Origin of the sequence: Brucella sp. MAB-22 (genome assembly GCF_025908475.1) — a bacterium.
Classification (GTDB): Bacteria; Pseudomonadota; Alphaproteobacteria; order Rhizobiales; family Rhizobiaceae; genus Brucella; species Brucella anthropi.
In genome coordinates this window covers 1195001-1308616 of record NZ_CP109781.1, presented here as the reverse complement: position 1 = coordinate 1308616, position 113616 = coordinate 1195001, and the positions used below count along the sequence as shown (strand labels likewise).

The window sequence follows — 113616 nt, the reverse complement described above, 5'->3', positions numbered from 1 at the left end:
TCGAAGCGATCCGCGCTGTTCTAAAGGGTCGTTACGCCACGCATCTGGTTACTGATATGGACGCCGCCGAACAGCTTCTTGCTGATTAGAGGGCGAGCCGATTTTCGACCGGCCCACCATCCGTCAGTTTATTGATGAACAGGCACGGTGTTCATGAACGCAAGCGTATCATCGAACGAACGGATACCCGCATCTGAACCGAGTCCCGTCGCGACCAGCGCTGCGGACGCCTGAGCGAAATTCAAAGCAGTTTTCAAGTCCATCTTGCGACGCAATGCTGTAATGAATCCGGCGTCAAAAGCATCACCGCATCCGGTCGTGTCAACAACCTCAATCCGGAAAGCAGGTTGACGCACGATTTCTCCCGATGCGTCCATGAAACAGACACCGTCGCCACCCAGCGTGAACACGCAATGCTTCACACCGCGTTCGAGGAAGAATGCTCCCGCGCCTTCGGCATCCGCTGCCCCCGAAATCTGCTTCGCTTCCTCGATGGACGGCATGAAGTAATCGATATGTGGGAAGAGTGGAGCGATAAGGTCAAGCGTGCCATCATTCGCGCCAAGCAGATCAAAGGTTGTCGTCCTTCCGCGCGCCTTTGCTTCGGCAAGCAACTTACGGCTCGGTTCGCCGTCGAGCTTTGCCAGCAGGCCGGTGCCTCCCAGGTGAATGATCGGTGGTTCCAGCACTGCATCCAGCGCATCGTCGGCGATCTCGAAATGATCGGATGCACCACGTGCATGCAAAGCCGGGCGCTCGCCGTTGCGGCGGATATTCAGAATCGTCGATGATGTTGGCACGCCTCTAAGACGCTGCATCTGTGCCGTATCGACCCCAAAACGTTGTAGCGTCGCGATAACAAAATCGGCCTTCTCATCGTCGCCAACTGCACCCACAGCCAGACAGTTGAGACCGAGTTTGGCTAGGTCCACCACCGTACCGCCGGCGGTGCCTGCAACGGTCAACCGAATTTCATCTATAAACTCAACATTTCCGCCTGGCGGAATTGCATCGACCGGCCGACCGAGCACATCAAGAATATAAAGCCCGACGACAGACACATCGTGTGACATGAAAAACCTCCCAGAAAATGCACAAGACCGCATCAAGAGCGCTTAAGCCAAAGCGCGATTATTTTGGTTTCAGCCGCGATCACGCAAAGCAAAGATTGTGCCAGCAAGCAGAATGAAAATACCTACGATAGCGAGCTGCAGTGTGCTTGGAATGCCAACAAAAATCAGCACATTACTGACAATCGTGATGAGAAGCACGCCGAGTAACGTCCCTATCACTGAGCCTGAACCGCCCGTGATACGCGCTCCGCCCAGCACAACGGCGGCGATAATTTCAAGCTCCATACCTGCAAGGTCAAAAGGATTTGCAAGACGATTGCTCGAAACGTGCACGACGCCCGCAATGCCGGCCAGAAGGCCCGCATAAGCAAAGACGAAAATACGCACACGGAAAAGGTTGACACCCAGTCTTTCGGCAATGCCCGGATTGCCGCCAACCGCAAAAATCGCGCGTCCCATCAGTGTCCGCTCAAGAATGAACCACGTCACGAGGGCAGCAGCCACAAGAACCAGAACCGTCGCCGGTAGAACGGAGACTACACCATTCGATGCATGATGGGTGAAGAGTGATGTCTTGCCAAATGCATCCATCGCCACCGGAATATTCATGAACAACGCGGTCCCGACAAAGGTCAGCAGAAAGCTGCGGATCACGTATTGCGTGCCGATGGTGACGATAAGCGAAGGCGCCTGCAGCTTCTGGACCAGCAGGCCGTTCAGCGCCCCGAAAGCAGCCCCCCCAATTGCCGCAAGGATCAGAATGATCGTCATCGGCATTTCGGGGAACCAGTTCGTAACCAGCATGGTAAGAGCGTACATCACAAAGGCCGCAATTGCGGTGAACGAGACGTCAATCCCGCCCGAAGCCAGCACGACCAGCACGCCCATCGCAAACAGTCCGCGCACGACGGAAGCGCGTAGAATATCCACGATATTGCTCATTTGCAGGAAATCAGGATTGGCTGCGATCACGACGACGCAGGTCACGATAATCAAAAGAAGCGTGAACATTTCAGGTCTGCGGCCCATCATATCCCAGAGCCGCGCACCAATACCGGGCTGACCTTTGTCCGTAACGTTGGCTGATACGATCTCGGTCATTGTGCCACCTCCTTCGACGTGCTGGCCATGGATTGGTAGATGGCATCTTCGGTCAGGTCTTCGGCAGCATGTGCTGCAACGATACGGCCCTGACGCATGATGAGAATGCGGTCACAGTTCTGCAGAAGCTCCGGCAGGTCGTCGCTGATGATGATGACGCCCATGCCATCATCGGCTAGGCGCTGGATGATGCGGAAGATCGTATCTTTCGAACCGACATCGACCCCGACTGTTGGCCCATGCAGAATTAACAGTTGCGGGTTAATGGTCAGCCAGCGACCGATCAAAACGCGCTGTTGATTGCCCCCCGATAAAGACTGTACTGGTATGGTGACATCCGGCGCTACAATCTGAAGATCCGCGACACTTTCCTCCGCAACACGGCGTGCGCGACGATCACTGATGATGCCTAGTGCATTGCGCAGGCGATCGAGGATCGGCAAGGTGATATTATCCTGTATGGGCTTTTCGAGGAAAAGGCCTTCCGTCAGCCGATCTTCCGGCACATAACCGATGCCATATTCAATGGCCTGTGCCGTCGATTGTGGTGCGATTTCGCGCCCGTTCAGGCGTACCTTACCATTCGTTGCCGGTTTGACGGCAGCAAGAGCAAGCGCAAGCTCGTTACGACCAGAATCCAGCAGTCCCGTGACACCGAGTATCTCGCCTTTTCTGAGACTGAATGAGACATCCTGAAAGGCTTCACCGTCGCCAAGCTTTTCAACTTCGAGCATGACTTCGCCCAGCTTGGGCTCGGTGCGATAGCGCGTTTGGCTAATTTCGCGACCCGTCATCCAATGACTGAATTCCGCTTTGCTATGCCCAGCGACGTCAAGTTCGGCCACTTTCAATCCGTCGCGCATGATAATTGCACGTCCGCCAAGCAATTTGCATTCATCAAGCTTGTGCGTGACAAACAACACCGCGACACCCTTGCTGCGGAGGCGCTCTACCACATGCAACAGATTTTCAACTTCCTGACGCGTCAGCGATGTCGTGGGCTCGTCCATGATAACGAGACGCGCTTCGGACGCAACGGCGCGTGCAATGGCAATCAGCTGGCGGGTCGCCAACGGTAGCGTGTCGGTTCGGCGCGAAAGAAACGCCTTGTCGGTTGGTAGGTGCACTTCGGCAAGCGCCCGTCGCGCTGTTTCATTCAGAAGGGAAACGTTCAATCGGCGAGCAAGGCGCCCAGAGGCTTCAACAAGCTGTTCGGTAAAGGCCACGTTTTCCGCAACGGAAAGATTTGGAAGCAGCGACAGGTCCTGATAGACGGTTTCGATCCCGGCGCGAAGGGCTCCTATGGCGCCGAGATCCCCAGCACGCGAGCCTATAACCTCACCATCAATCAGTATTTGCCCCTCATCGGCAGGTTGCGCACCCGAGAGGATTTTGATCAGCGTGCTCTTACCGCAACCGTTCTCTCCCATCAGATGGTAGATTTGTCCGGCTTCGATCGTCAGACTGACGTCTTTCAGTGCCTTCACGCCGCCAAAGGATTTCTTGACGTTTCTGACCTCAAGAAACGGTGGTACAGGATGTGTCGTGGCATTGACGGCGTGCATGGCAAATTCCTGAAATTATCGAATATTCTTTCCAGGACCGCCGTAGTGTGGTCGGCCCCGGAAGTCAGCTTTGGTGCGTTATTATTCGATCAGAACGGGAAGTCCTTGTAGTTGGATTTGTCCGCATCGACCCAGGCCTGCCCCTGGATGATGATGCCCTTGCCCGGTCCCTTGATAACAGTCATTTTCTCGTAACCCGGTACACCAAGGTCGATACCATCCTTGATCTCCTCGCCCTTCAGAACGAGATCGGAGACCTTGTTCATGACATAGCCAGCGTCTTTCGGATCCCAGAAGAAGATCTGGTCGACGGCGCCGCTTTCCAGATATGGGCCGGTATCTTTTGGCAGACCGAGACCGTACACACATGTCTTGTCTTGAAGACCGGCCTCCTCGACAGCGCGGCCAATCCCGATCACATCGATGGCAGAGGATCCCTGAAAGCCCTTGATATCCGGATATTTGCGGAGAATCTCCTTGGCTTTTTCATAGGCGCGGTTGGCATCGTTGAACGACTCGTTCTTTTCCGCCACCAGCTCCATGTCCGGATATTGCTTGGCGTTTTCTGCACCAGCATCAACCCACTGATTGTGAGTCAGGCTGCCCAGTGATCCAACGAAAGAAGTCCACTTACCGGACTTACCCATGCATTCAGCAAGCTTTTCGTTGATGCGTGCGCCGAAAGCCTTGTTGTCGAAGGCTTCGATATCGACGTCCGTATTGACCAGACTATCGCCTTCATGGGTGATGACCTTGATACCACGCTGCGAAGCGCGGCGCAGTACACCTTCAAGCGCTGATGGGTCCATAGGCACGATCGCAATCGCTGAGACGTTCTTGGCGACGAGATCTTCGATAATACGGGTCTGCTGGGCGGCATCCGCTTTTGCGGGTCCGACCTGGCTGGTGCTCACGTTGGGATTATCTTTGCCAAAAGCATCAACCCCTTCGTTCATACGGGTAAACCAGTTTTCGCCGGTAACCTTGACCACTGTCACGATGGTGGGCTTGTCTTGGGCAAATGCCGCCCCTGCCACGACTGTACTGGCAAGCATTGTGCCAGCTATTAGTTTGGAAAACATGCTCATATGACTCCTCCATGAATATAAGCAGATTGTTTCTTTAGGTGTTTGCCAGCATCCTTCATCTCGAAGTTGCCGGCTTTGTTTCTATTGTCGTTTTGGTCGTAACCAGTAACCCAAGTGCACGCGTGCCGATGCGAGCAACGCGAGAAGCAGAACACCCCAAGCGAGGTCGCGGAAGAAATTCGAAATGTTCATGAAGTTAAACAGGCTTGAGAGAATCTGCAGCGCGGTTGCAGCCAGCAACACACAGATGACCTTGCCATATCCACCTTCCGGCTTGACGCCGCCAAGAACGGCGATGAGGATAGCAATCAGCACATAAGACCCACCGTAATCCCACTTTACGGACGAGTTGCGTGCCGCGATGATAATTCCCGCAACGGACGCGAGCAGGCCGCACAGCGTATAGGTGATGAGGAGCATGCGTTTCTCATTGATGCCACCGTAGCGCGCTGCCTTGGCGTTGCTTCCGAGCAGCATGAGTTTCACGCCGAAAGGCGTATATTTCAGCAGAAATGAAAGCGCCGCAGCGATAACCAGAAATAGCGCGAAACACATGGGAATGCCGAGAATGGGCATGTTGCCGAAATTATCCAGCGGCTCGATGTAACCCATGCTGACGGCTGAACCGTTAGTGAGATAGACGGCTATGCCGGTAAAAAGAAGCTGTGTTCCAAGCGTAGCGATCAACGGAGTCAGGCGTGCATAGGCTATTACAACCCCATTGATAATGCCGCCAACCAGCCCGACAACGAGCGCTAGACCAGCGAATACCCATGAAAACAGCAAAGGCGCATCAGCAGCCGGAATGTAGTGGCGTGTCAGTAAGAACGCGATAATGCCAGCGAGATTTGCTAGCGCTATGCCGGACAGATCGATCCCGCCATTGCCGGAAATCATCGCCAGCATAACCCCCAGCGCAAGAAGTCCCAACTCCGGGACCTGTGAAGCCATCGACTGCAGATTATAACTGTCCATGAAATTGGAGCCGGCCAGAAAGCCGCCCGCTGCCAGAACAGCAACATTGATCAACGCCAGAAATAGCGTCTGTCGATCCAGGCTATTCGATGACACGTCCATCCTCCCGCTATCGAAGCACCTCTTTGATCATCAAACCCTGCCGCCTCCAGACAGTCTTATGACTTGAAGATCAAACTCACTTTTGACATTTGTCAGTCACTTTTGTCTCTTGTCAATATATTTCCCCCATTCAACGAGATCCTCTAAAAATGGAGCTGCAGGCTGAAACAGCCGAGCACATAGCAACACGCTCTGTCGAAGCCTAACAAGCGCGCAGAACTGCGCTAACAAATTGAATAGAAACGATCATTCATGCCTCCCAGTCCTTAGCCCGGTTATCAAAGGCCAGCGTTTCTCCCCTTCTTTTTACTTTCATACCGCATGGGTTGACATTTGTCGATCATTTATCGAATATTGTCAAAATGGCGACGGCGCTAACTGTTGCCAACGGAGGAACTGCATTGGAATTTCTGCTGGAAGTAGAAGGACTCAAGAAGTCCTTTGGTGGCGTTGCCGCCTTACGGGATGGACGGCTGAAGTTGCGAGCTGGTTCAGTTCACGCACTGTGCGGCGGAAACGGTGCAGGCAAATCCACTTTCCTGAAGATATTGATGGGGATTTATACCCGCGACGACGGTCACATCCGGCGACGTGGAAAAGACGTTGTTTATTCCAGTCCCGCTGAAGCGCTTCAGGCCGGGATCGCCATTATCGAGCAGGAATTAAGTCCGGTTCCGCATATGACTGTCGCTGAGAATATCTATCTCGGTCGCGAGCCGCTCCGTCGCTTCGGCGGAATCGACTTCAAGACGATGAACCGAAATGCTCAGAAACTTCTAGATCAGCTCGAATTCAAGATCCGTGCCAACCAGTTCATGATGAACCTGTCTGTTGCCCAGGTTCAGCTCGTCGAGATCGCCAAGGCGCTCAGCCACGATGCCGAAGTCATTTTTATGGACGAGCCGACTTCGGCCATCGGCGAAAAAGAAGCGCAACATCTCTTTGCCGCGATAAAGCGCCTGAAAGCGAGCGGAAAAGGTATCGTCTATGTCTCGCATCGCCTGTCGGAAATTTTCCAGATCGCCGATACCTATACTGTGTTTCGCGACGGCAGCTATATAGATAGCGGCAATCTCGATGGCATTACCCGTGCCGAATTGATCCGGATGATCGTCGGACGGGAGCTGGGCGACGAATATATCAAGACCAATACACCAACTGAAATACCAGGCATTGAGGTCTCCGGCCTTAGCGCGCCCGGCAAGATAACCGACATCTCCTTTACAGCACATAAGGGCGAGATTTTCGGCATTTACGGATTGATGGGGTCTGGCCGATCAGAAATATTCAACTGTCTTTTCGGGCTGGATGAAGCCTCCCAGGGTGCAATCAGACTTGAGAGTAAACCCGTCACCATCCGGCGCCCCTCCGATGCCATGGCTTTGGGACTGGCCTTTGTGACAGAAGATCGCAAGCTGACCGGCCTTAACCTTGATGACAGCGTTCGCAACAATATCTGCCTTGCCAGTCTTCCCGAGATGAGCCCGCATTTTGCAATGAACCAGCGTGAGGAAACATCCGCCAGCAGAGACATGATCGAACGGTTCAGGATCAAGGTCGCGCGCGATACGATGCCCGTTTCCGGCCTTTCGGGAGGCAATCAGCAGAAGGTCGTTCTGGGAAAATGGTTCCTGAGAAAACCACGCGTTCTGCTGCTTGATGAACCCACACGCGGCGTCGATGTCGGCGCGAAACAGGAAATTTATCGCATCATCTGTGAATTTGCCGCTGAAGGCGGGACCGTCATCATGGTCTCTTCCGAGATTGATGAAGTTCTTGGCATGTCCGATCGCATCATGGTCATGCGCAGCGGACAGTCGGCAGGCATTTTTCGCAGGGAGGAAACGGACGCGCAGTCGCTGGTGCATCTTTCGACATGAAAGCCGCCCCAAAAGCACCGTGTTTCGTTCTAGAGAGGTAGAACAGTGTCCACCACAGAAAACAATTCATCGACGAGCTGGTTTGGCTCCGAACGTCGCAGACTGGTCATCCAGGAATATGGCATATTCATCGCCTTTCTGCTCCTGGTTACGATCCTCTCATTCTCCAACCAGTATTTCCTGACAGCAGGCAATATCTCCAACGTCCTGCTACAGACCTCGATCAACGGCATTCTCGCCATTGGCATGACCTTCGTCATTCTGACGCGTGGCATTGACCTCTCCGTTGGCTCGGTGGTGGCATTGGCCGGTATTGTCAGCGCCAGCTTTGCAACCACGTCGGCGACTGCGGGTGTTGCAGGCGCTCCCTATTCGCCATTTATAGCCATTCCCGTTGGTCTCTTGGTGGGCGTTGGCTGCGGCGCGCTCGTCGGCACGATTGTCTCGCGCTTCGCGGTTCCAGCCTTTGTCGCGACATTGGGCATGCTTTCCGCTGCGCGCGGCCTGACGCTCATCTATGGCGGTGGCAAGCCGGTGCCTGCTCTCATCCCGGATTTCCGCTGGATCGGAACCGGAAACATACTGGGTATTCCGGTTCCGGTTATTTTGCTCGCCGTCGTCTTTCTGGCATCGTGGTGGATCCTCAACCGTTCACGGTTCGGGCGCTATATCTATGCTGTCGGCGGCAATCCCCATGCTGCCAATACATCGGGCATCAATATTTCCCGGGTGCGTTTTTCGGTCTACGTCATCTCCGGCGGCCTTGCAGGTCTTGCAGGCATGATCCTGTCAGCTCGCACCGGCTCCGCCCTCCCGCAGGCCGGTATCAGCTATGAACTCGACGCCATCGCGGCGGTCGTCATTGGCGGCACCAGCTTGTCCGGCGGCGTCGGCCGCATCACCGGAACGCTCATCGGCGCACTCATCATTGGTGTCATGAACAATGGCCTCGATCTGATGGGCATCCAGTCCTACTACCAGCAGGTTCTGAAAAGCGCCTTGATCGTCGGCGCAGTCATGCTTGACCAGAAGCGCAACCAAAATGCGTGATCTACCCTGACTTGTAACAACAAACGTGCCGCCCGAACGGGGCCAATTATCAAAGGAGGAGAATGAAATGAAGAAACTTCTCATTGCGCTTGCCGCAGCATCTGCACTGATGGTGACACCATCTCTGGCACAGGACAAGAAACTCAAGATCGGCGCAGCACCATACGGGCTCAATGCAGAATTCATGCAGGTCTGGTCTGAAGCGCTGAAAAAACACCCTGCCGTGGAGAACGGAGAAGTCGATCTGACCATCTTCGACGGACGTTACGACGCTCTCGTGCAACAGGAACAATTCAACACGATGATCACGCAGAAATTCGATGCGATCATCTTCGTTCCTATTGACATCGAAGCGGGTGCTACGGCCGTTCAGGCAGCCAGCGATGCAGGCATTCCGGTTGTCGGCTCGAACACCCGCGTCAACTCCGAGCTGCTTGCCGCCTATGTCGGCTCCGACGATACGGTTTCGGGCTATATGGAAGCCAAGAACGTTCTCGACAAGATCGGCTGCAAAGGCAATGTCGTCATTCTGGAAGGCCCAATTGGGCAGTCCGCACAGATTTCCCGTCTGGAAGGTAACAAGAAGGCTCTTGCCGAATGCCCGGACGTGAAAGTTCTCGAAGACCAGACCGCGAACTGGTCTCGCGCTGAGGCCCAGACACTTATGGAGAACTGGCTGACGGCTCATCCCGGCCAGATCAACGGCGTGATCGGTCAAAACGATGAAATGGCACTGGGTGCAATCGAAGCGATCAAAGCCGCCAATCTCAAAGTGGGCGATTTTTCCATTGCCGGTATCGATGGCATTACCGATGCACTGCGTGCTGTCAAGGAAGGAACGATGACCTCCATCCTGCAGGACGCGAACGCTCAGGCGCAAGGCGCCCTCGACCTCGCGATCTTCCACGCCAAGAAGGGCGACTACAAACCTCAGTCCGATATCTGGGCCCAATATCCCGATATGCCTTTCAACGACGGCAAGGACAAGAACTACAATGTTCCATGGACGCCGGTGACGGCTGAGAACGTCGACAAGCTCCTGGAAAGCCGCAAGTAAAATTGTCTGGGCGGCCCGGCACACCCTCTCATGAAAAGTGTCATGAACGCGCCGGGCCATCAGGCTCACAATCCAGAACTCCGAGGCAAAAATGTCCGATCAAGCTCCCCAAATTGACCTGAACTTTCCTCTCACCGGAAAAATTGCCATCGTGACCGGAGGCGCTTCCGGCATTGGTGCTGCAATTTCCAAGGCTTTCATTGCCAAAGGAGCTAAAGTTGCTGTGCTGGACATTAGTGCCGACATAGCGAAAGCCAAAGCCGAGGAGCTTGGCGAAAACGCAAAGCCCTTCGTTTGCGATGTTTCCAACCAGCAATCGGTCAACGATGCGATCGCCAGCGTTATCGAACAACTCGGTGTTATCGATATTGCGGTCAACAGCGCCGGCGTGGTCTATCTGGCCCCGGCGGAAGATATATCGCTCGACTATTGGGACAAGACGATCAACATCAATCTCAAGGGAAGCTTTCTTGTCACTCAGGCCGTCGGTCGCACCATGATTGCGGCAGGCAAGGGTGGCAAGATTATCAATCTGGCTTCCCAGGCCGGAACCGTGGCCATTGAAGAGCATGTCGCCTATTGCGCGTCTAAGTTCGGCGTCATTGGCATGTCGAAGACATTTGCCGCCGAATGGGGCAAATATGGCATCTGCGTCAACACGCTTTCCCCGACCATCGTCCTCACCGAACTTGGCAAGAAAGCATGGGCTGGCGAAAAAGGTGAGGCCGCAAAGAAACGCATTCCGATTGGGCGCTTCGCATATCCGGAAGAAATCGCCGCCGCTGCAGTCTTCTTTGCCTCAGCTGGAGCAGACATGATTACGGGCGCCGATCTTCTGGTCGATGGCGGCTATACCATTCTTTGAGCCCGGCGCTCATTCACCTTATAGGAGATACCATGCAGCGCTTCATCAACAATCCGGACGAAGTCGTTGAGGATACTGTAAAGGGCTTTGTCAAAGCTCATTCCGACATCGTTCGACTTGCAGAAAACCCGCGTGTCATTGTCGCCAGAAACGCCCCTATCGCTGGCAAAGTCGGTGTCGTCACCGGCGGCGGTTCCGGTCACGAACCGGCATTCATCGGTTATACCGGCAAGAACATGCTTGACGCTGTAGCGGTCGGTGAACTGTTTTCCTCCCCCACGGCCAAGAGCTTCCATGACGCAATCCGCGAAGCTAATGGCGGCAAAGGTGTTGTCGTACTTTACGGTAATTATGCCGGTGACAACATGAACGTGAAGATGGCCACGAAACTTGCCGCCAAAGACGGTATAGAAGTTGCCACTATTGTCGCTAATGACGATGTCTGCTCAGCCCCGGTCGATGAACGTGAAAAACGTCGCGGCGTCGCTGGCGAGATATTCATGTGGAAGGTTGGCGGTGCAAAAGCGGCAACCGGAGCCACGCTCGAAGAGGTTCGCGCAACAGCTCAGAAGGCCATCGACAACTGCCGCTCAATCGGTGTTGGTCTCGGCCCATGCACATTGCCCGCAGTCGGACATCCGAATTTCGAGATTGCGCCGGGTACAATGGAAGTCGGTATTGGTCATCATGGCGAACCGGGCGTGCGGGTTGAGCCGCTTAAGTCTGCTGCCGAGGTAGCAAAAGACATGTGCCAGATCGTGCTTGACGATCATGCACTGGCAGAAGGTACCGAAGTCGCCGTTCTCATTTCAGGTCTCGGTGCAACACCGCTCAACGAACTTTATATTCTGAATGATACGATTGAGTCGGAAATTACCAAACGCGGCCTGAAAATCCATCGCACCTTTATCGGCAACTACTTCACGTCACTTGAAATGGTAGGAGCAACGCTGACAGTCATGGCGCTAGACAGCGAGCTGAAGGAATTGCTCGATGTCGAAGTGCAGTGCACCATCATTCTGTAAGGAAGAGACCTGTGCAAACACTTAATAACGCAACAGCCGGAGACATTGTACTCGCAATGGCCGACCGGATTGTCGAAAACCGCGCCTATCTCAGCGAAATTGATGGGAAAATCGGCGACGGGGATCACGGCGTCAACATGGCCAAGGGCTTCAACATGGCTGCTGAACGCCTGAAGGGAAAGAATGAAGCGCTGGCTGCTTCCCTCGATACGCTCGGCACGGTGCTCATGACCGAGATCGGCGGTTCGATGGGGCCACTTTATGGTGTTATGTTCACCGAATTTGCAGAAAAAATCGATGGGATCGACAATATCGATGCCGCTGCTTTCAGCCGTATGCTTCATGCCGGACTGGAGGGCATTCAGTCCATCGGTTCTGCCAAGGTTGGTGACAAAACCTTGCTGGATACGCTTGTGCCAGCGGTCGAAGCCTTCGATGAAGCCACTGCTACCGGAAAAACCTTTGCCGAGGCACTCGAAGCTCTGGTTGCTGCCGCTGAGAAAGGCCGCGACTCCACAATTGATCTGGTGGCGAAAATCGGTCGCGCCAGCCGTCTTGGCGAGCGATCACTGGGCGTACTGGATGCCGGAGCGACCTCATGTGCGATCATCCTTAAAGAGCTTTCCAATGGTGCGCGGGAACGATTGCAGTAATACGAGCATCTGCATTCAAATAGATTTGGCGCACTGTCGCGAAACCGGGCCGATCCGTTCTCCGACAGACTGAATCCGGTAGGAAACAAACAAAAACATTGTATTGCAGGGCAAGCCGGCAGATAGAAGGAAAAACCACGGGAATTAGTGCAAACAAGATGGCGTCAAACGGAAAAACAACCGCAAGCAAAATCGGACAGCTGGTCCCGACTGATGGCATTCCACTGCGATATGGCGACGATCCTTACGTCTGGGCTTGCTGGCTTTACTATGAAGATGGACGCACGCAAGGCGAAATCGCCGAAATCATGGGAATTTCGCGAGCCACGGTGAACAGCTATTTGGCAGATGCACGTAGCCGTGGCATCGTCAATATCTCGATCGAACCCGCACGCCTCAGTTCTCTTGCAATCGCGCAGGAACTCAAGCGTCATTTCGGTTTGAATGACTGTCTGGTGGTGCCCAATGACGACGGTGCACAGACTCTTATTGACCGGCTCGGGACAGCCGCAGCGCAGGCCATCGCCAAGCTTCTGAAATCGGGAGACACACTTGCTGTAGCCTGGGGACGAACAGTTCTCGCGATCGCCGAAAATACTCGCATATCCAACCTGCAGGACGTAACCGTCGTACAGGCGACAGGCGGAACGCGCGCCAGTTTTGCTTACACCCCCGAACTATGCGCGGCCGCCATGGCCCGGGCGACAAATGCACACCTCGTCAACATCACCGCGCCTGCCATCGTATCCAGTCCCGATGTAAAAGCGGCGATTATCGGAGAACCGATTATTGCGGAGCAATTTCAGGCGCTCAATCATGCGAACAAGGCACTGTTCGGCATTTCTTCGCTACGACCAAATTCGACAATTCACACCAGCGGCTTTTTTGAGAGCGTCTCTATACAGGATTATCTCACCAAGAATGCCGTCGGCGTCGTGGCTGGACGCTTCATCGATTCTTATGGGCAGCCCGTGTCCGGACCACTTGACGACAGGACCATCGGTATCACGCTCGACATGCTGCAAAACATCGACACGCGTATCGCCGTTGCGGGTGGCTTCGACAAGGTACCGGCAATTCTTGCAGCGTTGCGAGGCGGCTATGTCAATATTCTGATTACTGATGCTGCGACAGGGCGCGGCATTCTCAATGCGGACGGCGTGACAGAAATCGACAGCAAGCTTTCCCAGAAGCTGCGTGCAGAACCAACAGTCAATGTGTCCAGCCATTATCGTACGCATATCAAGAAATTTCTGAACAGCCCAGACGATGTCGTCGAGGAGATGCTTGACGGTGTTATCAAAGCGCACCGATCCTATCTTGCTCCGATCAAGGAATCGAAACGTGCACTCGTCGCACGTCAGGGTCCGCGCCAGGGAAAAGTTGGCCTGGTGATTGGCGGTGGGTCGGGACATGAACCCTGCTTTCTGGGTTATGTCGGCAAAGGTCTTGCCGATGCTGTAGCTATCGGCAATGTCTTTTCTTCCCCCCCGCCGGCCCCAATCCTTGAATGTGCCAAGGCGGCCTCCGGCGGAGAAGGCGTACTCTTCGTGTACGGTAATTATGTCGGAGACGTCATGAACTTCGAGATGGCTGCCGAAATGGCGCAAGAAGTTGCTATTCCGACGCGCACCGTTCTGACGACAGACGACATATCCTCTTCCCCCATAGAGGATCGCGATGGCCGTCGCGGTGTCGCGGGTAACTTCTTCATTTTCAAGGTGGCAGGTGCAGCCTGTGATCGGGGCATGTCGCTTGAGGCGTGCGAGGCGGTAACACGCAAGGCCAATCGGCGTACCTATACGATGGGTGTCGCGTTGGAGCCCTGCTCTTTGCCTCAGACGCGACGCCACAATTTTGAAATCGGTGCCGAGGAAATGGAAATCGGCATGGGTATTCATGGCGAACGGGGCGTTATCCGCGAAAAAATGATGCCAGCCGACGCTATTGTTGATCACATCATGGATCGGATTTTCAGTGAGATGAATGCGTCACCCGGAGACAGGGTGGCAGTGCTCGTAAATTCGTTCGGTTCAACGCCACTCATGGAACTGTACATCCTGTTCAGACGTGTCGAACAACGCTTAAGTGCTAAACAAATAACAATCGAAGCCAACTGGATCGGCCATTACTGTACATCGTTGGACATGAATGGAGCATCCATATCCATCATGCATCTCGATCAGGAATTGTCCGGCCTCCTATCACACCCTTGCGATACGGCTTTTCTTCGGATCAACTGACTAATGCCGCCTCCGGCGGATCATGAATTCCAGATCATCTGGGAGGTAAAAATGCAGGAAGCTGCAGCGCGTCGTCTTAGCCGAATGTTTCAGCTCATCGCCTTTTCCATGCAGGCGGAGAAAGAGCGACTTTCCGATCTCGACGGAGCTATCGGCGACGCGGATCACGGTATCACGATGGCTCTCGGCTTTTCAGCGGTGAATAGTGCGCTCGCAAAAATGGATCTCGAGAAAGCACTGCCCTCCGATATTTTCACTACTGCAGCATCCGCTTTTCTCGATGCCGTGGGTGCATCAACCGGACCACTTTATGCGACAGCATTCCGTCATGCATCAAAAGCGCTTAAATCACATGAAGCCCTCGATACTGAGGGACAAGCCATCATCGTAGAGGCGATGACATGTGGCATTCAGGAACGAGGAAAGGGCCAACGCGGCGATAAAACCATGTTGGATGCATGGATACCCGCGATGGAGGTAGCCATCGACGCGCGAACACACAGTCTGGCCAGCCAGGAAATGTGGAGCAAAATTCTCGAAGTCGCCGAAAAAGGTACGGATTCAACCCGCTCAATGGTCGCTACGCGGGGTCGAGCTGCCCGGCTGGGCGAGCGCTCGCTTGGGCATGTCGATCCCGGTGCGGCTTCCGCAATCATCATCCTGCGTGCAATGCGCGATAGCTTCACGGAAGCCAACTGACATCTTACCTACACCGCTTTCTATCAGGGATCGGACGCTTTCGATTACAACGCAACCACGTCACGAACGGGATGCGGTCAAACGTCGAATTCGAAAAGCAGAAACACTAATCGCAGGTGTCTACAAAACTGGGGCTTTTCAGTCTGAGCTAATGTTATATGCCATGTTAAGGGCAATTATCATGGCATCAAGCACTACGTCTGAATCGCTGACTTTATTGATTGTCGGGTTGAACTTAGAGATAGCGACGCGGATTGGCTGCGAGATAGAACGTATTGATCAGCGTGTTGATATCGAACACCGGCAAACCGGATTCAGCAGCCACATAGGACGAAAACGGGCACATATTGGTGCATTCAAACAGAATAGCGCCCGGATTTTCACAGCTTGCCATGAACTCCCGCGTCATTTCCAACATCTCTTCCTTCAGCACTTCCGTGTCAAGATAATCGCGGCCTTCAATATAGGTCTGCGGAAATTCAGCATTCTGCTTCATCCCCTGCACCTGCACGGGGATTACATCGGACGACCAGCCAACGCCTTTGAAATGTGCATCATTCATATGATGCGCGCGTTCGGTAAAGACGCCAATCACCTTGCCGGGCGCCAGCATTGCGTGGATGATCGGCGCCTGCATCAAGGATGAGGTGAAGACAGGAATGTTGACCGCTGCCGCGATATCTTTCTGGAACGGCCCCAAAAAACCACAGCTTGTGGTAATGGCGCGTACGCCCTCCGCTTCCAGTTCGCGTGCTGCATCAATAAAGGGTTCGATGAGTTTTGGATCAGGATTGTTGCCCATAATGCGTGTGGCATGCGCACCTTTTACTGTCTTGTAACGCACAGGAAAATCATAGGACAGCGCATTGCCGATATCGCCAGCCGGACGAGGAAAAATCGTGTCCAGCATCAGAACGCCGATCTGCTGGCCATAATTGGTGAAGCCACCTTTGAGCATCATAGTTTCATTCCTCTGAATTCAGGATAATTAGCAGCCGAAGCGTGCGGGCGAGAAGGCACGAGCGCTTTCGGAAGGTAAGTTGTTGATTTCATCGAGCACCATATCGGCGGTCTTGGGCGCAGCAGCGATCCCGATATGGCCGTGGCCGAAAGCTGCGATAATTCCCGGATGCTGAGTTAGTTTGCCTATCACCGGAACGCCATCTGCAGGCGATGGCCGATGCCCCATCCAGAGTTTGAGATTCTGCAGATCCTGCTTTGCCAGGTCGGGATAGCTCGCCAATGCGTGCTTGAGCAGCACCTCCGAGCGTCGCCAGTCCGGAGCTTTTTCCACCGTTGCCAGCTCTACCTGACCGGATAGACGCAAACCCATATTGGTCGGCGTATTACCCATCCGCCCAGTGCTCGGCATGATCGGGATATCAAAGGGAAGCTCGGCCATCGGCAAGGTTACATGATAGCCGCGCTCGCTTTGCATGGGCACATGCATGCCGAGATCGTGCATGATACGTCCAGAATGAATACCCGCTGCCAGCACGATGTGATCGGCGGCAATACTCTCATCATTATCGAGCACAACACGCGGCGAAACGCCGGTGAGGACTCTCACGACATTTCTTCGGATGAAGCGAACACCGGCTTTTTCAGCCTGCGCCGCGATACCCGCAACATAACCTCCTGTATCAAGACAATGCGCGCCTTCCGTCACATGAATGGCAAAACGATAGTTACTCCCAAGAGCAGGGATACGTTCGCGCAATTCTGCTTCCTGCCATTCGTCGAACAGAATGCCGTTATCACGGCGCAGCTGCCAGCTAAGCGCTTCAGCTTCAAAGGCTGCACGATCAGGATAGGCGTAAAGCAGGCCTTTCTGCACGATGAGATGTTCCTGCCCGGTCTTGCTGGCCAGCTCAAGGTGGCGTTTCGGTCCATCATGAAGCAACCAGTTGAGCTTAGCCGCAGTTTTTGTCACCCGCGATTTTGTGGCGCCAGCAAGCAGGAAACGCAGAAGCCATGGTGTCAGCCTAGGCACCGATTTCCAGTCAAGGGTCAGTGGCCCGTTGCGATCAAGCAGAAATCCGGGGACCTGTCGCCACAGGCCCGGCATACTCATGGGGATGATCGAGGCGGGACTGATCCAGCCACCGTTGCCATAGCTTGCACTTTGCTCACCACCCGGTTCTGAGCCGTCGCACAGCGTTACTTTCAGACCGGCTTCAGCGAGCCGCAAGGCGGTGGTGGAGCCGATAATGCCAGCCCCAACGACAATAACATTGCCTGTCATGACATTTATCCGTTCTGCGCGCGCATTTATGCGAGACCGCCATGGAAATGACTCAGAAACTCTCGGGTTGCAGCTTCGCGCGGCTCATTGATCACTTGACGAGCATCGCCGGTTTCAACGACGTAACCGTCCTGCATGAAGATGACCTTGTCGGCGACATCACGGGCGAAAGCCATTTCATGGGTCACAAGGATCATCGTCATGCCCTGCTCGGCCAGTTGCCGGATGACCGCCAGAACTTCACCGACCAGTGCCGGATCGAGAGCCGATGTAGCCTCGTCAAACAGCATCACATCGGGGCGCATTGCGAGCGCTCTCGCAATCGCCACACGCTGCTTCTGACCGCCTGAGAGCTGCTCTGGTCTGGCATCTGCACGGGCGGCAAGCCCAACCTTTTCCAGCAGTTCCATGGCCAGCTCGCGGGCAGCCTTTTTGTCCTGTTTGAGAACAGTGACCGGCCCGATCATAACGTTATCGAGAACGCTCATATGCGGAAACAGATTGAAGTTCTGGAACACCATGCCGGTATTGGCACGGAACGCCGCGAGATATTTGTCCTTGAGAGACACGCTCCCGGACGAGAAGTCTATTTTCTGCTCACCAATTGCGATGTAACCGGCATCAGGCAATGAAAGCAGATTGAGACTGCGCAGCAGTGTCGACTTTCCGGAACCGCTTGGCCCGATAAGCCCTACCACCTGCCCGCGCTCGACTGTGAGGCTGATATTGCGCAGCACCTCGATTTCGCCGAATGACTTTTTCAGCCCGCGTACTTCGATCATCGGTTCAGCGCTCATGGCTTATCTCCACAATGACGGTTCGCTCGATACGGTTCATCATTTCAGCCTGCCTTCCAGTCCATGAGCGAGCCGTGTCAGAGGGAAGAGAACGGCGAGATAAAGCACTGCAATCAGAGTGTAGGTTTCAAGCGGGCGATAGGTTGCCGAGGTGACGAGCTGGCCCTGATAAAGAAGGTCAGGCACAGCAAGAACCGATAAAAGCGATGTGTTTTTGAGCTGAAGCACGGACTGGTTGACCAGCGGCGGCACCATGCGGCGCAGTGCCTGTGGCAGAATGATCTTGCCCATGAGCTGGCCGCGGCGCATGCCGATTGCACGCCCTGCATCCCACTGCCCCGCATCAATGGAAACGATGCCGCCACGGATGATTTCTGCATAAAAGGCCGCGCCATAGAAGGTAAGCGTAATGAAAGCCGCCATGGCCGGCGAAATTTCAAATCCGATCAGCATCGGGAGTGCGTAGTAGCACCAGACCAGCTGCACCAGCACCGGCGTACAACGAAATATCTCAACGACCGTCATGATGGGGACGGTTATGATCTTGTTGCCGGAAAGCCTGCCGAGAGCAAAAACCGTTCCAACAAGAATGCCGGAAATCACAGTGATAACCGTGAAACCAACGGTGTAGCCAAGGCCCTGAAGGAATAATCCCCGATACTGCCAAAGTCCGGAAAAGTCCCATTGATAGTCCATTAATTCACTCTTTCTGACATCCCGGCAACGGCACGGGAAGACGTTGAGCTGAACAGCCAATGTCCAAGCGACAGAACATCGAATACCGGCAAGCCACAGGCTTTTGCGACGGCTTGAGCAAATGGCGGCATGTTCGTGCATTCAAGAACAACAGCACCAAGGTCGGGTTCGCGCGACTTCAACTCTCGCGTCGCATGTAGTATTTCAGCTTCAAGCGCAGCGCGATCATAAGTTCCACTGCCTTCAATCAGTTCACGAAAGGCCCCACCGTCTGGCATGCCAATCCGCGGCGTCCTGATGTCGGCGCCACAAGCAGCGAAGATCGCATCATCGAGGCTCGCTTCATCATAGGTGATCACACCCACTTTGCGTTGCGGCCCGATCAGTGTGCTTACCATCGGCAACTGGAGCAGGCTGGAAGTGGCAATCGGCACCGAAAGCTTTGCACTCAGCGCGCTTTGGTGGCGTGCCATGAAACCGCAAGACGTCACCAGCGCGCTGCAGCCTTCAGCAATCAAGGCTTCACCCGCAATGACGAAGTCTTCGATCAGTCCGGAGCCACCCTGACGAATGATCTTATCAGGCGATGCTCCTGTTACCTTTTTGAAACGCACTGGCATCTCCCAGGATGCCGGATTGCCGACATCTCCAGGCAGACGCGGAAAGCCGGTGTCAAGCATGATGACACCGAGTGATTTTTGCTCGAGCTGCATGATGGTGGACGCGTCAGAACTTCAAAGTTGGCGGCAGGTCAGATGGCTGCACGCCAACAAGCGAGAGGCTGCTGACGATCCACTCATTGACCTTGCCCTCCTCGCGACGCTTTTTGAGCCAAACATCAACGTAGTCGCGGAATTCGCCCTTTTCGTCTTTACGCACACCAATCGTCGTTGGCTGGCTATCCAGCGGCTCCGGAACAAAAACCTTAAATTTGTTGCCAAGCTTGTGCGCCGTCACCACAGACATCAGCGCAACCTGCACAATCGCATCGGCCCGGCCAGACTGTAGTGCGATAACTGTTTCATCCGCACCCTTGAGCGCAACGAGCGTGCAATTAGGTAAGGTTTTGCGGGCGAAAAGATCCTGTGTGGAACCGAGATCAACCGTGACGCGGATTTCCGGCTTGTTCAATTCTTCCCAATTTTTGATCTCGCGGTCCGCACTGGTGATGACGGTGAAGACGTTATCCATCATGGCTTCGGTGAAATCGACGGATTTCGCGCGTTCTGGATTATTGCTGAGGGCAAACATGATGTCGATTTTGCCGCCCTGAAGGTCCATGACGGAATTACCCCAGGTGGTTTCGACCATTTCGAGCGGAACACCAATATATTCCGCCAAGTCCCTGCCCATGGAAACGCAGAAGCCGTCCCATTCGCCGGTGGCGAGATTTTTTTGATAATAAGGTGGCGTGCCATTAAATACACCGATACGCAGAGCACCCCGGTCCTTGATGGATTTCAGTGTCACACCTTCTTCGACAGCCCACGAAAAGCCGGGGGCAAGCATGACAGCAGTACCACCCAAAAGCGTTGTCTGGATAAACTTACGTCTATTCATTGTTGTTTCCCTCTTTTTGAATCGAGCATTCCGTCGAATATTATTGGGCGCTTGAATGCGCCAAACTGCTTTCTCTATTAAACTTATTGGAAAGTACCACCGAGTAACTGACGTTCTCGATTCCTTCGATTTGTGCCAGCTCCTCGATGAGTGCTTCCAGATCTTCGAGAAATCCGACATGAACCCGGCACAATATGTTGGCCGGGCCACTAATAGCATCAGCGGTCAGGATTTCCGGATAGGCATGCAACGTTGCAAATAGACGCTGCACAATGCGTTGCGAGGCTGTGATAAACAAATAGGCGGAAATGCTGTTGTTGTCCTTTGCCCGGCGAACGATAGCCCGATATCCCAATATGACGCCGCGACGCTCCAGACGGCCTATCCGCTCCTGAACACTTGATCGGGCAAGACCCACGCGACGCGCCAGTTCACTCGCCGGGAGACGTGCGTTTTCCTCCAGGATACTGACCAGATTTCGGTCGATACTATCACCGTAGTCCATCGTGTTCCCTTATGTTTATTTTTAATGAGAATGCGGCGCTTTCTCATCAAATAAAAGCATTGAAAATTGGATTAAGCATGACTTAAACTCATGATGAAATTCAGAGGTATCCAATGCGCCGCTTTCTTCCATCCCTTTCGGCTCTGCACGCTTTCGATGCTTCGGTACGCTATCTGAGCTTCACGCGCGCATCGGAAAATCTTGGGATGACGCAAAGTGGCGTCAGCCGCCAGATACAAAATCTTGAATCTTTTCTTGGGCTTAAACTGTTTGAACGCGCTGGACCGCGGCTGGTTCTGACCGAAGAGGGGCAGAGCTATTACGAGGAAGTTTCGCGCATTCTGGCAAAGCTTGAAGAAGTGTCGATGGATGCAGTCCGTGGATATAAAACGCAAAGCCTGCTCAAAGTGGGCTTGCCGCCGACACTGATGCGGAAATGGGCGCCGGGTATTATCAGCACCTTTGCGAGATCTCATCCGCAGATTTGGTTTGAGGTGTTTCCCTGCTCCCACGATCTCGACTGGGGGAAGTCCGATCTCGATCTGGCCGTACTGCGTGGCATCGGCAACTGGGCCAATGTGCGTAGCCATTTGCTTTTCGATGAAGAGCTCGTCGTGATCGGATCGCCTGACATTGTGCCCAAAAACGGACTGTCCGGAGATGTCGAATTGCTCGATTTCCCACTGATCCAGAACTCAAACAGACCCAGCCTGTGGCTGCATTGGCTGCGCGGCGCGGGTATCCATTACAACAAACGTATCTTTGGTCCGCGTCTGCCAACGCATGACGTTATTATCGAATGTGCTGTTGCAGGTATGGGGCTCGCCATCGCGCCCAGAATTTTCGTACAGGAGGAGTTGCGGTCAGGAAAACTCAAACTGGCACTTGAGCGCGTGCAGGCATCTGGCGAGAGCTATTTTCTTTGCTCAGCGCAGGCACGGCAGGGTTCAAAAAATGTCCGGCTGTTCCGCGATTGGTTTATTGCTGAAGCAAAACGCCACAAGCATTCTCTGCCTGTGGCGCCGTAAATAATGGCAGTCAAAAACGGCTCAGACGTAGGAGCGTTCAACCGGTTTCAGATTAAGCGGGTCTTCACCGCGCTTTAAAAGCCATGAATAGACCGGCGGTACACGGTCAGCGATCGATTCAACATGAATATCGACAAAGCAAGGGCCATCCTTCCACGCGAAAGCTTCCGCCAAGGCTATATCAACCTCATCGGCGGTTTTTGCCGTCCATGCTTTCAGGCCATAAGCTTCGGCAATGGCTTGCCCCTTTGGCGCAAGAAAGTCGACGCCAAAACATTGATTGTGCCCCTTCAATCTATGCAAACCTTTGATCCAGCCAAATGTCGCGTTGTTGAACAGGATCAGAATGGCCGGCACCTGCAAGCGCACCAGCGTTTCAAGCTCGCCCACCGTCATGCCGAAAGAACCATCGCCAAACAATCCGATGGGACGCTTGTCTGGATCGGCACGCCATGCACCCACCGTAGCTGGAAGTGCTGATCCAAGACCACCAAAAGCACGCGGAATAGCAAACCGTGTTTCCTGATCGTTGATCTTCAAGAAACGTGTCATATAGGGCGTTGGTGTACCTGCGTCAGAGTAAATCAGGGCTGGCTGTCCCGATTGACTCAATGCATCATTGAAGGAACGCACAACCCGTTCAGGACGCAAAGGCACACGCTCGTCATTCAAAGCTTCCTCAGCATGTTCCCAGAATATGCGCCTGCGAGCATTCAATTCCTCGATCCAGCCATCGTGCTTTTTCGGTTCAATCGTCAGCTCGATCTGCAGTAATTCTTCAAGAACCAGCAATGCATCGCCCTGAATGGAGAGCAAATTCTCATAGTTGTTGGCCATGATCTCGGGCGAAATATCGATCTGTGCAAGGCGCCGATTAAGTGAGATCTTGGGAAAGGTCCAGCCAATCGTCACGACAGAGCCGATGCGTGATCCGACAAACAGGGTAAAATCAGAATGTTCCAATGCCCAATTGGCATGGGGATGATAGCCATTGTCGCCGATCACCCCGATGGCCAGACGATGATCGTCATCAATCGCGCCCTGCCCCGTCATCGTCGTACACATGGGAATGTTGTATTTCTCGGCCAGCCTTGAAATCTGATCGCCCGCTCTGGCACGATTGACGCCGCCACCGGCAACGATCAAAGGTCGTTCCGCCTTTGCAATCAGTTCGAGCAGTTCATGTAGCTTCTGTTTTGGCGGCAGTGTCGGGAAAGCCGGGAAGGTTTTGCACTCTTCCTCAATGTGCAGTGAAATGCGCGCGGGATCGACCTCAGCGAGAAGCATGTCCTCGGGGATCTGGAGATGCACCGCACCCGGTTTACCGGAACAAGCGACGCGAAACGCGCGACGGATGATTTCCGGCAATTTCTCCGCTGACTTCACCTGAACGGACAGCTTGGTCACGGGCTCAAACAGTTTGGCGCAATCAAGCTCGGTGAGAACACCACGCCCTTCTCCCGGCAAAGGAATATCGATGGTCAAAAGGATAACAGGTATCGATGATCCATTCGATTCAGCGACAGGTGGCAGCGAATACATAGCACCCGCACCTGACGGACACTCGAAAACACCGGGCTTATTGGAAAAACGGCCATAGGCATCCGCCATATAACCGGCAGAGCGTTCATCCCGCGCCATAACATGGCGGATTTCACCTTCACGTTGCTGGAGCGCTTCATAAAAAGGCACGTTGGTATCGCCCGGCACCCCGAAGATTGTCTCCACGCCATAGCCAATCAACATTTGGACCAAAATATCCGCGCCGCGCATTCCACAACTCCTTCAGAAACTGACGGCCGAGAATAGACGCTATCATTTTCGGGCTGAACCATCGGATCGACGGCCGTAGCATATCAATGCCGACGAAACGCAGGTGTGGGGCGGCATGATCGCAAAAAGCGCACTAATTTTGATGCGACCGGACCTGAATCATGAAACTTATGAGTGTTTTAGACGCCGGCTGTCGTAGAACACAGCTTCTGTAGTGATTTGTCTGTTGGCTGATTTACGTTGCTTCTCAACTAGAACTAAACACGTTTTTGTGGCAAGCAAGAATCCAGAGGAGATAAAGTCCACCCAATAGTCCGGTCGTAAGACCAATCGGCATTTTGATGCCGAATGGCACATGCTGGCTTAACAAGTCAGCGCCGACCAGAAGGGTAGCCCCCATGAGCGCGCCCGATATCAGTGGGACATTCGAACTCGCTGTCAGACGCCGGGCCAGCTGTGGCGCTGCCAGAGCGACGAAGGCAATCGGTCCGGCGGATGCGGTAGCAACAGATGTCAGGGTGACCGCGACCAACACCATTGTCAGACGCGTACGCTCCGGCTGGATGCCGAGCTGGCATGCTGCATCATCGCCCATTTCCAGCAGATTGACAGATTTGGCGTAGTAAAGTGCCAACGGCATGGTTACCGCGAATCCGGCCATCGCCGGGACAGCATGTGCCCAGCTTCTTGTATTGAGTGACCCCGATAGCCAGAGTTGGGCCGACGCGGCCTGGTCCAGATCGCCCGCGACCAGAAGTACAGTGTTGATGCCCGAAAGGACGGCCCCCACACCGATTCCGACGAGGATGAGCCGATAGCCGCCTGTCCGGCGCCCTTTGACAGCCAACACAAACACAAGGACTGCCGCCGCCATTCCACTTGCAACGGCTGAAAGCGCTGTTTCAAGCGGACCGGCATTGAACAATATGATCTGTGCGATTGCACCCGTTGCAGCACCCGTCGTAAAGCCGATCACATCGGGTGATCCAAGGGCATTGCGCGAGATTGATTGGAAGATCGAGCCCGCCATGCCGAGTGAAGCCCCCACAAACAAGGCCGTGACAAGGCGAGGCAAACGTACGCGCTGGATTATGCGGTCGGCGGTCGCATTGTCGCTTCCACCAAGAAGACTCGAGACGACCTGGGAAGAGCTGAATGACATTGTACCTGTTGCGATATGGAAAACCGCAAGCAACAGGATGGCTGCAAGCAAGAGGCAGCAGATCATCAATGGGCGCGATTTCCAGCGAACAGAAACAGGACCTATTCGCAACATATTCATTGAACTGCTCATAGTTTCGTCAGCCGGAATTTGCGTACGACAAAGATGAAGAATGGCCCGCCGATCAACATGGAGACAATCCCGGCTGCAACTTCCGAAGGTGCTGCAATCAGCCTGCCGATAATGTCAGCGCCTAGCAGCAGGATGGACGCCAGCAAAGCGGAATATGGCAGTATCCAACGATAGTCCGGGCCAGTGATGGTCCGGGCCAAATGAGGAGCAACCAGTCCGACGAACGCGATGGGGCCAGCTCCAGCAGTGGCGGAACCTGCCAGAAGCATTACGGAAAGACAGGCCAAAAGCCAGGTTACATGCAGGTTGACGCCCAGCGCAGCACCAAAATCCCTGCCCAGCGCCATTGCATTCAGGTTACCGGCGATCGACATCGCCACTGCAAGCCCTGCGATGACTGCCGGAGCCAGAATGGCGACGACATCAAGGCCGCGCCCCTCAACTGAGCCTGCGGCCCAGTGACGAAACTGATCAAGGACAGCGAGCGGTGCATTGATGACAACAATGCCCGTGACCGATGCAAGCACAACCGACAATCCGGCTCCGGCCAGCACCAGTTGCACGGGATTGTTCGCTTTGCCGTGGGCGTCTCCGAGAATGAAGACGGCAATTCCTGCAAGACCAGCGCCCGCAAATCCGAACCAGACATATTGCGCCATTGTCGTCAGGTTAAAGGTCACGATCCCCAGAATGACAGCGACGGCTGCACCTGCATTGATCCCCAGCAGTCCCGGTTCGGCGAGCGGATTGCGCGTCACAGCCTGCATGATAGCGCCAGCGGTTCCAAGAGCCATCCCTGCAATGATTGCAACGATGGTGCGCGGGATACGCAGTTCGCGAATGACAAGATGTTCGTTGTTCGAAAAATCAGGCTGCCATAGCGCATGGATGGTCTCGCTAAGGGCGATTGACCGGGAGCCCAGAGCAAGGCTGCAAAGCGCCATTGCGATCAAAACGACGGCGGCAACAATAAGGCCCCGAACACGCCTCTTCTGCAATGGCATGACAAACTGCATCCCGTTTGACGTCATTTGCGAAAATTGGACGCGACAGCCTCGATCATCTGGAGACCGGAATAATAGTCGATACGGAAAGAAGATGGTCCGAGAGGATAGACGTTATGATCGCGGACCGCAGGAAGGTTCGCCAATACTGGATCTTCCAGCAATGCCTGGACGTCATTTTGTGAACCGCGCAAAAGGAAAATGCTCTTGCCTGTGATCGCTGCCGAAAGGTTCTCGTGGGAAATGAAATCGAAATCGGACCGGCGTGTGACATCCTTGGCTACCGTGTCGGGCAAGCCATCGACCTTGAAACCCAATGCTTGCAGAAGCTGTGACTGCGGGCTCGAAATTCTGCCGACCGAGTAACTGTTGCCAATATTGTAGCCGACGATTGTGACCGGTTCGCTGGGCGGCGTAATCGTTGCAGCCACTTCTGCAACCTTGGCGTCGAAACGAGCGATCGTCGCGCCGGTCCCATCTTCCAACCCCAACGCCGTGCCGAGCTCAGTAGCAATCTCCTGCCAGCTCTGGTTGGAATAATTGACGACCAGCGTTGGAATACCTTGCGCTTTCAATTCACTGTAATGTTGGACGACACTATCCGCTCCGGTCGCCGATGCGATCAGCAGATCCGGTTCAAACCCGATAATGGCTTCCATGTCGAATTCGAGATTGGGATATAGCACTTCAACGCCGCGCTCATCGGCGACTTCTGCCCATTGAAGGAAGAAGCCCTTGTTATCTGTCAGCGGGCTTGGGGTCGTGGCGGCCGTCGCAACCAGAGGAGCGCCCATGGCCAGCAGAATGCCGGTTATACTGGGCGTGGTCGATACGATGCGAACGGGTTTGGCTTTCAGTGTGATTTCGCCCGCTTCATGCTCTACGGTGCGTGGCCAGACCTGCTCGGCGGCCATAACTGTCCGATATGGAGAAAACAGTATGACCATGGTGGCGAGAAGCAAGAAAATCGGACGTGCGGCTTGCATGGCTATTCTCCACCGACGCAAATTGGAAATCTTCAGACGGAAAGCTTTCCGAACGAATGCGCTACCAGCCAGCGTTTCGAATAGGAAAACACTGCGCCGTTATCGAACGAGGAGCGAGCGGTCTGCTTCAGCTTCGAAAACTGGAGCTGATTACTCCATATTGCAGAATGCGTTCTACAATGCAATACGAACAGCCTCGTGATTTCTCAAGGGACCAGCCATGATGCAACGCCTGCATGCGGACGCCGTTACATTGCGCTACAACGATCAGATTGTCGTCGAGAACTTGTCAGTCATTATTCCCGATACGTCTTTCACCGTCATTGTCGGCCCCAATGCGTGCGGGAAGTCCACATTGCTGCGTGCCTTGTCACGATTGCTTGCACCGGCCAGTGGAAAAGTCGTGCTGGATGGCAGGAATATAAGCCAATTTCCGGCAAAGGAAGCTGCGCGCAGGCTCGGTCTTCTTCCGCAAACCTCGGTTGCTCCCGATGGCATCACCGTTGCCGATCTGGTGTCACGCGGTCGTTATCCGCATCAGTCCTTTCTGCGACAATGGTCGGTGAAAGACGAAGAAGCGGTAGCACTCGCCATGGAAGCCACCCGCATTTCCGACCTCGCCAACCGTTCAGTCGACGAACTTTCCGGCGGACAGCGTCAGCGCGTCTGGATTGCGCTTGTGCTGGCCCAGGAAACACCGATCCTTCTGCTCGATGAACCGACAACCTATCTCGATATCGCGCATCAGATCGAACTTCTGGAATTGCTGGCGGAACTTAACCGCGAGGGCCGGACTGTCGTTGCCGTACTACACGATCTCAATCATGCCTGCCGATATGCTTCACATCTGGTGGCCATGCGAAACGGGGCGATCATGGCGGAAGGCGCTCCATCCGAGATCGTTACAGAAAAGCTGATGGAAGATGTGTTCGGCCTTGCATCGGTAATCATTACCGATCCGGTTTCGGGAACGCCGCTCGTCGTCCCCCGAGCAACGCCCTCGCAATCTCCGTGACATTTCAATCGCTGGCGTCGCCACCCTCCCCGTCTACGATCCTTCCGCCAGTTGCCTGATTGACCAGTGACGCTTCATGAAAGAGCGCTCTCCGCTCGTCCTCGCTTCGCAATTGTCCAAGATCGGCCACCGTCGTCATGACGCAGACGATTTCCCGCTGCGCGTCGAAGACCGGGGCGGCTTGCCCTGTCACATTTGAAAGAAGATGGCTGGTCATTTCGGACCATCGTTCGTTGCGCACCTGTTCCAGCAGTGACTTTGCCGGCGGGCTGCCCCGAAAGTGAGCTGGCTGTACCTTACGCGCTGCATCGACCATAGCCTTGGGTAGAAAAGCCTGAAAAACCAGACCGCAAGCCGTATTATCGATGGGCAATGTGTCTCCCAGCGCCAGCGGATTGACCGAGAAATACGCACTTCGATACCAGCGCACGAGTGTCGGGCCACGATCTGTCCAGATAGCAACACCACCGCTGACGGCATGTCGTTGCGAAAGGGCCTTCATGTGTTGCGCCGCAATCTCCACAGCGTCCACACGTTTCAAGGCGCCTATGCCGATGCTCAGCGCAGTCGGCCCCAGATCGTAAAGACCGCTTGCAGCGTCCTGTTTTGCAAGGCCTTCCTTGACGAGGCTCTGCAGATAACGATGCGCTGTCGAGCCGCCCGTCTTTGCCCGCCGGGCGACTTCGCCCAACGCAAGTTCGGTTTCCGCATTGGCCAGAATCCGGAGAAAGCGCGCGGCAATGGAAACCGACTGTATTGTACCCGAGCGTTTTTCACTCGTGGTGTCGCTGTCATCGGACAGGTCGTTCTCGTTCAAATGCTTTGCCTCCTCCTCGGTAATAGCAAATCGATGTTTAGCGACAAGCCGTTGGAAAGTCATGCCCTCTGCGTTGTGAATGCGATGGGCAGACCTTGAGGGTTTTGAGCCGAATTGAATTGCCTCTCCCTCACTGTTGCGGGCATGCAACACATATCGGAGGCTTGATATTATACTGTATTGCGGTATGCATTCCTTATTGCGGAATGATGCCCTTATGCTTTAACAGAACATGACTAATATACTCATGTTTGGGGCGACTTATGAATATCCGTTTGAATCGTGGCTTGATGTCCAGCGCCAGTGCACTCACGCTGGCGGTGTTTGTGGTAACGCCTGCGCTTGCCCAGGAGGCTGCGAAAGCCAGCTCCGACGCGATCGTGCTTGATACTGTGGTCGTGACGGGGGAAAAAGTCGCGCGCGACATCAAGAACACGGCGTCATCGGTCACCGTCATTTCGGCCAAGGAAATCGACAAGGAAAAGACAGGCGATTCATCCGTGGCTGAAGTGATCGCGAACGTCCCAAACGTCATCTATACTGATAATGTCGGCGCTCCCATCATTCGCGGGCAGGATACGCAGGGCCCAAACACAGGGCAGAACGTGTTCTGGGGCGGCACCGTGCCGCGCGCCACGATCAATCTCGATGGGCATTATCTGAATTATAACGAATACTATTTCGGCGCGACTTCGGTGTGGGATCTCGACAGCATCGAAGTGTTCCGTGGCCCGCAGACGACATCTCAGGGTGCCAATGCAATTGCAGGTGCGATCATCGTGAACACCAAGGACCCGGTATTCACGCGCGAAGGTGCTTATCAGGTCGAGATCGGCAATTACAACACCAAGCGCACCTCAATCATGCTGAACAGCCCCATCTACAAGGATGAGCTGGCAGCGCGCCTTGCAATCGACTATTCGGGCCGTGATACCTTCATCGACTATATCAGCCCCAACTTCATTTCCGAGAAGACAAATCAGGATTTCGAGGCCCTGAATGCGCGGCTGAAACTGCTATGGGAACCGGCAGAGATTCCCGGCCTTACGGCAAAGCTGACCTATTCCCACAATCGATCCAACCGTCCAAGCCAGGAAGCAGCGTCCGCACCATTCGACGAGCTCGAACATCTAACCACGACCATGCCAAGCTGGAAGCAGGATACCAATACAGGCATCCTTGATGTTGGCTATGATTTTGGCAATGGCGTGAAATTCTACAACCAAGCACAATATTCGGCGTCGTCGGTGCATCGACATACCGGAATTGCGAATAACGGCAAGGCCGATATCAATCAGAAGAACATTTCCAATGAGTCTCGTATCACGTTTGGCGAGCAGGAAGACGTCATCAGCGGTGTCGCCGGTATTTTCTACGCCAACACCAAGTCGGACGAGTTCATGCTGCTTCAAGGCACGACGACATTTGACGATACGAAAGACAATCTGGGGCTTTTTGCCGAAGTAAGCTACCGGCTCGACGACCAGTGGACGTTGACCGGTGGGCTTCGTTACCAGCAGGATCGTGTACAGCGCATCGGAAAATCGGCGCTAGCGCCAACGCCACTCGATTACGACGAAACATTCTCCGCGCTCTTGCCAAAAGTATCGCTGGCATATGCTGTCACACCCGATCTGACGATCGGAGCACTGGTCAGCAAGGGTTACAACCCCGGCGGGGTTTCCCTCAATCTCAATTCAAGGCAGTGGAAGCCTTTTGAGGATGAGACGCTGTGGAACTACGAGTTGTTCACGCGCGCCAATCTGCTCGACGACAAGCTCACGCTGACAGGCAATCTGTTCTACATGGACTTCAAGAACGCCCAGTACAACATTCCTGTCGTCGTCTCTCCCGGTGTGGCGCAATCCTATACGATCAATGCCGAAAAGGCTCATGCCTATGGTCTTGAAATGGGGCTCGACTATCAGCTTTTGTCTAATCTGACGATCAAGACAAGTGCTGGTATTCTCCGCACCGAAATCGACGAAATTTCGAGCAATGTGAGCTATGAGGGCAACGAGTTCGCCAAATCTCCCGGTTATATGTTCAGCATCGGTGCGAGCTGGGATGCAACGGAAAAGCTCAATATCTCCGGACAGGTTCGCCACACTGACGGCTACTATTCCGACCTTGCCAATACACCGACCTATGTCGTGGACGCCTATACGATTGCCGATGCGCGTGTGAGCTATGATTTCCATGAATCACTGCAGCTTTACGGCTATGTGAAGAATATTTTCGACGAGCGCACCCCGACCTATCTGCAGCAGAACCGCGGCATTGGTGGCATCGAGGCAAGCATGACCATGCCGCGCACATTCGGCGTCGGCATCAAGGGCACGTTCTAAGTATTTAGTAAACCCGCCAATCCAGCCGGTCACATCCGTGGCCGGCACAGCCTTTTATATACATTAACGGGAGCCCGAAATGGGTGAGCAACGGAAACTTCACATTGGTATGTCGCTGGCACCGACCTGGCTGAGTGGCGACGGGTGGCGGCATCCGGACAGCAACATCGAGGGGACACTCGGATCAGATTTCTATATCGATATCGCCCGGCGAGCCGAGGCGGCGAAGCTTGATTTCGTATTCCGTCCCGATAGCCTTTTCATGAACCATCAGATCATGGAAACCACTCCGGGCTTCGGCAGCATGGATGCGACGCTCGTCATGGCAACGCTGGCGCGGGAGACTTCGCATATCGGTCTTCTGACCACGATATCGACAACTTTCATGCCGCCTTATGTCGTTGCCCGTCAGGTCCAGTCCCTGCACTGGCTCAGCAATGGCCGGGCCGGGTGGAATATTGTCACGGCACTCGATGGCAACGAGAATTTCGGTTTGACGGAAATGCCTTCATCCGACGAACGCTATGCAAAGGCAGCCGAATTTACCAGCGTCGTGCGTGACTTATGGAAGAGTTTTCCCGGATCGGCCTTGAAACGTGATCGTGAAAGCGGCCGCTTTGCAGATACGGCAGCCATAAATCCGATAGATCACGACGGTACCTATTACCGGGTTAAAGGTCCGCTCAATGTCCCTTCTGTTCAGGATGCTCCCATCCCGCTTATTCAGGCTGGCGCGTCACCGGCAGGGCGCGACTTCGCGGCATCCGTTGCCGACGCCGTCTTTTCCGCGACCCCGGATATGGAAGCGGCAATCGATCTTCGCCGCAATCTTCGTGACCGTGCGCAATTCCATGGCCGAAAGTCGGACGACGTTCGCCTGCTTCCCGGTCTCAGCCTCTATCTGGCATCAACGCGGAAAGAAGCGGAAGAACTTTTCGCCTACACGCATGCGCGAGGTGATCGCGCTCGCAAAATCGCATTCATCCGTGAGATGACCGGTCTCGACCTATCCGAATGGCCCGCAAATCGTCTCATTCGACCAGCCGACCTGCCACCCCCACCCGAAAAGGTCCGAAGCAAAACCCATGCGGGATTGCTTCGGCGTTTGCTGCAACGTGAGGAGCTTTCGCTTGATGAGCTCTTGCGCAGACCCGAGGTCATCAGCGCCGCACATTGGCAGGTGATCGGGACGGTTGAGGATGCAGCCAAAGAGATTCGCAAATGGTTTGAAGCAGGCGCAATCGACGGCTTCATAACCGCACCCGGTGGCTCAACCGGCTCCATGAGGCTCGCCCTTGACGAACTTATGCCGAGGCTCAGCGCAGAAGGGTTACTGCGTTCAGAATATTCAGGAAATACCTTCTTCGGACATCTCACGGAGTAAGGTGATTTTGGTACAAAAGGTGGATGGACTTTTAGAGGACAACTTCCAGCCGAGTTGTTTCCGATGTCTTAGACATTCAGCACCGCAGACTGAAGTCAGTCAAGATTATCGCCCCACTCGATAACCATTATATCCCTGCTCTTGAACGAGATATGAACCGCCAACTGGTCATCAATTTTGTGAATGGCCGGAATGGAGCCAGGAATGGACTATCAGCTTGCGGCTTCCAAGATGGCGATAGCGCACGTTCTGCCCTATTAAGAGCGACATGCGGTTTTTGGGCACCGGAGGGAGAAAACGGGCACACCAGCGCGAGCTTAGATTAGAAACGAAAACAACGCCTTATGAGATTCCAAGCATATTCTCGAGCTTTCTTCTGAGTACTAAGCGATCCGATTAATGTCAACATTTCGCCTGAAGAGCGACAACCTTCTTAGTGTTTAGTTGCCGGCTCTTGGTTGAGGGCGAACAGGCCGGCAAGCACGTCCTCTTCCGTCAAGTCGACCGCCAAACCGTATGCTGCAGCTACAACCTCATCCAGAGCCTCGTGTTCAAGGCCCCACCAAGTAGGATGTTCGTTACATAGGTTTGTCAGCGTCCGCTTTTTCAATATTTTCTGCTTCTTCGTCAACAGGAACGATCCGGCCTGGAAATCCAGGCACAACTTCTTGGGTTCAGCCCGCTTTCTCGTAGCTCGTTTAGCTGTTTTTCGACGTCTGCAATTTTGACGGCCCTGGAATCAATTGTCTCGGATGACGTACGAATACATACCTGTATTGACTGGTATGGTAGTATGGTATATCCGAAATTCGAGGAGTCAAAATCATGCGAAGCCCATTGTTGCAACCGAAACACGTCAGTGTGGTCGATCAGCTTTACGCAACGCTGCGGGCTGCCATCATTGATAATGCATTGTCGCCAGGCATCCGGATTTCCGAGGCCGATGTGGCTCAGCAATATGGGGTTAGCCGTCAGCCTGTGCGTGAAGCCTTCATCAAGCTTGCCAACGAAGGGCTGCTGGAGGTTCGGCCTCAGCGAGGCACCTTCGTCGCGAAAATTTCACTTCAGGCCGTAATGGATGCGCGCTTCGTGCGCGAAGCGGTTGAAGCGGACATCGTTAAGCTTCTGGCCCAATCTCCTGATCAGACGTTGGTTACCGAGTTGCGAGCCCAGCTCGTTTGTCAGGAAAAGCTCGTTGGCGGGTCTGCACGGGATTTCATGGAGGCGGATGAAATATTTCACCGCACTCTGGCCGAGGGAGCTGACAAGGGAAAAGCCTGGCGCGTCGTCGTCGAGATGAAGGCTCAGATGGACCGGGTACGGTTTCTTTCCAGCATGCATTTCCCGGTTGATCGCCTCATTGCACAACATCGCGCAGTGGTGGAAGCAATTGCGGGCGGCGATGCCCTCCAGGCCGAACAGTCGATGCGAGGACATCTGCGAGGAATTCTGAGTGATTTGCCTGTCATCGAACAGGAGCGGCCCGAATATTTTCTGTAGGGTTCACAGCAACAGCAAAGACATTATCCAGAGGAGGAAACAATGAAATTTCGGATTCTTACGCGTCTGGCAGCAACCTGTGCTGTTCTCGCTATTATGGGAGGAACATCGCTGGCACAGGAGGTAACACTCAAGCTCGGCCATCTGGCCAATGAAGAGAATATCTGGCACAAAGCGGCACTGAAATTCGCGGAAGAGGTCAAATCTCGTACCGAAGGGCGCGTTGCCGTCGAAGTCTATCCGAATGAATCGCTCGGTAAGGAAATCGACGTCATCAACGGCATGCAGCTTGGCACGGCCGATATGACCATCACCGGTGAAAGCCTGCAGAACTGGGCGCCAAAAGCAGCCCTGCTTGCTCTGCCATATGCATACAAATCGCTTGAACATATGGACAAGATTGCCTCCGGCGAAATCGGAAAGCAGATTGAGGCAGAGATCGTCGAAAAGGCGGGTATTCGCCCGCTGACCTATTTTGCACGCGGCCCGCGCAATCTTTCAGCCAATCGCGAGATAACACAGCCGGAAGAGCTGAAAGGCTTCAAGGTTCGCGTGCCGAATGTGCCGATCTTTGTCGCCGCATGGCAATCGCTTGGTGCGAACCCAACCCCGATGGCCTTCTCGGAGGTTTTCACCTCACTCCAGAACGGCACTATCGAAGGTCAGGAAAACCCGCTCGCGCTTTTCAAGTCTGGCGGCTTCTATGAAGTCCAGAAAGTCGTCAACAAGACGGAACACGTTCGCTCGTGGATCTATCTGGCCATATCGGAACGAAGCTGGGGCAAGCTTTCGGAGATCGATCAGGCTGCATTGCAGGAAGCCGCCAAGGCCACGCAGGCTTACGAACGCGAATTGTTCATCGCTGACGAAAAGGCACTCGTCACCGATCTCGAAGGCCGGGGCGTGAAGTTTGTCGACGTGGATCAGGCTGCCTTTGCCGACAAGGCGCGCGACGCTGTCATCAACTCTGTTCCGCAGGAAATCCGTCCCCTGGTCGAACAGGTTTTCAACGACTGAGATAATGGGGCTGCCGGACCCAATCCGGCAGCTGCCACGTCGAGGATACCATGACAAAACTATTCAAAGGATTGGAAGGCATCTGTCGCCTTCTGATACTGGCAGCATTTCTCTTATTGATGGGGGCGGTGCTATTGCAGGTCTATGCGCGCACGTTTTTGAGCAGCGCCCCAGTCTGGACCGAGGAACTGACCAGGTTCTGCCTGCTCTATATTGGTGCGCTCGGCGCGGGCCTCGCGCTGCGTAGTGGCGATATGGTCAATGTCGACCTTCTTTGCGAAAGCCTTCCCGGACGTATGCCGTGGCTTTTGCGACTGGTCAGCGCCGCATTGACGGTGGCTTTTGCGGCTATTCTTCTGCCCGCTGCGTGGGATTACACCATGATCGGCAGCCGTCAGACCGCCCCGTCGCTTGGCTGGCGCATGGATTTCATCCACGCAACACAGTTCATTCTTCTCGTCGCTCTGGGTCTCTGGGCACTGATGCGCATCATTGAAATGCTCTCGGGCCGTCATGATGGGCGCCCTATCCCCAATTCGGAGGAAAATTGATGGGCCTGACCCTTCTTCTTGGCTCGTTCGTGCTGGGCCTTGCCATCGGCTTGCCCGTAGCTGTGACATTGGGCCTTTCCTCGATGGCCTATCTTCTGTTCGCGGACATCCCCTTGGTTGTCATCCCGCAGAAAATGTATGCCGGGATGGACAGCTTTGTTCTGCTCTGCATTCCAGGGTTCATTCTGGCTGGTAACCTTATGAATTCCGGCGGCATTACCGAACGGATTATTCGCTTTGCAAATGCCCTTGTGGGCTGGATGCGCGGCGGGCTGGCACAGGCCAATATCGCAGCCTCGATGCTTTTCGGCGGTATTTCAGGAACCGCAGTCGCAGATGTAGCTTCCGTTGGCGGCATGATGATCCCCGGCATGAAGAAGGTTGGTTATCCGGCCGATTTCTCCGCTGCAGTCACAGCCGCCTCATCGACTGTCGGCCCGATGATCCCGCCAAGCGTGCCGATGATTATCGTCGGATCGCTCTCCGGCCTTTCGGTCGGCAAGTTATTTCTAGCCGGTGCGGTACCCGGCCTTCTGATGGGTTTTGCCATGATGGTGACGACCTATTTCATCGCCAAGAAGAAAAATTTCCCTCGCGAGGACTGGAAGGGCGCCCGAGAGTTGCTGTCGTCATTCACCGGAGCGATCTGGGCTATTGCAATGACCGCACTGATCGTGGGTGGCCTGCTGATCGGCATCACGACACCGACCGAAACGGCAGTGGTTGCATGCCTTTATGCGGCGGTGGTGGGGCTGTTCGTCTATAGAGAACTGCCAGTAAGTCGGATTCCGAAAATCATCATCGATAGTGCAATCAGTTCGGCAGGCATTCTCGTACTGGTGGGCACAGCCAATGTGTTCGGCTGGATTCTCGTCGCCGAACGTATTCCGCAGACATTGGCCAATGCGGTTCTCTCCATCACCGATAACAAGTTTCTCGTTATCCTGCTGATCAACATTCTGCTTCTGTTCGTCGGCATGTTCATGGAAACGATTGCAGCCCTGATCATTCTATTCGTACCATTGCAGGCTCTAGCCTTGGCAGTCGGTATCGACCCCATTCATTTTGCGTGTTTTGCGGTCCTGAACCTTATGATCGGCCTGACTACACCACCGGTCGGCGTTTGCCTGTTTGTCGCGTCCAATATTGCGCGTCTCCCACTCTCGCCGGTGATCAGGGCGATCATTCCCTATATCATCACCAATCTGATTGTCCTTTTGATGGTCAGCTACATGCCGCCTCTGGCGACCTGGCTGCCCAACACGCTGATGCCGTGAGGTGGAAATGACTGAGTTGTCGAACACGCGCGTGATCTGCCTTCACGCGCAGGACGATCTGAGGATCGAAAGTCGGCCTGTCGGAATACCAGGGCCAGGAGAAGTGCTGGTCGCGGTCGAAGCAGGCGGGATTTGTGGATCGGATCTGCATTACTGGTTGGAAGGCGGCATTGGTACTATCCGTGTTCGGGAACCGATCATCCTAGGTCACGAGGCCTCGGGACGCATCAAGGCTCTCGGCGAGGGAGTGACGGGGCTGGTGCCGGGTCAGCTCGTTGCTATGAACCCTTCGCAGCCTTGCGGCATCTGCAGTTTCTGTCAGCAGGGTCTGACGCGCCATTGCAGTGCGATGCGCTTCAAGGGATCGGCAATGTATCTCCCGCACCAACAAGGCATGTTCCGCGACAGGATAGTAATTGCGGCGGACCAGTGTTTCCCTGTCCCAAACGGCATTGATCCGGGAGCCGCAGCCTGCTCTGAACCACTGGCAGTTTGCCTTCATGCCGCCAATCGTGGGGAAGCGATTGCAGGCAGCTTAGTCGGTAAGGTCGTCATGGTGACGGGTGCAGGCCCGATCGGCGCCCTTTGCGTGGCGGTAGCGCGACAACGCGGCGCGTCGGAAATCATTGTGACTGATATTCAGGACGCCACTCTGGCTGTCGCCGCACGCATGGGCGCAGATCATACAGTCAATATTGCAACCGACCCGACAGGGCTCGCCCGCTGGCAGGAAGGCAAAGGCAAGGTCGATCTGGTATTTGAATGCTCTGCTGCAGCACCGGCCATCGGCGACGCAATTTCCTGCCTTCGACCGCTCGGCACCCTCGTACAAGTTGGCGTCGGCGGACCGACCGTCCTGCCTCTCAACGTCATGGTGGGTAAAGAAATCCAGTTTGTCGGCTCGCAGCGGTTCGATACAGAATTCGCCGAGGCCGTACGCCTTATCGGATCAAAAGCTATCGATCCTCGACCGATCATCACCGCAACCATTCCCCTGACAGAAGCCTTGTCTGCCTTTCAGGCGGCTACGGATCGTACGCGGTCCGTTAAGGTTCAGATTAGTTTCGCTGATGCGTCAGCCTAGTACTGAAAACAGAAAGACGAATAAATGAGACAGACCTGGCGCTGGTTTGGCCCCAAGGACCTCGTATCCATCGATGATATGCTACAAGCAGGTGTTGAAGGCGTTGTCACCGCCCTGCACCATGTGGCGACCGGATCCGTCTGGTCGCCCGCTGAAATCGAAAAACGGCAGGTCGAAATTGCCCGGATGAAGAACGGCGAACCTTCGGGACTGAAATGGGAAGTCGTGGAAAGCCTTCCGGTTTCAGAAGATATCAAACGCCAGACAAGTGACTGGAAAACTCATATCTCGAACTGGAAGACATCGATGCATAACCTGCGTGACGCAGGCATCGAGGTCATTTGCTACAATTTCATGCCCATCCTCGACTGGACACGCACCGACCTTGCCTATCGGCTGGCGAACGGGGCAACCTGCATGCGTTACGACGCCCTCGATTTCGCCGTCTTCGATCTGTTTCTGCTCGAACGCAAGGGCGCATCGGACAGTTACAAACCTGAACTCATCGAAGCTGCACGCAAGCGTTTTGCGGAGATGTCCGAGGAGCGGCGGCTTGAGCTTTCCGGCAACGTCGTCTTCGGTCTGCCTGGCGCTGCCGAACGCATGTCGATGGACGATGTGAAGGTTCATCTCGCCCATTACGACAATATTTCGCCAGAGCGCCTGCGAAACCACCTGATCGACTTTCTGGCAGAGGTGAGTCCGCTTGCGGAAGAGCTTGGCGTACGTCTGTGCTGCCATCCAGACGATCCGCCCTTCCCCCTTCTCGGACTGCCGCGCATCATGTCCACCGAAGCTGATTATAAAGCGGTCATGGATGCAGTAAACATTCCGGCGAACGGTATCACACTTTGCACTGGCTCACTGGGCGCGCGCGCCGATAATGACCTGCCAGGTATGATGAAACGCCTGGGTGACCGTGTGCATTTTCTGCATTTGCGCAATGTCGCACTTGAAGAACCCCACCTTGGCGGATCGTTCCATGAGGCCGCTCATCTTGAAGGCCATACGGATATGGTGGCTATGATTGCGGCCATCCTGTCAGAGGAGAACCGCCGCAAGGCCGAAGGTCGTGCCGACTGGCGCATTCCTATGCGCCCCGATCATGGTCAGGATATTCTCGATGATCTGAACCGACGCGCTCAGCCGGGTTATCCATCCATTGGGCGCCTCAAAGGCCTGGCCGAATTGCGCGGAATCATGACCGCCCTGTCCCATCCAAATGTCAGGATAGACAAGTGACACGGCTTTCAGCACTGGTGAACGATGCCGCAGCGGCCAGCTGGCCCGCTTATACTCCCGAAAATCACGAGGTCGGTATTGTTCATCTCGGCCTCGGCAATTTTGCCCGCGCGCACTTGTTATCCTATACCGATATCGTGTTGGCGCAAAAAGGTGGCGATTGGCGGGTGACGGGAGTGTCGCTGCGCGGAACCGCCGTTGCTGATAGTCTGAATCCACAGGACGGCCGCTATACCCTGATCACACGCGGTCCGGTCACAGAAGCACATGTGATTGGCGCACTGGACCGGGTGCTATCCGGCCCGACGGTTGGCAATGATGCCCTGGATGCGATGACCTTGCCCGGATGTCGCATCGTCAGTTTAACCGTAACGGAAAAAGGATATGGCATCACCAGTGACGGTAGGCTGGATCGTGAGCATCCGGCAATCGTCGCCGACCTCGCTAATCCAGACGCGCCCACCAGCGTGATCGGGCTTATTGTGGCAGCGCTATCTCGCCGTATGACCAGTGGATTGCCACCCTTCACGGTGCTCAGTTGCGATAATCTCTCTCACAATGGTCAGAAGTTGCGGGACGCAGTATTGGCATTCGCCGATCAAACGGGTGGAAGACTGCTTTCGCGCTGGATAGCAGAAAAAGTCGCCTTCCCGTCCACTATGGTGGATCGGATCACGCCGGCGTCAAATGCCCAGACCGCCAAGCTCGCCGTGGAGCTGACGGGGCGAGAAGATCACGCTGCCGTTGAAACCGAACCTTTCAGCCAATGGGTGATTGAGGACAAATTCTGTGCCGGACGACCGGAATGGGAATGTGCTGGCGCCCTCTTTGTCGACAATGTCGCCCCATATGAAAACATGAAACTGCGAATGCTGAACGGGGCACACTCGATGCTTGCCTATAGCGGGCAACTCTCAGGTAAAAGCTTTGTCCGAGACGTGATGGCCGACCCGGATCATGCTGTACTCGTCCGTCGTCACCTTGCTGCCGCTGCGGCAACTGTAGAAGGACTGTCCATCGATCTCGACGCCTATGCTGCGGCTCTTGTCGAGCGGTTCGCCAACCCGGCTATAGCCCATTCCACCGCACAGATTGCAATGGATGGGACACAGAAGCTTCCCCAACGCATCACAACCCCGGCCCTGGAAGCTCTGGCATCGGGCAAACCGTACGGACCCTTCGTATTTGCTCTCGCTGCGTGGCTCGCCTATCTGGCTCGAAAGGAGGACGACGGCCACCCGGTTCCATTGAATGACCCCAAAGCGACCGAGCTTCAGACCGGCTTGAAAGATATCAAGACGCCCGAGGAAATAATCCGTGCGGTTGCGTCTGTGTGTCCCGATATCCTTCCCAGTAAGCTAACAAATGGCGTATTCGGTTCAGCGCTGCGTGATACGCTTCACGCAATCCAGTCGGAAGGGATGCCAAAGGTCATCAAACGAAAAGCTGCAGAAGCTTCCTGAGCGTCGAAACAAGCAGAAAACTTTACTGTCATTGCTCTGAACACAAGAGCCTGAATCATAATGAACGTGACGATATCAGGCTCCAAGCGGCTAACCATGGCTTACTTTGTTTATAGTTCTCGGCGCATTTGGTAATTTTCCCTATCCTAAAATGAAATTCCGACAACGTTATTGCGATCTGATATAATAAGGAGTGCCTGACATTTTTCGGGCACATTTGTTGGTGAACAGCCGCGGTCTCTATCGCCACCATCCGGTGAAGCGTATGGGACGCCAACAAACAAAGGCTGGAGGCAACATGGCTCAATCAGCAGATGCCGTGCATAAAGCAGCGGCCGGACACATACCCGCATTTATAACCCCCCCAGGTCAAACCGATGTACTTTTGAACATCGTCATTATTTTTCTTATCTGCGTAGTATTCTTAACTGGTATTCTCTACCTGAGACTCCATGCTCTCCCCGAACACATCGCTCATCAGACGAACAAGATTCAGATTCAGCTTGTTGCTGTATTGGGCTTGATAGCGCTCTTCACCCACAATCAGCTCTTCTGGATTGCAGCTCTTTTGCTGGCAATGACCGATCTTCCAGACTTCCTGTCGCCGGTAACATCAATGGCAAGGTCTCTGCGTACCATTGCACGGCGAGGACTTCACCTGACGATCCCGCCATCCGCCCCAACGACAGGCGATGATGTTTCGTCACAGGCTGCATCACCGGCGCCGCAAAATGTTGCCGCTTCGACAACCGCGCCCGACAGCGGATTATCCCTCGATCAAAACAAAGAGGAGCAGAAATAATGTTCGAATTCCTGCTTTGTTCGATGATCACTATACTTCCAGATTATCTTTACCGTCGATTTGGCCAAGGAAAGCGAATTGGACACGAGATCACGATCTATTCCATGTGGTTTGAGCTCAGATGGGGGATCACGGCGTGTCTCATCCTCACAATTTCCCTGATTACGATGATATTCTATTACCATCCGTCTACATCTAACGTAACGGCTGCATTTCGAACCGTTACCATCCTTCCGGAAATAGGCGGACGTGTCGATGAGGTATATGTCTCGCGAAACCAGAAGGTGAAAGCCGGCGAGGCGCTCTTCAAGCTCGATGACAGCAAGCAAAAAGCCGCACTGGAAACAGCCCGGAAACGCATTGCAGAAATCGATGCGGAGATGGTTGTCGCCAAAAGCGATCTTGTCGCTGCCGACGCCCGTATCAAGCAAGGTGAGATAGCATTTGTTCAGGCACAGAACGATGTAAACACGCAGCTTGAACTGCAACGCCGCAACCCAAACATCGTCGCCCGCAAGGATATTGAACGTCTCCAGTCGATAGCCGATGGTAAAGGCAGCGAACTGGCAGCCGCAACCGCCAGCAAGCAGACGCTCGAAACCAAAATCACCTCATTACTTCCGGCGCAGAGGGCCAGCACCGAGGCCGCAGCTGCGCAGGCGGAAGTTGAACTTAATAAAACGATCGTGAAGGCGGGCGTTTCGGGAACCGTTCAACAGTTCACCCTGCGTGCAGGTGAAGTCGTCAATCCGTTGCTTCGCCCTGCTGGCATACTGGTGCCGGAAACAGCAGGCCGAACGGCTCTTATCGCAGGATTCGGACAGATTGAGGCACAAGTCATGAAGCCCGGCATGATTGCTGAAGCTACATGTATCGGAAAGCCGTTCATGATTATACCCATGGTAGTAACCGAGGTGCAAGACGTTATCGCTGGCGGACAGGTACGCGCCAGCGATCAGTTGGTCGACATCCAGCAATTGGCGAAACCAGGAACAATCACAGTCACTCTGGAGCCTCTCTACGAAGGACAGCTTGCAGGCATACCCCCGGGTAGCAGTTGTGTGGCCAATGCCTACACGAGCAATCACGAGGAACTGCAATCTGGTGAAGCGGGTACGCTGCGGTCGATATTCCTGCATGCCGTCGACGCAACCGCGCTCGTTCATGCCATGATCCTGCGAATACAAGCCGTGATGATGCCTGTGCAGACCCTTGTCCTTTCCGGGCACTAATTCTCATCACGTCGCCTATGAAACGGGGGGCAATAATGGCTCCCCGTTTTTCCCAGCTCACAGGAAAATCACGTCGCAGCAAAACGCTATTTCGCAGGTTCCTTGTGCAAAGCCGTCGCACATCAAGGTGAGTAGAACGAGTGAACTACAGGTAAAAGAAACCTAACTACACGACTTGATATGGATCGGTGTTTCCTCCGTCTTTCCAAGTTCAACACATTTTTGTTGCGAACAGAAAGTCCAGCCTCCAGTCGTCTTGCCGGAGGCAGCCAGAACAATTTCATGACGCGGAGGGATGGTTGGGTGATAGATATACCAACCGTCCTTAAGAACGGCATCGGCAGGTGGATCCATGCCTGCGCCAGAGCCTTTGATGCGAGCTTCTGACAATACCAAGCCCTGGGACGTAACATTCCAGAACTCCTGCCATGGCACTTTCTCAACGCTGTGCGTCCATGAGAGAACAAAGCTCGTGGCGGCGATTTTCAGTACGCCGCCAGCCGTCGCAATGCAGACCGCCATCAACCGGATGACGCGACGACGGACGGTCGCGATCTCCAGAAATGCCATGCAAGGAAAGCTGCACAGGCAGCAAAACCGAGTTCATCGCTATAGGGATAGGTTGCGAGCATCAGCGCGATAGCGACGAAAGCCCATATGCGTTCCCACATGTTCAACGGCGTTCGAAGATGGCCGATAGCAGCTGCGCCCCAAAGTAAAATACTGAGTAGTGCCTTGACGAACATATAGGCGAATGCAGGCCAGAACCCGAGCGTTTCCGAAAGAGGCCCCCCTTCCTGAAGCATGATGACCGGCTCGTACACCGCCATGAAAGGCACGGCAAAACCCGCAACCGCAATACGGATCGCCTGCATGCCGATCTTCATGCCGGACTCGCGCGCGATTGGCGCTGCCGCAAAAGCCGCAAGCGCAACAGGCGGTGTGAGATCAGCCATGATACCGAAATAGAAGACGAACATGTGCGATACCAGAAGCGGCACTTCCAGGTGAAGGAGTGCTGGGCCAGCGATCGAGGATGTGATGATGTAGTTTGGGATAGTCGGAATACCCATGCCAAGCACAAGACAGGCCAGCATGGTCAGCACCAGCGAAAAGAACAGCGAGTTTTCTCCAACGCTGACAATCACACGAGCGAATGTCGAACCGGCTCCGGTAAGCGCCAGAATGCCAATGATGATGCCAACCAGCGCGCAGGCAACGCCCACGGGCAGCGCATTCTTGGCACCTTCCCCGAGGCTCTGAAGACACAGACCGAGCGTTTCCCGACCACCGCGCACCAGAAAATTTATCATGACCAGCAGCACAACGAGGGCGATGATCAGCGTAATACCGCGCAGGGCATAGCCGAAAATGTTGAAGGTCGTGCCGAAAGCTGCTGCTGACATGACGCCAAGCGCGACCCAGAACAGCACACGCAAAGGCATCGACATCGAGCCGGAAACCGGCACGCCGAGAATGATGAGCGCGGTCAGACTGAGGCCGACAGTGCCTGCAAAAAGTGGCGTATAGCCGGAGAAAAGGAGCCACACCAATGCGACGAGCGGCAGCACCAGAAACCAGCGTTTTCTGATTGCTTCGAGAGCACTTGGCATTTCGCTTTTATTGAGGCCTTTCATCTTGAGGCGACGCGCCTCAAGGTCAACCATCACGAAGACAGTTATGAAGTAGAGAATAGCAGGCACGATTGCCGCTTTGACGATCTCAACATAAGGCAGACCCAGCGTTTCAGCCATGATGAAAGCAACCGCCCCCATGACCGGGGGCATGATCTGGCCACCCATAGACGCAACGGCTTCGACACCACCCGCGAATGCCGGGCGGAAACCGGAGCGCTTCATGAGCGGAATGGTGAAAGCGCCTGTGGTCACAACATTGGCGACACCGGAACCGTTGATCGTTCCCATCAAGGCCGACGAAATCACCGAAACTTTTGCAGGACCGCCACGCGACGCGCCAACCGTTCCCATGGCAATGTCATTGAAGAGTTGGATCATGCCCGCGCGTTCGAGAAATGCGCCGAACAGGATGAAAAGAAAAATATAGCTCGATGAGACATAAATCGGCGTGCCGTAAATTCCTTCTGTTCCCAGAAAGAGAACTTCGACCACCTGCTCGAAATCATATCCGCGATGGTTGAACGGGTGCGGGAGATATTGTCCGAACAAGCCGTAAGCCAGAAAGATCGCGCAGATGAGAGGTAAGGTCCAACCCATCATCTTTTTTCCAGCCCAGAAGACGAGAGCGACCACGAGAATGCCGATTATGATATCCGGCGTGTTGGGTTCGCCAGCCCGGATCACCAGATCTTCGTAGAAAACCCAATGATAAAGACTCAGCACGAAGGCGACGATCGCCGCCAGCCAGAAGGCCGCTCGCTTTGCAGCGACTGTGCTCGCATTGGCGTAAAGGCCGAAGAGAAGCAGAAGCAGAAATCCGACATGGACGGAGCGGACTACCTGACTTGGCAGTGGTGAATAAGCGGAAGTCCAAAGCTGGAAAACCGAAAAAGCCACGGCGATGGCAAACAGGACTTTTGCGCCTGTGCCTGTGCCCCAGGCGGGAATATGCTCGGCCGATTCTACGGCGCTGTTCTCGCTCTGCGTCATGAACGAACCTTCATCAGATTGTGCATTTAAAATGAACAGTTAAGGGAGCGATCCGATTAACAAGGATCGGACACCGTCTGTCAGAAAAAGGAAGGAACCCGGGAATGTCACCCGGGTACCAACCGCCGCGCAGGATCGCTGCCAGCCTATTCGATGCCTTTTTCCTTGTAGTAACGCAGAGCACCGGGATGAACCGGAACAGGTGACACGATGGTGCTTTTATCGAGCTTGATTGCCTTTGCGGAAGAATGGGCGGCAGTTAGCTGGTCGAGATTCTCGAATAGCCCCTTGGTCATCTGGTAGACCAGTTCTTCATCCATATCGGGGCGAACAATCAGATAGTTGATCACAGAAGCTGTCACGACATCCTTGTCCTGCCCGCTATAGGTATTCGCCGGGATCGTGTTGACCTGATACGGCGCGCCGATTTTCTCGATAACGTCTGCCGGAACCTCAACCACATTGATGTCCACGGAATTGGCAAGATCGCGCAGCGAGGCGACGCCAAGTCCGGAAGATTGCAAGGTTGCATCCAATTGGCGGTTCTTCATCAGCTCGACGGATTCCGCGAAGGGCAGATATTCGATCTTGCCGAGATCATCATAGGAAAGTCCGGCAGCCCCCAGAATGGTGCGCGCATTGAGTTCGGTTCCCGATTTCGGTGCACCGACGGACAAACGCTTTCCTTTGAGATCAGCCAATGTCTTGATGCCGGATTCCTTGGAGGCGACGATCTGCACATAATTCGGATAGATTGCCGCAAGCGTGCTCAGATTGGTGAGCTTCTTTTTAAAACCGGCTGCTTCATTGCCTTCATAGGCATCGCGCAGAGAATCGCCCAGCGTGAACGCCACTTCACCCCGACCGCTGTTGATGAGATTGATATTCTCAATGGATGCTTTCGTCGCCTGAACCGAGGGACGCACATCAGGAATGCTCGAATAGATTTTTTCCATAGCGACGCCGAGCGGGTAGTAGACGCCACTGGTGCCACCGGTCAGAATATTTACAAACTCCTCGGCTTTCGCTTGCGCAGCACCGAACACAAGCCCCAATGCGGTAGCCAGAGAAACAGTCGTTTTCCGATTAAAGATTTGCATATTTCCTCCTCACTCCAATAGATTTTGCCATGGTGCAGACACCACGACTAAGCGGGAAGTTTTTGCAGATTACTTCCCCCACTGCATTTCATAAGGTCCTCCCACGGAACTGCGAAGACGCTAACGCATTCTGGGGAGAATCCAAAATGTTTTTGACCGTTATTGCCCAGTGAGTTTAATTCACCATGTTTGCTTTGAAGACGACGAGGTTCTGCCACCGTTATGCAGAGCGCACGGCAAAGCCGTGTTTCAACCAAGATCAAAGCCTACTCGTCCGGGGCTAGCAGTTAACTCGCCAGTGAGAGGTCTGTTACTGGTTCAAACCAGGATAGAAGCTGTGCGCTTTCAGGTCTTACCATTTGAGTAAAACGCGCCCGCCAATCATGCCCAAAAAACCCATGATTGCGATGCCGAGCGTATACCAGATTGCAATAAACGGCATCCCGGATTCCGGACAGTGTAGTGAATAGATGAGAACTCCTACGGCGCCAGCAACGATACCGGCGACAAGACCGGTCAGAGCAGGATCGGCCGGAGCAAGTCGCCGCATGGCAGTAAGCAGAAACCCGAGCATGGGAAGAGCTATGAGAACAATCAACCATGGACAGACCAACGCCGTCCGCCCCCATATCAACACCTCTGCTTGTCCGGGCTCGGCGTTCAGCAGCTGGATTGATGCAGCGCCTGCAAGACAAGCCAGAAGTATGGCCAGCGGCAACCAGTGCAATCCCGTGCGAACGGGCCGCGACAAGGTGAATAATGCGGGGATCAGTATCAATAAAAGCAGGACTGCGTAGCCGAATTTCATCCAATAGGCTGTCGTCGTCATCGCCAACAACAAATCGTGACGCACGCCAAGGAAAACCAGCATAATCGCAAGCCCGCCTACAATGCCTCCCGTCGCATAGCGCAAGAAAAGCTGGCGCATTGCGTGAGGGCCAACCGGTTTGACATCTGCTGTCAGCTTGTCGATCAGATCATCGGTCATGCCCTTTGCCTCCAAATCTTTGCGCTATTGTTGCAAGACCGCGGTGGATGGCGACTTTGACCGCGCTCTGGCTCAAGCCGGTGTCACGTGCGGCTTCATCTATGGATTGTCCCTCGATTTTTACTTTGCGGATCAAACCTGCCGTGCGTTCGGAAACACCGCTCAACATCCGGTCCACATCCATGCGCGCATCGGCGGCTTCAGCATCATCGGACACAGGAACATCTTCTTCCAGAGGTGTAGCAGTCTCACGCCCGTGACGGCGTAGATGATCGACAAGCTTGTGATGTGCAATTCCATTCACCCAGGGTAGAAACGCCATGCCTCGATCATAGGTTATGCGTCGGGTATGGATCGCCAGCAAAGTCTCCTGAATAAGGTCCTCCGCTTGCGATTTATCGCCGAAAAGACGCCGTAGAAAATAAGGTTTCAGTCGGCGCGACAGATCCTCAAGCAAGGTCCGATAGGCTGCCTTGTCTCCGTCGAGCGCCAGTATCATCAGTTTTTTCAACCTCTCTTCGTTCGAATAGGTCAGGTTACAACTCCCAATCACCGGCATATTCGTGAAAGAAGCGGAAAAGGTTACATCTTCCAATGAGGTGATCACATCGCCGTGATCGGTGTAACCATTTGCCTCTGCCTGTCGAAACTCCTCCCGTTACGCGCCGCTGGCGCCCAGATGAACAGGAGTATCGTCATGACCATCAAACAGAACATCATCGTCCTTCCGGCGCTCGCCCTGCTTGCCGCTATATCTTTCACGCCGGTTTCTTTCGCGCAAGACGCGATGAAAACCGACACCATGAAGTCTGACACTATGAAGAAGGATTCCATGGGCAAGCATGACGCCATGAAAGGCGATGCCATGCATAGCGACACAAAAAAGAAAATGAAGAAACATGACGACAAAGCGATGAAGAACGATGCCATGAAACAGGACACGATGCAGTCCGACTCCATGAAGAAGCCACAGTAATTGTTCTGGCCCGCCAGTCTTCCCTCACGACTGGCGGGCAAATTACCGGAGCGCAACATCATGAAACAGCTCGTCTATCGCCAGCGTCTGCTGACGCGCCTCACACACTGGATTTGGGCTGCCAGCCTCTTCTTTCTGCTGCTGTCCGGGCTGCAGATATTCAATGCGCACCCCACGCTCTATCTCGGCAACGAATCCGGTTTCGACTATGATAATGCCATTCTGGCAATTTATGCCGTCGATGGCGAAAGCGGCCCTGAAGGTCGTGTCGATATCTTGGGCAAAAGCTTCCAGACAACCGGTTTTCTCGGCGTATCGGGAGCGACAAGCGCCCCCGACTATCAGGCATTTCCCCCAGCGTTGACCATTCCGTCCTATCGCGATCTGGCAACCGGACGTGTGGTTCACTTCTTCTTTGCCTGGGTTCTGGTGGGCACGCTCATGCTATGGTTGGTCGGCAGTGTTTTGAACGGGCATCTGAAGAACGAGTTACTGCCATCTGCATTGGATATAAAGAGTCTGCCCGGCGATATTCTTAACCATCTCAAGTTTCGCTTCCAGCATGGGAAAACATACAATCCTATGCAGAAACTGACCTATTGCATGGTGTTTTTCGGGCTTTTCCCGATGGTTATAATTACGGGGCTGGCCATGTCTCCCGGCATGGATGCCGTACTGCCGCTGACGGAATGGCTCGGCGGACGCCAGACAGCCCGCACTCTTCATTTTGTAGCCGTTTTCCTGCTTTGCGCATTCGTCGTCATTCATATCGTGATGGTGCTTGCGGCAGGTCCGTTCAACGAAATGCGATCGATGATTTCTGGTTGGTATCGCGCCGATCTTCCGAAAAAAGACGAGGACAGGCACCCATGAGCAAGCTGAATCTTTCCAGACGAAAGTTCCTAACTTTTTCCGGAGCCGCAGCCTCTTCCATTATGTTGAGCGGTTGTGATGCTTTCGATTTTGTCGGCAACAACGAAAGCGCTACGCGGCAAGTCCTCGAAAAGGCGAACGATCTGACCTACCTCATTCAACGGCAACTGCAGGGACATAATGCACTTGCAAGGGAGTATGGGGAAAGCGAGCTGCGTCAGGGTCAAAAACCGAATGGTGAAACCAATCCTGCGACGGAAGAATATGAAGCACTTCGCGCAGCCGATTTCTCAGACTATGTTTTGCAGGTAACAGGTCTCGTGGAAAAACCGACAAGTTTTTCGCTGGAGCAACTGCGCAACATGCCAGGGCGCACCCAGATCACCCGCCACGACTGCGTGGAAGGCTGGAGTACAATCGCCAAATGGACAGGCGTCCCCTTGAGCCAGATTCTCGATGTGACACGCCCCACGCCATCCGCGCGCTTTGTCGTCTTCCACTGCTTCGATAGGGTAGACGGCGCGAAAGGAGCAGCGTCATTTTACGGCAGCATAGATCTCATCGACGCCCGTCATCCGCAGACTATTTTGGCATATGGTCTCAATGATCGTGTCCTGCCGGTAGAAAACGGAGCTCCGCTTCGTCTGCGCGTAGAGAGACAACTCGGATACAAGATGAGCAAATACATCAAGTCGATTGAGCTTGTCTCAAGCTTTGCGGCCATTCAGGGTGGGAAAGGTGGTTACTGGGAGGACTATGGCTATGACTGGTATGGTGGAATATGAGCCTTTGAAATGCCCGGCTCCGGTGCTGGTTAAACGCTGATATTCCGAGTGGAATAAGCACTTTCCGCACTGGAACAAAGCGACCACTATTTATTTTGGATCTTCGTGACCGGATTATCAGCCCCCAAAGCACGCTTCACCGCTGCACGCGCCGACGCCAGATCCGGCATGACCCAGTTCGGCTCGCTACCAAGAAACTTATCGAGAAATGCTATCGCATAACCCGGCATTTCCGAGACGTTTTCCTTGTAAGACCACCATGTCCGCAGCTCATCAGCACACTGATCGATATCCGGAACAGTACCGAATTCCTGCTCCTGCACAGCAGCAATCGCGCAGATACAGTAGTTTGTGTAGAGAAAACCTTCTGGCCAGAAGCTGACGATTTCGTAAAGACGCGCGGCATCGTCTGCAGCGTGCTTTGGCGGCGAAACGACCTTCGCAGGCGACAAACGGATCAGCTCTCGCAACACAAGACCTGCGGCAAAGGTGATGAAATCTTTGCGGTCCACTTTGGCAAAACGCTTGTTCTGATCAACGAGCTCTACCCAGTTCAGGAAGGCTTCTGTGAGCTTCTTTTCATCAATCTCATATTCGACGCCATAAAGCTCATGCAGCAGACTGGCATGCTTGCGGAACGTCGCCCTGAACCAACGCAGCTGGCGCAACCGATGACGCAAATCAGGCATCGATGCCATTTGTTCTCTGAGTAGCAAATCCATGTTGCGAGCGGCCTCCCGTTTACAAACGACATTATGCGAAACCGATTGCAATGTCAGTCGTCATTCGTCTTCATTCGTTGACAAAATTATACATATTGACATTCAAGAAGACAAATGTTCTCTATTTGCTGAAGGACGAACTCGGAAAATATCCTATTTGTCCTTCGTGGGAGGAGAACAAAATGGCTATCTGGCAATGGGCTTTGCTGGCGCTCGCCTTGCTTTGGGGCTTTCAGTCTCTGGGCGTCTGGTTTCAGATGCGTCACTATTCCGATGTGATGAAAGGCATCACCTCGAAATATTCTGACGGCTTTGTCGGCGCGGGTCATGTGCGAGGTCGCTTTGGCAGAGGCGTCATTGTTTTGCTCGTCGTAGACCGCAATTTGGTGGTGCGCCGCTTCCTGCAAATGAGCGGTCGGACGGTTTTTGCAAAATTCAGCCGCCGCGAAGGCTTTGAGGGAATGCGCCTCAGCGAGTTGCAGGACAATCCTACAATTGGAGAAGGAACGCCTGAAGTGGTGGCTGCTACCAAGCAGGCGATAGAGCAGATCAGTCGCATAAGAGATCAATCCGATGGGATCGAACTCGAAGGTCTGAAGGCAGTGGGAGCATAGGAGTTGCTTGCCTGAAACAAGCAATCGAGGAGGAGCAATGTCGATAGTGACGATGTTGGCACAACATGCTGACGTAACAATGCAATCTATACATATGGCCGGCAGCATGATTTCCGATGCGGCCCTGCATGGCAAACATGCCGCAGAGCACGCGGGAAATGATCTTCTGCAGCTTGCACAAGCAACAACCACCGCGCCAGCCGATGCCGGCAGCGGCGGAATTACCGTTGATCAGTTCAAGGAACGCCTTCAGAACGTCCAGCAGGAAGAACAGCTGGGCTGGCTTGCTTCAATCGGCAAGCATTTCATTGGCGTCTTCCAGAAGGGCGGCGAAGTTTTTGCCGGGTTTGTAACGGGTATTATCCCGACGCTCGTCGTGCTGATGACCGCCTTCTATGCCGTAACCGAACTGGTCGGTGAAAAGCGCGTCCATGGCATTGCCCGCAGCGCCGGACGTATCGCGCTCACTCGCTATACCGTTCTGCCGGTTCTTTCGGTGTTCTTCCTGACCAACCCGATGGCCTACACATTCGGTTCGTTTCTGGACGAGAAATACAAGCCCGCCTTCTATGACGCGGCTGTTTCTTACGTTCATCCGCCACTGGGTCTCTTCCCGCACATCAATCCGGGCGAATACTTTGTCTGGGGCGGCGTGCTCGTTGCACTTCTCGAACTTGAGAAGAAGGGCGCAGTTCCAACGGGTTATCACATCAACGTCGCCATCTGGTACGCCATCGTTGGTCTCGTCGTGATCCTCCTTAAAGGCATGCTCACAGAACGCATCACCGCCATCATGGCGCGGCGTCAAGGCATTGAGCTTTAAGCGGGAATTGGGGAGGACGACATGGTAAAGACCTATAAGGCAGTTAAAATTTCCCGCGGCTCAAATGGCTGGGGCGGTCCGCTTGTCATTCAGCCGACAGAGCAACGCAACAAGGTGGTTTCGGTCACTGGCGGCGGCATTCATCCGCTTGCACGCCGGATCGCTGAACTGACCGGAGCAGAGGCCGTTGATGGCTTCCGCTCACCACCAATTGAAAGCGAAATGGCAGTCGTGGTTGTCGATTGCGGCGGCACTGCCCGCTGCGGCGTCTATCCGCGCAAGCGCATTCCAACGGTAAACATCACACCGGTTGGACAATCCGGGCCACTGGCGCAGTTCATCACCGAGGACATTTACGTGTCAGGTGTGAAGCCGGAAGACATCGTTTCTGCTGATGGCTCGGCCGCCGCTGCCTCTGCAGTTGCCGCAGTTGAAGAAGAGCCTGCACCGGTAGAACAGCCGAGCGAAGGCGGCTTGGTCGGACTGATCAGCAGTATCGGTCGTGTCATGGGCCGTGTGGTTGGTATCTTCTTCCAGGCGGGTCGCCGCACAATCGATCAGGTTATCCGTAACGTTTTGCCATTCATGGCATTCGTGACCATGCTGATCGGTCTGATCCTCTATACAGGCATTGGCGATATTCTTGCCCAGCCGCTTGGACCCCTAGCCAATAATATTGTCGGCTTGCTCGTGCTTTCCGCCATCTGCGGCTTGCCGTTCCTGTCGCCGATTCTCGGACCAGGTGCAGTTATCGCGCAGGTCGTCGGCGTGGCGATCATAGGACCGCAGATCGCCAACGGCACCATCGCTCCGGCTATGGCCCTGCCTGCGCTCTTTGCCTACAACACGCAGGTCGGTTGTGACTTCGTGCCGGTTGGTCTGGCGCTCGGGGAAGCGAAACCCAAGACAATCGAAATTGGTGTTCCGGCAGTTCTGATCAGCCGTCAGATCATGGGGCCACTTTCGGTCCTAATCGCATGGGTTGTCAGCCTCGCAGTACTTTAAGACGTTCAGCCTGTCGCAGCAAAAGCGGCGGCAGGCAATCTCCCAAACATATGCAATAGCGATGCTCTTCGTCGATTTTCCCGAGTATCGAAGACCATACCAAGAAAGGACCGCCTCTATGTCGATACATCTGAAAACGCGGATCACCGCAATCGGCCCGGAAGTTGCGGATCTCGCTGAAGGCGGCGTTCTCATTCTTTTTGCGGATGGATCGCCACCCGAACTCGCTGAAGTTTCCGTAATGCATGTTGTGGAAGAAGGCCCTGAAGCGGCCGCCCCTGCTGTCGGAGCCCGCATCACCATCGGCTCACTCAACGCAGAAATCACTGCTGTCGGTGATAGCGCCTGGCAAAAAGTACGCGAAATCGGCCACGTCGTTATTTCGTTTACGGGCGCACAATCGACAGATCGTCCAGGCGAAATTTGCGCTACTGAAATCGTCGGCGAAGAGCTTGTCGCTGCTCTCAAAGAAGGGCAGATTATCACCATCGGCGGCTGAATCTGACCATCATTGGATTTAGAATTGCGTGTTAAAACAGATAATTGAAACAAGTTTCGACATTCAGGATGTTGGAATGTTTCAGATGTCGCTTTGAGGCTTATATAAATGGAACGCTCGACTATCGTCCGGGTGCATGAAGGGCTGCATGCGCGCCCCGCAACCCGCTTCGTTAAACTGGCCAAAGGTTTTGAAAGTGACATCGAAATCGCCAAGGCCGGAAAAAGCGTAAGTGCCAAAAGCTCCGTCAAGCTGATGCTGCTTGGTGTGAAAGAGCTTGATGAAGTGACCGTTCGTGCCGATGGTGCCGATGCCATTGAAGCCATCGAAGCGCTGATCGGCTATCTGGAAAACCCGCAGGCTGGCCTTGAAGAGGCTGCTGCACCCGCTGCTACCCCTCAAGCAGAAACCGCGCCGCCAGCCGCTACTCAGCCTGCGATTACGATAAAGCTGCCCACGGGTCAGATAAAAGGTATTGGTGCGAGCGAAGGCATCTCATTGGGCACTGCGTTTCCGTTTTTTCCTGAAGAAATCAAGCCGTTGGGCCGGAAGCTTGCTGCATCTGAAATAGACACCGAGATTGCCCATTTTAAGTCGGCTATCGCGACGGTACAGCAACGCATGGATGCTTCGCTCTCCAGCGGCAACCTCGCTGACGCTGACAGAGGCATCATTGCGGCATTAAAGGATATTGCTGCGGATGATAGCCTGACCGACGAAGCACTTGGGCTCATTCGAGATGGTTTAGATGCCATTTCGGCGATGCTTGCTGCAGCTTCCACGGTTGCCGGGCAGTTTGCGGCACTCGACGATCACTATCTTAATGCACGTGCAGATGATGTGCATGCCGTCAGTCGCCAGATCTGTCTTGCACTTCTCGGCAAGGAAGATATCAATCTGGAAGGCTTGCCGGAAGGATCGGTGCTTATTGCCGAAGACATCGGCGCCTGGGATCTGGCACGTGCACCGCTCAAGAAAATCAAAGGTGTTGTCTGCGGACATGGCGGCGCCACATCGCATGTTGCGATCATCGCCCGCACGCATGGCATTCCGGCTGTTCTTGGCCTGGGAAGTGCAATCCATGAGCTCGAGAATGCAAAGACCGTAGCAGTGGATGGAACGTTCGGCATCGTTCACTCCGATCCAGACCTGGCTATCCGCAACGAAATCGAAGCGCGTATTTCCAAAGCAATGCAGGAAAAGCAGGCGCTTGATGCTTACCGCTCGATAATTCCTCGACGCGCAGATGGAAATATTATCGAAGTTGCCGCCAATATGGGCGCACTTGAGGAGATCGACGTCGCGCTCGAAGCCGGCGCCATGGGGGTTGGTCTTTTCCGCACTGAGCTTCTCTTTATGAAGCATATTCATCTGCCGTCCGAAGATATGCAGACCGAAACCTATTCGGCGCTTCTCAAAGCATTTGCACCACATCCGGTTATTGTCCGCACCCTCGATATCGGTGGCGATAAGCCCATTGCAGGCATCGAGTTTCCCGAGGAAGAGAACCCTTTCCTTGGCTGGCGCGGCATTCGCATGTGTCTGGATCGTTTGGATGTGTTCAAGCCGCAGTTGCGCGCCTTGTTGCGCGCAGCGGTCAACGGCAACCTCAAGGTGATGCTGCCGATGGTCTCGGATGTCGAAGAAATTCGCGTAACCAAACGACTGATCGCAGAATGCATCAGCGAACTTAAAAGCGAAGGTAAAACTTTCGCCGAGTTCGACCTTGGCGTGATGATTGAGACACCGGCGGCGGTTTTTGCGGCCCGCGAGCTTGCAAAAGAAGCGGCTTTCTTCTCCATCGGCACCAATGATCTCACGCAATATGTGATGGCCGCAGATCGGCTCAATCCAACCGTTACGAAGCTCAACGACGTAAGCCACCCGGCCGTCATGGCGGCAATCGAGATGACCGCAAAGGCGGGTACCGAAGCAGGCATCATGGTGGGCATGTGTGGAGAAGCCGCAGGTAAGCCGGAACTTATCGGAGAGTTTATGCGCATGGGGCTGACCGAGTTCAGCATGAGCCCCGCTTCAATCCCCCGTGCAAAAAAGCTGATCGCAGATATGTTTGGAAACTAAGCCTCATCTGCGATGCATCCATAAAACAAAGCCCGGATCATCGTATCCGGGCTTTGTTTTATGGCAGGTGTGCAATCAAGGTCTGGAACAGATTTTCGAGCTGTGGATGATCTCGATCTTCAGCGGCCTGCATCAGACGCTTATGTCTTGCGTCCAAAGCCAGAATGGCACTCTCAAGTGGATCAATTCCTTCCAGGTCGCCAGCTTTGGCTGTCGCCAGCCCACATGCCAGGCCAACAGCAGCGAAACACATCGTTTCGAATTTACGCAAAGCCTGCGGATCACAATGACCATCCAGTGAGATAAAACGAACCGGCTTTTCCGCAAGAAGCTCGAAAAACATGGCCGTGATGGCCTTGGCCGTTTCGGCTACTTTTTTGTCGCCCGCCTCGGCGGCAACCGCGCTCTTCAAGAGAGCTCCATGTTCGCGCATCACGTTTGCATGCACCGTGACAAACACAGCTTCCTGAATCAGCACATTCTGCAACTGATGGCGGCGGAGCACTTCCTTCGTGAGATAGTACATATCCTTGCGGAACGCGCGCACGCCCTCGGCTCCGGCGCCAAAATAGACCGACAAGCTTCTCACATGCGGCGCACTGTTATGAACATTCGGGTTCGATGAAATCAGCGAAATGGAGATTGTTTCAGCCGTCGTCAGTGCCTTGTCCATCATGCTCGCGGCATGTCCCAGCAGCAGTTCCGGTGACACGATTTCACCCGGACGCGAAGAGGCCTGTTCGCCCTGCAAACTTTCATGACGATTGCGGCGAATCATATATCGAACCTCACGCAGCCGGTCTTTCAGATTGACTGCAATTTCTTCCGAAAGAATGCGTAGCATGTTCATTTTCCTTAACCGAAGCGCCACCGGAACAGCCTGGACAGAGCACATGAATTATTGTTTGCCTTCACGTGGAAAAGCAATAGGTTCGCTTTAAGAGTATCACTTCTATAAAGCAGTATTGCGCCAATAATTTGAGGGATCATTTTGAAAAAAGCTGGCAAGAAGACGCAAAAGAATCCGGAGACAGCTGACCTCATCATTGGATCGGAAGGCGTTGCCGCCGAAAACCGCACGAGCCGGTTGAGAACGCGTGCCGCGTGGATGTATTACGTCGAACAAATGACCCAGAACGACATCGCAGAAGCGCTTGGCGTCGGCCGTGTCACAATCGTGCGCCTTCTTGCTGATGCCCGTGCTCGCAATGAAGTAAAAATTACCATCGAAGGCAAGCTGGCAAGCTTGACCGCATTGGAAGTGGAGCTTGAAAAGACCTTTGGTCTGGAACGCGCGATTGTCGCGCCGCTCTCTTCATCCGACATTGATCCTATTCCACCGATCAGTGCTGCCACTGGCGCCTATCTGTCGGAAAAGGTGCAGCACGGCATGACGATTGGCGTCGGCTGGGGGCGTACTCTTTCCAGCACTCTGCAGCATATCGGTGCCCGCCCACTCAACGATTTGAAAGTCATCTCGCTGCTCGGCGGCATCGTGCAGCCACGCCGTTCCAATCCGCCGGAATTTGCCTGGCAGTTTGCGCAGATTTTTCAGGGTGAAGGCTATCTGATCCCTGCCCCTGCTCTGGTTGATAGCAAAGAGACACGGATCGCTCTTATCGAACGTTGCGGATTGAATACTGTGCTGGATATGGCCGAAGAATTGGACATGGTTCTGCTCAGCGTTGGCGACATTCAAACCGCCAGCAGCACGTCTTATCGTGTCGGCCTGATTGACGAGGAACAGAAGCTCTCGCTCATCGCGAATGGCGCTGTTGGCGACGTACTTTTCCACTTCTATGACAAGAACGGGAAGATCGTTGATGATCCCGTGCATGATCGCGTCATGTCGGCCAAAATTGAAAGTCTTCAGAAGACGCCGCAACGTATTCTTACATCAGGCGGCAAAGAGAAGATTGCCGCTCTGCTTGGTGCAATCGAACTTCTGAAACCCACCGTTCTCATCACCGATGAAGAAAGTGCGGCACAGATGCTCAAGGACAAGGCGCAGTCCGAGTAACAACAAAAAAGCACATCGTCACAAACGATGTGCTTTTTTCGGTTACCGCATCAATTGGCGGCGGCAGCGCATTCTTTCAGGATTTGCAGCACCGCAGCCCGCTCTTCGATTTGTGGCATATGTCCACAACCTGCAAAAATGTGGACGCCAACTTTCCCCGGCAAACCATGAGCCTGGGCAACGGGAATAACCCGATCTTCGGCACCGAAGATGAGCCGCACCGGCATTGCAAGCGAGGCAATGCTTGAGCGAACCTCAAAAGTCTGTGTGCCATCCGCAAAAAACCGATGACCAATCGCTTCCTGCGTGTCGCGCAGTTCTGCATCAGCCGCTTGTGCAACCGTTGCATTGATGAATGGCTTCGTCAGATGGCTCTCATCGGCAACGAGCAGCTTCAACCAGGGAACGATGCTGGCTTCGCTTTTCGCGCCGATAAGACCTTTTATGAAAGCGCCATTGACCCGCGGTCCCAAGCCCCCCGAAGAAATAAGCAACAGGGAACGCACATCGACAACACCACGCGCAGCGGTGACTGTGGCGACGGCTCCGCCAAGCGAGTGACCAACCAGCAGGCACGACGTCACGCCGAAAGCAGAAAGCGTCGCTTCGACTGCCGTAGCAATATCATCGATGCTTTCAGGAACAACACGTGGCGAATTACCGTGTCCCGGAAGATCAAGCGCCAGTATCGGGTGGCCAAGCGATGCCCCGGCAAACAAGCCACGCCATGAGTTGAGGTCCGCAGCAAAGCCGTGGATCAGAACAATCGGCAACCGATCGGCCTCGCCCTCACGCAACCAGACTGCATTGAGCTGACCGGGCGCGGATGGTTCAGCATTTTTAATCGCAGGCGATTTAGCCGATACTGTATGCTTCGCAATGCCGGTATTGCCTTCAACGTCCTTCTTCTGCACGCGGCCCTTCGGCCCTGAGCCCTGAATGGTGGCGAGATCAATGCCTGCTTCACGGGCGAGCCGACGGGCAAGCGGTGTTGCCCGCACATCATCAGCTGAGCCGGCTACATCGTCTCGGGCGGGCTTAGGCTCAACTTGTTGCTGAATGGCCGGCTCGATGATCGTTTCAACGGAAGCTGCGACTGGTTTCTCTTCGACAACAGGTGCCGAAGCTCCAACTCGCTTTTCACCTTCGTCGTAAATCCAAGCGACAGTCTGACCAACCGGAACAACAGCGCCTTCTGCGGCGCTGATATCTGCGATGATGCCCGTTGCTGGCGCATCGACTTCCATCGCCGCCTTATCAGTCTCAATTTCAAAGAGAAGCTGGCCTTTCGTGACAGTGTCGCCATCCTTGGCGTACCAACGCGAAATCTGCCCCGTCTCCATATCCATATCGACCTTGGGGAGAATGACTTCCACAGCCATAGTCAGCGCACTCCCTTGGACAGATCACGCGCGCTTTTCAGGATATCAGGCACCTGTGGAACAGTCGCACGTTCAAGATCAGGATTATAAGGAATTGGAGTCTCTGCCCCGCCAAGACGCACGATTGGCGCATCAAGATAGTCAAAGGCATCACTTTCTGCGACGATTGCGGAGATTTCAGCACCGATACCAAGCGTCTTCACCGCTTCATAAACGCAGAGAAGCTTGGACGTCTTCTTGACGCTTTTAATGATGGTTTCGCGATCAATCGGGCGCACGGTGCGCAGATCGATCACTTCAACATCAATGCCTTCTTTGGCAAGTTCAGCAGCCGCATCAAGCGCCTTGTGCACCATGATTGCGGTTGCGACGATGGTCAGATCGCGACCCTCGCGAACCACTTCCGCCTTGCCGATTGGCACGGTGTAGAAGCCTTCAGGAACCGGACCTTTGGTCTTGTAAAGCAGCTTATGCTCGAAAATCATAACCGGATCAGGATCTTCAACGGCTGCAAGCAACATGCCCTTGGCATCATAAGGTGTCGAGGGCTGCAAAACCTTGAGACCCGGAACATGACCAAGCCAAGCCTCTAAGCTCTGGCTGTGCTGCGCTGCGGCACCCGTTCCAGAGCCTGCAGGAAAGCGCATGACCAGTGGCACAGAAACCGCCCCGCCAAGCATATAGCGGATTTTGGCAGCCTGATTGACGATCTGCTCCATGGCAAGTGCTGCGAAGTCGGAGAACTGGAATTCAAAGATCGGACGCATGCCGGTCAGTGCTGCGCCGACCGCTACACCTGCGCCGCCCAGTTCTGAAATCGGGGTGTCCATGACACGGTCCTCGCCAAAGCGATGCACCAGATCCCCTGTCACCTGAAATGCGCCACCATAGACGCCAATGTCTTCACCCATCAGAAAAACGCGGTCGTCGCGTTCCATGGCAATTGCCATAGCTTCCTGAATAGCTTGCGAGTAACTCAACTCACGGATTGCTGTGTCCATGTTCAAATATCATCCGTGTAAACGTCGCGGGTCAGGTTGGTAAGATCAGGCGCCGGGCTGTTCTTGGCGAATTCAATCGCGTCGGCGATTTCCTTTTCCACCTCAGCACGAATTGCCTCGATCTCAGCGTCATTGATGAAGCCATAGGCTTTCAAATCGGCCTCGAAATGCGCGATGGGATCGCGATCATTCTGCCAATGCTCAATTTCTTCCTTGGTGCGATAGCGGTTGCGATCGCTCTTGGAATGACCACGAATGCGGTAGGTCTTGTTTTCAATGAGCGTCGGTCCATCGCCGCGCCGCGCGCGTTCAGTGGCTTCATTCACAGCTTCCGCCACTTCCGACAGATTGTTGCCGTCCACGATCACGCCCGGCATGTTATAGGCCGAGGCGCGGTCAGCAACATTGGCAACTGCCGTCGAGCGCCTAGTGGAGGTGGACATGCCGTAGCCATTGTTTTCGCAGATGAAAACAACCGGAAGCTTCCAGACCGCGGCCATATTGAGTGCTTCGTGAAAAGCACCCTCATTGTTCGCACCATCGCCAAAGAACGACACGACCACCTTGCCGTTTTTCTGCTTCTTGGCGGAAAGAGCTGCACCTACCGCAATCGGGATACCCCCGCCGACAATACCGTTCGCACCGAGATTTCCCTTGGAAACATCTGCGATATGCATCGAGCCGCCACGGCCTTTGCAATAGCCGGTTTCCTTGCCGAAAAACTCAGCAAACATGCGCTTCACGTCTGCACCCTTGGCGATGCAGTGGCCATGACCACGATGGGTCGAGGTGATCATGTCGTCATCGTTAAGTGGCAGGCACGAGCCCATCGCGCTTGCTTCCTGCCCGATGGACAGATGCATCGTTCCGTGAATAAGGCCACGCGTGTAGCTTTCTTCCGCGCCCTCTTCAAAGCGGCGGATGAGATACATTTTACGCAGTGCTTCTTTCAGCTGTTCCGGCGAATAAGTGCGGAAAGCATAAGGCAAATTGTGACGGTCGCCCGTATCCTGCGGTTCGACTTTTTTGGCTTGAACCATGATGTTTTGTCCTCACGCTCCGTAAACGAGCTTGTCTTGACGCGCGCGCAGTTCGGCAATCTTGGAACCGGGTGCCACAGCCGCATTATCGTAAGTGATGAGCTCGCCCTTCTTGATCGGCTTGGTCACGCTGCCGCCCTGCAGAAGCCCGCAAGGGATCGCGTGCGCATTGCGCGCTTCGCCCGAAGTCATGATCCACGCGCGGTAGCAATATTCGCCGATGGCATCGAGCTTTTCGCCCGGCTGCATGTCCTTCTTTGCAACGGCTGCCACTTCGGCGACCGGCTTTGAAAGCGGAACCATGTCCGGCTTGCCATAGAGCACAACGCGGGCGCAGGTGAGCGGCACTTCGAGAGACGTCAGGTGATATGGGCGATGGAACGTGAAATATGGCCCCTTGCCCATTTTCAGATCTTCCATGCGCTCGGAAATACGCGGATGCGACATGTCGGCGACAACAAATACGCCCGGCGCAACACCCTTGCCGATGGAATAATCGACCACACCGACCTTCGACAGCACGCCGCCATCATTTTCAGGGATCAGCGTCTTATTGAGCTGGTCGAGCGTTGCAGCAGGGCCGTGCATACCAGCTTTATCGGGGACGAGACCTGTGGCATTGGCAATAGCCGCCATTTCAACCATGGTTTTTGAACCGTCAACGAATTCCACCAACATGCGTACATTCATGTTACGGCGCGTGGCTTCTTCCATATATTCGTCTGGAATGGCGTCGATATTGAGCGGATTGTTCTTGCCCTTGCCCGCAGCCACAATCGGATGGCCCATCGCGGTCACAAACTCGATCAGCTCCATGCAGGATGACGGCTCATCGCCTGCGCCCAGTGAATAGGTAACGCCAAGGCGTTCGGCTTCGGCTTTCAGATATGCACCGATGGTGACGTCCGCTTCGACATTCATCATGACAAGATGCTTGCCATGCTCCATAGCGCGCAGGCCGATTTCGGCCCCCACAGCTGGAACACCGGTTGCATCGATCACGACATCGATAAGATCATTTTCGAGGATCAGATTGGCATTGTCGGTTACAGCAACCTTGTGCGCTTCCATAGCAGCAGTCAGGTCGGAAGCTGTCGAGACCTCGCGGCCATGGCCTTCTTCCTGAAAAGCAATATCCACAGCCTTGAGAGCATTGGGAACGCGCAGTTCAGAAATAGCGCCAACCTCGATGCCCGGCATATGTGCAACGCGCGTGACGATATCGGTGCCCATTTCGCCGGAGCCAATCAGTCCGATGCGAATTGGTCGCCCACTATCCGCCCGCGCCTGCATGTCACGCGCCAAACCTGTCAACGCCACATTGGTTGCCATCGTTTCCTCCTGAACGTCCCTGCAAAATTCTCGCAGTCTCCTCTGATGCATTATCGATTAATGAACATTTGTTTCTAAGTCAATACCAGTGTTCATTTCTCGCAGCGTTTACACCTCCCGAAGTGCCATCTTGTTATTCAACTTTAGTTTGCTATAGAATACAAATGTTCTGCCGTTTCGCCCAATTCACATTTTGAAACGTCGATACGTGCGAGCTAATAATGATGTTCTGTTAGTTCGGTGCACTTTGGGACGTGCTCCGAGGGGGAGGAGAGATAAATGGACGCATTTCTGAGCGGACTTAAAACGGCAGTCGATACGCTTGGGGCGACAGTCCTGTTGCCTATCGTGATTTTCATTATCGCAGTGGTACTTGGGGCGAAGGTCGGCAAAGCCTTCCGTGCAGCCATAACAATTGGCGTCGCTTTCATCGGTATCAACCTGGTCCTTGGCCTTATGTTCACCTCCATCGGTGAAGTGGCTCAGGCAATCGTGACCAATACAGGCATCAAACGCGACATCGTTGATGTCGGTTGGCCTTCCGCTGCAGCCATTGCCTTTGGTTCATCCGTGGGCTTGTGGGTTATTCCAGTAGGTATTCTGGTCAACATCGTCCTCCTGCTGATGCGCTGGACGCGCACGCTCAATGTGGACGTATGGAATTTCTGGCACTTTGCTTTCGTGGGCTCGCTGGTTGTCGCTGCAACCGATAACCTCGCTTACGGCATCATCATTGCAGCCCTGGTTGCAGCACTGTCTCTGCTGTTTGCAGACTGGTCCGCACGCGCTGTTCAGCAGTTCTATGGCGTACCCGGTGTGTCCGTGCCGCATCTGGCCTCGGCGCAGATCCTGCCAATTGCCATCGTGCTCAACTGGATCATGGATCGCATCCCCGGCATCAACAAGATCAACATCAACACCGAAACCATCGAACGTCGCTTTGGGGTTTTCGGTGAGCCGGTCGTGATGGGGCTGATCATAGGTCTCGTTCTTGGTACTATCGCATTTTATAATGCAGGCGACTTCGGCACGATCCTCGCCAAGGTTCTCGGCACCGGCATGACGCTTGCAGCAGTCATGCTGCTTCTGCCGCGCATGGTGAAAATCCTGATGGAAGGCCTGCTGCCGGTTTCTGACGCTGCACAGGAATTTGTGCGCAAGCGCACAGGCGACCGCGAACTTCTCGTTGGTCTCGACTCGGCAATCCTGATCGGACACCCGGCTGCGATTTCGTCGTCACTCATTCTGGTACCGATTGCGATCATTCTGTCGGTCATCCTGCCGGGCAACCGCGTAATCCTGTTCGCCGATCTTGCCGTCATTCCGTTTATCGTCGCCATGACGGCACCGCTTCTGAAAGGAAACGTGTTCCGTATGGTCGTTGTCGGAACCATCACACTGGCCATCGGCTTCTATGTCGCCAATGCGCTCGCACCATTGTTCACCAGCGCTGCTGTTTCATCGGGCTTCAAGCTGCCTGAGAACGCCTTGCAGATTACTTCGGTGGTTGATGGATTCCTGTGGGTGCCTTACGTCATCATCTCCGCCATCCAGTGGCTCGGTGCTATTGGTATCGCGGTAATCGCCGTCGTTATTGCAGCACTTTTCATGCTCTATCGTCGCAATACGCAGGCATGGGAACGCGCTGCGGGTGCTGAGGACGAACCTGCAGACGAAATTGCTGCCTGAGGGCGACAATGATCGCTGCATGAAATACAAGTCGCACGTCGAGATCGGCGTGCGACCTTCTTTGAATGGAGAATGGAATGGCTGCTGGTCTGATTGAGTTTCTCGACCCACAAGCGATCGAGCTTCAGAGCGAAGCAAAAACCAACGAAGAGATTATCCGGATATTGGCGGGCAAGCTCGAGAAGCTGGGCTATGTAAAGCCAAGCTACGCCGATGCCGTCGTCCGCCGCGAACTGTCCATGCCTACCGGATTACCGCTTGAGCGCGATGATAACGTCGCAGTCCCCCACACCGATCCTGAACATGTGATCAAGGCTGGCATTGCATTCGCGACGCTGAAATCGCCCATCCAGTTCGCCAATATGGAAGACCCGGAAGAAGCTGTCCCGGTTGGATATGTGTTTCTGCTTGCCATCAATGACAAGGATAAACAGATTGAGACCTTACAGCAGATCATGGCAACCATTCAGGATGCTGATGCACTCGACAGGCTGAAGGCCGCACGCACGCTTGGGGACGTTCAAACTGCCTTGCAATAAAGGCTAGAGCATTTCCAGCAAAAGTGCGAAGCGGTTTTGCGTCGGGTAATGCAAAAAAACAAAGAAATAGAGCATTTCCAATGATTCAAGAATAACAGGAAATGCTCTAGCGCTCTGAACACACAAGCACCAATTGGAGGAAACCATGGCTAAAATGAAAACAATTCTCTTCGCTTGCGGTACAGGTGTAGCGACATCTACGGCAGTGAATGCAACCGTCACCGAAGAAATGAAAAAGCGTGGGCTTACCTTCAACGCTCAGCAGGCAAAAGCAACTGAAGTTGCTTCTCTGGCCGACAATGTGGATTTCATCGTTTCCACTACGCCTATTTCGGCTTCTGTGACCAAGCCCGTCATAAAGGGCCTCCCCTTCCTGACCGGCATTGGCAAGGATCAGGTTCTCGATCAGATCGAAGCCGAGCTGCGCAAATAAGCGCGGACCGTGAAACCTGACCGTTCACGCGATCTAACGGGTTTAATGCGGGTTATCTTCTGAAATCCGATAATCCCTAAGTTTCGCAACAGCGCAGCGGTCGGCGCCAACCCCTCCCGTTGCGAGTTCTCTCCCGCACTGACTTGAACCAAAGCCCTATCGCAGATCAACCAGATCGCCCACAATCGCCGCAGCCTCGTTCTGCAGGACATCTGTCGCGCTCTTGCGGTTTTTCTCAATCGCCAGATCAGCACTCAAGCTTCGCTCATTCGACTGCAGACCGTCATCCATCCCGGTATCAATACCGTCGTTGACCTTCCCGCGTGCCTTGATCCGCTTTTCCTGAGCAGCCATCTCGTTGCGACGTTCAGTTTCGTTGAGGGATATGGATTTTTTCTCGCGCTGCTCTTTCAGCGTTGCAACGTCTTGCAAAAAGTCCTGAAACTCCGGGGATTTCTGCACGCGCTCATCATGCAGGTTCTGCAGCCGGGGCAACAGCGTCTTTATATTGTCCGATGACTTGTACTTCGCAGCCTTCACCTGCGACCACGGCAACGCATTGTCGAAGCTTGATTCACCGACAAGCTTGAGATCGAAAAGCCCCGGTAGACTAATATCGGGTGTTACACCACGCAATTGGGTCGTACCACCGTCAACTCGGAAGAACTGCGCAACTGTAAATTTAAGCTCGCCATATTCCGGTTTGGGATTATTGGCCACTTCGTCGAGATTGACCACGGTCTGCACCGTTCCCTTGCCGAAACTTGGTTCGCCGATAACCACACCACGACCATAATCCTGTATCGCCGCAGCAAAAATCTCGGAAGCCGAAGCTGAACCGCGATTGATGAGTACGCCCAGCGGGCCCTTCCAGGCAGGTGCCGAAAGAGTATCGCTTTCCACCTTGACTTCGCCGCTTGCATTGCGCTGCTGAACGACCGGTCCTTTTCCAACAAACAATCCTGTCAGATCGATCGCTTCGCTGAGCGAACCACCGCCGTTGTTGCGCAGGTCGACCAGCACACCGTCAACCTTGTCTTGCTTCAACTCAGCAATGAGCTTGGCAACATCGCGGCTGGCACTCCTGTAATTCTTGTCGCCCTTGCGCCGCGCTTCAATGTCTTCGTAAAACGCAGGCAGAGTGATCACTCCAATCTTGCGGGAGGCGTCTCCGTCTTTCACCGAAAGGACCTTCTTCTGGGCGGCCTGCTTGTCGAGACTGATCTTGTCGCGGACTAGAGAGATGACATGGTGCTTGCCGTCGGGGCCAGCATCAACGGGCAGGATATCGAGCCGCACAACCGAACCCTTGTCACCACGGATCATCTGCACGACCTCATCGAGACGCATGCCGATCACTTCCTTGATAGGACCTTCCTTGCCCTGTCCAACGCCAACAATACGGTCGCCCACGGCAAGCTTGCCCGATGACTGTGCCGGACCACCCGCAACCAGTTCACGGATCGTCGTATAGTCGTCTCTTTCCTGGAGCACCGCGCCGATACCGACCAGAGACAGCTTCATTGAAATATCGAATTCGGCTGAAGCCTTGGCACCGAAGTAATCGGTATGCGGATCGACCGACGTCGTATAGGCAGCCATGAATGATTGGAAAGCGTCGCTGCTGTTGTATTTAAACGTGCGCTCGATGGAGTTTTCATAGCGCTTGTCGAGGGTTTTGCGAATCGTCGCATCATCCTTGCCGGCAAGCTTCAAACGCAGCCAGTCGTTCTTGACGCGTTTGCGCCACAGATCATTGCTCTCCTCACTTGATCGCGGCCAGGGCTCCTTGTCGCGCACGATGGAGAAATCTTCCTGCTTGCTGAAATCAAACCCCTGCTTGAGCAGGCTGCGCGCAAAGGTCATGCGCTCGATGATGCGCATCTGGTAGGTGTTGAAGATGGAAAACGGAACAGTCAAATCCTGACGTTCGATGGCATCATCGATTTCCTTGCTGCCGGTCAGGAACTTGTCGACATCCGCCTGCAGAAAGATGAGCCGATCCGGGTCCAGCGAGTCGATAAACCGGTTCATGATCCGGACCGACAGCGCATCATCCAGAGGAATGGGCCGATAATGAAAACGCGTGAGAAACTCTGCCGTTAGATTGGCGGCTTGCATTTGCTCCGGCGACGGCTTCAAAATGGCCGGAGAACTGACTTCAAGAGCATGCGCTGACGAAATGCCTGCCAAAAAGAGCCAGACCAAGCCAATTTTAATGCGTTTCAAGCTGTGTTCCATTCTCGACATTGAGCGCTTAGTTCCAACCCTTGTTCAGCAATTATGTTTTTTTGGCAACCGTCTGTATGAATTATTCAGTCGAGCGGCACTTGGTACTGGCCCATAAGAGATAGACATTGGCTACCGGAGGGGCTTCTTCATGATCAATGGCCCATCTGAGGCGGGTGCCGTATATCGCATTACCACCCGGATCGTCCGCGACTTAACCGGAGTTCTGTTCGCGCACTCATTCAGCGCCTGCTGCGCGCTGATTGCGAATTCTCGGCCCGCTCGTCTAACTGGTTGATACTCGACAGTCACGATGCGCACCAACTCGCCCTCAGCATTATATGTAACCTCGAAAGTTGCGGACGCTCGTTGATAGTCAATATTCTCGGGCAACTTCCAGCACTCGGAAGCCATATCGGCAACCAATTGCGCGTCGTTTGCAGCAGCGGGAAAGGCTGCAAACAGCATCAGGATAGTTCCGACGAAGCCAGTTCTGTGCATGTTTCTCCGTCGCGATTTCACGGGTTACGATTCCACCCTTATACGTAGTCGTTGAATCGCGAAGCTACCAGTCTGTGGAGGTTTGTCGTTGTAAAACTTGTATGACCATCAAGCCGGATTTTCCCCGCTTTTTCCCGTTCATCATCAGTTCATACGCCAGATTTCAGGATGCGAGCTTGAAAGGAGTACGCAGAATGAACCTAGTTAAAGGACTGATCGCCGGTGTTCTCGGTGTCGGGATGCTGATCGGAGCAGGTGCTGCCAATGCCGCGCCGACACTGAACGTCGCAAAACCAGACGTGAGTTCGAATGTCGAACAAGTCCGGGATCATCGGGGGCATCATTCACGGAAACATTGGAAGAAACGGCATCACTACAAGCGAAACAACTGGCGCTCGCATCACCGCCATTATCGTGGGCCACGCTGGCATTCGCATCGCCATTACAGGCACAACGCCTGGCGCAATCATCACAGACACCACTATTATAGTGGGCCACGCGTGAGGCGGGGTCACTATTAGTAAAAGGGGCGCGTAACCGCGCCCCTTTTGTCATTCTCGCTGAAAATGATCGGGGTTGAACCACCCTCAGCCCCGATTGTTCATTCTTACTTTGCTTCGATAGCCTGCAGACCGGCAAGTGCGCATTCCGCATCGGTTGCACCCGATGGTGCGCCGCCAACGCCAATTCCGCCAACCAATGCATCCCCGATCTTGATCGGCAACCCACCCGCCTGAATAACGAAGCGAGAATCCATGTCCCGCATGCCATTATTTGCTGGCTTCGACGCGATAAACTCTGCGACTTCACCGGAATCACGGCCCAGAGCAGCCGACGTGAACGCTTTTCCTTCCGCGCTGTTGCCGGTATGCGGACCGGAAAGATCGGCCTTCAGCAGAACCTTGGTCGATCCGTCTCGCGCCACAACTGCAACGCTCACATTATTGCCCTTGGCGACACAGGCATCCAGTGCAGCCTGTGCAGCTTTGGTTGCCAGATCAAGCGGCAGATAGGGCGTGGTGGGAAGAGTCTGAGCGAAAGCAGTAGCCGGGGCCATCGACAAAACGATAATTGCAAGTTTACGGATCATGGTCGTTCCTCAGTTGTGATGAGGAACATTTAGTTCCCGTCAGCAAGCAGTGAAATCCGTAACATTTACGAACTTATCGGTAGTTCTACGGATGTGACTGTCCTTCAAGCCACAAGCGTGTCATTTCCGCTTGCGAAGTCGTGCCCAGTTTTGCTCCTATGGCCGCACGGTGGCTATCTATCGTGCGTGGCGACAATTCAAGACCATCGGCAATTTGCCGGGTAGTGAAGCCCTGTGCAATACGATCAAGCACCTCACGCTCACGCGCCGTCAGCGCGTCCAGCAGTGCCAGCGTTTCGGCTCTCAGAGCCTGGCTCCCCAGCTTGCGTTCAAGCAGTTGCTGAGCCTTCTGGATTGCATCGATCAAATCCTGCTCATCGACCGGCTTGGAAAGATAATCCACCGCGCCATTTCTAAAGGCTCGACGACAGGCTTCGATATCGCCGTGGCCCGAGATGATGATCACCGGCCAGTCAACTTCCTGCCCGGCCAGAAGCTCCTGAAGCTTCAGGCCCGTCATGACAGGCATGCGAATATCGAAAATCATGCATCCGGGTTTCAGTCGCGGCAGCTGCGCCAGAAAAGCGGAAGGATCAGCAAACCCCCTGACCTCGATGTCTATGGTCGACAGAAGAAGGCTGAGCGACTTTCGTACCGCTTCATCATCATCGACAAGATAGACCGGCTGAACCATCGTCTTAACTTCCTGTGCCATCGGCGATTGGGAGTACAACGCGAAACAACGCACCTTGCTCCTGAGGAATATAGGAAATTTCACCACCAAAGCGTTCAACCAGCCGCTGGCTGAGTGCCAGGCCGAGACCGGTTCCTTCAGGGCGATTTGTCGTAAAAGGGGTAAAAAGACGCGGCAACAACTCTGGCGCAACACCGGGGCCGTTATCGGCAACTTCCAAAATAGCGAGCGATCCATCAGCTTTCAGGGATGCGTTGACCCGTCGATCACCATCACTATCATGAAAGGATTCAATTGCATTGCGGAGAAGATTGAACATCACCTGTTCCATTTCCACCGGGTCAAACGCAGCCAACAAAGGTGTCTCGGGTATCGAGAGTTCAACTTTGACGCCTTGTCGTACAGCCTCCGAGGCGAGCAGTGTCTGCACGTTCTGCAGTGAAAGGCGCAGATCAGCATGTTTCGTCTGCCGGCGCTGCGGACGAGACCAATTGCGTAGCCGATCCAGAATGGCGGATGCCCGACGCGCCTGATCCACCATATCGTCCAGCGCTCCGGCCAGTGCCGTCATATTGTTGCGGCTCAACAAGCGGCGCCCCGCCTGAGCCCCCGCCAGAAGTGCCGTCAAGGGCTGCGTCAACTCATGTGCCATGCCGCTTGCCATTTCGCCCATCGTGTTGACGCGTGAGGCGTGTGCCAATCGGGCTTCGAGGCTACTCAGTTCTGCGCGACGTTCCGCATGGCGCGTGCGTTGTGTCTGGCGAACGATGACCAATCCACCAAAGAACAGCAGGTTCGTAAGAACGAGGATCGGAATAAGCTGGTCAAACGGCAAAAGATCAGTCCAGCCCATGGCAAGGGCTGTCTGGAAGAGAAGCGGTTGCGTTGCACTGCCCAGTTTCTTGGAAAAATGCGCTTCACCAAATGTGCCCGCGCTACTGAACAAAACCTTCCCATCTGGCATGAGGATACGCAGCGCAACGCCATCCCGGCTCCAGAATGCATCGTCAGAACTGATGAGACTGCCCGCATTGATCGAGAGTGTCAGACCGTCGTGCGGGTTGTCCGTATTCGGGCTGCGTTTTACGATCATGTAATGCCCGGGTCGCGCAGCAGGTGCCAGAAGCTCGGGGACGCCTCGCGATGAACGGGCAGCCACACGTATGGCATCAGCCAGTTCCGGTTCCAGCTTTCTTGTGCCGGTCACGGGCTCAGCCGAGTTCATCGGCACCAGTTGAATTTCATCGATGCGCGGATAGAAACGAGTGATCGTTGCCGCCACTTCGAGGAAAACGTCATCCTGCGAAACATCAGCCGTTCGCGCTTTGGATTGGGCGATCGTTGAAAGCGCCGTCAGATGGGCATCGTGTTGGTCGGCCCGTTGGGAAGCCTCACGATGTAACGTAAAGCTGGCAGCTTGAAGTTCGGACAACAGCGCCGCTCGTTGATAAACAGCAAGGCTGCCTATCGCCAGAAGGTTGAACAGCAGACACAAGAGAAATGGAAGCAAGGCAGATCGGATGCTTCCATTGTAGAGGTTCATAAATTGCATCCCGGTATCAGGCTGTGTTCTGGTCTTTATGGCATCTCTGCTATCTATATATACCCGTATTTATCTCCCCGTCCAAACCGCACCATGCACGATACATGCCTGGGCTGTTGAACGGCAGGCTGACATTGCCTTTGCGATCCACCGCAACAAGACCGCCAGAGCCACCGATTTCACCCAGCTCGCGGACAACCGCGCCAGCCGCCTCATTGAGCGATTGCCCTGCCCAGCGCATCCGTGCATCCACTTCGTGACCCACCGCCCAGCGAATGAAATATTCTCCGTGACCTGTGGCGGAAAGCGCTACCGTCTCGTCATCCGCCCAGGTTCCAGCACCGATGACCGGGCTGTCACCAACGCGTCCCGGTGTCTTGGCGGTCATGCCGCCCGTGGATGTGGCTGCCGCCAGATGACCGAAACGATCCAGTGCAACTGCTCCGACAGTGCCATGTTTGCGGGCAGGATCGCCATCGTCGGCGGCACCACTGCGACGACGTGCCATTTCGTCGTGCAAGGCCTTGCGACGCTGTTCCGTCGAGAACCATTCCGGCGCCATCATTTCCAGACCGGCAGCTTCGCAAAACCGCTTTGCCCCTTCGCCTGCGAAAAATACGTGTTCGGTCTGCTCCATGACTGCACGTGCCGCCAGAACAGGATTGCGTGGCCCGCAAATTCCGGAGATGGCACCGCATGCGCGGCGGCGGAACGGCAAAAGGATTATGTGCAGGCAGCCCTTTCCGTACCGATGAGTGGCTGGCACGTCGTGACACGGCATATCCTGCCCAACTCCCTGCCACCGCTCATCGTCGTGGCAACTGTGCAAGTTGCTTCAGCCATTTCGCTGGAAGCCACGCTTTCATTTCTTGGTGTCGGCCTGCCGCCAACAGAGCCCTCCCTTGGGATGTTGATTGCCAATGGCTTCCAGTATCTTCTGTCGGGCCGCTACTGGATTTCCATCTATCCGGGCGTTGCGCTGATCGTTCTGATCATGGCCATCAATCTCATGGGCGATCAGATCAGAGACATACTCAATCCGAGGCTGCGCAAATGACAGCTCTGCTACAAGTCGACAATCTCTCCACTTATTTTGAAACTGACCGCGGTACGGTGAAATCCGTCGATGGCATCTCATTTGAAATCGCGAAAGGCGAAATACTTGGCCTTGTCGGAGAATCCGGTTCAGGAAAATCGATCACCGGTTTCTCTCTGATTGGCCTGATCGATAAGCCCGGCAGAATTCAACCCGGAAGTTCAATTCGATTTGAAGGCCGGGAGCTGGTCGGATTGCCGGAAAACCAATTGCGCAGCATTCGTGGTCGGGAAGTCTCTATGGTCTTTCAGGACCCCATGATGACCCTAAACCCGGTCCTCAAGGTCATCGACCAGATCGCAATGGCTATCCGCGCTCACGAAAAGGCTTCGGATGCCGAAGTTCGCCGCAGAGCGATCGAAGCTTTGGCGCGGGTGCGCATTGTCGAGCCGGAAAAGAAGGTCGACCAGTATCCACATCAGTTTTCAGGTGGCATGCGCCAACGCGTGGCGATTGCTATTGCGCTGCTTCACAAGCCCAAACTGGTAATCGCGGACGAACCCACAACGGCGCTCGATGTGTCGGTTCAAGCGGAAATCCTCAAAGAAGTGAAAGCGCTCGTCTCAGAACTGGGCATTTCGATGATCTGGATCAGCCATGATCTCGCGACTGTTGCTTCAATCTCACAGAGAATAGCCGTCATGCGGCTTGGCAAGATTGTCGAGATGGGGAGCGTTGCCGAAGTACTCGGTTCTCCCAAGCACTCCTACACTCAAGGCCTGCTTGATGCCCTGCCGTCACGAAAACAGCCAGGGGAGCTTCTAACCTCAAGCGCCACCGAGAACGCTGGCGAATATTCAATTATAGAGACGCAGAAGAATAAATCTCTCGCCCCAAGCACGAACTTCGTCAGCGCCGATGACGTTACGATGGTCTTCCAAAAGCCGGTAGGCTCGCTTGGCCGTTTTGCCCAACGGCTCGGCCTCGCCAAACCAGCTCATGCCGTCCATGCCGTTCAGTCCGCAACTCTTACGATTGCACGCGGCGAAGTGCTGGGGCTGGTCGGCGAGTCCGGCTCGGGGAAATCAACGCTTGGCCGCATCATCTGCGGCATTTCCACGCCAACTTCGGGTAATGTTCTGGTTGACGCTCGCAAGGTGCGGGAAAAAGACCGCAAGATCGGCACGTCCGTTCAAATGATCTTTCAGGACCCCTTTGCATCGCTTGATCCACGCCGCACAATATTTCAGTCCGTCGCGGAAGGGCCGATCGCACACGGGCTTTGCACCAAGAAAGACGCGCGCGAATATGTCAATCGCTGGCTGAAATCAGTGGCATTCGATCCGGCGCTGGCAGACCGTTATCCTCACCAGTTCTCCGGCGGACAGCGACAGCGCATTGCTATTGCGCGAGCACTGGCAATGCAACCGGAGCTCATCGTTTGCGACGAGCCAGTGGCTTCGCTCGACGTCTCCATTCAGGCACAGGTTATCAATCTCCTGTTGCAACTGAGGAAAAGCCTTGATCTGACATTGCTTTTTATCAGCCATGACCTGTCTGTCGTTCGCCATCTGTGCGACCGCGTTGTTGTCATGCATCACGGCAAGATTGTCGAAGAAGGTACCGTTTCTCAAATATTCACTCAGCCAAAACAGCCATATACGCGCATGCTGCTTGACGCGGTGCCCAAGCTGGCCTGGTGAAAGGGCCTATCGAACAGGGTCAAAAGGCTTCACTCACCCCGTCTCAGAGTATAGGGCAGAATAAACAGATACAGCCCGGTTGCGAGTAATATAAACAGCGGTAGAAGCGGAGAATAGACGATCCACACCGGAGGCTGCCCGAACGCCATAGTGACGAAATTCGCAATCACGGTAAGCGTGAATATGATCGACAACCAGCGGTGAATTTGGCGTATGGATTTATTCAAGACCATATGTGCTTCTCCTTGTGGAGTTCGCCAACCACATTGGCTGAACTCCAGCTCCTTCCGGCTCATTATGTTTTGCGGCACTCTCTCCAGGAGCGGGTTCAGTCCAAATCAGCGGCGACGGCATCGAGCTTTTCAAGGAAATTTCGCCATCCATGATGTGCACCGTGAAAGGCCTGTTTCTGACCTGGCATAAAGCCCGACTGTTCCATCCGCAAATGTGTCCCGGTGGCGGTCGGTATCAAAGTCAAGGTCACGATACTTCTGAGATTGTATGCTTCGTCCTCATGGGTGTGGTTCCAGGTGTAGGATAGCCGCCTGTTCGGCTCGACCACCAGAACCTCACAATCCAGCACCCCGCCCCACTCACCTTTGAGCTTGAAACAATGGCCTACGGTCGGAGCGAAATCATTATTCATCAGCCATTCCGCGATGAGGTGAGGCTCCGTCAATGCGCGCCAGAGCTTTTCAGGCCGATGAGGCATTTCACGCTCAACAATTACCGTTCGCACATCATCTGATATCTCGGTCATTGATCCATCCTCTTCAACAGGTCTTCAAGGGCATCGAACTTCTGCTCCCAGAAACCGTTCAACTCTTTCGCCCAATCGATCAGTGGAATTAGTGCCGTGTATTCGGCCCTGTAGTGGCTTTGGCGCCCCTCGTGACGATCACTGACGAGGCCTGCCCTCTTGAGAGCAGCAAGATGCTTTGAGACGACCGGCTGGGACACATTCGTTCCTGCGGTCAAAACCGTAACCGTCTTCTCGCCCTCTCGGCAAAGTCGTTCAAATATCGACCGTCGGGTCGGATCGGATAAAGCTTTGAAAACTTCGTCTCGCATAGTCATCGCTCAATTCATACCCAATTGGCTATGCGTTGATACATAGCCGAATGGCTATATATCAGTCAAGTGCCTTTCGACGAACTGTCCGTAACGACGTGACAAACTGGCTGACCTGAGAGCCGTCCGATGCAAATAAAAGAAGGATGGACAGGCGGAACATGCCGCCTCCGTTATCAGAACTGCTTCTTGAAATTGACCAGAAAACCGTGTTCACGGTCCCCGTCTGCAGCTATCAGACCACGATATTCAAGCGGTGCTGCGTATCTCTTTGTCGCCAATATCGCTATCATCACGACCACAGCCGAAGCTGCCCCGACAGTCAGTTCTCTGGCAAGATGATAACCCATGCTAGCGCTGACGCCGGTGGTCGTGAACCTGACGTGCTTGCCATCATCATGCTCACCCACATTGATCGCACCACACCGGTCCGCAGAGTAAGACGATTGCACCGGAACCAATCACTTTGCCAGAATTCATCGTGACCTTTACCAAGACGTCAAATGAGCGGTTGGGCATCATGCGCTCATACACCTGTTCCAGTCTTTCGCCGCTTCAAAAGTGGGAGTGTTGCAGGATGACTACAAACCGACAAACATGACTCTTTTAATCATGTAATTTCTTGCCAGCACCAATACATGAATATATCACTCATGATTGTCAAAATCATGTTGGGAATATTCTATATGCGCTCCGATTGCATGCCTCTTCGCCGTACAATTCTGGCTGGTACATCCCTGATTGCTCTTGCCGCCACGGCAATAGCACAGGACCAGACCACTGCCTCTCCAACGGAGAATGGTGCAATCGTTCTCGACAAGATTGTAATCGACGGCGGCAGCGGCGGCGTGATCGATGCGGACGGTTATGTGGCGCGCAGCAGCGCGACCGGCGCCAAGATCGACACGCCATTTGTGCAGACCCCGCAGTCCATTTCGTCCGTCACCCAACAGCAGCTTGAAGATCGTAATCCGCAGACCTTGCTCGACGCCATTGCCTATACGCCCAGTGCACGCGTTGGCGGCTTTGGCTTCGATCCGCGGTTCGACTCCTTCACCGTGCGTGGCTTCGACGTCACGTATACCGGTGTCTTTCGTGACAATCTGCGCCAGCCCGGAGCAAGCTCGGCACTGTTCAAGACTGAACCCTATGGCCTGGAAGGCGTTTCCATTCTGCGCGGCCCATCGTCAGCCCTTTACGGCGCTTCCGGTGCCGGTGGTCTGTTCAACCTGATCAGCAAGCGCCCGACCGAAACCCCGCTTCACGAAGTACAAGTCCAGTACGGTACCAATAATCGTTATCAGACCCAGTTCGACCTCTCAGGCCCGGTCAAGGAAGGCGACCCACTTTACTACCGCCTGACAGGGCTTTGGCGCAACGCCGATACCGAACAGCCCTCGGTTCCCGACGACCGCATTTACATTGCACCGGCATTTACGTGGAAGCCAGACGAAGACACGCGCCTGACAATCCTCAGCGAGTTCTCCCGCATCAAAACCGGCGGCACCGCCGCTTATTATTACGATGCCGTAACGGGCAAGGTATCCGACATTTTTGCAGGCAACACTGCCTTCAATGACTCAGTACAAACGCAGGGGCGTGTCGGTTATGAATTTGAAACCCGCCTCAACGACACTTTCGTGTTCCGCCAGAATGCCCGCCTTGCATCGACCAAGATCGGAGCCGACTGGGCCTTTGCCTATCAGGCCAATGAAATCGATCCGTTACTGCTCGACAGCAGCGCAGGCACTTTTGAGGAGCGGCTGACCAGTTTCACCATCGATAATCAACTGGAAGCAAGCTTCGATACCGGCAATTTCGAGCACACGCTTTTGGCCGGCGTAGACCTGACAAAGCTGCAATGGAAGGGATTAAACGGGTATGGCTATACACCACCGCTGGATACCAGGCATCCGTCCATGGGGCGCCCTGTAGCGCCAATCGATTTCCAGACAAAAGACGTTCAGGACCAGCTCATGGCTGGCATCTATCTGCAGGATCAGATCCGCTATGATGCCTGGACCATAACCCTCGGCGGTCGTCAGGACTGGGTCAGCACCGACACCAAGAACACCGATCTGGCAACCAGCACGTCCAGCGATTTTGATCAGAGCGACAAGGCCTTCACATGGCGCGCCGGGCTAACTTACGAAACACCTTGGGGCATCACGCCATATGCCAGCTATTCGACAGCCTTTTCGCCCAATGCCGGTGTAAACCGGGCAACAGGCAATCCGTTCGAGCCAACGGAAAGCGAACAGCAGGAAGTCGGGATCAAGTATCAGCTGCCCAACAGCAACACCCTGATAACGGCCGCCCTGTTCAACATCAATCAGGACAACGGTCTCTATTACGAAGTGGTCGAATTGGATGCTGGCCCGGCCAACATTCAGGTACAGCGCGGGAAACTGCGTTCGCGCGGTCTGGAACTGGAAGCCAGCACCAGTCTCGACAACGGCCTCTCCCTCATTGCGTCCTATAGCTACATGCAGACCAGCATCAAGGACGGCCCGGACGGAACAGTGGGCAATGAAATCTCATCTGTACCGACCCACATGGCGTCAGCCTGGGCTCACTATAAATTGCCTGAGAACAGCTTCCTTTACGGGCTGGGTGTCGGCGCAGGTGTCCGTTTTGTCGGCTCAAGTTACGGCAATGACGAAAACACTATGAAAAACAGTTCGCGCGCCTTTGTCGATGCAGCAATTGATTTCGATTTTGGCGCGATCAAGAAGGACTATGAAGGCGTCAAACTGCAGGTCAACGCCACCAACCTGTTCGACACCAGCAAGCCGGTCTGCTCCGCAGGTTTCTGTTATCGTGATCAGGGCCGCACTGTTGTCGGCAGCCTGAAATATTCATGGTAAGCACCGATACCCGAAATGAAGCACTGCAAGCTCTCAGGCCCCAAGGCCTGAGAGCACTGTTCCATGGTGACAATGCATGGTGTGCCGATAGTATGATGCTGTCCTGCGAAATGACTGACAGCATGCCTCTGTCGGAATTTCTGTACGGCCCTCTCCTGACGAAAACCCTGCATCAATGCGCAGCCGCCTATCCTGATGCCGACCTGCGGGCGGTTTCTTCGTTCTGGTCGCTCTATTATTTTTCGCTTCTGGTCATTCCCTATATCTGCGCCCGACAAAGTGGAGTGACCCTTCCGGTCGAGCTCGAGAATATGACCATTGCCATCAATGATCAGGGCTTGCCACGTTCCTTTGGCTTGCCCCACGAAGGGCAAGCTTGTGACGCGCCGGATGTAATGACGGTTATCAGCCATGTCGCAAAAAGCCATCTGAACACTGTCGTTCAAGTCCTGAAAGACCGCACCGGCATCTCACCGAAGCTCGCCTGGAATAATGCAGCAGTCTATATCGACTACGCCGTCAACAGCGCAGCTGAAAACCATTGTCGTGATGGCTGGCCATGTCGCCCGCTTTTTGAAACGCAGATTTTTGACGATGGAACGCGCAACCCGTTTTTTGGGTGTCTGCGTCAAGAAACAGATCATGGCGCCAATTTGTGCCGGCGCAAGATTTGCTGCCTGCGCTATAAACTGCCGGGCGTTGCCGGATGCGGTGAATTATGCGCGCTCCCCGAACTTAGAAAGCAATGAAATGATCCGTCTTGTTGTGTGTCTGACTGTAATCTGGCTGGCCCTCGGTAAAAGCGCTGTTGCAGAGGTAACCTATCCCATTCACGTCAAGGATGCGCTTGACCGGGAAGTCACCATTACCGCCCAACCAAAATCCATATTGCTTGGCAGCGGATTCAATCTGATAGCGTTGTCGCTCGTCCATCCAGATCCCGTCAGTGTGCTGGCCGGTTGGGCCGGTGACCTCAAGGGGGACAATCCGGAAATCTATGCCGGCTTCAAACAGCGCTTCCCGGAAATTGAAAAGCTGCCGATCATTGGCGACGGCATTACAGTTTCGGTCGAGAAAATCGTTTCTGTAAAAGCCGATCTGGTCATTCTTTCAGACTGGCAGATGCGCAATGATGAAGGCGTGCAGGCGATCGCCTATCTCGAGAAAATGGGCATACCGGTGCTCGTGGTCGACTTCGGCAATCATGCACTCGAAAATACTTCGAAAAACATGCGCCTGCTGGGCAAGGTACTCAACCGCGAAGAGCAGGCTAACGCCTTTGCCGACTTCTATGACGAGCGCATTGCCCGCATTCGTGATCGGGTGGCGAAGAGCGATGCCGGACCGACTGTATTGCTGGAAGCCTTTCCCAATGCCGATCAATGCTGCTACGCTTACGGGCGAACCAGTATGGGCGAGTTCATCACATTGACCGGCAGTCGAAATATTGCTGCAGATGGACCAGCACAGGGAGGGGTGATCAGCAGCGAGTTTATCGTTGCCGCCGACCCGCAAGTTTACATCGCCACCTCATCCCCAGGCGGGAAGTATAGCGGTTTTTCGGTCGGGCCGGGTGTAAGCGAACAGGAAGCGCGCGACACACTTTCAAATGCCCTGAAAAATCCTTTCCGCGCTGGTTTGAAGGCGGTGAACGACAAGCGCGTGCATGGATTGTGGAACTTTTTCAATGCCGTTCCCTTGAATGTTCTGGCAGCAGAAGCCTTCGCCGTCTGGCTGCGACCGGAACTGTTCGCGGATATCAGCCCCGAAGCGACACTGACGGAAATTAACCAGCGTTTCGCGGCTGTCCCGTTTGAAGGTTCATACTGGATCAGCCTGAAACCCTGACCCCGCATTTTTCTGGCGTATACTGCTATCGCAGGCCGCCAGAAGTCTGAGTGTGGGCGTCCGCAGCCAGACCCGGCCAGTAATAACCATTGCTGGTCAGACGCGGGCCGAAAATGGCCTGCCCGACCCGTACCACGGTTGCCCCCTCCTCGATTGCAACCTCGAAATCGCCAGACATGCCCATGGAAAGTCCGTTCATATGCGGATGCACATCAACAACACGATCCCGCAGACCACGAAGCAGACGAAAGCAGGCGCGCACGCGCGCTGTGTCGGAGCTGAAAATTGCGAGCGTCATCAGCCCACGTGGTTTGAGGCGGGGAAACTCTGAGAGACGCGCCACGAACGACATGAGATCGTCCGGATGCAGCCCATATTTGCTTTCCTCGTCCGAAGTATTGACCTGAACGTAAACATCAAGATCACGATCTTCCGCGTCCAGTCTGCGATTCAGTTCTTCCGCCAGGCGGAAACTATCCAGCGCATGGAATTCCCATGCAAGACGAACAAGATATTTGACCTTGTTTGTCTGCAGATGGCCGACAATGCTCCAGCGGATCGGCAAATCGTTCAGGGCCGTTTGTTTGTCGCGCGCTTCCTGAAGTTTATTTTCTCCGAAATCGAGAATTCCAGCCGCATAAGCGTGCCGCAGGATGCGAGCCGGGACTGTTTTTGTGATCGGGAGAAGGCGCACATCGTTCGGGTCGCGTCCGCTGCGATGACAAGCCGCGGCGATCCGCGCGCGAACCTCTTTGAGATTGCTCGCGAAAACAGAAGTCGGATCAGCACCGAAACGCGCTATCTCGTCTTTGATTGCCTGCCCCTCAACCAGCTGCGGCTCGACAGATAGTTGCATCGCCAATCTCCCTTCAAGCGCCGATACAAATGCTTACCGCTGCCCGGATACGACATGGCAACCATCCCGCCAGCTTGTATCACAGAGGTGGTCTGGTTCTCCCATCCACTTCCAGCACAAAGATCAGACCAATTTCCAAGTCATGCGGTCATGACGATCATTCAACTGCTGACCACTCGAGCACCTATGGCTTCATGATCGTGCGAAAGGTCGTCGCCAGCTTTTTAACTGCGGTCTCGATTTCTGTCGGCGTATAGGCTGCAAACCCCATCAGAAAACCGGCCTTTCCATCACCGGCCGCGTAAAGCCCGGACAGGCCGAGGAGTTCGATACCGACACGCTGGGCTGCAGCGATGGCATTGCGCTCCGATAAATCACCGGTGAGCAGACAAGACATCTGTAACCCTCCGGCAGGCACATGCGGCTCGACGAAATCCACCAGATATCGCTCGATCAGTCTGGCCAGTACATCGCGCCGTTCAGCATAGATGCCGCGCATGGCCCGGACATGCGCGCCGAAATGTCCACCTTCCATAAACCGGGCAAGCGTCAACTGCGCCATCGGTGCGGAATGCCCATCAAGCAGAGTGCGCGCAACGGTCATCGGTTTGACCAGTTGCGGCGGCAATACCATGTAGCCGATACGCAGGCCCGGAAAGAGTGATTTGGTGAAAGTGCCGATATAGATTGTCCGCTCATGCCGGTCGAGGCCTTGTACGCAGGCGGTCGGTTTGCCAGCGTAATGAAACTCGCTGTCATAATCGTCTTCGATAATCCATGTCTGCTGGCGGGCGGCCCATTCGATCAGCGCCAGACGACGATCCAGCGACAGGGTTGCGCCGGTTGGAAACTGGTGCGAGGGTGTGAGAAACACGGCCTTGGCCTTGAGCGTTTCGCCAACCATCCGCTCGATCACAATGCCTTGGTCGTCCACATTGACTGGAATGGATTCAAGGCCTGCAGCATCGAACGCCTTGCGTGCACCGTAATAAGCCGGGTCTTCAATGAAGATGCGGTCACCGGGGTCGAACAGCATGTTGGCACATAAAGTCAGCGCCTGTTGCGAGCTGGTGAGGATCAGCACCCTGTCAGGTGTCGCGCGTCCTCCGCGTTCCAGGTTCATGTACTCGGCAACAGCGCGTCGCAATGGCTCTGTCCCCTGCGGATGACCATGCAGTAGCACTTGCGTGCCGGTTTCCTTCAAAACCTGCCGTTCCAGACGTTCCCAAAGCTGAAGCGGAAAATTTCGGGTTTCCGGAACACCGTGAGCGAAAGGTCGTGGCGCCAGCAGCTCGCGCACACCACCGCTTCGGAACATGGCTGCTCCGCGTTTGCTCAGATTGGGCGCCTGATTGCGCAATAGCGCTTCGCGCTGGGAAACGCTGTGTCCGGGTGTGAATTCCGTTATCTGCGCCACGAAACTTCCACTGCCCACCCGGCGGTCGATAAAGCCCTCTGCATGCAGCTGCGCATAAGCCGCTTCGATCGTGTCTCGGGAGACACCCAGCGATTTGGCGAGGCTGCGCGAAGCCGGAAGCGGCTTTCCCGGCCCCAGCGCACCATCGATGATCAATTGCCGGATCGACCGCTGAATACGTGCATGGAGCGGCATTGCCGCATGGGCGGGGTGGCCAATCCAAGCCTTGACGGATTCAAGTTGCGAATGCCTGAACAAATGGACTGGTCCTTTTGTCAAAAATGGATGGGCATATCAGGCCATTAAACAGCTAACTGTCAATCAATCTTTTCAGCCCGACTTGCAGGCCATGTGCCCAATTTCCAGAAGGTTTTTGAGGATGATACCATCCCGTGCTTCAACGTCATCGATCCGCTTGAGCGACCTTGCCCATCCCATCGTGGCGGGCCTAATCTCCGTCATTGTCAATTATGGCGGCACATTCATTCTTGTTTTTCAGGCCGCAAAGGTTGCGGGATTGAGCCCGGAACTGACTGCCTCCTGGGTCTGGTCGGTTTCGATTGGCGTCGGGCTTACCGGCCTTTATCTCAGCTGGCGCTACCGCGAGCCGATCATCACCGCCTGGTCGACGCCAGCGGCTGCCTTTCTTGTAACGGCACTTGCCACCACATCCTACGCCGAGGCAATCGGCGCTTTCATGATTTCGGCTCTCGCATTCGTCATCCTCGGTGTGTCGGGCTATTTCGAGAAAGTCATCCGGCTGATACCGCCAAGCATAGCTTCAGGGCTTCTGGCCGGCATTTTGTTGCAATTCGGAATAGGGGCCTTCGGCGGCACCACCACCGACCCGTTGCTGGCTGGACTGCTGATTGTTGCCTATGTGGTTTTGAAACGGCTGTCCGCTCGCTACGCCGTAGTCGGCATTCTCGTGCTCGGACTGGCCTTCCTGCTTCTGCAAAACAGGGTCGACCTGTCTGGACTGCGACTGGAGTTTGCAACTCCAGTCTTCACCATGCCTGCATTCTCTCTCAATGCCCTGCTGTCCGTCGCGCTGCCATTGTTCCTCATCACACTGACGGGACAGTATATGCCGGGGATGCTGGTTCTGCGTAATGACGGTTTCAAGACCAGCGCCAATCCAATCGTTACCGCAACAGGTCTCGGCTCGCTCATCATGGCGCCATTCGGATCGCATGCCTTCAACATTGCGGCAATCACGGCAGCAATCGCGACCGGGCCTGAAGCACACGAAAATCCATCCAAGCGCTGGATCGCCGGTATTGCAGCGGGCGTGTTCTACATTCTCGTCGGCATATTCGGTGTGACGCTCGCAGCTGTCTTCATGGCTTTTCCCGCAAGCTTTATCACAACGCTCGCAGGTCTGGCCCTGTTGGGCACGATAGGCAGCAGCCTGGCTGGAGCCATGTCAGACCACACGCATCGCGAGGCAGCATTGATTACCTTTCTCGCATCCGCCGCAAACATCAATCTCTTCGGCATCGGCGGTGCTTTCTGGGGACTGATAATCGGACTGGTTGCCTATATCGTTCTCAACGGTCGTCTGCCGCGTCGTGAACGGACCGAATTGAGCGTGAGCGAAGGAGTTGCAAAATGACTGCTAAAAGCACTGGAATGACCACTTCCATCATTTCAATCCAGAGCCAGGTTGTGCACGGGCATGTCGGCAACAGCGCTGCAGTTCTGCCCATGCAGGCCCATGGGTTGAATGTCGCTGCAGTCCCCACGACCTTGCTGTCCAACAATCCGCATTTCGAAACCATGCGCGGGCGGGTTCTCGAATCCGAACTGGTCGGCGATCTTCTGCGCGGCGTCGAAGAGCGCGGATTGATTGAAACAAGCCACTATATTGTTTCCGGCTATCTCGGCTCTCAGGCAAACGGGGATGTGGTCGCCGCTTTCGTCGAACGCGCCCGCCAGATCAATCCCGACATAAAATACATTTGCGATCCGGTCATGGGCGATATGAACCTCGGGATCTTCGTTGCCGATCAGGTGGTGGAATGTATCGTTGAACGGCTTGTTCCGCTAGCCGATCTGTTGACACCCAACCAGTTCGAATTGGGTCTTATCGCACAGACAGATGTAACCTCCTGGGCTGCATTTGAAACCGCGGCGGGGCGTGTGCAGGCACTTCACGGCGCGCAGCTGGTTGTGACCAGTTGCGAACTTGCCGACACTCCTGAAGGCTTGCTGGAAAACATCGTCTTCGACCACGAGACCCGCACGCGACTGATATCGCCGCGCCTGCCGATCGTACCTGTCGGGACTGGTGACCTTTTCACCGGCCTTCTGACCGCCAAGCTTACGCGGGGGAATACATTGATCGAGGCAGCCCGCAGCGCCGCTGCAACTGTGCTTGAAGTACTCAGGCGTACCATGGAGGCGGGTGAGCGTGACATGCAGCTTGCCAGTGTCATCGATGCGCTCATTCCGAGCGAGAATGCTCAAGAATGAAATTCCAGACGATGCTTGTCAGATGAAATAATAGCTCAGCGCGATGAATCTGCCGGCTGTTCAACTGTTGCCCCGTAGTGCAATCGGGATTTGCCGTGCAGTGTATCCCGATAAAGGAAACGGAAGAAGAAGGCGTCGCCCGTTCCGCGCAGAAGTCTGGCAAATATCGCGACCAGAACAATGGAGAAAATCAATCGACCGAACAGGACGACATAGATATCCGCGCCAAGAGCCACCACGATCAGCGTATCTTCGATCAGGCTGTGGCACAGCCCCATGAAACTCGACGCGAGAAAGACGTCCCGAGGTTGAATGTGTCCGCGCTGTGATTCACGGATGATGAGACCTCCACCATAGGACAGTCCCAGCACCAGCCCGACCACGGTCAATGGAGCGGCATTTTTCGATATGCCGAGCAAGCGCAACAAGGGTGAAAGAAGCAGGTTGAGGAAGCGTGTCACATCCAGCGCGTCCATTGTTCTCAGCACGGCCACCAGACCGAGCAGGACGATAAATATCCAGACCAGCGTGGAGGCCGTATCGGCGACGAAGCTGCTCCAGCTTGAATCGTAATGGCCCGGCACCCAGCTCGGTGCAGCCGGTTCTGCCAGCCAGCCGGTATGACTGGAAATCAGGTTGATCCCCCATGCGAAAACAAGTCCGCCAACAAGCCGTATCAGCGTCGAGACTATCAGGCGCGGGCCGGCCTTTTGTACGATACGCTGTTCGATGGGAAGAGCATGAGCGAAGAGGAAAAGCGAACCGAGGATCGTCACCTGAGCTGTGGTGAGCGTGTCGACCGGCAAGACGGCGAACATCACCACTGCCCCGCTCCACACGCCAACCAGCAGGTTCATAGCCCAAACAAAACCGGCTTCAGGCGGCAGCCCCACGAACTGCATGACGGGAGCGAAGGCAGGAGAAATGGCTTTGATCAAGCCCATCTCGATTGCCAGCTGCGTCAGCACCATCACCGGCAGCATGATCTTGACGAGCGTCCAGTAGACGCCGATCGCCTCGCGCAGGATAACCATGCCAAATGCCGCCAGTCGCTTTGCCAATCCAGTGGCCATCCCGTCCCCTCCGCTTTTGTCCGGAGCGTGCGACGGATCAGGGTCGATGCTTTCGGCTTTGCGAGCAGAAAATCAGCCCACGCACGCCGATGCAAGCCATATTGCTTATGCTTCACGCGATTTATCGGGATTAGCGAAAGTCCGCGACGATGCCGGTTGCGATAATCAGCAGAACCGTTGCGGCAATGACGGTGTAGACGTAATCACGCGCGCGCAGAAAAAGATACATCGTCAGCGCGACCCGGATGATCGGCAGGAGAATGAATACCGCAATGCCAGCTTTCACGATGTCATAGCCGTTCAGTGCAAGCGACGTCGGTTCAATAGAAGTCATAACGACTCCGACCGCGATCAAGGCAGAAGCGAACCATGTGCCATACCAAAGAAGCGCTGCAATGATTTTGTCCCGTCGTCCGGCGTCTGCGGTAACTTTCATTTTAAGCCTCCAGAGATCTCTATACCGAAAGCGCTCAGAAGCATCTGGACCGCGAGAACAAGGAGAACCACGACAAAGAAGATGCGCAGTTTTTCCGCCGGAAGGCTCATCAGCAGGCGGGCGCCGACCAGCGCACCGATGACCGAACCAAGCGCAATCGGTCCCGTGATCCCGATATCGATGTCACCGCGAACAAAATACGCGCTTGCGCTTGCAGCAGCCGTCACGCCGATCATGAAATTGGAGGTGGCGGACGAGACCTTGATAGGAAGTTTCAAGGCGGTGTCCATCGCCGGGATTTTCAAAACACCCGAGCCTATCCCCAGAAGGGCCGAGACCAGTCCCGCCCCATACATAAGCGCCATGCCCAGCGGAACATGGCCGACGCGATAGTGCACCTCCTGCCCGGATATGTGATCGGGAAAGCTGGAATTCAGTCGCAGGCTTGTTGCGAGGCTCTTCGCATCCGGCATCGCTGCGCCGATTTCGTCGCGCCGCCGTACCAGCATCTGCTTTGCAGAAAGCACCAGAATGGCTGCGAACAAACCATATAGAACCGAAGTCGAAACGATTCCGATCAGAAACACGCCGGTCAGCGCGCCAAGCGTGGTTGCCGTCTCAAGAACGACCGCAAGCCGGACATTGGTCAGCCGTCGCTTCAAAAGCGGAGCCGCGCTGCCGCAAGAACAGGCGATAACCGAAACAATACTCGCCCCGATAGCGACATGAATATCCACGCCGAAAAACAGCGTAAGCGCTGGCACGATGAAGATGCCGCTTGCCATGCCCAGCACGCCACCGAGCGCGCTTGCCCCGAAAGCCGCTATGAACAGCCATAAAGCCAACATTTCACCCCCGGCTATTTTTGGCCGCGCGGTCGCCGGGCCAGGCGAGTGACAAAGCTGATGAGATCACCGCGATAGTGAAGCTTTTCGTAGTCGATTGCCCGATGCCCCTCGGTGTAGGACGTGCGCTCGATCAGGAAGACAGCGCTGCCCGGCTCGACTGCGAGGGCCTCCGCAACATCCGGCGAAGCAGTGACAGCCTCCAGCCGATACTCCGCCTCGACAAGCGGCAGATCATATTTGTCTTCCAGCAGTGTGAAGATCGGCTCGACGTCCAGATCGTGCGTGACGATCTTCTCACCGATTTCACGCGGCAGATATGTTTCATCCAGAGACATGGCGACGCCATCGGCAAGCCGAACGCGCCGGATCCGCATCACCAGAGCTCCGGACGGCAGAGCGAGCTGGCGCGCAGCGTCTGCATCGACTGGCACTATCTCCGTGTCAAGCAATCGTGCCGTCGGGGCGCGACCGAGCGCCTGCATGTCTTCGACGAAACCGGTCAGCTCCGTCAATTCCTGCGTGACCTTGGGCTGGGCAACGAAGGTTCCCTTGCCGCGACGAATTTCGACAAGGCCACGCGCGACCAGATTCTCAATGGCCTTGCGAACGGTCGTCCGGCTGACTCCGAAACGTTCGATCAGGCGATCTTCTGGAGGAAGCTGACTGCCAGCAGGCAGAGCACCGGCTGAAATATCGTCCGCCAGCGATGTTTCCACCTTGGCATAGAGCGGAGCATGATCTTCTGCGATTTTCATCAGGAGATAGTGACATCATGATGTCATGATGTCAATGAAACTCATCGGCTGAGTGAACCTTTTCATTAGTTGTTTGTTAACCATGCTGGAGGACATCGCCATGCAGTTGATTTTTTGGATTGAGTTAACAGCGATCCTGGCCGTCAGCGCTGTTGTCTTCGGCATTACCTGGATCGAGATCCACAGAAAATGACGCGCTTGTTATTTGCCGATCAGATTTGGCTGTGGTCAGGCGTCATTTTTTCAACGGTCGTAGGCCTGTATCTGCTGTGGAGATTGCCCCATTGATTTCAGTGGGCGCTCCCTGTTACCGCGCAGTATGCTTCAGATAATCCCTTTCAGACGCAGAAGCCCGAAGGCGGCAATAGTACTCGCATCTTTGATATCGCCACGAAGGATCATCTCGACGGCTTCCCCGATAGGAAAGCGGCGGCAGATAAGCCCCTGCTCTTCGGCATCGAGGTTGGGCTTTCCCATTTTCAGTCCTGTAGCGAGAAAGATATGGCACTTGTTAGCCGCAAAGCCGTAGGCTTCGTAAGTCTCTCCGAGATAGACCATTTCCTCAGCGGTCAGCCCGGTTTCCTCTCGCAGTTCTCCGCGAGCCAAAGTGAGCGGATCGACGTTCTCCTGCTCCTGCCAGGCCCCTTGCGGCAGTTCCCAGAAGCGGCGCCCGACGGGATAGCGGAACTGTTCCACTAAATAGACGCCGTCTTCGTCATCCATTGCGAAAATCATTGCGGCATCGTTTTTCTCGACAACGCCATAAATGCTTTCGCTGCCGTCCGGATAAACAATGCGGTCCTCGCGAACCTTCATCCAACGATTTTCGTAGACCCGTCTGGATCCCAGCGTTTTTATTTCCGACATCCAGCCTCCGGTCGAAACCTGCCGCTCTCTTTTACAGGCTAGCGCTAAGGCTTTCCCATCGCAACAGACGGTTGAGTTGACGTGCAAACTGCGCCAAGGTGTCGGCCATGATTGATTGGCCACTCATATTTGCCAGCCTGCTAGCTATCGGCGTGGCAGTGTTTCTGATCTACTGTTTTGCAGTGATGATTTTTGCCAAGCCAGACGGCAAGCCCGTCGAGCCGACGACAATCGACACGGTCGATATGCTCCCCTTCATGAATCATGACGCTGATTGATATCCCGGTCTCAAATGCCAGCTGCCCGCGCATCCCGGAATCTGTCCGAGCGCAGCACTACCGCGCGAATTTTCCTTGTTCACTGGATGTTTTGGCATTGAATGCCTCGTTTTCAACGGGGCGACAGTGCTAAAAATACTCTTAGCAAGAAATAGAATTATTCTTAAAAACAATGCCCGAAACACAACATCACAAGAATGTAATTTAGTACATTTTATAACATCATTATATCATAAACAGACTCCACGATCAGCTCTATATCTTGCCATTGGAGATGCAGACCATGATCCACTCGACATCGAATACAGTCGCCTCAGGCGCACCGGAAGCCGGTGTTCGTGCGTTTGGCAATTCCGGCAGGCTTCAGGAATTGCTTGCCAAAGTCGAAGATGCCAAGCGCAAGGCCAACAACAGCTTGCGACGCGCCCAGTCCGCGCCTGAGCCACATGTAACGACGAATTCCATTTTCGTGTCTCTCTACGAAGAACATCTGCGAGACCGGGAATTGTTGTTTTCATCATTGCGGCAGCTTGATGATATGCGCAAAAATGCGAGTATCTGAGGCGACGCATCCATGAACATGCTTTGCCGTGAAAGAATGACCCAGAATTACGATCAGCCTGAATACGCCGTGCCTTCTGCCGATCTGTCCCGTATGGCTTTGACCGAGGAACTCGTTTCGCTGAGCCTTCGGCTTGAGGTTGATCGCGGTCCTGATCCGAGCCGGGCACCGATCACCGACAATGAGGTCGATGAACTGGCGGAACAGCTCTTTCACGAAGCAGGAGACAGCCCGCTCTGGGTTTTCGCCTATGGCTCCCTGATCTGGAAGCCGGATTTCGAGGCGGTGGACTCGCGCGCCGGAACGGCGAGCGGCTGGCACCGTTCATTCTGCCTTCGGCTGACCCGCTGGCGCGCAACGATGGCCCAGCCGGGCCTTATGCTGGCGCTGCGACCGGGCGGCAGCTGCAAGGGTATTGCTTTCCGGCTGTCCGATGAGGACCGCCTTGGACAATTGCGTCGAATGATCCGGCGCGAAATCAGTTCGATTGACGATGCCTATTCCATCCGCTGGGTTTCGATCGACACCGAGGATGGACCAATACGTGCGCTCGTTTTCTGGGCCGGACCGCGTGGAGACAGGCTTTCGGACAACATGCCCCTGACCTCCGTGGCACAATTGCTTGCGCGCGCCTGCGGGCATATGGGCTCCTGCGCCGAATATCTCTATCTCACCGTCAAGCATCTGGAAGAAAAAGGCATCCGCGACCGCAATCTCTGGGAGTTGCAGCGTCTGGTCGCCGAAGAGATCATCAGCATCTATTGCGGGGATATGCCCACGCAGAGCCTGAAACCAGCCTGAACGGAAAGCTGCGCGCTAGTCCTGATAGGCCAGACTATCACTGAAATTGCCGCTGAAATTGCGCCCGGCTTCACGGGCGATATTGGCTACAAGCGTGATCAGGCGCGTCGCTGCGCTTTCGAGATAAATAGCGCTATAGCTCGTCGCCGGGAAAACGGCATTGGTATTCAGCACCTGCAACTCACCTGTCCGAAGCTCTTTCTGGATCACCACCGGCGGAATGACAGAAATACCGACACCAGCCGAAATCATGTTGATCGTCGTGGTGAGCGAATTGGAATAATGAACGGTCGCGTCTTTCAGGCGCTCTTCCGTGAAATAATTGATGATCTGCTGATAATTATAGGAACCGCTCTCATAGGAAATGAGATTGCAGCCAAGCAGGTCATCGCGTGACAGCATGTCTTCAGCCCCGCCCGGAAACTGATTGCTGCGCGATATCCAGAACATGCCGAAAGTGCATATGTCGACGATGCGCAGGTTGGGCGTAGGCTCGGGCTTGATGGCGAAAACGATGTCGAGTTCCCGCTGCTCCAGCTTCTGCACGATCCCTTTCGATGAGGAGGTCGTGATCGAGATGCGTATCTGCGGGTAGCGCTGGCGGACGATATCGAGAATGCCCGGCAATATGGTCATGGCGAGGCTCGGAACGATGCCAATTTTCAGCGTGCCTTCAAGCCCGTTTTGCGGACTCAGACTTTCCACCAGATCATGATAACGGCGTACGACATCGCGCGCGCCCTCGACAAAGGCTTCGCCTTCCGCCGTCAGATTGACGTCGCGGGCATCGCGGTCGAAGAGCCGGAACCCCAGTTCCTGCTCCATCGCGCCGATACGATTGGATATCGCCGCCGGGGTCATATTGAGGCGAGCCGCCGTCGCCCGGAAATTACGCAGTTCCGACAACCAGATCACCGTTTCCAGAAAACGGATATTCATGGACGGGCATGTCCCTTCCCATTTCAATCACCCGCGCGCCTGCGTTTCTTGAAGTCCCTTATCGCGCTGCGGGCAATCAGATTCGTCCTTTCCTTCTAAGACACTTGCGGGATGAAAATAAGCAAATAGTCATATTCCATCCCACAAATGATCAGGGCCGGCCGAAACCGGCCCGTATCGGATCAGCTTCCCGCGTGGGCGAGAATTTTCTTGGTGGCGCCAGACACGTCACCGAGCTTGAGGCCGGTTTTCACCGAAGCCTCACGCACCTTTCCCTTGTCCTGTATATCGAGCGCGCGCGAGGCAACCGCGTTCACTTCGTCCCGCGGCAGGACCAGAACCCCACTCTCATCGGCCAGAATGGCATCACCGGGATTGACGACCACACCGCCGCAGGAAACCGGAATGTTGATGCCACCGCCCAGATCATAGAGCCGGGTGGTGATGGGCGAGATACCCCTCGCCCACATCGGAAAATCGGAATCCTCGATTTCCGTCAGGTCCGTGCACGGGCCATCCACGATGCCAGCAACCGCACCCGAGGCCTTCGCAGCGATGGTCACACCGCCGCCCCAGCACGCATAGCGGTCGTCGCCCATCCGATCCACCACCAGAATATCGCCGGGGCGAAGCATTCCGGTTACGTGGTGAAGCAGGGTGGAATCCGGGCCCGGTATGGCGATGGTGACGGCGGTACCGACCACACGGCGCTTCGGGAGGAGCGGCTGGATGGAACGGTGCATGAAACCGAAGAAGCGCCAGTGTCCGACAGTGGCTGTCTCGACCCCCGACAGAAGCTGGAGGTCACCGGCAGCAACCTGCTCCGGCATGGGATTGATCGTATACATATGGGGCCTCCTATGCGCAGGCTTGCAACTGCTTGCCGATACGGCGATGGCTGACCATGGGGATGAGTGAACGCACACGTTCGATCTGCGCGCGCTCGATGCGCGCCGTCACGAACCCGACACCGTCTGACGCGCGCGCCACAACGTGGCCCCACGGATCGCAGACGAGCGAGTGACCATAGGTATGACGCCGTTCGCCATTCGAAACCGTGCTGCCGGTCTGGCCGCAGGCGGCAAAATAGGTCTGAGTTTCGATGGCACGGGCACGCGCCAGCACCTCCCAGTGGTCCTTGCCGGTTTGCAGCGTGAATGCGGCGGGAAGCACGATGACATCGGCACCGGCCTTTTCCAGCTCCAGATAAAGTTCGGCAAAGCGGATATCGTAGCAGATCGCACAGCCGACCTTGAACCCGTCCAGGTCATAGACGACAACATTCTCGCCCGGCTTGACGGTTGCGGATTCCTTATAGGCCGTCCCGTCCGGCCCGACGATGTCGAACATATGGATCTTGCGATAATGCGCAATCTCCTTGCCTTCGCGATTGAAGACGAAGGTGGAATTGTAGATGCGCTTTTCGTTTGGAACCTTTTCCATCAAGGTTCCGGCATGGACGAAGACCTTGTGCTCGCGAGCAAAGTCCTGCGCCATCTTGTAGGCAGGGCCACCGGGAACGCTCTCGGCTGCCGCAAGTTTTTCTTCCGGAGTACCACCGTAATATTCGAAATACTCGGGCAGCACGATCAGGTCCGGAGAATCCGTGCGCACGGCATCTTCCATCAATCCCCGCGTAATACGCAGGTTTTCTGCCTTGTCGGTCTGCGGGCTCGTTTGGATCAGGCTAATCTTCATTTCTTCCTCCAGCGAATGAGTGGGTATTCAGTTCAGTCAGGCAACCAGGGCTTCGCTTTTCAACATGTTCACAGTCGAAACCATGCCCTGGCGAAGCGTCATGTTCTGGGTGGCGACGACCAGCATCGCGGCGCCCTCTTCCTGTGCGAAGCGCCGTTCGGCTTCAGTCCAGGCGGGCATGATCCATGGCTTCCCGGCAGCGCGTGCAGCCGCCGCACAGCGGCGCAGATCGGCCTTGTCGTCATCATTGAAAGCGTATGCTCCCCGACCGCGTGCAAGCGCCAGATCCGAAGGGCCGGGAAACAAGCCGTCGACCGTATCGAGCGCGATAATCTTCTCGACGTCGGCTAGACTTTCCGCCGTCTCGACCATGGCGAAGCATTTGGTGCGCTTGTTCTCTTTTTCGAAGGCATCGGTCGCCGGGCGGGCATAGCCGAAAATGCGGCCACCCGTATAAGAACGCGTGCCGACCAGCGGATATTTTGCAGCCTTCGTAACCTGATGCGCATGTTCTACACCGAGGATATGCGGAACGATGACGCCATCCGATCCGAAGTCCAGCGCCTGCTGAATGGCTTCTGGCGTCGGTGCCAGCACCTTCGTCAGGGTGGAGAGACCCTGCGCCTTGGTGAAAGCCAGAAACTGGTCCAGCGTCGACAGGTCGAAAGTTCCGTGCTCGAGTTCCAGAACGAAGGATGAGAAGCCGCAGGTCCGGGCAATTTCGAGATAGCTGAAATGCGGTTGCGACATCCAGAGGGCGATATTTTCCATGCTTGCAGTCACTTTCAGTTGGGAGGTTATTTGCCGATTGTGCGTGACAATCCGAGTGTGCGTTCGATGACGAAGATGATGAGCAGCGTGGCCGCAATCAGCACGACCGAGATGGAAGCGGTCATCGGGTCGGTGCGGCTTTCGACATAGTTGAAGATTTCCACCGGCAGCGTCGTCATGCGCGGTCCGGTGATGAAGAGCGAGATCACCACCTCATCGAAGGACAGAAGGAAGGACAGTGCGGCACTTGCCACCAGACCCGGCATCATCAACGGCAGGGTGATGCGACGAAACACGGTGAACGGTGACGCACCCAGCATCGTGGCTGCCTCTTCAACCGATGGCGGCAGTGTCGAGAACGCCGTTATCATGATGCGGATGACGTAAGGGGTCGTCACGATCAGATGGGCGATCACCAGACCGGTGAACGTGCCGAGCAGTTCCAGCCGCACAAAGACCAGCAGAATGGCAAGACCAAGCACGATGGAAGGCAGAAGCAGCGGCGCGGTAAAGAGGTTCAGCACCGCTTCGCGTCCACGGAACTGATAACGGCGGATGGCATAGGCGGCCGGGATACCTGCCAGAAGCGACAGGACAGTGACGACCGATGCAATGCCGAGGCTGATCCAGAACGCCTGAATGAGCGTTTCATGATGCAGCATTTCCGCATACCACCGCACACCCCAGCTCTGCGGCGGAAAGGTGAGATAGTTGTCGTTGCTGAACGATAGCGGCACGACGACCAGAATTGGGGCCAGCAGGAACAGATAGAGCAGGCCGACCAGTAGGCGGAATGGCAATGAAGTTGAACCAATCATCTCGTTTCTCCTTTGCCAATCAGTCGATGCGACGTGCGATGCGGGAATAGACCATCAAAGCGAGACCGAAAATGATCAGGACAATGACGGAGGTTGCGGCGGCTCGCGGCCATTCAAGCTGGATCACAGCCTGGTCGTAGATTTCCGTCGCCAGCAGGAACACGCGCCCGCCACCAAGCAATTTCGGTGTGATGAAGGAGCTGATTGCCAGCACGAAGCAAAGCAGGCAGCCAAGTGCGATGCCCGGCAAGGTGAGTGGCAGGATGATCCGGCGAAACCGCGTGAAGGCATTGGCGCCGAGGGATGCCGCAGCCTCCTCAAGCGAGGCATTCAGGCGCCCGAAACCGGCAATCAACGACAGCGCCATATAGGGGATCAGGATTTCCACCATCCCGATGAATACGCCGAGCGTATTGTTGACGAGCCTGATGGGGGAGGAAATGATGCCGAGGTTCATCAAGGCTCCATTGACAAGTCCCTGATCGCCGAGAAGCACCATCCAGCCATAGGTGCGCACCACGCTGCTGACGAGCAGCGGCGAGACCGTCACCACGAAAAGGAAGTTGCGCCAGACCGGCGAAACACGGTGCAGGAAAAGCGCAATCGGATAGGCACAGATAAGCGTTGCCAGCGTGATGAACGCGCTCAGCCAGAGCGAGTTGAACACCAGACCCCAATTGAAACTGTCGGTGAAGAAATTGATATAATTCTCGAACGTATAGCGGTCTGTCAGGACACCGCCGCTCTCGCTCTGCAGGAAGGATATCTGCGCCAGGTGGGCAACCGGCGCAATGAAGGCAATGAGATTGATCAAGGCCATCGGCAGAAGAAGCGCAACGGCGACGAGGCTGTAGCGTCTGCGCCTTGATGGCTTTGCCGGGATGATGTCGGTCGATGTGATCGCTGTCATGACATCAGCTCCCGAAAACCAGCATGTCTTCCGGCTTCCATTCGCACAGCAGCCGGTCGCCGGTATGGAATGCATGTCCTGCACTGGCGGTTGGCACTTCTACTTTCAGGCAGGCGCCCTCAATCTCGATGTCATATTGAACGATGTCACCGATATAGGTCGTGCGCTCGACCACGCCGTGGGCGCTGTTGGTTACGACACTGACAAGATTGCGATCGCGGTTGGGTGTGAGATTGATGCGATGCGGACGAATGGCGATTTGCCCTGACCCGCGTGACTTTCCATGCGTGTTGCAGCGATAGGTGCCGCTGCCCAGACGGCAGACATTTTCGTCAACGATCTCGCAATTGTGGACATTGGCGCGTCCGACAAATTTGGCCACAAACAGGGAGGATGGCTTCTCATAGATTTCTTCCGGCGAGCCGAGCTGTGCCAGCTTGCCGCTATCCATCACGCCGACGACGTCGCACATTGTCAGTGCTTCGACCTGATCATGCGTGACGAAAACCGTCGTGATGTCGAGGCGCTTCTGAATCTCGCGGATTTCGATCCGCATGTCGTCGCGCAACTTCGCATCCAGATTGGACAGGGGCTCATCCAGCAGAAGAATGCGCGGACGGATGACCAGCGCACGCGCCAGCGCCACGCGCTGCTGCTGACCACCGGACATCTCCTTGGGCTTGCGCGAACCGTAGCCGGGAAGCCGCACCATTTCGAGTGCTTCCTCAACGCGCTTCTTTGCTTCGGCCTTGCCGACCTTACGCATATCGAGACCGAAAGCGACATTTTCGGCCACGGTCATGTGTGGGAACAGGGCGTAGTTCTGGAAAACCAGACCGATATCGCGCTGATGGGGCGGCCTGTGCGAAATATCGTTGCCATCAATCAGGATGTTGCCGTCCGAGGTCGAGGCGAGACCTGCAATCATGCGCAAAGTCGTCGTCTTGCCGCAACCGGATGGACCGAGGAGGCCAAGCAGTTTTCCGCGCGGCAGATCGAGATGAAGATCGTCCACTGCCCGGTAGTTGTTACCGTAAAGCTTGGTGAGGGCCTTCAACTGTAGAAATGAGCTTTCTGCTACCATATCGAAACCTGTGAGGGGTCGTTGCCGCCCCGGAGAAACGGGGCGGAAGCGTGAATTTCAGGGTGAGGTAGAGTTTTAACGACCAGCCGGAATGATCTGGCGACGCCAGGGATTGAGCAGCTTGTCGCGCATATCGCCAATGGTCATCCAGTTGACCGGAATGAGCTTTTCGCGTTGAGCCGCATCCATGTACGGAATGCGCTTCTTCGTTTCGTCGTTCACGTCCGCTTTCATGTTCGATGGCGCATAGAACATGATCTCGGCGAACCGGGCCTGCGTCTCGGGGCTTATCGCATAGTCGATGAATGTCTTGGTTGCATCCATATTTTTGCCGTTGGCAATCGCACTGATGACATTCACTTGCGCAGCCGTGCCTTCCTTCGGGCCGACCGACTGAAGCTTTCCGCCGGTCTGGTCGAAGTAGAACTGGGCGCGGGCATTATAGCCGATGGACAAGGTTGCGGTGCCGTTTGCAACCAGCGTATAGGCATCGGGCTTCGGTTCCCACGTCTGCACGGCAGGCGCCAGCTCCACCAGCTTGTCGACGCCCGGCTTCACAGTCTTCGTATAGTCGTCTTCACCAGCGAGACGGTTCGCGATGATCGTAAGCAGGATGGCTTGAATATCGCCGCCGCCCTGTGCCGGGATGATAACCTTGCCGCTTTGCTGCTTGTCCCAGAGCGCTTCCCAGCTATCCGGTGCACCTTGCGCAAATGCATCGTTGTTATAAAGAAGCGAAAGCGTGTCATATGTGATCGGAATTGCAGCGCCTGCGAGTTCCTTGCCGAGGTCGGCGACATCCGCATAATTTTTGAGCGATGCCGGATCGAGCTTCTCGACCAGCCCTTCCTCATCGGCGATCTTGGCGACCGAAAGGTCATAGATGACCGCATCCGTCTGGGGAGAGGACTTCTGGGCGCGCATGTTGCCGAGCGATGTCGCTGCATTCTGCACACCGTAATAGGTGACCTTGATGTCGGGATGTTCCTTCTGGAACGGCTCGATGACGGCCTTGACATAATTGTCCTGGAATGCGCCGCGATAACCCATCACCGTGATTTCAGCAGCATTGGCTGCGAAAACAGTCATTGCCGAAACACTCAACGCTAAACTTGCCAGAAAAGCCGATTTTCTGTTGATCGAACGTGCCATCAGTCACTCCCCTTTTGTTTGAAGGTAAGGTGAAGAATGGTGGCCGGAGCGTCCAACGACTTATTCTGTCCGCCTGTTCGATTTTGCTTTATGCCTTTGAATTTCAGGGGGTTCTGGGCTTGAGTGACAGGTGGCAAGATTGGGATGACGCACCCGGTATTTCAGGCGTGATGAAATTCTAATCTGTTGCCTGTTTTTTGAGCAGACATTCTCCGCTTTCCGTTGTGCAAATCTTGCCCGCTTTATCGCTTGCGCCTGTACCACCGTAGAAATGCGTCAAATTTGAAACTGGCACGGTCCTTGCTTCTATTAAATCGAACACCGAGCCGCGCGACACCGCATGACTTGTGGTGATCGATCAACCGAGGATGACAGAGAGACTAGCGATGACCAAGTACAAGCTCGAATACATTTGGCTCGATGGATGCACCCCTGCTGCCGGACTGCGCGGCAAGACGCAGATCAAGGAATTCGATGCTTTTCCGACACTTGAGCAACTGCCGCTCTGGGGTTTCGACGGCTCGTCGACGATGCAGGCCGAAGGCCGCAGCTCCGATTGCGTCTTGAAGCCGGTCGCGATCTATCCTGATCCCGCACGCAAGAACGGCGTTCTCGTGATGTGTGAAGTCATGATGCCGGATGGCATCACGCCGCATCCATCCAACAGCCGTGCAACCGTCCTCGAAGACGATGATGCATGGTTCGGTTTCGAGCAGGAATACTTCTTCTACAAGGATGGCCGTCCGCTCGGCTTCCCGGAACAGGGCTTTCCTGCCCCGCAGGGCCCATATTACACCGGCGTCGGCTACAAGAATGTCGGCTCCATCGCCCGCAAGATCGTTGAGGAACATCTCGATCTCTGCCTCGATGCCGGTATCAATCACGAAGGCATCAATGCTGAAGTGGCCAAGGGCCAGTGGGAATTCCAGATTTTCGGCAAGGGCTCCAAGAACGCCGCCGACCAGATCTGGATGGCCCGTTATCTCCTGCTTCGCCTCTGCGAACAGTATGAAATCGATATCGAATTCCATTGCAAGCCGCTCGGCGATACCGATTGGAACGGCTCGGGCATGCACTGCAACTTCTCGACCAAGTATATGCGTGAAGTGGGCGGCAAGGACTATTTCGAAGCGCTCATGGCTCAGTTCGACAAGAACCTGCAGGACCATATCGACGTTTACGGCCCGGACAACCACATGCGCCTGACCGGCAAGCATGAAACCGCACCATGGAACAAGTTCTCCTACGGCGTTGCCGACCGTGGCGCTTCGATCCGCGTTCCACACGCATTCGTCAGGGATGGATATCGCGGCTATCTGGAAGATCGCCGCCCGAACTCGCAGGGCTGCCCATACCAGATCGCTTCGCAGGTTCTGAAGACGATTTCTGAAGTCCCGACCTCGGAAGACGAAGCACTGGCTGCTTAATTTCTAGCCAAACGGCCTGCTTGAGGATTTCAGCAGGCCGTTTTGCTTCATTCTCGCGAAACTGCAGACAACAAAAAAGGCCGGGGCGAAAACGCACCGACCTTCCTGATCATCGCTTTCCTACCAGTGCCAGTACATCCGTGGTCAAAAGCATCAAGCGATGAAGGCTATTGCGAGCGACAGACGCGTTCCAGCGCTCTTAAGCAATGCCTATGACAGCCATATAGGTGCACATCTTGTTCAAAACAAGGTCGTGCAACAATTTCTATAAATTAGTTTGACGCTTTAACCTGACGTCGCGCCAGCAGATACACGACGACAATTCCGGCACCGATCGCATAGGCCAGAACATCCAGCCAATCCGGCGTCGCTCCGAGAATAATACGCAGGGCCGGGTTTCCGATCACGATATCGAACTGCTTTGCAAGATACTGACCGTATTCCACCGCCACGCCGGTCAGAAACGCGATCAAGGCCAGCAGCAGGCGGTTTCCGTCAATAAAAGTTCTGAGCACCGCATAGACAAAGATGACGGCGATCACATCCCCGATGAAGCTTCTGATCCAGCCCAATCCTGCCCCCATTGTCGCGAGCAGAGCAAGTAGCGCCAGAAGCATCAGCGTGAAACACAATGCCGATCGCGAAAATTTAAACTGCACGGGATTTTCCTGCCAGGATATAGATCAAAGCCTAATCCAGCTTTTTCCCGTTCCACGCAAGACCGACGCACCGGAATATTAGTGGACTACTTGTTACTGCGATGGCACAAAGCGCCATCGCAGTCCCTTTTCATCGCTGTTCCTATAAAGCCTCACGCCACGTTCAGAACGCTTTCAGGCGCAAAAGCTTCATAACCAAGCGCTTCCGCAACCGGTTTGTTGGTGATGCGCCCTTTGTGAACGTTCAGGCCATTGCGCAGGTGCTTGTCCTCGGCAATTGCCCTCAAACCACGGTCAGCAAGCGCCAGACCGTAATGAAGGGTGGCATTGTTGAGGGCGTGCGCCGAGGTCACCGGAACAGCACCCGGCATATTGGCCACGCAGTAATGGACGATCCCGTCCACTTCGTAAGTGGGATCGGAATGTGTCGTTGCATGGGATGTCTCGAAACAGCCGCCCTGATCGATAGCTACATCGACGATAACCGCCCCCTTCTTCATGCCCGAGAGCATTTCGTGGGTGACGAGTTTCGGCGCTGCAGCACCGGGGATCAGCACGGCGCCGATGACGAGATCGGCAGAGAAGACTTCATCTTCAAGCGCTTGAATACTGGAATAGCGTGTATGAACGCGACCGCTAAATATATCGTCGAGCTGGCGCAGACGCGGCAGCGAGCGATCCAGAATGGACACGTCGGCGCCAAGCCCCACTGCCATTCTGGCCGCATGAAGCCCGACGACGCCACCGCCGATGATCGTGACTTTTGCCGGCAGCACGCCGGGCACGCCACCCAGCAGAATACCGAGGCCGCCATTGGCTTTCTGGAGCGCCGTCGCACCGGCCTGTATCGACAGACGGCCCGCCACTTCCGACATCGGGGCGAGCAGCGGCAATCCACCGCGATCATCCGTTACGGTTTCATAGGCAATTGCCGTCACGCCGGAGGCGAGCAGGCCCTTGGTCTGTTCCGGGTCGGGGGCGAGATGGAGATAAGTGTAGAGAAGCTGGCCTTCGCGAAGCTGTGCCCATTCGGAGGGCTGTGGCTCCTTGACCTTCACGATCATGTCGCACTTCTCAAAAATGTCTTTTGCAGAAGCGGCAATTTTCGCACCAGCGGCGATGTAGCTGGCATCATCGGCACCGATACCGGCACCTGCCTTTGTTTCAATCCAGACTTCGTGGCCATGGGCCACATATTCACGAACCGCGGCGGGGGTCAGTCCGACACGATATTCATGGTTCTTGATTTCCTTCGGGCAGCCGACACGCATAAGCGTTCCTCTCATTTTTTGCCCACTTGCCGTGGGTCGTTGTCGATCCGAAAATGAGAACATCTGCGGCTTGCAATGTCCTTGCAAAGAAGATTTGCCTGCGCAGGTTTTTTAGTGAATTATTGTGCAGATGATCCTCTTTTTCGAAGGTTCTTCGAATGAGCAATCTTGATCCTATCGATCTTGCAATTCTCAGGACATTGCAGGCCAATGCGCGCATCACCAATGCAGAACTTGCGGAGAAGGTTGGATTGTCGCCTTCAGCCTGTTCGCGTCGCCTCGACATTCTGGAAAAAAGCGATGTAATCGCCGGTTATCATGCCCGCCTGTCCCAGAAGGCGCTCGAATACCGGATGATTGCAATTGTCCATATCTCACTCTCCGGACAGTTCGCCAAGACGCTGGCCGAATTCGAGGCTGCAGTGAAGCGTTGTCCCAACGTACTTGTCTGTTATCTGATGTCGGGGGAATATGATTATATTCTGCGCGTTGCGGCGCGTGATCTTGAGGATTACGAGCGCATCCATCGCGACTGGCTCTCGGCTCTTCCGCATGTCGTGAAGATCAATTCCAGTTTTGCGCTGCGTGAGGTGATCGACCGGCCGAATGTCGGTCTCTGACTTTTTATTTTGACACGCATCGTACCCGAAAACCGTTTCACACTTTTCAGGATGCGCTCTAGATTAAAGCTTTCGAGTCCCTGATCGTTGGATCCATGTTGCAGTTCACCAGAAGAGTTTTGCAAGAGGCCGGTTGGGGCTTGCCAGCCTCAGTGGTCCTGCATCTGGTGCTGGCAACTCTGTTTCTGGTCCGCCTTCCGGCACTCCCTTCGCCGGCTTCGGAACAAAGCGTCAATGTGGAGCTGGTTCAACCACCACCCCCTGAAAAGAAGCCTCAGCAACAGGCACCAAAGACGCCGGAACAAGCCGCACCTCCACCGCAGCCACAGGCATTCGAATCTGCCTCGGCGAAGCAAGACGTGAAGTCACCGCCAGAACAGGACCTGCCGCCCGCAGCGCCTGAAGAAATACAGAAGCCGGACGAACCCTCCGAGACTGCAGCCACAACGGATGCTGACAAGGCGGAAGAAAAACCTTCTGTGACGGAGGGCCAGCCTTCCGAACAGCTTCTTCAAGCGGAGAAACCATCTGAATCCGGTCAGGCCGCCGCGGAAAAAACTCAAACAGCACCGAAGCAAAAAGCCGATACTCCCAAACCGGCGACGCCTGCCAAGAAACTGACGCGAGCGCGTGAAATCTATTCGAAGGACGCCATGTCCGATCCCCGTGTGAAACAGGCGCTGGGAAAGCTCGCGCCAAAGGACCGGATCATCCAGATTTGCGGCATCGAAGCGCTTGAACAGGTGCGCCGCCATAAAGCCGGTGCTTTTCCGGATATGCTTGCGCGTGAAGGCGGCTCCGTTTCGACAACCGGCCTGACCGTCAGCGACGGCGCCTTTCGCAGCCAGCGCAAGTGGTATGCTATCGACTTCACATGCAAGGTCGATGCGGAAACGATGGTGATTGGCTCTTTCAGCTACAATATCGGCAGGGCAATTCCGGAAAGAGAATGGGCCAGACGACAGCTTCCAAGGGATTGATAGCAGCCATGAAAATGTCGTCCCGCCGGTGTATCACCATTCGTCAATGCAAACTGAACAGCATAACTGAAATTCAAGGAGACTGGCATGACTGTGCATTTCGCCCCGCAACTGACTGTGTGTGGAATTCAGGAACTGCCCGATCAGCGGACGCGCAAAGTCACCCATGTTCTTTCGCTGGTTGATCCGGACCTTCCGGAACTGGATGCGTTTCAGACTTTCGAGCAGCACCATCGTGTAACGCTGCGTTTTCACGACATCATCAACGCAGCCGACAACCACACAATGCCAACGCCCGACCATGTGAATGCGATCCTGCAGTTCGGCTCGGAATTCCAGAAGACACAGAACCCGCAAGCGCCGAGCCACCTGCTGGTCCATTGCCATATGGGCGTGTCGCGCTCGACGGCGGCAATGGTTTCGCTTATGGCACAGGCCAATCCGGACGAGACGGCAGAAAGCCTTTTCACCCGCCTTGTCGCCATTCGCCCCCAGGCATGGCCGAACTCCCAGATGATCGGCTTTGCCGACGAGCAGCTTGGACGCAGAGGCGAACTGACCGCCGCATTGCGCAGACATTATGGACGCCAGATTGAACGCACCCCCCAGTTTACCGAATTGATGGAGAGGCTGGGACGTCATGCCGAGCTTCAGATGGCGCTGCGGGACTAGAGCCCCGCACCATCCATATTGTTCAGTTTGAACCTTCATCCCCGGCAAGCTTCGTAACCTTGCCGGGCGGCGTCAGCGGTTCCGGAACAGGAACGCCGGTGAGCAGCCGATCGGCCCCCGAATAGATATCGCCCTGCACCTGTGCCGTCAGCCGTTCAGCATCGCGCATGCGAATATCGCGTAGCGTATCCTCTGCGAGACTCTCATCCAGACCAAGCTCACAAAGCGCTTCCTTTCCGAAAAGTAGTGCAGATTCGAACGTTTCGCGCAGTTCAAAATCCACACCTGCTTTCAACAACTCGATGGAATGCGTGCGGTCGTAGGAACGCACCATGATCTTTGCTGCCGGGAAATGAGACTTGACCAGTTCCACGATGCGATTGGCCGTCTTTCGGTCATCCACGCAGATCATGATGACTTCCGCTTCGTCTGCACCTGAATGATGCAGGATATCGAGACGTGATCCATCGCCATAAAATATCTTGAAACCGAACCGCCCGGCTTCACGGATACGGTTGGGATCGGCTTCGATAATCGAAACATCCGATCTCTGGGCAAGAAGCAATTGCGCCGCGATTTGTCCAAAACGCCCGAAACCGATCATCAACACCCGACCTTTGAGATTATGAGCGGTTTCAACGCCTTCGAGAGAAGGCGCTTCCTCGCGCAAAAGTCGGGAACCCAGAAGCAGCACGAACGGTGTCACGGCCATCGATAGAATGATGACAGTCGAAAACAGCGCATTGTCGCGTGCTGAAAGCAACCCGTTACCGAATGCCGACGTGTAGAGCACGAAGGCGAATTCTCCGCCCTGCGCGAAGAGCAACGTCCGTTCGAGCGCCGAACGATGGCTGGAGCCGAAAATTCGGGCGACGGCATAGATGCCGATTGCCTTGGTAATCACATAGGCAATGAGGAAGATGAGGACCGTGGGCCAGTCCGAAGCAACCACGCCGAGATCAAGCGACATGCCGACAGCCAGAAAGAACAGCCCCATCAGGAGCCCCTTGAACGGCTCGATGTCACTTTCGATCTGGTGCCGGTAACTGGAACCAGACAGCATGACCCCGGCCAGGAAAGCGCCCATCGCCATGGAAAGGCCGCTCGCTTCCATCAGCAGGGCAGCCCCGAGCACGACGATCAGTGCGCCAGCCGTCAAAACCTCGCGCGCCCTCGCACGCGCCAGCAAGGAGAAGAACGGATCCAGCAGCCAGCGCCCGACAGCAATCAGCAGCAAAATGGCGCCAATGGCCGTCACAATGCCCAGGATTCCGCCGGACTCATGCTGGGAAGGCGAAAGGAAAGCAACGAGCGCCAGCAGCGGAACGATCATCAAATCTTCGAGCAGGAGAATGGAAACGGCCTTCTGTCCGTCGGGCGTGGCTATTTCGCCTCGCTCCTGCAGCATCGACATGATGACAGCTGTGGAAGACAGCACGAAGCCAGCCCCCGCGATCAAGGCCGTTATCGGAGACAGGCCCAGAAGAACCCCTGCCCCTGTCAGAAGGGCGATACAGCCCAGAACCTGTGCAAGACCGAGACCGAATATCTGCTGCCGCATCGTCCAGAGCTTGCCAGGGCGCATTTCAAGTCCGATGACGAACAGGAACATGACGACGCCAAGTTCGGAAAAATGCAGGATCGTTGCGGGGTCAGTGAAGAAGCCGAAGACCGAAGGCCCCACCAGGGCACCGGCGGCGAAATATCCCAGCACAGAACCGAGACCCAGTTTCCGAAACAACGGCACCGCCACGACACCGGCGGCAAGCAGAACCACCGCAGGCCCGAGTGTCTGTCCAAGTCCTTCAGTCGCCATATGGTCTCCGTGTCAGGATCCGTTTGTTATGTTTCACTAATATACCAAGTCAATAAAAACTGAACAATTAACGCATCTCCGTCAACCGGATTCAAATTCCATCCGCGATGTGGCAGCCGAACTGATTATGGCTTACATTCCATGTGGTTAGATAGAACGGAGCAAGAATGAACCTGATCGCCCATGTGGAAATACCGGTAGCTGATCTTGAAAGGGCTATGCGATTCTACTCCGCAGTGTTCGGAGTGACTTTTGGTGACGTCGTTACGATACACGGAAACAGAATGGCCTATTTCCCTTTTGAAGAAGGCAAGGATGGCGCGAGTGCCGCGCTTGCCGAAGGCGACGTCTATATTCCAACCGTGCATGGCGCGATTATCTATTTCAATGTCGACGATGTGGACACCGTCATCACCAAGGCCGCGCAAGAGGGCAGCGAAATGCTGTTCCCGAAAACGCCGGTTGGAAACGGCTTTGTCGCGGAGATCAGGGACAGCGAAGGCAACCGGATTGCGATCCAGACTACCTGATATCTAAACCGGCTTTGCAAGCAGGCCGGTTGCAAGCGCTCGAAAGGCATCAATCGCCTTCGAAAGAACCCCTTTCGGATCTTCACTGGCGGCAATCCAGAGCGCCGCATTCAATGCTGCCCCGTTGAGCAACCGTGCGGCGGCTTCCGGGTCGACCGGTTTCAGCACGCCTTGCTCTATCAAAAGAGCAATCTTTTGCCGGGACGCCTGCAGACAACTGTTCTGGCTCGGCCATTGTGATGGATCGCCGAGAAACGCCGGTCCATCAAGCAGCACGATGCGCTGGACATCAGGATCGAGTGCCGCCTCGATATAGGCAACCCCTTCCGCCAAAAGCCCCTCCCACAGATTATCCGCCCGCGCAGCAATCTCTTGAGCACGTTCGGCCATTTCGCCATCCATCTGGCTGACCACAGCCGCCAGCAGCCCGCGCTTATCTCCAAAATTATGGTAGAGCGCACCACGTGTCAGCCCGACTTCCGCAGTCAGTTCATCCATAGAGGCGGCGGCATAACCCTTTTCCGCAAAAGCCTTCCGGGCTGCCGCTATCAGCTTCACCCGGTTTTCTTCCATCGCCTTGATGCGCAGGTTCATGGCCATCGTCACACCTTTTTTGATATACGCACCGTATATTAATTGACATACGGATCGTATATGAATATTTAGTATACGTGACGTATATCAAATATCCCGGTTGTTTGTGAAGCCGCAGATACAAAAATCTTCCGATAACGCAGGCCCCAGCATCAAAAAGGAAAACGAAAATGACCAGAAGAGAAACAATTTTTCCCGCCGACCGCAGTGCCCTTTATGACAAGCATCGTTATTCCGCCGCTATCCGCTCGGGCGACCTGCTGTTTGTCTCCGGTCAGGTTGGAAGCCGCAGCGACGGCACGCCCGAACCCGACTTCGCAAAGCAGGTTCAACTCGCGTTCGATAATCTTGAAGCGACACTGAAGGCAGCCGGTGCCACTTTCGATGACATTGTTGATATAACCTCTTTTCATACCGATCCTGAAAACCAGTTCGAGGCCGTCCTGCAGGTCAAGGACCGAATTTTCAGCGCCCCACCTTTCCCCAATTGGACTGCTATCGGCGTCAACTGGCTCGCCGGTTTCGACTTTGAAATCAAAGTCATCGCTCGCTTACCGCAATAGAGACAGGCCATAAGTCGGAGCGGCTAATCCCGTTCCGGCAACTGTCATTCGCATTCCGCAATATAATTTGATTTGCAATTCAAACTATATTGCGTCTCAATGAACTCATGATTTCAGACGCTCCCCGCTCTCAATTCGGTATTCGCTTTTCACTGCTGGCGCGGCGCTGGCGACGTGCGCTCGACATCCGCCTTGCCCAAGCCGGGCTGACTGATGCGACCTGGGTTCCCCTTGTCCACCTTCACCAGACCGGCGGTGGACTGACGCAGAAGGAACTGGCTGCCCTCGTCGGCATAGATGGGTCCAGTCTCGTACGCCTCCTCGACATTCTATGTCGGCAAGGCCTGGCGGAGCGCCGCGTCGATGAAAGGGATAGTCGTGCAAGGCTGGTTCATCTGACGGCGCAAGGGGAAAAGCGGGTTGCCGAAATTCGTCAGGAGCTGGCAAAGGGCGAGCAAGAAATGCTCGCCGATCTGTCAGACAATGACATTGCAATCATGCTTCGCAGCTTTGACAGCATTGAGCACCGACTGACGCTGATGCAATCCGATCGCGAGCAGGACCGAGAATAATGAAAGCGGACCGATCTCTTTCAGGACGGCGCCACGCCGCCTATAACCTTTTGAAGCCTCAGCAGTTTCGAGAAAGCATCGCCATTGCTGGCCAGCCATCGCTCCGAAACTCATCGCTTGCCGGGCTTCAGGCTGCCGCCACGGTTGCCATCGCGCTTCCGCTGGTCAGCCTGTCCTCATGGTCGCATCTGATCGGCTTTGCCTCGCTTGGCTCGCTCGTCGCATTGTTCGGCCGGTTTGCTCCGGAGGCAAAACGCGAATGGATCGTCCTCCTGTGCGCGATCTGCCAGACACTTGCGGTGTTTTTCATGTCGCTCGCCACATGGGTTGGCTTGCCCTTGCCCGGCCAGCTTTTGCTGCTGGCACTTTCTGCGGGCATATTCTCTTTCATAACCGTTACCGGCAAATTCGGACCACCCGGCGCGCTCATATTCATCTTCGCAGCCGGTGCCTCCATGATGCCGGTCGCGTCGCTGCACGTTGTGTTTGAGCGTACCGCCGCGACAGCAATCGTCTCGGCTCTCGCTTGCCTGATCTGTGCCCTGACCGAGAAGTTTCGTCATCAGGCATCGCCGGAAAAGCCATTTCCGTCCGAGCCGTCACGCCCGATCGCTCACCGGCTTATTGCCGCCGGTCGGATTTCGCTTGGTGCCGCAATTGCCGCGCTGACCGCTTATGCTCTCGGCGCCATCCACCCAGCCTGGGCAGCCATGGGCGCTGTCGCCGTGATGCAGGGCGCGCATCTGCACATCAGCATGAACCGGGCCTTGCAACGCATGGCAGGCACGCTTCTGGGCGCCTTGATTACATGGCTGGTGCTTGCGCAAGGCCCCAGTCTCTGGTGCGTCATTGCAATCCTGGCCGGACTGCAATTCACCACCGAGGTCATTATTGGCAGCAATTATGCGCTGGGGCAGATTCTGGTAACTCCGATGGCGCTTTTGATGACCTATCTGGCAATGCCCGGAGTGTCCCACAATGGTATGATTTCCGAACGTATCCTCGATACGTTTCTGGGCGCAGCTCTGGCGGTTGTCTTCGCAATCATTTGTTCCAATCGCGACGACCGTATTTTTCTCGCCCAACATAGGGCGAGAAAATAACGCACCAAAAGAAAAAGGCGCCTTACGGCGCCTTTCTGCTAGCTTACCAATCGGCCCAGCCATATCAATATGCAGGCACCGATAAAGCCCGCGATCAGATAGCCCAGCCAGCCGCCGAACGAAACACCGAGAAATCCGAAAATAAAACTCGCTACGGCTGCGCCGATGATACCGAGAATGACATTCATGAATATCCCGGTATTGCTGTTCATGAAATTGGAGGCAATCCAGCCGGCCAGGCCGCCTATGATGATCGCCGCAATCCAGCCAATTCCTGCGCTTCCCATCGGGAACCCTCCTGATTACAATCCGGCGGGAACTTTACCGCCATTATCCTTGAGTTTCTGGATAACCTGCTTGTGCAGCCAGACATTCATGGTCGCGGAATCGCCTGTGTCGCCGGTATAGCCCAGCTCCTTGGCGAGTTGCTTGCGGTGCTCCAGACTGCTGTCGAGGCCAAGGGCCTTCATCAGATCGACGATCGAAGTCTTCCAGTTGAGCTTCTGGCCGCTTTTGGCAACGGCAGCGTCCAGAATGGCGCCTACGTCGACAGCGCCCGCGGCAGCGGATGCAGATGGCGCCGGAGCGGCGGCAGTAGAGGAAGCGGTCGGTGTCGGAGCAGGCTGTGCAGCCGTTTCCGCCTCAGGAGTTGCCGCTTGTGCCTCGCCCCAAATGGCGTTCTTGATCTTATCGAAAATCCCCATAATGAACTCCAATCGTTGAAAACCGATATGCCCCCAAACTCCCGATTTGTGACGACCGGAAACCTGGACACAGCAAATCATCCGGTGATTCCCAGACAAACGCTCGAACTAAATGAATCTGAAGCCATTTTGTTCCCGATAAAGATGCAGTTGAAAGTTTCTTCCACGTATAGGCCGGTATTCGAGTGAGCTCGAGCGGCATAAATCCGGGCACCAAGACAGGCTCAGCGATCTGCACCGGACATATCGCCAGCACGAAACAGTCCGCTGACAACGCGCGTGCCAGGCATGTTTATGATGCAACGGGATTTCATGTGACGGGTATCAATATGAATAAGTCCCTCACTTAGTGGGCATTGGGAGCCAGGCTTCCGGACACACTCGATTTTTCATACGATGACTGATAGCTGAGGTTGTTACGCCGAGCTCGATTGCAGCCATTTTCATGCTTTTGCGGCGTACGATTGTCACGAATATGTTGAGATCAGCCAGCGCGGAGCGATCGAGGTTCACGATTGTCTTCCTTTGATAACGAGGCTGTTTGATAGCTTAAGCAGATCAGTTTGTCGTTATGGTTGGGACGGGGAGGTTTTGCAGCTGCCTAGGCTGCTTTGGTCAAAAAAAAGCCCGCGTTGCGGCGGGTTTTGATTTGGTTTTTGGCTGGTGCCTGGTTGCGTTGTCGGGGGATTGTTTCGCTGGATCAGTACCTTTTGCTGCCCACCCTTGGGGTTATGAGCGCGCTGCGGTGCGTGCGTATAGAACTCGCTTCCGCGCATCGATTTTAGGTCGAACGGTCTTCTGCGAGAAGAAGGAGCCAGCTCGCAAAGATACGAACATCGGATATGATCGAGAGATTTATGTATTTTCGTGGGAATTTGGTTGCGGGGGCAGGATTTGAACCTGCGGCCTTCAGGTTATGAGCCTGACGAGCTACCGGGCTGCTCCACCCCGCGCTATGGGTGTTTATTTTGAACCGGTTGGGTAGTTTTTGCGCATCGCGCTTACGAAAGCTGTTTTGTATGTTTTGAGAAGATGGAATGTTATTTGTGTGCTTGGCAGACCTGGCAGCGACCTACTCTCCCGTGTCTTAAGACAAAGTACCATTGGCGCTGGAGCGTTTCACGGCCGAGTTCGGAATGGGATCGGGTGCAGCCGCTCCGCCATAACCACCAGGTCGGCGAAGAACACAAATATGAGAAGCTGGTTGTCTTTCGTGCAGATAAATCAGCGATAAACGCTGATAAACAATAAGCACACGACTGTGTGCCGGCGCCTTTGCGCCGCCCTCTTAGGACGCCATTCACGAAGTGAATAAGGCGTGAGGGGCAAAGTTTTCATCAAGCTACGCTTGATGGATATTGTAAATGGGAGTGATCAAGTCGATCGAGCTATTAGTACCGGTAAGCTACATGCGTTGCCGCACTTCCACACCCGGCCTATCAACGTGGTAGTCTTCCACGGCTCTGATAGGGAATACTCGTTTTTAGGTGGGTTTCCCGCTTAGATGCCTTCAGCGGTTATCCCGTCCGTATATAGCTACCCTGCTATGCCGTTGGCACGACAACAGGTCCACCAGAGATACGTCCATCCCGGTCCTCTCGTACTAGGGACAGATCCTATCAATATTCCTACACCCACGGCAGATAGGGACCGAACTGTCTCACGACGTTCTGAACCCAACTCACGTACCGCTTTAAATGGCGAACAGCCATACCCTTGGGACCTGCTCCAGCCCCAGGATGCGATGAGTCGACATCGAGGTGCCAAACAACCCCGTCGATATGGACTCTTGGGGGTCATCAGCCTGTTATCCCCGGCGTACCTTTTATCCGTTGAGCGATGGCCCTTCCACGCGGGACCACCGGATCACTATGACCGACTTTCGTCTCTGCTCGACTTGTCAGTCTTGCAGTCAGGCAGGCTTATGCCATTGCACTCGACGAACGATTTCCGACCGTTCTGAGCCTACCATCGCGCGCCTCCGTTACTCTTTAGGAGGCGACCGCCCCAGTCAAACTACCCACCATACACGGTCCTGGACCCGGATAACGGGCCGCAGTTAGACATCCATATAGGCAAGGGTGGTATTTCAAGGATGACTCCACAATGGCTGGCGCCACTGCTTCAAAGTCTACCACCTATCCTACACATGCCGACACGAATGCCAGTGTAAAGCTATAGTAAAGGTGCACGGGGTCTTTCCGTCTAACCGCAGGAACCCCGCATCTTCACGGGGAATTCAATTTCACTGAGTCTGCGTTGGAGACAGCGGGGAAGTCGTTACGCCATTCGTGCAGGTCGGAACTTACCCGACAAGGAATTTCGCTACCTTAGGACCGTTATAGTTACGGCCGCCGTTTACTGGGGCTTCAATTCAATGCTTGCACATCTCCTCTTAACCTTCCAGCACCGGGCAGGCGTCAGACCCTATACGTCGTCTTGCGACTTCGCAGAGCCCTGTGTTTTTGGTAAACAGTCGCTACCCCCTGGTCTGTGCCACCCCCACCTAGTTGCCTAAATGGAGGTCACGCTTCTTCCGAAGTTACGCGTGCATTTTGCCGAGTTCCTTCAACGCAGTTCTCTCAAGCGCCTTGGTATTCTCTACCAGTCCACCAGTGTCGGTTTAGGGTACGGTCTATATGCAGGAGCTATTTCCTGGAACCGCTTCGCTGCACATTCAATCCAATAAGAATGTACAACACACGCGATCCGTCACTACCTGCAGGCCCACGAATATTAACGTGGTTCCCATCGACTACGCCTTTCGGCCTCGCCTTAGGGGCCGGCTAACCCTGCTCAGATTAACTTTAAGCAGGAACCCTTGGACTTTCGGCGAGGGAGTCTCTCACTCCCTTTATCGTTACTCATGTCAGCATTCTCACTTCCGATACCTCCAGGATGTCTCACGACTGTCCCTTCACAGGCTTACGGAACGCTCCGCTACCACGCACAAATGTGCATCCACAGCTTCGGTGTATGGCTTTAGCCCCGGTACATTTTCGGCGCAAAGACCCTTATTTAGACCAGTGAGCTGTTACGCTTTCTTTAAATGATGGCTGCTTCTAAGCCAACATCCTGGTTGTTTTGGGATCCTCACATCCTTTCCCACTTAGCCATAACTTAGGGACCTTAGATGGTGGTCAGGGTTGTTGCCCTCTCCACGACGGACGTTAGCACCCGCCGTGTGTCTGCCCAGTAGTACTCCCCGGTATTCGGAGTTTGATTAGGATCAGTAAGACGGTGAGTCCCCATAGCCCATTCAGTGCTCTACCCCCGGGGGTATTCGCTGGACGCTCTACCTAAATAGATTTCGCGGAGAACCAGCTATCTCCAAGTTTGATTGGCCTTTCACCCCTAGCCACAAGTCATCCCGATCTATTGCAACAGATATGGGTTCGGTCCTCCAGTACGTGTTACCGTACCTTCAACCTGCTCATGGCTAGATCACTTGGTTTCGGGTCTAATGCATCGAACTGAACGCCCTGTTCAGACTCGCTTTCGCTGCGCCTACACCTACCGGCTTAAGCTTGCTCGATACACTAAGTCGCTGACCCATTATACAAAAGGTACGCTGTCACCCAGGACGAACCTTGGGCTCCAACTGTTTGTAGGCATCCGGTTTCAGGTACTGTTTCACTCCCCTCGTCGGGGTGCTTTTCACCTTTCCCTCACGGTACTGGTTCGCTATCGGTCATGCACGAGTACTTAGGCTTGGATCGTGGTCGACCCATGTTCAGACAGGATTTCACGTGTCCCGCCCTACTCAAGGACAACAGGTGTTCTACGTGTACGGGGCTATCACCCACTTCGGCAAACCTTTCCAGGTTCTTCCACTTTATTCCCTATTGCCACTGGCCTGGTCCGCGTTCGCTCGCCACTACTAGCGGAGTCTCGTTTGATGTCCTTTCCTCTGGGTACTTAGATGTTTCAGTTCCCCAGGTTCGCTTCTAACACCCTATGTATTCAGGTGTAGATACCTTATTACGATAACTAGAAAGTTGAACTGTTCTTGCTCACGCTGTCGCAGCTTGCGCTGCTTCGCTCCGCAGGGGCGGTTCATTCGAACCGACGACCTAGCGGTCTGTATGGGCTCTCACCCATGCAGTTTCACTCCAACAATTCAAATTTTCTAGCTATCTAAGGTGGGTTGCCCCATTCGGAAATCGTCGGATCAAAGGGTATTCGCACCTCCCCGACGCTTATCGCAGCGTATCACGTCCTTCATCGCCTGTGCATGCCAAGGCATCCACCAAATGC

At 54.7% G+C, this 113616-nt stretch carries 112 protein-coding genes, 1 tRNA gene, 2 rRNA genes and 1 pseudogene (2 of these 116 only partly in view); 53 read left to right on the top strand and 63 right to left on the bottom strand.

What is annotated here, in order from left to right; genetic code table 11:
* Positions 1-89: the 3' end of a sugar-binding transcriptional regulator gene (locus OHI65_RS05945; RefSeq protein ID WP_125301023.1), read on the top strand. Its footprint begins 892 nt before the window's first position; only the last 89 of its 981 coding nucleotides appear in the window; the start codon falls outside the window, past its left edge; the stop codon is at positions 87-89.
* Positions 90-128: 39 nt separating this feature from the next.
* Here the strand turns inward: OHI65_RS05945 and OHI65_RS05940 are convergent, their stop codons facing one another.
* The 5 genes from OHI65_RS05940 to OHI65_RS05920 all read right to left on the bottom strand — a co-directional run bounded on the left by OHI65_RS05940 (position 129) and on the right by OHI65_RS05920 (position 5898).
* Positions 129-1073: a carbohydrate kinase family protein gene (locus OHI65_RS05940; protein WP_029926512.1), complete on the bottom strand. Its 945-nt coding sequence runs from the start codon at positions 1071-1073 to the stop codon at positions 129-131.
* A gap of 69 nt (positions 1074-1142) precedes the next feature.
* Positions 1143-2174, bottom strand: a complete 1032-nt coding sequence (locus tag OHI65_RS05935; protein WP_012093393.1) for an ABC transporter permease — start codon at positions 2172-2174, stop codon at positions 1143-1145.
* Positions 2171-3739, bottom strand: coding sequence for a sugar ABC transporter ATP-binding protein (locus OHI65_RS05930; protein WP_114048050.1), 1569 nt, complete (start codon positions 3737-3739; stop codon positions 2171-2173). The genes OHI65_RS05935 and OHI65_RS05930 overlap by 4 nt, the downstream gene beginning before the upstream one ends.
* Positions 3740-3828: 89 nt before the next feature.
* Entirely contained in the window at positions 3829-4827 is a 999-nt protein-coding gene (locus OHI65_RS05925) for an autoinducer 2 ABC transporter substrate-binding protein (RefSeq protein ID WP_012093395.1), read from the bottom strand.
* Positions 4828-4908: 81 nt separating this feature from the next.
* Positions 4909-5898 carry an ABC transporter permease gene (locus OHI65_RS05920; RefSeq protein WP_010659244.1) on the bottom strand — a complete coding sequence of 330 codons (990 nt, stop codon included), beginning with the start codon at positions 5896-5898 and terminating at the stop codon, positions 4909-4911.
* A 407-nt stretch (positions 5899-6305) separates the two neighbouring features.
* Between OHI65_RS05920 and OHI65_RS05915 the strand changes: the two genes are divergently transcribed.
* From OHI65_RS05915 to dhaL (OHI65_RS05880), 8 genes are all read left to right on the top strand, one after another.
* Complete coding sequence (locus tag OHI65_RS05915; protein ID WP_125301024.1) at positions 6306-7784, top strand: sugar ABC transporter ATP-binding protein; 1479 nt, start codon at positions 6306-6308, stop codon at positions 7782-7784.
* A 45-nt stretch (positions 7785-7829) separates the two neighbouring features.
* Entirely contained in the window at positions 7830-8834 is a 1005-nt protein-coding gene (locus tag OHI65_RS05910) for an ABC transporter permease (RefSeq protein ID WP_264358535.1), read from the top strand.
* A 67-nt stretch (positions 8835-8901) separates the two neighbouring features.
* A complete protein-coding gene (locus OHI65_RS05905) occupies positions 8902-9891 on the top strand; it encodes a substrate-binding domain-containing protein (protein WP_125335704.1) in 990 nt (329 codons plus the stop codon).
* A gap of 91 nt (positions 9892-9982) precedes the next feature.
* Complete coding sequence (locus tag OHI65_RS05900) at positions 9983-10756, top strand: SDR family oxidoreductase (RefSeq protein ID WP_125301026.1); 774 nt, start codon at positions 9983-9985, stop codon at positions 10754-10756.
* Positions 10757-10788: 32 nt separating this feature from the next.
* Positions 10789-11781: a dihydroxyacetone kinase subunit DhaK gene (locus OHI65_RS05895; RefSeq protein ID WP_125301027.1), complete on the top strand. Its 993-nt coding sequence runs from the start codon at positions 10789-10791 to the stop codon at positions 11779-11781.
* A gap of 11 nt (positions 11782-11792) precedes the next feature.
* On the top strand, positions 11793-12434 hold the full coding sequence (gene dhaL, locus OHI65_RS05890) for a dihydroxyacetone kinase subunit DhaL (protein ID WP_012093400.1): 642 nt from the start codon (positions 11793-11795) through the stop codon (positions 12432-12434).
* A 158-nt stretch (positions 12435-12592) separates the two neighbouring features.
* A complete protein-coding gene (locus tag OHI65_RS05885) occupies positions 12593-14677 on the top strand; it encodes a bifunctional sugar-binding transcriptional regulator/dihydroxyacetone kinase subunit DhaK (protein WP_012093401.1) in 2085 nt (694 codons plus the stop codon).
* A gap of 51 nt (positions 14678-14728) precedes the next feature.
* On the top strand, positions 14729-15376 hold the full coding sequence (dhaL, locus tag OHI65_RS05880) for a dihydroxyacetone kinase subunit DhaL (RefSeq protein ID WP_125301028.1): 648 nt from the start codon (positions 14729-14731) through the stop codon (positions 15374-15376).
* A gap of 235 nt (positions 15377-15611) precedes the next feature.
* Here the strand turns inward: dhaL (OHI65_RS05880) and OHI65_RS05875 are convergent, their stop codons facing one another.
* The 7 genes from OHI65_RS05875 to OHI65_RS05845 are packed head-to-tail and all read right to left on the bottom strand — an operon-like array spanning position 15612 to position 21179.
* Entirely contained in the window at positions 15612-16337 is a 726-nt protein-coding gene (locus OHI65_RS05875) for an aspartate/glutamate racemase family protein (RefSeq protein ID WP_125301029.1), read from the bottom strand.
* A 27-nt stretch (positions 16338-16364) separates the two neighbouring features.
* A complete protein-coding gene (locus tag OHI65_RS05870; RefSeq protein ID WP_125301030.1) occupies positions 16365-17621 on the bottom strand; it encodes an NAD(P)/FAD-dependent oxidoreductase in 1257 nt (418 codons plus the stop codon).
* 26 nt (positions 17622-17647) lie between these two features.
* Positions 17648-18418, bottom strand: a complete 771-nt coding sequence (locus OHI65_RS05865) for an amino acid ABC transporter ATP-binding protein (RefSeq protein ID WP_114048058.1) — start codon at positions 18416-18418, stop codon at positions 17648-17650.
* Between the two features lie 39 nt (positions 18419-18457).
* Positions 18458-19114 (bottom strand): amino acid ABC transporter permease, encoded by a 657-nt coding sequence (locus OHI65_RS05860; protein WP_010659256.1) that lies wholly within the window; start codon positions 19112-19114, stop codon positions 18458-18460.
* The gene (locus OHI65_RS05855; RefSeq protein ID WP_114048059.1) at positions 19114-19827 is read right to left on the bottom strand and encodes an aspartate/glutamate racemase family protein; all 714 of its coding nucleotides are present in this window, start codon (positions 19825-19827) and stop codon (positions 19114-19116) included. Before OHI65_RS05855 ends, OHI65_RS05860 begins: the two co-directional genes overlap by 1 nt.
* 13 nt (positions 19828-19840) lie before the next feature.
* Positions 19841-20674, bottom strand: a complete 834-nt coding sequence (locus OHI65_RS05850; protein ID WP_125301031.1) for a transporter substrate-binding domain-containing protein — start codon at positions 20672-20674, stop codon at positions 19841-19843.
* Positions 20675-20714: 40 nt separating this feature from the next.
* On the bottom strand, positions 20715-21179 hold the full coding sequence (locus tag OHI65_RS05845) for an Lrp/AsnC family transcriptional regulator (protein ID WP_012093409.1): 465 nt from the start codon (positions 21177-21179) through the stop codon (positions 20715-20717).
* A 113-nt stretch (positions 21180-21292) separates the two neighbouring features.
* Here OHI65_RS05845 and OHI65_RS05840 point away from each other — a divergent pair, with 113 nt between their 5' ends.
* Entirely contained in the window at positions 21293-22207 is a 915-nt protein-coding gene (locus OHI65_RS05840) for a LysR substrate-binding domain-containing protein (RefSeq protein WP_125301032.1), read from the top strand.
* A 21-nt stretch (positions 22208-22228) separates the two neighbouring features.
* On the opposite strand, the gene OHI65_RS05835 is transcribed toward OHI65_RS05840, so the two are convergent.
* The 4 genes from OHI65_RS05835 to fepB form a co-directional block, all read right to left on the bottom strand.
* Complete coding sequence (locus tag OHI65_RS05835) at positions 22229-23980, bottom strand: thiamine pyrophosphate-binding protein (RefSeq protein WP_125301033.1); 1752 nt, start codon at positions 23978-23980, stop codon at positions 22229-22231.
* Between the two features lie 247 nt (positions 23981-24227).
* The gene (locus tag OHI65_RS05830) at positions 24228-25262 is read right to left on the bottom strand and encodes a FecCD family ABC transporter permease (protein WP_235824419.1); all 1035 of its coding nucleotides are present in this window, start codon (positions 25260-25262) and stop codon (positions 24228-24230) included.
* 8 nt (positions 25263-25270) lie between these two features.
* Positions 25271-26278, bottom strand: a complete 1008-nt coding sequence (locus OHI65_RS05825) for a FecCD family ABC transporter permease (RefSeq protein WP_012093413.1) — start codon at positions 26276-26278, stop codon at positions 25271-25273.
* Between the two features lie 23 nt (positions 26279-26301).
* On the bottom strand, positions 26302-27264 hold the full coding sequence (gene fepB / locus OHI65_RS05820; RefSeq protein ID WP_012093414.1) for a Fe2+-enterobactin ABC transporter substrate-binding protein: 963 nt from the start codon (positions 27262-27264) through the stop codon (positions 26302-26304).
* Positions 27265-27484: 220 nt separating this feature from the next.
* Between fepB and OHI65_RS05815 the strand changes: the two genes are divergently transcribed.
* Entirely contained in the window at positions 27485-28279 is a 795-nt protein-coding gene (locus OHI65_RS05815; protein WP_125301035.1) for an ABC transporter ATP-binding protein, read from the top strand.
* Between the two features lie 4 nt (positions 28280-28283).
* Here OHI65_RS05815 and OHI65_RS05810 read toward each other — a convergent pair whose 3' ends face one another.
* Positions 28284-29096: an IclR family transcriptional regulator gene (locus OHI65_RS05810; protein WP_264358534.1), complete on the bottom strand. Its 813-nt coding sequence runs from the start codon at positions 29094-29096 to the stop codon at positions 28284-28286.
* A gap of 263 nt (positions 29097-29359) precedes the next feature.
* Between OHI65_RS05810 and OHI65_RS05805 the strand changes: the two genes are divergently transcribed.
* Both OHI65_RS05805 and OHI65_RS05800 read left to right on the top strand, forming a co-directional pair.
* The gene (locus OHI65_RS05805; protein ID WP_125301036.1) at positions 29360-31444 is read left to right on the top strand and encodes a TonB-dependent receptor; all 2085 of its coding nucleotides are present in this window, start codon (positions 29360-29362) and stop codon (positions 31442-31444) included.
* A gap of 79 nt (positions 31445-31523) precedes the next feature.
* Positions 31524-32828, top strand: a complete 1305-nt coding sequence (locus OHI65_RS05800; RefSeq protein ID WP_012093418.1) for an NtaA/DmoA family FMN-dependent monooxygenase — start codon at positions 31524-31526, stop codon at positions 32826-32828.
* A 433-nt stretch (positions 32829-33261) separates the two neighbouring features.
* On the opposite strand, the gene OHI65_RS05795 is transcribed toward OHI65_RS05800, so the two are convergent.
* Entirely contained in the window at positions 33262-33459 is a 198-nt protein-coding gene (locus OHI65_RS05795; RefSeq protein WP_125301037.1) for a hypothetical protein, read from the bottom strand.
* Positions 33460-33653: 194 nt separating this feature from the next.
* Between OHI65_RS05795 and OHI65_RS05790 the strand changes: the two genes are divergently transcribed.
* The 9 genes from OHI65_RS05790 to OHI65_RS05750 all read left to right on the top strand — a co-directional run bounded on the left by OHI65_RS05790 (position 33654) and on the right by OHI65_RS05750 (position 42996).
* Positions 33654-34328, top strand: a complete 675-nt coding sequence (locus OHI65_RS05790) for a GntR family transcriptional regulator (RefSeq protein ID WP_012093419.1) — start codon at positions 33654-33656, stop codon at positions 34326-34328.
* A gap of 42 nt (positions 34329-34370) precedes the next feature.
* Complete coding sequence (locus OHI65_RS05785) at positions 34371-35345, top strand: TRAP transporter substrate-binding protein (RefSeq protein ID WP_125301038.1); 975 nt, start codon at positions 34371-34373, stop codon at positions 35343-35345.
* A gap of 50 nt (positions 35346-35395) precedes the next feature.
* Positions 35396-35896, top strand: coding sequence for a TRAP transporter small permease (locus tag OHI65_RS05780; RefSeq protein WP_012093421.1), 501 nt, complete (start codon positions 35396-35398; stop codon positions 35894-35896).
* Complete coding sequence (locus OHI65_RS05775; protein ID WP_036577572.1) at positions 35896-37173, top strand: TRAP transporter large permease; 1278 nt, start codon at positions 35896-35898, stop codon at positions 37171-37173. Before OHI65_RS05780 ends, OHI65_RS05775 begins: the two co-directional genes overlap by 1 nt.
* Positions 37174-37180: 7 nt before the next feature.
* On the top strand, positions 37181-38257 hold the full coding sequence (locus tag OHI65_RS05770; RefSeq protein WP_114048071.1) for an L-idonate 5-dehydrogenase: 1077 nt from the start codon (positions 37181-37183) through the stop codon (positions 38255-38257).
* Positions 38258-38281: 24 nt separating this feature from the next.
* Positions 38282-39499 (top strand): mannonate dehydratase, encoded by a 1218-nt coding sequence (gene uxuA / locus OHI65_RS05765; protein ID WP_125301039.1) that lies wholly within the window; start codon positions 38282-38284, stop codon positions 39497-39499.
* A complete protein-coding gene (locus OHI65_RS05760; RefSeq protein ID WP_125301040.1) occupies positions 39496-40962 on the top strand; it encodes a mannitol dehydrogenase family protein in 1467 nt (488 codons plus the stop codon). Before uxuA ends, OHI65_RS05760 begins: the two co-directional genes overlap by 4 nt.
* A gap of 298 nt (positions 40963-41260) precedes the next feature.
* Entirely contained in the window at positions 41261-41764 is a 504-nt protein-coding gene (locus OHI65_RS05755) for a hypothetical protein (protein ID WP_235824420.1), read from the top strand.
* A complete protein-coding gene (locus OHI65_RS05750; RefSeq protein ID WP_012093427.1) occupies positions 41764-42996 on the top strand; it encodes an HlyD family secretion protein in 1233 nt (410 codons plus the stop codon). Before OHI65_RS05755 ends, OHI65_RS05750 begins: the two co-directional genes overlap by 1 nt.
* Before the next feature lie 162 nt (positions 42997-43158).
* On the opposite strand, the gene OHI65_RS05745 is transcribed toward OHI65_RS05750, so the two are convergent.
* The 5 genes from OHI65_RS05745 to OHI65_RS05725 form a co-directional block, all read right to left on the bottom strand.
* On the bottom strand, positions 43159-43518 hold the full coding sequence (locus OHI65_RS05745) for a DUF1850 domain-containing protein (RefSeq protein ID WP_125301052.1): 360 nt from the start codon (positions 43516-43518) through the stop codon (positions 43159-43161).
* Complete coding sequence (locus tag OHI65_RS05740; protein ID WP_012093429.1) at positions 43518-45623, bottom strand: TRAP transporter permease; 2106 nt, start codon at positions 45621-45623, stop codon at positions 43518-43520. Before OHI65_RS05740 ends, OHI65_RS05745 begins: the two co-directional genes overlap by 1 nt.
* A 146-nt stretch (positions 45624-45769) precedes the next feature.
* The gene (locus OHI65_RS05735; protein WP_010659281.1) at positions 45770-46723 is read right to left on the bottom strand and encodes a TAXI family TRAP transporter solute-binding subunit; all 954 of its coding nucleotides are present in this window, start codon (positions 46721-46723) and stop codon (positions 45770-45772) included.
* 352 nt (positions 46724-47075) lie between these two features.
* On the bottom strand, positions 47076-47711 hold the full coding sequence (locus OHI65_RS05730) for an NrsF family protein (RefSeq protein WP_010659282.1): 636 nt from the start codon (positions 47709-47711) through the stop codon (positions 47076-47078).
* Complete coding sequence (locus tag OHI65_RS05725) at positions 47701-48210, bottom strand: sigma-70 family RNA polymerase sigma factor (protein WP_029376017.1); 510 nt, start codon at positions 48208-48210, stop codon at positions 47701-47703. The genes OHI65_RS05730 and OHI65_RS05725 overlap by 11 nt, the downstream gene beginning before the upstream one ends.
* 198 nt (positions 48211-48408) lie before the next feature.
* Between OHI65_RS05725 and OHI65_RS05720 the strand changes: the two genes are divergently transcribed.
* The 3 genes from OHI65_RS05720 to OHI65_RS05710 are packed head-to-tail and all read left to right on the top strand — an operon-like array spanning position 48409 to position 50345.
* Positions 48409-48687 carry a pentapeptide MXKDX repeat protein gene (locus OHI65_RS05720; protein WP_012093432.1) on the top strand — a complete coding sequence of 93 codons (279 nt, stop codon included), beginning with the start codon at positions 48409-48411 and terminating at the stop codon, positions 48685-48687.
* 60 nt (positions 48688-48747) lie between these two features.
* Positions 48748-49560: a cytochrome b/b6 domain-containing protein gene (locus OHI65_RS05715; RefSeq protein WP_094515538.1), complete on the top strand. Its 813-nt coding sequence runs from the start codon at positions 48748-48750 to the stop codon at positions 49558-49560.
* The gene (locus tag OHI65_RS05710; RefSeq protein ID WP_094515537.1) at positions 49557-50345 is read left to right on the top strand and encodes a molybdopterin-binding protein; all 789 of its coding nucleotides are present in this window, start codon (positions 49557-49559) and stop codon (positions 50343-50345) included. Before OHI65_RS05715 ends, OHI65_RS05710 begins: the two co-directional genes overlap by 4 nt.
* A gap of 86 nt (positions 50346-50431) precedes the next feature.
* Here the strand turns inward: OHI65_RS05710 and OHI65_RS05705 are convergent, their stop codons facing one another.
* The gene (locus OHI65_RS05705) at positions 50432-51067 is read right to left on the bottom strand and encodes a hypothetical protein (protein ID WP_094515536.1); all 636 of its coding nucleotides are present in this window, start codon (positions 51065-51067) and stop codon (positions 50432-50434) included.
* Positions 51068-51249: 182 nt separating this feature from the next.
* On the opposite strand from OHI65_RS05705, the gene OHI65_RS05700 reads away from it, so the two are divergent.
* The 5 genes from OHI65_RS05700 (at position 51250) to ptsP (ending at position 56090) form a co-directional block, all read left to right on the top strand.
* Positions 51250-51681 (top strand): transcriptional regulator GutM, encoded by a 432-nt coding sequence (locus OHI65_RS05700; protein ID WP_094515535.1) that lies wholly within the window; start codon positions 51250-51252, stop codon positions 51679-51681.
* 37 nt (positions 51682-51718) lie between these two features.
* Positions 51719-52504, top strand: a complete 786-nt coding sequence (locus tag OHI65_RS05695; protein WP_084094417.1) for a PTS glucitol/sorbitol transporter subunit IIC — start codon at positions 51719-51721, stop codon at positions 52502-52504.
* 21 nt (positions 52505-52525) lie between these two features.
* Complete coding sequence (locus tag OHI65_RS05690) at positions 52526-53509, top strand: PTS glucitol/sorbitol transporter subunit IIB (protein ID WP_125301041.1); 984 nt, start codon at positions 52526-52528, stop codon at positions 53507-53509.
* 118 nt (positions 53510-53627) lie between these two features.
* Positions 53628-54008, top strand: a complete 381-nt coding sequence (locus tag OHI65_RS05685; protein WP_010659291.1) for a PTS glucitol/sorbitol transporter subunit IIA — start codon at positions 53628-53630, stop codon at positions 54006-54008.
* Positions 54009-54116: 108 nt separating this feature from the next.
* Entirely contained in the window at positions 54117-56090 is a 1974-nt protein-coding gene (gene ptsP / locus OHI65_RS05680; protein WP_125301042.1) for a phosphoenolpyruvate--protein phosphotransferase, read from the top strand.
* Between the two features lie 58 nt (positions 56091-56148).
* Here the strand turns inward: ptsP and OHI65_RS05675 are convergent, their stop codons facing one another.
* Entirely contained in the window at positions 56149-56934 is a 786-nt protein-coding gene (locus tag OHI65_RS05675) for a hypothetical protein (protein WP_012093441.1), read from the bottom strand.
* A 147-nt stretch (positions 56935-57081) separates the two neighbouring features.
* On the opposite strand from OHI65_RS05675, the gene OHI65_RS05670 reads away from it, so the two are divergent.
* Positions 57082-58110 carry a sugar-binding transcriptional regulator gene (locus OHI65_RS05670; protein ID WP_094515534.1) on the top strand — a complete coding sequence of 343 codons (1029 nt, stop codon included), beginning with the start codon at positions 57082-57084 and terminating at the stop codon, positions 58108-58110.
* A gap of 50 nt (positions 58111-58160) precedes the next feature.
* Here the strand turns inward: OHI65_RS05670 and OHI65_RS05665 are convergent, their stop codons facing one another.
* The 4 genes from OHI65_RS05665 to OHI65_RS05650 are packed head-to-tail and all read right to left on the bottom strand — an operon-like array spanning position 58161 to position 62865.
* Positions 58161-59492, bottom strand: a complete 1332-nt coding sequence (locus OHI65_RS05665; protein WP_125301044.1) for an acetoin dehydrogenase dihydrolipoyllysine-residue acetyltransferase subunit — start codon at positions 59490-59492, stop codon at positions 58161-58163.
* A 2-nt stretch (positions 59493-59494) separates the two neighbouring features.
* Positions 59495-60493: an alpha-ketoacid dehydrogenase subunit beta gene (locus tag OHI65_RS05660; RefSeq protein ID WP_125301045.1), complete on the bottom strand. Its 999-nt coding sequence runs from the start codon at positions 60491-60493 to the stop codon at positions 59495-59497.
* 2 nt (positions 60494-60495) lie between these two features.
* Positions 60496-61533: a thiamine pyrophosphate-dependent dehydrogenase E1 component subunit alpha gene (locus tag OHI65_RS05655; RefSeq protein ID WP_036588612.1), complete on the bottom strand. Its 1038-nt coding sequence runs from the start codon at positions 61531-61533 to the stop codon at positions 60496-60498.
* A 12-nt stretch (positions 61534-61545) separates the two neighbouring features.
* The gene (locus OHI65_RS05650) at positions 61546-62865 is read right to left on the bottom strand and encodes an NAD(P)H-dependent oxidoreductase (RefSeq protein ID WP_036588614.1); all 1320 of its coding nucleotides are present in this window, start codon (positions 62863-62865) and stop codon (positions 61546-61548) included.
* A 279-nt stretch (positions 62866-63144) separates the two neighbouring features.
* On the opposite strand from OHI65_RS05650, the gene OHI65_RS05645 reads away from it, so the two are divergent.
* The 3 genes from OHI65_RS05645 (at position 63145) to OHI65_RS05635 (ending at position 65526) form a co-directional block, all read left to right on the top strand.
* On the top strand, positions 63145-64554 hold the full coding sequence (locus OHI65_RS05645) for a PTS galactitol transporter subunit IIC (protein ID WP_010659299.1): 1410 nt from the start codon (positions 63145-63147) through the stop codon (positions 64552-64554).
* A gap of 77 nt (positions 64555-64631) precedes the next feature.
* Complete coding sequence (locus OHI65_RS05640) at positions 64632-65093, top strand: PTS sugar transporter subunit IIA (RefSeq protein WP_012093448.1); 462 nt, start codon at positions 64632-64634, stop codon at positions 65091-65093.
* Between the two features lie 145 nt (positions 65094-65238).
* A complete protein-coding gene (locus OHI65_RS05635) occupies positions 65239-65526 on the top strand; it encodes a PTS sugar transporter subunit IIB (protein ID WP_010659301.1) in 288 nt (95 codons plus the stop codon).
* A 156-nt stretch (positions 65527-65682) separates the two neighbouring features.
* Here the strand turns inward: OHI65_RS05635 and OHI65_RS05630 are convergent, their stop codons facing one another.
* Positions 65683-67767 carry a carboxy terminal-processing peptidase gene (locus OHI65_RS05630; RefSeq protein WP_125301053.1) on the bottom strand — a complete coding sequence of 695 codons (2085 nt, stop codon included), beginning with the start codon at positions 67765-67767 and terminating at the stop codon, positions 65683-65685.
* Positions 67768-68450: 683 nt separating this feature from the next.
* Between OHI65_RS05630 and OHI65_RS05625 the strand changes: the two genes are divergently transcribed.
* Positions 68451-68777, top strand: a complete 327-nt coding sequence (locus OHI65_RS05625; RefSeq protein WP_155269258.1) for a hypothetical protein — start codon at positions 68451-68453, stop codon at positions 68775-68777.
* An 86-nt stretch (positions 68778-68863) separates the two neighbouring features.
* Here OHI65_RS05625 and OHI65_RS05620 read toward each other — a convergent pair whose 3' ends face one another.
* The 4 genes from OHI65_RS05620 to OHI65_RS05605 all read right to left on the bottom strand — a co-directional run bounded on the left by OHI65_RS05620 (position 68864) and on the right by OHI65_RS05605 (position 72364).
* On the bottom strand, positions 68864-69346 hold the full coding sequence (locus OHI65_RS05620; RefSeq protein WP_029926428.1) for a GlcG/HbpS family heme-binding protein: 483 nt from the start codon (positions 69344-69346) through the stop codon (positions 68864-68866).
* Between the two features lie 85 nt (positions 69347-69431).
* Positions 69432-70040 carry a response regulator transcription factor gene (locus OHI65_RS05615; protein WP_094515527.1) on the bottom strand — a complete coding sequence of 203 codons (609 nt, stop codon included), beginning with the start codon at positions 70038-70040 and terminating at the stop codon, positions 69432-69434.
* A 4-nt stretch (positions 70041-70044) separates the two neighbouring features.
* On the bottom strand, positions 70045-71583 hold the full coding sequence (locus OHI65_RS05610) for a sensor histidine kinase (RefSeq protein ID WP_094515526.1): 1539 nt from the start codon (positions 71581-71583) through the stop codon (positions 70045-70047).
* Positions 71584-71632: 49 nt separating this feature from the next.
* Complete coding sequence (locus tag OHI65_RS05605; protein ID WP_264358533.1) at positions 71633-72364, bottom strand: isoaspartyl peptidase/L-asparaginase family protein; 732 nt, start codon at positions 72362-72364, stop codon at positions 71633-71635.
* Between OHI65_RS05605 and OHI65_RS05600 the strand changes: the two are divergent.
* Both OHI65_RS05600 and OHI65_RS05595 read left to right on the top strand, forming a co-directional pair.
* Positions 72284-72640 (top strand): annotated as a pseudogene (locus OHI65_RS05600) (ABC transporter permease); the annotation flags it as partial. The gene OHI65_RS05605 and the pseudogene OHI65_RS05600 sit on opposite strands and share 81 nt — an antisense overlap.
* The gene (locus OHI65_RS05595) at positions 72637-74322 is read left to right on the top strand and encodes a dipeptide ABC transporter ATP-binding protein (RefSeq protein ID WP_125302804.1); all 1686 of its coding nucleotides are present in this window, start codon (positions 72637-72639) and stop codon (positions 74320-74322) included. The pseudogene OHI65_RS05600 and the gene OHI65_RS05595, both read left to right, overlap by 4 nt.
* Positions 74323-74351: 29 nt before the next feature.
* Here OHI65_RS05595 and OHI65_RS05590 read toward each other — a convergent pair whose 3' ends face one another.
* The 4 genes from OHI65_RS05590 to OHI65_RS05575 form a co-directional block, all read right to left on the bottom strand.
* Complete coding sequence (locus OHI65_RS05590) at positions 74352-74555, bottom strand: hypothetical protein (RefSeq protein ID WP_010659316.1); 204 nt, start codon at positions 74553-74555, stop codon at positions 74352-74354.
* 95 nt (positions 74556-74650) lie between these two features.
* Positions 74651-75082: an SRPBCC family protein gene (locus OHI65_RS05585; RefSeq protein WP_010659317.1), complete on the bottom strand. Its 432-nt coding sequence runs from the start codon at positions 75080-75082 to the stop codon at positions 74651-74653.
* The gene (locus OHI65_RS05580) at positions 75079-75399 is read right to left on the bottom strand and encodes an ArsR/SmtB family transcription factor (protein ID WP_125302802.1); all 321 of its coding nucleotides are present in this window, start codon (positions 75397-75399) and stop codon (positions 75079-75081) included. The genes OHI65_RS05585 and OHI65_RS05580 overlap by 4 nt, the downstream gene beginning before the upstream one ends.
* Before the next feature lie 170 nt (positions 75400-75569).
* Entirely contained in the window at positions 75570-75803 is a 234-nt protein-coding gene (locus OHI65_RS05575; protein WP_125302799.1) for a hypothetical protein, read from the bottom strand.
* Between the two features lie 276 nt (positions 75804-76079).
* Between OHI65_RS05575 and OHI65_RS05570 the strand changes: the two genes are divergently transcribed.
* Genes OHI65_RS05570 through OHI65_RS05560 form a run of 3 tightly spaced genes read left to right on the top strand, consistent with a single transcriptional unit; the run spans position 76080 to position 80108 of the window.
* On the top strand, positions 76080-78260 hold the full coding sequence (locus OHI65_RS05570; RefSeq protein ID WP_040128828.1) for a TonB-dependent siderophore receptor: 2181 nt from the start codon (positions 76080-76082) through the stop codon (positions 78258-78260).
* Positions 78254-79009: a siderophore-iron reductase FhuF gene (gene fhuF, locus OHI65_RS05565; RefSeq protein WP_125302797.1), complete on the top strand. Its 756-nt coding sequence runs from the start codon at positions 78254-78256 to the stop codon at positions 79007-79009. The genes OHI65_RS05570 and fhuF overlap by 7 nt, the downstream gene beginning before the upstream one ends.
* Position 79010: 1 nt before the next feature.
* Complete coding sequence (locus OHI65_RS05560) at positions 79011-80108, top strand: ABC transporter substrate-binding protein (RefSeq protein ID WP_125302794.1); 1098 nt, start codon at positions 79011-79013, stop codon at positions 80106-80108.
* Positions 80109-80133: 25 nt separating this feature from the next.
* On the opposite strand, the gene OHI65_RS05555 is transcribed toward OHI65_RS05560, so the two are convergent.
* Together OHI65_RS05555 and OHI65_RS05550 are read right to left on the bottom strand one after the other, a co-directional pair.
* Positions 80134-80964 (bottom strand): YggS family pyridoxal phosphate-dependent enzyme, encoded by an 831-nt coding sequence (locus tag OHI65_RS05555; RefSeq protein ID WP_125302791.1) that lies wholly within the window; start codon positions 80962-80964, stop codon positions 80134-80136.
* Between the two features lie 184 nt (positions 80965-81148).
* Complete coding sequence (locus OHI65_RS05550; protein ID WP_125302789.1) at positions 81149-82639, bottom strand: PLP-dependent aminotransferase family protein; 1491 nt, start codon at positions 82637-82639, stop codon at positions 81149-81151.
* A 121-nt stretch (positions 82640-82760) separates the two neighbouring features.
* Here OHI65_RS05550 and OHI65_RS05545 point away from each other — a divergent pair, with 121 nt between their 5' ends.
* Together OHI65_RS05545 and pdxY are read left to right on the top strand one after the other, a co-directional pair.
* The gene (locus OHI65_RS05545; RefSeq protein WP_185756046.1) at positions 82761-83996 is read left to right on the top strand and encodes a benzoate/H(+) symporter BenE family transporter; all 1236 of its coding nucleotides are present in this window, start codon (positions 82761-82763) and stop codon (positions 83994-83996) included.
* Positions 83993-84856 carry a pyridoxal kinase gene (gene pdxY / locus OHI65_RS05540; protein WP_125302786.1) on the top strand — a complete coding sequence of 288 codons (864 nt, stop codon included), beginning with the start codon at positions 83993-83995 and terminating at the stop codon, positions 84854-84856. Before OHI65_RS05545 ends, pdxY begins: the two co-directional genes overlap by 4 nt.
* Before the next feature lie 35 nt (positions 84857-84891).
* Here pdxY and OHI65_RS05535 read toward each other — a convergent pair whose 3' ends face one another.
* From OHI65_RS05535 to OHI65_RS05515, 5 genes are all read right to left on the bottom strand, one after another.
* On the bottom strand, positions 84892-85929 hold the full coding sequence (locus OHI65_RS05535) for a hypothetical protein (RefSeq protein ID WP_012093463.1): 1038 nt from the start codon (positions 85927-85929) through the stop codon (positions 84892-84894).
* 130 nt (positions 85930-86059) lie between these two features.
* Complete coding sequence (locus OHI65_RS05530) at positions 86060-86365, bottom strand: DUF1634 domain-containing protein (protein WP_125302784.1); 306 nt, start codon at positions 86363-86365, stop codon at positions 86060-86062.
* Positions 86362-87213 (bottom strand): sulfite exporter TauE/SafE family protein, encoded by an 852-nt coding sequence (locus OHI65_RS05525; protein ID WP_094515501.1) that lies wholly within the window; start codon positions 87211-87213, stop codon positions 86362-86364. Before OHI65_RS05525 ends, OHI65_RS05530 begins: the two co-directional genes overlap by 4 nt.
* Positions 87214-87224: 11 nt before the next feature.
* Positions 87225-87968 carry a GntR family transcriptional regulator gene (locus OHI65_RS05520; protein ID WP_125302781.1) on the bottom strand — a complete coding sequence of 248 codons (744 nt, stop codon included), beginning with the start codon at positions 87966-87968 and terminating at the stop codon, positions 87225-87227.
* A 324-nt stretch (positions 87969-88292) separates the two neighbouring features.
* Positions 88293-88835 carry an NUDIX domain-containing protein gene (locus OHI65_RS05515; RefSeq protein WP_012093467.1) on the bottom strand — a complete coding sequence of 181 codons (543 nt, stop codon included), beginning with the start codon at positions 88833-88835 and terminating at the stop codon, positions 88293-88295.
* Positions 88836-88942: 107 nt separating this feature from the next.
* Between OHI65_RS05515 and OHI65_RS05510 the strand changes: the two genes are divergently transcribed.
* The 3 genes from OHI65_RS05510 to OHI65_RS05500 all read left to right on the top strand — a co-directional run bounded on the left by OHI65_RS05510 (position 88943) and on the right by OHI65_RS05500 (position 90476).
* Positions 88943-89113: a hypothetical protein gene (locus OHI65_RS05510; protein ID WP_155243286.1), complete on the top strand. Its 171-nt coding sequence runs from the start codon at positions 88943-88945 to the stop codon at positions 89111-89113.
* A 283-nt stretch (positions 89114-89396) separates the two neighbouring features.
* Complete coding sequence (locus OHI65_RS05505; protein ID WP_010659332.1) at positions 89397-89675, top strand: hypothetical protein; 279 nt, start codon at positions 89397-89399, stop codon at positions 89673-89675.
* Between the two features lie 36 nt (positions 89676-89711).
* Positions 89712-90476: a gamma-glutamylcyclotransferase gene (locus tag OHI65_RS05500; RefSeq protein ID WP_235784284.1), complete on the top strand. Its 765-nt coding sequence runs from the start codon at positions 89712-89714 to the stop codon at positions 90474-90476.
* A gap of 15 nt (positions 90477-90491) precedes the next feature.
* On the opposite strand, the gene OHI65_RS05495 is transcribed toward OHI65_RS05500, so the two are convergent.
* The 8 genes from OHI65_RS05495 to OHI65_RS05460 all read right to left on the bottom strand — a co-directional run bounded on the left by OHI65_RS05495 (position 90492) and on the right by OHI65_RS05460 (position 97848).
* Complete coding sequence (locus tag OHI65_RS05495) at positions 90492-91415, bottom strand: LysR family transcriptional regulator (protein ID WP_010659334.1); 924 nt, start codon at positions 91413-91415, stop codon at positions 90492-90494.
* 182 nt (positions 91416-91597) lie between these two features.
* Positions 91598-92263, bottom strand: coding sequence for an RraA family protein (locus tag OHI65_RS05490; RefSeq protein WP_010659335.1), 666 nt, complete (start codon positions 92261-92263; stop codon positions 91598-91600).
* Between the two features lie 10 nt (positions 92264-92273).
* The gene (locus tag OHI65_RS05485) at positions 92274-93113 is read right to left on the bottom strand and encodes a carbon-nitrogen hydrolase family protein (protein WP_029929986.1); all 840 of its coding nucleotides are present in this window, start codon (positions 93111-93113) and stop codon (positions 92274-92276) included.
* A gap of 36 nt (positions 93114-93149) precedes the next feature.
* Entirely contained in the window at positions 93150-93884 is a 735-nt protein-coding gene (locus OHI65_RS05480; RefSeq protein WP_125302779.1) for an aldolase/citrate lyase family protein, read from the bottom strand.
* A 26-nt stretch (positions 93885-93910) separates the two neighbouring features.
* A complete protein-coding gene (locus OHI65_RS05475) occupies positions 93911-94702 on the bottom strand; it encodes an ABC transporter permease (RefSeq protein ID WP_006470062.1) in 792 nt (263 codons plus the stop codon).
* 19 nt (positions 94703-94721) lie between these two features.
* Positions 94722-95612: an ABC transporter permease gene (locus OHI65_RS05470; RefSeq protein ID WP_125302776.1), complete on the bottom strand. Its 891-nt coding sequence runs from the start codon at positions 95610-95612 to the stop codon at positions 94722-94724.
* Positions 95613-95616: 4 nt separating this feature from the next.
* Entirely contained in the window at positions 95617-96696 is a 1080-nt protein-coding gene (locus OHI65_RS05465; protein WP_125302773.1) for an ABC transporter ATP-binding protein, read from the bottom strand.
* Positions 96697-96771: 75 nt separating this feature from the next.
* The gene (locus OHI65_RS05460) at positions 96772-97848 is read right to left on the bottom strand and encodes an extracellular solute-binding protein (protein ID WP_012093473.1); all 1077 of its coding nucleotides are present in this window, start codon (positions 97846-97848) and stop codon (positions 96772-96774) included.
* Between the two features lie 386 nt (positions 97849-98234).
* On the opposite strand from OHI65_RS05460, the gene OHI65_RS05455 reads away from it, so the two are divergent.
* Positions 98235-99275, top strand: coding sequence for a glutamine synthetase beta-grasp domain-containing protein (locus tag OHI65_RS05455; RefSeq protein ID WP_010659341.1), 1041 nt, complete (start codon positions 98235-98237; stop codon positions 99273-99275).
* Positions 99276-99547: 272 nt separating this feature from the next.
* Here OHI65_RS05455 and OHI65_RS05450 read toward each other — a convergent pair whose 3' ends face one another.
* The gene (locus OHI65_RS05450) at positions 99548-99934 is read right to left on the bottom strand and encodes a DUF2809 domain-containing protein (RefSeq protein WP_012093475.1); all 387 of its coding nucleotides are present in this window, start codon (positions 99932-99934) and stop codon (positions 99548-99550) included.
* Between the two features lie 152 nt (positions 99935-100086).
* Positions 100087-101205 carry an alanine dehydrogenase gene (gene ald, locus OHI65_RS05445; protein WP_010659343.1) on the bottom strand — a complete coding sequence of 373 codons (1119 nt, stop codon included), beginning with the start codon at positions 101203-101205 and terminating at the stop codon, positions 100087-100089.
* Positions 101206-101363: 158 nt separating this feature from the next.
* Here ald and OHI65_RS05440 point away from each other — a divergent pair, with 158 nt between their 5' ends.
* From OHI65_RS05440 to OHI65_RS05430, 3 genes are all read left to right on the top strand, one after another.
* The gene (locus OHI65_RS05440) at positions 101364-101825 is read left to right on the top strand and encodes an Lrp/AsnC family transcriptional regulator (RefSeq protein ID WP_010659344.1); all 462 of its coding nucleotides are present in this window, start codon (positions 101364-101366) and stop codon (positions 101823-101825) included.
* A gap of 140 nt (positions 101826-101965) precedes the next feature.
* Positions 101966-102805, top strand: a complete 840-nt coding sequence (locus OHI65_RS05435; RefSeq protein ID WP_235824337.1) for a DUF930 domain-containing protein — start codon at positions 101966-101968, stop codon at positions 102803-102805.
* An 87-nt stretch (positions 102806-102892) separates the two neighbouring features.
* On the top strand, positions 102893-103477 hold the full coding sequence (locus OHI65_RS05430; RefSeq protein ID WP_125302771.1) for a tyrosine phosphatase family protein: 585 nt from the start codon (positions 102893-102895) through the stop codon (positions 103475-103477).
* Between the two features lie 22 nt (positions 103478-103499).
* Here OHI65_RS05430 and OHI65_RS05425 read toward each other — a convergent pair whose 3' ends face one another.
* On the bottom strand, positions 103500-105293 hold the full coding sequence (locus OHI65_RS05425) for a monovalent cation:proton antiporter-2 (CPA2) family protein (protein ID WP_125302768.1): 1794 nt from the start codon (positions 105291-105293) through the stop codon (positions 103500-103502).
* A 167-nt stretch (positions 105294-105460) separates the two neighbouring features.
* Here OHI65_RS05425 and OHI65_RS05420 point away from each other — a divergent pair, with 167 nt between their 5' ends.
* Positions 105461-105823 (top strand): VOC family protein, encoded by a 363-nt coding sequence (locus tag OHI65_RS05420; protein ID WP_125302765.1) that lies wholly within the window; start codon positions 105461-105463, stop codon positions 105821-105823.
* Between the two features lie 3 nt (positions 105824-105826).
* On the opposite strand, the gene OHI65_RS05415 is transcribed toward OHI65_RS05420, so the two are convergent.
* Positions 105827-106423: a TetR/AcrR family transcriptional regulator gene (locus OHI65_RS05415; RefSeq protein WP_029929971.1), complete on the bottom strand. Its 597-nt coding sequence runs from the start codon at positions 106421-106423 to the stop codon at positions 105827-105829.
* Between the two features lie 164 nt (positions 106424-106587).
* Between OHI65_RS05415 and OHI65_RS05410 the strand changes: the two genes are divergently transcribed.
* The 3 genes from OHI65_RS05410 (at position 106588) to OHI65_RS05400 (ending at position 108655) form a co-directional block, all read left to right on the top strand.
* A complete protein-coding gene (locus tag OHI65_RS05410; protein WP_029929969.1) occupies positions 106588-106980 on the top strand; it encodes a RidA family protein in 393 nt (130 codons plus the stop codon).
* A 107-nt stretch (positions 106981-107087) separates the two neighbouring features.
* On the top strand, positions 107088-107552 hold the full coding sequence (locus OHI65_RS05405; protein ID WP_029929966.1) for a MarR family winged helix-turn-helix transcriptional regulator: 465 nt from the start codon (positions 107088-107090) through the stop codon (positions 107550-107552).
* On the top strand, positions 107552-108655 hold the full coding sequence (locus OHI65_RS05400) for an FUSC family protein (protein WP_125302763.1): 1104 nt from the start codon (positions 107552-107554) through the stop codon (positions 108653-108655). The genes OHI65_RS05405 and OHI65_RS05400 overlap by 1 nt, the downstream gene beginning before the upstream one ends.
* Positions 108656-108693: 38 nt before the next feature.
* Here OHI65_RS05400 and OHI65_RS05395 read toward each other — a convergent pair whose 3' ends face one another.
* From OHI65_RS05395 to OHI65_RS05370, 6 genes are all read right to left on the bottom strand, one after another.
* Positions 108694-108942 (bottom strand): GlsB/YeaQ/YmgE family stress response membrane protein, encoded by a 249-nt coding sequence (locus tag OHI65_RS05395; protein WP_010659353.1) that lies wholly within the window; start codon positions 108940-108942, stop codon positions 108694-108696.
* A 15-nt stretch (positions 108943-108957) separates the two neighbouring features.
* Positions 108958-109359 (bottom strand): DUF3597 domain-containing protein, encoded by a 402-nt coding sequence (locus OHI65_RS05390; RefSeq protein WP_125302760.1) that lies wholly within the window; start codon positions 109357-109359, stop codon positions 108958-108960.
* 342 nt (positions 109360-109701) lie between these two features.
* The gene (locus OHI65_RS05385) at positions 109702-109800 is read right to left on the bottom strand and encodes a hypothetical protein (RefSeq protein WP_231771604.1); all 99 of its coding nucleotides are present in this window, start codon (positions 109798-109800) and stop codon (positions 109702-109704) included.
* Between the two features lie 435 nt (positions 109801-110235).
* Positions 110236-110312, bottom strand: a tRNA-Met gene (locus OHI65_RS05380).
* 106 nt (positions 110313-110418) lie between these two features.
* Positions 110419-110533: ribosomal RNA gene (gene rrf, locus OHI65_RS05375) — 5S ribosomal RNA — on the bottom strand.
* A 196-nt stretch (positions 110534-110729) separates the two neighbouring features.
* Positions 110730-113616 (bottom strand): 23S ribosomal RNA (locus OHI65_RS05370); it runs 17 nt beyond the window's last position.

Bases quoted from the DNA above. Each gene is read 5' to 3' on its own strand.
- OHI65_RS05730 (WP_010659282.1), bottom strand. From the start codon at position 47,711: ATGACCGATGATCTGATCGACAAGCTGACAGCAGATGTCAAACCGGTT.
- OHI65_RS05660 (WP_125301045.1), bottom strand. From the start codon at position 60,493: ATGGACACAGCAATCCGTGAGTTGAGTTACTCGCAAGCTATTCAGGAA.
- OHI65_RS05705 (WP_094515536.1), bottom strand. From the start codon at position 51,067: ATGGATTTGCTACTCAGAGAACAAATGGCATCGATGCCTGATTTGCGT.
- OHI65_RS05805 (WP_125301036.1), top strand. From the start codon at position 29,360: ATGAATATCCGTTTGAATCGTGGCTTGATGTCCAGCGCCAGTGCACTC.
- OHI65_RS05405 (WP_029929966.1), top strand. From the start codon at position 107,088: ATGATTTCAGACGCTCCCCGCTCTCAATTCGGTATTCGCTTTTCACTG.
- OHI65_RS05620 (WP_029926428.1), bottom strand. From the start codon at position 69,346: ATGATCCGTAAACTTGCAATTATCGTTTTGTCGATGGCCCCGGCTACT.
- OHI65_RS05595 (WP_125302804.1), top strand. From the start codon at position 72,637: ATGACAGCTCTGCTACAAGTCGACAATCTCTCCACTTATTTTGAAACT.
- OHI65_RS05490 (WP_010659335.1), bottom strand. From the start codon at position 92,263: ATGTATACGATCAATCCCATGCCGGAGCAGGTTGCTGCCGGTGACCTC.
- OHI65_RS05585 (WP_010659317.1), bottom strand. From the start codon at position 75,082: ATGACCGAGATATCAGATGATGTGCGAACGGTAATTGTTGAGCGTGAA.
- OHI65_RS05520 (WP_125302781.1), bottom strand. From the start codon at position 87,968: ATGAAAATCGCAGAAGATCATGCTCCGCTCTATGCCAAGGTGGAAACA.
- ptsP (WP_125301042.1), top strand. From the start codon at position 54,117: ATGGAACGCTCGACTATCGTCCGGGTGCATGAAGGGCTGCATGCGCGC.
- OHI65_RS05495 (WP_010659334.1), bottom strand. From the start codon at position 91,415: ATGAATATCCGTTTTCTGGAAACGGTGATCTGGTTGTCGGAACTGCGT.
- OHI65_RS05605 (WP_264358533.1), bottom strand. From the start codon at position 72,364: ATGCCGTGTCACGACGTGCCAGCCACTCATCGGTACGGAAAGGGCTGC.
- OHI65_RS05710 (WP_094515537.1), top strand. From the start codon at position 49,557: ATGAGCAAGCTGAATCTTTCCAGACGAAAGTTCCTAACTTTTTCCGGA.
- OHI65_RS05900 (WP_125301026.1), top strand. From the start codon at position 9,983: ATGTCCGATCAAGCTCCCCAAATTGACCTGAACTTTCCTCTCACCGGA.
- OHI65_RS05640 (WP_012093448.1), top strand. From the start codon at position 64,632: ATGGCTGCTGGTCTGATTGAGTTTCTCGACCCACAAGCGATCGAGCTT.
- OHI65_RS05610 (WP_094515526.1), bottom strand. From the start codon at position 71,583: ATGAACCTCTACAATGGAAGCATCCGATCTGCCTTGCTTCCATTTCTC.
- OHI65_RS05615 (WP_094515527.1), bottom strand. From the start codon at position 70,040: ATGGTTCAGCCGGTCTATCTTGTCGATGATGATGAAGCGGTACGAAAG.
- OHI65_RS05845 (WP_012093409.1), bottom strand. From the start codon at position 21,179: ATGGACTACGGTGATAGTATCGACCGAAATCTGGTCAGTATCCTGGAG.
- OHI65_RS05750 (WP_012093427.1), top strand. From the start codon at position 41,764: ATGTTCGAATTCCTGCTTTGTTCGATGATCACTATACTTCCAGATTAT.
- OHI65_RS05685 (WP_010659291.1), top strand. From the start codon at position 53,628: ATGTCGATACATCTGAAAACGCGGATCACCGCAATCGGCCCGGAAGTT.
- OHI65_RS05455 (WP_010659341.1), top strand. From the start codon at position 98,235: ATGACCAAGTACAAGCTCGAATACATTTGGCTCGATGGATGCACCCCT.
- OHI65_RS05850 (WP_125301031.1), bottom strand. From the start codon at position 20,674: ATGAATAGACGTAAGTTTATCCAGACAACGCTTTTGGGTGGTACTGCT.
- OHI65_RS05400 (WP_125302763.1), top strand. From the start codon at position 107,552: ATGAAAGCGGACCGATCTCTTTCAGGACGGCGCCACGCCGCCTATAAC.
- OHI65_RS05940 (WP_029926512.1), bottom strand. From the start codon at position 1,073: ATGTCACACGATGTGTCTGTCGTCGGGCTTTATATTCTTGATGTGCTC.
- OHI65_RS05815 (WP_125301035.1), top strand. From the start codon at position 27,485: ATGATGCAACGCCTGCATGCGGACGCCGTTACATTGCGCTACAACGAT.
- OHI65_RS05755 (WP_235824420.1), top strand. From the start codon at position 41,261: ATGGCTCAATCAGCAGATGCCGTGCATAAAGCAGCGGCCGGACACATA.
- OHI65_RS05635 (WP_010659301.1), top strand. From the start codon at position 65,239: ATGGCTAAAATGAAAACAATTCTCTTCGCTTGCGGTACAGGTGTAGCG.
- OHI65_RS05905 (WP_125335704.1), top strand. From the start codon at position 8,902: ATGAAGAAACTTCTCATTGCGCTTGCCGCAGCATCTGCACTGATGGTG.
- OHI65_RS05735 (WP_010659281.1), bottom strand. From the start codon at position 46,723: ATGCAAATCTTTAATCGGAAAACGACTGTTTCTCTGGCTACCGCATTG.
- OHI65_RS05545 (WP_185756046.1), top strand. From the start codon at position 82,761: ATGATACCATCCCGTGCTTCAACGTCATCGATCCGCTTGAGCGACCTT.
- dhaL (WP_125301028.1), top strand. From the start codon at position 14,729: ATGCAGGAAGCTGCAGCGCGTCGTCTTAGCCGAATGTTTCAGCTCATC.
- OHI65_RS05745 (WP_125301052.1), bottom strand. From the start codon at position 43,518: ATGGCGGTCTGCATTGCGACGGCTGGCGGCGTACTGAAAATCGCCGCC.
- OHI65_RS05720 (WP_012093432.1), top strand. From the start codon at position 48,409: ATGACCATCAAACAGAACATCATCGTCCTTCCGGCGCTCGCCCTGCTT.
- OHI65_RS05440 (WP_010659344.1), top strand. From the start codon at position 101,364: ATGAGCAATCTTGATCCTATCGATCTTGCAATTCTCAGGACATTGCAG.
- fhuF (WP_125302797.1), top strand. From the start codon at position 78,254: ATGGTAAGCACCGATACCCGAAATGAAGCACTGCAAGCTCTCAGGCCC.
- OHI65_RS05590 (WP_010659316.1), bottom strand. From the start codon at position 74,555: ATGGTCTTGAATAAATCCATACGCCAAATTCACCGCTGGTTGTCGATC.
- OHI65_RS05430 (WP_125302771.1), top strand. From the start codon at position 102,893: ATGACTGTGCATTTCGCCCCGCAACTGACTGTGTGTGGAATTCAGGAA.
- OHI65_RS05885 (WP_012093401.1), top strand. From the start codon at position 12,593: ATGGCGTCAAACGGAAAAACAACCGCAAGCAAAATCGGACAGCTGGTC.
- OHI65_RS05510 (WP_155243286.1), top strand. From the start codon at position 88,943: ATGATTGATTGGCCACTCATATTTGCCAGCCTGCTAGCTATCGGCGTG.
- OHI65_RS05500 (WP_235784284.1), top strand. From the start codon at position 89,712: ATGACCCAGAATTACGATCAGCCTGAATACGCCGTGCCTTCTGCCGAT.
- OHI65_RS05505 (WP_010659332.1), top strand. From the start codon at position 89,397: ATGATCCACTCGACATCGAATACAGTCGCCTCAGGCGCACCGGAAGCC.
- OHI65_RS05465 (WP_125302773.1), bottom strand. From the start codon at position 96,696: ATGGTAGCAGAAAGCTCATTTCTACAGTTGAAGGCCCTCACCAAGCTT.
- OHI65_RS05655 (WP_036588612.1), bottom strand. From the start codon at position 61,533: ATGGTTCAAGCCAAAAAAGTCGAACCGCAGGATACGGGCGACCGTCAC.
- OHI65_RS05525 (WP_094515501.1), bottom strand. From the start codon at position 87,213: ATGTTGGCTTTATGGCTGTTCATAGCGGCTTTCGGGGCAAGCGCGCTC.
- OHI65_RS05740 (WP_012093429.1), bottom strand. From the start codon at position 45,623: ATGACGCAGAGCGAGAACAGCGCCGTAGAATCGGCCGAGCATATTCCC.
- OHI65_RS05420 (WP_125302765.1), top strand. From the start codon at position 105,461: ATGAACCTGATCGCCCATGTGGAAATACCGGTAGCTGATCTTGAAAGG.
- OHI65_RS05725 (WP_029376017.1), bottom strand. From the start codon at position 48,210: ATGATACTGGCGCTCGACGGAGACAAGGCAGCCTATCGGACCTTGCTT.
- OHI65_RS05395 (WP_010659353.1), bottom strand. From the start codon at position 108,942: ATGGGAAGCGCAGGAATTGGCTGGATTGCGGCGATCATCATAGGCGGC.
- OHI65_RS05675 (WP_012093441.1), bottom strand. From the start codon at position 56,934: ATGCTACGCATTCTTTCGGAAGAAATTGCAGTCAATCTGAAAGACCGG.
- OHI65_RS05825 (WP_012093413.1), bottom strand. From the start codon at position 26,278: ATGCCATTGCAGAAGAGGCGTGTTCGGGGCCTTATTGTTGCCGCCGTC.
- OHI65_RS05700 (WP_094515535.1), top strand. From the start codon at position 51,250: ATGGCTATCTGGCAATGGGCTTTGCTGGCGCTCGCCTTGCTTTGGGGC.
- pdxY (WP_125302786.1), top strand. From the start codon at position 83,993: ATGACTGCTAAAAGCACTGGAATGACCACTTCCATCATTTCAATCCAG.
- OHI65_RS05690 (WP_125301041.1), top strand. From the start codon at position 52,526: ATGGTAAAGACCTATAAGGCAGTTAAAATTTCCCGCGGCTCAAATGGC.
- OHI65_RS05650 (WP_036588614.1), bottom strand. From the start codon at position 62,865: ATGGCAACCAATGTGGCGTTGACAGGTTTGGCGCGTGACATGCAGGCG.
- OHI65_RS05645 (WP_010659299.1), top strand. From the start codon at position 63,145: ATGGACGCATTTCTGAGCGGACTTAAAACGGCAGTCGATACGCTTGGG.
- OHI65_RS05860 (WP_010659256.1), bottom strand. From the start codon at position 19,114: ATGGACTATCAATGGGACTTTTCCGGACTTTGGCAGTATCGGGGATTA.
- OHI65_RS05580 (WP_125302802.1), bottom strand. From the start codon at position 75,399: ATGACTATGCGAGACGAAGTTTTCAAAGCTTTATCCGATCCGACCCGA.
- OHI65_RS05480 (WP_125302779.1), bottom strand. From the start codon at position 93,884: ATGGAAAATATCGCCCTCTGGATGTCGCAACCGCATTTCAGCTATCTC.
- OHI65_RS05515 (WP_012093467.1), bottom strand. From the start codon at position 88,835: ATGTCGGAAATAAAAACGCTGGGATCCAGACGGGTCTACGAAAATCGT.
- OHI65_RS05625 (WP_155269258.1), top strand. From the start codon at position 68,451: ATGAACCTAGTTAAAGGACTGATCGCCGGTGTTCTCGGTGTCGGGATG.
- OHI65_RS05460 (WP_012093473.1), bottom strand. From the start codon at position 97,848: ATGGCACGTTCGATCAACAGAAAATCGGCTTTTCTGGCAAGTTTAGCG.
- OHI65_RS05930 (WP_114048050.1), bottom strand. From the start codon at position 3,739: ATGCACGCCGTCAATGCCACGACACATCCTGTACCACCGTTTCTTGAG.
- OHI65_RS05830 (WP_235824419.1), bottom strand. From the start codon at position 25,262: ATGAATATGTTGCGAATAGGTCCTGTTTCTGTTCGCTGGAAATCGCGC.
- OHI65_RS05835 (WP_125301033.1), bottom strand. From the start codon at position 23,980: ATGCGCGGCGCGGATATTTTGGTCCAAATGTTGATTGGCTATGGCGTG.
- OHI65_RS05925 (WP_012093395.1), bottom strand. From the start codon at position 4,827: ATGAGCATGTTTTCCAAACTAATAGCTGGCACAATGCTTGCCAGTACA.
- OHI65_RS05475 (WP_006470062.1), bottom strand. From the start codon at position 94,702: ATGATTGGTTCAACTTCATTGCCATTCCGCCTACTGGTCGGCCTGCTC.
- OHI65_RS05425 (WP_125302768.1), bottom strand. From the start codon at position 105,293: ATGGCGACTGAAGGACTTGGACAGACACTCGGGCCTGCGGTGGTTCTG.
- OHI65_RS05410 (WP_029929969.1), top strand. From the start codon at position 106,588: ATGACCAGAAGAGAAACAATTTTTCCCGCCGACCGCAGTGCCCTTTAT.
- uxuA (WP_125301039.1), top strand. From the start codon at position 38,282: ATGAGACAGACCTGGCGCTGGTTTGGCCCCAAGGACCTCGTATCCATC.
- ald (WP_010659343.1), bottom strand. From the start codon at position 101,205: ATGCGTGTCGGCTGCCCGAAGGAAATCAAGAACCATGAATATCGTGTC.
- OHI65_RS05800 (WP_012093418.1), top strand. From the start codon at position 31,524: ATGGGTGAGCAACGGAAACTTCACATTGGTATGTCGCTGGCACCGACC.
- OHI65_RS05665 (WP_125301044.1), bottom strand. From the start codon at position 59,492: ATGGCTGTGGAAGTCATTCTCCCCAAGGTCGATATGGATATGGAGACG.
- OHI65_RS05570 (WP_040128828.1), top strand. From the start codon at position 76,080: ATGCGCTCCGATTGCATGCCTCTTCGCCGTACAATTCTGGCTGGTACA.
- OHI65_RS05555 (WP_125302791.1), bottom strand. From the start codon at position 80,964: ATGCAACTATCTGTCGAGCCGCAGCTGGTTGAGGGGCAGGCAATCAAA.
- OHI65_RS05695 (WP_084094417.1), top strand. From the start codon at position 51,719: ATGTCGATAGTGACGATGTTGGCACAACATGCTGACGTAACAATGCAA.
- OHI65_RS05715 (WP_094515538.1), top strand. From the start codon at position 48,748: ATGAAACAGCTCGTCTATCGCCAGCGTCTGCTGACGCGCCTCACACAC.
- OHI65_RS05785 (WP_125301038.1), top strand. From the start codon at position 34,371: ATGAAATTTCGGATTCTTACGCGTCTGGCAGCAACCTGTGCTGTTCTC.
- fepB (WP_012093414.1), bottom strand. From the start codon at position 27,264: ATGCAAGCCGCACGTCCGATTTTCTTGCTTCTCGCCACCATGGTCATA.
- OHI65_RS05770 (WP_114048071.1), top strand. From the start codon at position 37,181: ATGACTGAGTTGTCGAACACGCGCGTGATCTGCCTTCACGCGCAGGAC.
- OHI65_RS05630 (WP_125301053.1), bottom strand. From the start codon at position 67,767: ATGGAACACAGCTTGAAACGCATTAAAATTGGCTTGGTCTGGCTCTTT.
- OHI65_RS05875 (WP_125301029.1), bottom strand. From the start codon at position 16,337: ATGATGCTCAAAGGTGGCTTCACCAATTATGGCCAGCAGATCGGCGTT.
- OHI65_RS05390 (WP_125302760.1), bottom strand. From the start codon at position 109,359: ATGGGGATTTTCGATAAGATCAAGAACGCCATTTGGGGCGAGGCACAA.
- OHI65_RS05865 (WP_114048058.1), bottom strand. From the start codon at position 18,418: ATGAGCGCTGAACCGATGATCGAAGTACGCGGGCTGAAAAAGTCATTC.
- OHI65_RS05530 (WP_125302784.1), bottom strand. From the start codon at position 86,365: ATGAAAGTTACCGCAGACGCCGGACGACGGGACAAAATCATTGCAGCG.
- OHI65_RS05535 (WP_012093463.1), bottom strand. From the start codon at position 85,929: ATGGCCACTGGATTGGCAAAGCGACTGGCGGCATTTGGCATGGTTATC.
- OHI65_RS05895 (WP_125301027.1), top strand. From the start codon at position 10,789: ATGCAGCGCTTCATCAACAATCCGGACGAAGTCGTTGAGGATACTGTA.
- OHI65_RS05840 (WP_125301032.1), top strand. From the start codon at position 21,293: ATGCGCCGCTTTCTTCCATCCCTTTCGGCTCTGCACGCTTTCGATGCT.
- OHI65_RS05485 (WP_029929986.1), bottom strand. From the start codon at position 93,113: ATGAAGATTAGCCTGATCCAAACGAGCCCGCAGACCGACAAGGCAGAA.
- OHI65_RS05780 (WP_012093421.1), top strand. From the start codon at position 35,396: ATGACAAAACTATTCAAAGGATTGGAAGGCATCTGTCGCCTTCTGATA.
- OHI65_RS05385 (WP_231771604.1), bottom strand. From the start codon at position 109,800: ATGGCTGCAATCGAGCTCGGCGTAACAACCTCAGCTATCAGTCATCGT.
- OHI65_RS05935 (WP_012093393.1), bottom strand. From the start codon at position 2,174: ATGACCGAGATCGTATCAGCCAACGTTACGGACAAAGGTCAGCCCGGT.
- OHI65_RS05855 (WP_114048059.1), bottom strand. From the start codon at position 19,827: ATGCAGCTCGAGCAAAAATCACTCGGTGTCATCATGCTTGACACCGGC.
- OHI65_RS05560 (WP_125302794.1), top strand. From the start codon at position 79,011: ATGATCCGTCTTGTTGTGTGTCTGACTGTAATCTGGCTGGCCCTCGGT.
- OHI65_RS05470 (WP_125302776.1), bottom strand. From the start codon at position 95,612: ATGACAGCGATCACATCGACCGACATCATCCCGGCAAAGCCATCAAGG.
- OHI65_RS05870 (WP_125301030.1), bottom strand. From the start codon at position 17,621: ATGACAGGCAATGTTATTGTCGTTGGGGCTGGCATTATCGGCTCCACC.
- OHI65_RS05415 (WP_029929971.1), bottom strand. From the start codon at position 106,423: ATGGCCATGAACCTGCGCATCAAGGCGATGGAAGAAAACCGGGTGAAG.
- OHI65_RS05790 (WP_012093419.1), top strand. From the start codon at position 33,654: ATGCGAAGCCCATTGTTGCAACCGAAACACGTCAGTGTGGTCGATCAG.
- OHI65_RS05775 (WP_036577572.1), top strand. From the start codon at position 35,896: ATGGGCCTGACCCTTCTTCTTGGCTCGTTCGTGCTGGGCCTTGCCATC.